Source organism: Tenuibacillus multivorans (genome assembly GCF_900103915.1).
Taxonomy (GTDB): Bacteria; Bacillota; Bacilli; order Bacillales; family Alkalibacillaceae; genus Tenuibacillus; species Tenuibacillus multivorans.
In genome coordinates this window covers 57,672-173,014 of sequence record NZ_FNIG01000001.1, presented here as the reverse complement: position 1 = coordinate 173,014, position 115,343 = coordinate 57,672, and the positions used below count along the sequence as shown (strand labels likewise).

The window sequence follows — 115,343 nt, the reverse complement described above, 5'->3', positions numbered from 1 at the left end:
CCGCCGCTTTTGACTAAATCTTTAGTCCGATCAGCAATTTTCATAACGCCTTCTTCATCAATGGTGACAATATCACCTGTGTAGAGCCAACCATCGCGGAAAGCCTCGGCACTTCGCTCATCGTTATAGTATTCTTCAGCAATCCAAGGCCCACGAACAAGTAATTCGCCCATGTCTTCACCATTCCATTCGACTTCACCATCATCGTTAACGACTTTTATTTCGAGACCTGGTACGACATAGCCTTGTTTGGCACGAATTTCTAGTTTCTCATCATATGGTAAGTCTTCCTGATGACTCTTAAGTCTTGATAACGTAACGAGCGGCGTCGTTTCAGTCATACCATAAGCATGGATAAATGGTATCTTGTGCTTCGTTTCAAAAGCTTGAATCATACCCTTCGGTGCTGCTGACCCACCACAAAGCACTGCGCGCAGGGAACTCATGTCATATTGTTCGGCATTGGCATCAAGTTCTTTTAATAAACCGAGCCAAATCGTTGGGACCCCTGCTGTAATCGTGACCTTTTCTTGTGTGATTAAATTAGCTAACAGCTCTGGTGTAAATGAAGGACCTGGGAGAACTTGTGTTGAGCCGTACCATGTGGCGGCAAATGGCATCCCCCAAGCATTGGCATGGAACATTGGAACAACTGGCATCGCCACGTCCGATTCGGATATTGCTGCGGAATCCGCTAGTCCTAAAGCCATACTATGCAGTGCAAGGCCACGATGCGAATAAACGACACCTTTAGGCAAACCCGTCGTAGCAGACGTATAACACATACCAGCTGGATCATGTTCATCGAGGTCATTTGGATATTCGTAGTTAGGATTGGCATCAGTTAATAATTCCTCGTAGGCGTAAAGTGGAGCTAATGTCGTATCAGGTAATTGTGGTTCATCTGATAAAATAATGTGGGCTTCAACAGTGGAGAGTTCATCTTTAATCGCTTCAAGAATGGGTAAAAACATTGGGTCAACTAATAACACTTTATCTTTGGCGTGATTAATAATATAGGCAATATGCTGGGGAGATAAGCGAATATTTATCGTATGCAACACCGCCCCCATACTCGGAATACCAAAGTAGGCTTCCAAATGACGATGGTCATTCCAGGCTAGTGTTGCTACTTTATCGCCTCGTCCTACTCCGAGTTTTTCAAGTGCGCTTGACAGCCGCCTTGTTCGTTTCCCAAGCTCCGAATAATTTAGCCGCGTAATTCCAGATGCGGTCCGTGAGACGATTTCCTTCTTAGGAAACAATTGTTCTGCTCGCTCAAGCATTTTGTTAATGAGTAAAGCACCTTCCATCATATAGACCCTCTCCTTTTATATCATTAAATTTTAAATAACACCATCTGTTCGAAGACGTTGAATCTCTTGAGGATCTTTGTTCAATAATTTAGATAAAACTTCATCCGTATGCTCAGAAAGCTTAGCTGTCGATATTACACCATCCTGAGCCGACTGATAATGTGTTTGAACAAACATATTATTTTTGATAAGATCGCGCTCTTTAACATAGGCACTCTTAACCGCTTCACCTATTTCAAGAACAGGGAATAAACAACAGTCATGCTCTTCACCAATTTCGGTCCATTCCGACTGTGGTTTTGTTAAAAATAATTGCTCGACTTCCTCGAATAGATTCTGGTCTGTTAAGTGATCTGGATATGATTCAAGCCAGTCAACTCGTCCTACTGCTTCACAAAAATTTTTCCAAAACTTATATTCTAATGCGCCTAAAGTCATGAAGCGCTCGTCCTTGGTCTTATAAATATGATAGTTGGCTGATGAACCATTTAGAACCGGAATACCTGAATTAATTTGAGCTAAGAGTGATAGCATCACATGATTTCCCATCATATTAAAGATCGCATCAGTCATTGCTAAATCGATATAAGTTCCATTTCCTGTTTTTTCTCGCTGAAATAGGGCTGCTGTAATTGCTTCGCTTGCTGCAATTCCTCCGATTAGATCCGCTAGTGTGTTCGTTGGATGTATAGGTCTTCCCGATACGTCTTTTAATTGACTTAACATGCCACTCATCGCGAGATAATTCGAGTCATGACTTCCTTGATCCCTATATGGACTGTTTTGGCCGAAACCCGTCAGTGATAAATAAACAATTTTCTCATTAACTGACTTGGCGTGGTCATACCCTAAGCCAAATTGATTCATCACGCCTGGCCTAAAGCTTTCGACCACGACATCAGCTTTTTTAATTAAGTCTAAAGCCAGGTTTTGTCCCTTTTCTTCTTTTAAATTAATGGCAACACTCTTTTTCCCACGATTATTGACCGCAAAAAGAGCTTCTTTTGCCATGCCTCTTGCCGGATCACCTTGAGGTGGTTCAACCTTGATCACTTCGGCACCCCAATCAACCAGACGTAATGTCGCAAATGGGCCAGGAAGATATTGTGAAAAGTCGATGACTCTTAAACCTTGTAGCATCTTTACAACCCCATATTCTTCGCAATAATATTTTTCATGATGTCATTCGTTCCCGCATAAATCGATGATACCGGAACATCGCGGTAACGCCTTGCGATCGGGTATTCCTCCATATAGCCATATCCACCATGTAATTGCATACAAGTTGTGGCTGTACGTCTTGCCATATCGGTTATCCACCACTTCGCCATCGAGACATCAGTGACAATTTCTTCACCGTTCATATGACGTTCTATCACATCGTCTAAATACGTGCGTCCGATTCGAATTTCTGTCGCCATTTCTGCTACTTTAAATTGGATGTTTTGAAACGTTGATATCGATTGCCCAAAAGCTTTTCGTTCCTTGACATAAGCCGTTGTCATCTCAAGCATTTCTTCAGCTGCCACTTGAGCGCTAATCGCAACGGTTAAGCGTTCCTGTTGAAGTTTTTCCATTAGATAATAAAAGCCTTTCCCTTCTTCACCGAGCAGGTTTTCAGCGGGGACTTTAACATCTTCAAAGAAAAGTTCCGCGGTATCCTGCGAATGAAGGCCAACTTTATCTAACTTACGGCCATGTGAAAAACCGGGCATATCTTTTTCAACGACAAATAAACTAATGCCTTTATGTTTAGCCTTTGGATCGGTTTTCGCGACGACTAAAATTAAATCAGCGTGAATACCGTTCGTAATAAAGGTTTTTTGACCATTTAAAACATAGTAATCTCCTTGTTTGATGGCTGTTGCTTTAATCCCCGCCAAGTCGGACCCGGCATCAGGCTCTGTCATCGCAATCGCTGTAATATTTTCACCCGTAACACACTTCGGCAGCCATCTTTCTTTTTGCTCATCCGTTCCATACGAATCAAAATATGGAACGACGATATCATTATGTAATCCAAGCCCGACTAAGCCAGTACCCACTCGTTCAATCTCTTCGTTAAAGACGACCGAATAAGCAAAATCGGCATTCAGGCCACCGTACTTTTCATCCACCCATGGACAGAGAAAACCGTTTTCACCCATATTTGTCCACAATTCACGCGGAATCAAACGTTCTTCTTCCCACTGGTCAAAGTATGGGATTACTTCTTTTTCTAAAAATTTGCGTAAGGAATCGCGATATAACTGGTGCTCTTCTTCTAAATATCTCGCTATCATGTATTTCTCCCCTCTATTATTTAAATTTTCTTAATATTAAGATATCACAGTCGCACGCAGGGGTAAATAGGGGAAGTTGTCGATTTATCTTAGTTGACATGATTATGGCAAAAAGGTATATTATAACTATTAAATACAAATAATAAAATTAAAAGAGATGGAATGCATGAACATTTCATCTCTCACAGCATCCGCCAACAAGGTATTGCTGATTAATTTATAGTTTGTTTTTCTTGAAACTACCCTGCTGGCCAGAGCAAGGTAGTTTCTTTATGTCCGTTTTAATCAAAATGAACGGAACAATAAGGATAGGGATTTCAAATACACTCAAAGAATGTAAAACCCACACAACTTTCATATCCATTTTTTCACCTCCTCTCTCGCCTCTGAAAGACGGGTAGAAGGCTACAGCTACTACCTTGCTAAACGGATAACTGCTTGCTCTTAATTGTATATAATTTTCCAATAAATGAAATAACTTTTAAATGGTGTGCCCTGTCATGTCAATGATGGGCATTTTTTAATAGGGTATATTTTACCTCGTTCAGTTAAAAATATTAAAGAAACCACAACAGAATAAAACAACATCATGGAGGTTTCGCATCGTGGATTTACAAGAACTCAAGCAAATCGTGGAATCACCATCTTTAATTCAGGTGAGATATCGCGGTTTTCCGGTATATGTTCAAGATATAGATGAAAACAGTGGTACAGCAACCGTCTTTCCTCTTGATAATATGGATCATGTCCAAGAAGTAGACCTTAGTGGATTATATGAGGATGACCCCATTCATTAGTTTGTAAAGTGGTTGGATTTTTCCCATCCGCTTCATGATAACTAAATGATTCTCTAAAGGAGGTCCCAGATGGAACGTTTACGTGCTGAAGAAATCGCAAGCTCACCAAAGCTTCACAATGTTCAATTTAACGGCAAACGGGTTTTTATTCAACATGTTGAGGACGATCATGATGTCGCTCGTGTCTATTACCTGGATGATCCAGCGAATGAATTTGATGTACAGTTATCCAACATTAGAGAAAAGCAGTAAAGTTAAAGGGAACTCGCAACTAACACCGAGTTCCCTTTAACTTACTCCTCATCCTTTTTAGATACGACGAACGTTAATGGGTTTTCTTTACCCGTCAAGAGTTTGTGAACATACGCAGAAGTAAGCTGATACTGATCATCAATTTTTTCTGCTAAATGATTACTTCTTTCATACAAAATAGAACGGAAATTCGTCATTTGACGGCCAATTTTTTCAATTAAAGCTTCTTGATTTTCGAGCTGAGCTACTATTTGTTTTTGTTGATGGTCATGACTCGTTATCTGCTCGGCAATTTTTTGTTGTACCTCTAACATGTCATGAAGTTGACCTGCCAGCTCTTCACTCGAATGATCTTGTTTTGTTAACTCCTTAATAATGGCTTGATTGGAGTCATGCAAACTTTTCAACTCATCCATTAACTCTGATTTCGCAAGCTCCTCTTGTTTCATCCAATCCTCCATTTCCATCTGTCTACGATCTGATTTAGACAAACGATTTAACACCTGTTGTTTAAACGAATCATGATGATCATGACGTTTTTCGTTCTCATCTAAAGTTCTTAAAATATCTTTTTGCGTATTATCATGACGTTCATATAAATGGTTCAACATATTGTAAGAGCGGGATAAGCGTCGATTGATACGTTTTTGCTGCTTCGCCCATTCTGAAAACCGATCGACGACAACTTGTTCCTGATTTGGCTCATTGATTGGCTGTTTGGATTGATATATGTTTGAATGTCCGTTTATAAATAATCCCAATCTACCACTTCCTTTGACTTCTGCTGTTATACCATATGCAAAGGCACAAAAAAAGAGTGCCTGTCTTAACGGCTTTCGTCTAACCGTTTCAACAGACACTCAAGATTTATGCGTTTACCTTTTTTCGTTTAGCCTTTTCAATTTGTTTACTTCTTAATTGTCCGCATGCCGCGTCAATGTCACTTCCTTGTTCCACACGCACCCCACAATTAATGCCGTTTTCTAATAAAGTCTCGTAGAACTTCAAAATGTTCTTTTTACGGCTCCTTTCATATGGGTGGTCCGCAACTGGATTATAAGGAATTAAATTCACATACGATAAATGACGCTTATCTTTTAATAAGTCGACTAACTGATTGGCCTCTTCAACATGGTCATTCACATCATCAAGTAAAATATACTCAAACGTAATCCGGCGATTGTTTTTTTCTAAATAATAATCAATCGCTGGCATCAGTTTCTCAAGCGGAAAGGCTTTATTAATTTTCATAATCTGTGTACGCAGATCATTATTCGGCGCATGTAGTGATAATGCTAAGTTCACTTGTAAATTTTCATCCGCAAATTGATAAATTTTATCGACTAAGCCACTTGTGGACACCGTAATGTGACGTGCACCGATGGATAACCCATTTTGGTCATTGACAATACGCAAAAAGTCTAACGTATTATTGTAATTATCAAACGGTTCACCAATTCCCATCACGACAATATGACTTACGCGTTCTTGGTCACCACGTTCATCTAAATGGTGTTGAACGTTCATGATTTGTTCGACGATTTCACCACTGGATAAATCACGATTTTTTCGTAAAATACCGCTCGCACAGAATGAACAACCTATGTTACAGCCTACCTGAGTCGTCACACAAACAGATAAACCATAATCAAAACGCATCAGCACCGTTTCAATATAGTTGCCATCCTCTAGCTCGAATAAAAATTTAATCGTACCGTCCTTCGACTCTTGCTTAATGGTTTCTTTTAACGTTTGAACGACGTAGTTATCTTCTAATAACTGAATCGTTTCCTTATTCACGTTTTTCATATCAGAAAAGGACTTAACACGCTTACGGTAAAGCCAATCCCACACTTGATCAGCACGGAACCGTTTTTGTCCGCTTTCCACGAGCCAGTCTTTTAATTGTTCATAGGTCAGTCCGTAGATTGACTCTTTTTGCATGGATAAAAACCCTCTCTATATAAAGAAAAATCGGCTTATCACCAAACGGCATAAGCCTTCATTTTCTCATAACTTTATTCCTTTCCTATACTACTGAATAATAGCTTTTATCGCAAGTTGTAAGGTCTTCCAGTGTGTAATGTTAGTCTTTTAGTCATGGCCTGTCTAACTTTTACATATAGATGTAGTAAAACTTTGTTTGTAGACAAGCAGACGTTATGAAAAAGGAGGGAAACATATGGTTAACATTTCAACGACAGCTCTCGTGCGATATTTAGTTGGTTTAGCTTTTATCGTATCAGCATCCATGAAGCTATTCGGGGGTGGATTAAGCGATTACTTTATTAGTCTTGGTTTACCTTATCCAATCACATTCATGTACGTTGTGGCAATTGCCGAAATAGTTTGTGGTTTATTTATTGTGTTAAATTATTACGTTCGCTACGCGACCATGCCACTTCTCATAATCATCATTGGCGCCATCGTCATTACCAAGCTACCGATGCTACACTCAGGTATCATCAACACGCTATTTCATTCACGTTTGGATTTAATCATGCTCGGACTTTTATTTTTGCTATTCCAACAATATGATGGACATATTTTTAGAAAATCATAATCACCAAATATCAAGGACATAGCCTTTAGACGTTTTTTGTCCGACCTTTTCCTCGGTTACCTGTTGGGTGCTTGAATCGTACCTATACTTCAACCACCCAACATACAATCCTTTTTTAGCCGCTTGCTGTTCTTCCCAAAGGTCGACACCACTGATCCACTCACCTGTTTTGTCTCCCGGGGGATTGCCTGGTTTTGGAAAACTTGAACCGTTTGCTGCATAGATGGTACTACCGGTAACGCGTGCCAAATACTGTGGAAATGGGCTTGATGCCACACGACAACCTGTCAGATACACCTCACCAGCAGAACAAAATTTAACCTTACCTGCCCGGATCAGTTGGATTAAATCGTTAAGGTATCTAGCATCATTATGGTCGTAAAGCCTTCTATCTAAATAAAAACCATTGATATCCGGACCACCAATTTTGACACCTCCACGGTTGCCATTTTCATCATACGGCCAAGCATGCGAAAAAATGTATAACTTATCTATACAATCTTGACCACCACTACTCGCTTGAACCAGATGTTCAAGTAAGTTTTTTCCTGAACTCCATTTCTTTGCATTTTCTTTCCCAACAGCACGAATCGCCCAAGATTCAAATGCTACTTCATCTTTTCCCGTAGCCGCTAACGCTAATTTTTTATTTGCCATTGAAACCACCTTTTATAAAAGTTTCTAATGGTTATATTTATGCGAAAGAATCAGGTTCAGTTAATGGCCTATTGATAATTAGTTTCGTGATCATTATAGATGCACGGCACTAATTGCTTACTATACCTGAAAACACAAAAGTGAGGCCTTAGCCAGAGGGGTTCCGTTACTTTGGAGAAATGTTAGAATCACAAGCAAATTCATAATGATTTTCACAATCAATTTTACACCTCTTTTGTAACTAAATGTTTATTTGAATCTGATTCGAAAATTAAATTTCTTATTAAACTACCCGTTTGTGAAAGAAGGCTAGGTTTAATTTATTGGTGTCAACGAATTAATTGTGACCTTTACTTGTTTATAGTCTGTTAAATCTCCTTTTCCAGCAGTTTCGAATTTACTTATACTCAAACCATTTTCGGGATTACTTCCATGTAAATCCGATACGAGTTCAGCAGTTCCAATTTCCATACCTATTTCATCAAGAAAAGTTAAAGTAATGTGCGTTTGATAATTACCATCAACCTGCAAACTAATATGGCCATTTATGACCGAAAAACCATTATCTTCACGAACTTCTATTCCCCCAACACCCACTTGACCAGTAGAATCATATGTTCCAATATCAGGTGGTGCAGGCAAAGCCCTTGGTTGAGGAAATTCTTTTGCAAGCATTACATATTCATAATTAGATAGATTATCATTTGATGTTACTTCAAAACCTCTAATTTGTTCTCCTTTAGCTATTACTTCTTTGCTAACTGGTACTTCCCCTAAATAATGGCCTTTCCCATCAAAAAATAGTAAATTACCACCTACATCTAATTTAATACCAGGGTCTATCATCGCATTGGGATTAGAAGGGCTACTTACAATGTTATCCCAAAAATCTTGCCCAACATAAAGCTTTCCTTTAACAGTTGAGCCATTTTCATTAGACTCTACATTTAGTTGCCCAACTCTAATTCCATTCTTATTAAGATCAAATTTGTTATCTATACTTATCCGTTTTGTGTTATCATCATACGTAACAAAAGAATCCAAGCTTTCAGCAACGAATCTGATTGGAACGTATGCATGACCATCAACATTCAGTGTTTGATATTCATTTGGTAGTTCAACTTGTTCACCGTTTATTTCATACTTTGCTGAAAACAACAATGCTTCAATGCTGTCACTTGCATAAACAACGGAACCACCAGCTATGATTACACCACTTACTAAACCTAAGATGAATTTTTTCAAGCTTTTCTTCCCCCTTGTATAAGATTAATTTATTGCATTCCCTATTATCCCTAAATATTACTGAGCGTTAGTTAAATGACTTATCATTTAACCTTACCACAACCTTCAGTATTTTTGTTGAATATATATGGAGATTTAGATGCAATGCCTCAGAAGATTTCAAACAAATAAACTGTATAAAGTTACTAGAATCACATGCACATCATAAATCACAAACTTCTGGAAACCAAATGTCCATTACTATAATTTTAGTAAATGGGAAATTCTCGTAAAATTACTATGCGAAAGTTGGTGTATATAAAAGACCCGAAAGGATTAAAAATCCCATCGGGTCAATTTTATTAATGCTAGTGTTTTTGTGTTAAATAATGTTGCGTTTATTTATGTGTAATTAGGTTTTTCCAAGAAAACGGAACCCCTTAGCCATACTCGCTCGCTTTTTTTTAGCTTAAAAATTCTCTAAGAACACACGAATGACATCAGCGCCTCCAATAAAGGTCCCTAGTGAGCTTCCGATATTGGCCATGACTACGATTAGTAGAATTCGTGTCACCTTGTTGTTCCAAAAGCCTTTGATAGTGTGAACATCCTCCGATAGTTTTTCAAAGTCAGACACGCTTGGCTTTCTCACAAAAGCTTGTACGAATCCGGCAAACCATCCTGCGGCTAATAATGGATTGAGCGAGCTGATTGGAGCAACTAGAAAAGCCGTTAATATAGCTAATGGATGCCCAAACGCTACAGCAGTGCCAATCGCCGATAGTGATCCGTTCCACAGAATCCAAGAAATCGCCTGATACATTCCAGCTGATGGATTATTGAAAAACGTATACACAATCACTGACAAAATCAGGAGTGGTATTGCCCAGGCAATTATTTTTGGCTTTTTGGATTTTGGTGGTACTTTGGACAGCTGTTTTAAATCGTGTTCACGATAAATTTCGTTTGTCACACCGGGGACGTGAGCCGCACCGAGAATCGCAACGACTTTATCACCTGGTGCTTCTTTAATTTTTTGTGCTAAATATTGATCACGTTCGTCAATTAATGGCTCTTTTAAGCGTGGGAAAGATTGACTGAACTCTTGTAAAACGGAGTCCAGCATATCCTGTGACTTCATTCGCTCGAGCTCTTCTTCAGAAATCTCCTCATTATTAAAAATACTGTAAACAATACTCATTAACAGCTTGAATTTGCCTGTAAAACCAAGGTTTCGCCAAATTCTTGAGAACGTCACTTGAATGTTACGATCGGCTAAAACTAAGTTCGCATCATTTTCTTCAGCCGATTCAATCCCTTGAAGCATTTCTTGTCCAGGATTAATGCCAAATTGTTTAGCCATGCGGTTTTGAAAAGACGAGATCATCATGTTCATGAGTAACATAGTCGCCTTCTTTTCTTTTATGACTTTAAATATATCTGTATTTTTCCATTTGTTATCATCTTTAATGGATTTGAAACGTTGTTGATCAAGTTCTACACAGACTGAATCAGGCTGTTCAGCTTCAATGACTTCCTTAACCTGTTCAGCACTTTGTTTCGAGACGTGTGCAGTTCCGATCAGAATAATTTCTTTTCCATCTAAATGAAATCGTGTAATATTTTCTTCTGACATAAACAAACCCTCTTGTTTAAAATTTACTACATAAAATAGTGTATCATTATTTTGGTGAAGCGAATAATTATTTTGTTAACTATATAAGAAATTATGATATAAAAAATGGTGTGTGTCTAGCACGGGTTTGAACGAGCCTATGATAACGGTCCACAATCATTTGATTTAAGTCTTTTAATTTTTCGGGAACGGGTGGGAGTTGATCGGCTTGACATTGCTTCGAAATAGATTGACCCGGTGCCACATACCGACCTTCAACAATTTTTACCTGGTTCGAGATGGTAGCTCCATGCATAATGACACAATGGTCACCAATGGTCGCTCCATATATCGAGACGCTTTCTCCAATAAAGGTGCTTCGACCAATGTAAAGTGGCCCATGTGGTTGTGTATGACTTAAAATGCTAACTTCATCACTAATATAAACCCCATACCGATTCCCGTTCACCTCAACATGTTCTCCTGGTTGGCAATAAAGTAAAACACAATCCTGTATATTCGTCTTTTTACCTATATAATAGCTTGATAATCTCTCAGCAATAATCAGATTCTCTTTTCCAATATAGGCTTGTTCATCAATTAACACGTCCCCAAAGACATATGAATTCGCTTGAATGAATGTAGATGCCTTTACTCGTGGTGATTTGTTTGTACGAGATTTAGGATCTAGGTAAAATGTTTGCTGACAAGGAAACATAAAGGCTTGTCCTTTATTCTCTAAATACCTGCTATTCCATTTTTCAGTACTTAAACCTCTATATCTGTTCAAGACACTCTCCCCCTTTAGTCTCATCACCTAATATTTATGAATCGTTGTTTGTGATTATGTTTTAAGACTGGCTGAATCTTCCATGACCGTATGGTAGAATAGGAGAAAAAAGGAGAGGGATTCGGTGTCTAACTGGTGGAAAACAGCAACCGTCTATCAAATATACCCAAGAAGCTTTATGGATTCCAATGGTGACGGAATTGGTGATCTTCAAGGTATTATTCAGAAGCTCGACTATTTAAAAAAGCTTGGCATCGATATCATTTGGTTAAGCCCCATCTATGATTCACCAAATGATGATAATGGTTATGATATACGAAATTACTATCAAATTATGCAAGAATTCGGAACAATGGAAGACTTTAACCAAATGCTAGATGAAATTCATCAGCGTGACATGAAGCTCATGATGGATATAGTTGTGAATCACACATCAGATGAACATGAGTGGTTTCAACGATATCATGACTTCTACTTTTGGCAGGACCAACCGAATAACTGGAATTCACTCTTTAGTGGCCCTGCCTGGGAGTATGATGCCTATCGTGGTCAATATTATTTACATATCTTTTCGAAAAAGCAACCCGATCTAAATTGGGAGAACCCAAAAGTCCGCGAAAAAGTTTATGACATGATGCGCTGGTGGCTCGATAAAGGGGTTGATGGCTTTAGAATGGATGTCATTAACTTTATTTCGAAGGACCCTGAGCTTCCTGATGGACCGAATGGCGATGGCAGCGCGTATTTTATGAACGGCCCACGCATCCATGAATATTTACGTGAAATGAATAAAGAGGTTTTATCCAAATATGACTGTGTATCAGTTGGTGAAATGCCTGGGACAACCCCAGAGGATGCCAAACGATATACCGATCCCAACAACCGTGAGTTGAATATGATTTTTACGTTTGAACATATGGATTTAGATGGTGGTCCGAATGGTAAATGGGATTTAAAACCGCTTGATCTTGTTGGTTTAAAGGAAAACTTAGAAAAATGGCAGCATGCTTTACATGATGTAGGCTGGAATAGTTTGTATTGGAATAACCATGATCAGCCCCGTATTGTTTCAAGATTCGGTGATGATGGACGTTATCGCGTTAAGTCATCGAAAATGCTTGCAACCTGTTTACATATGATGCAAGGTACACCTTACATCTATAAAGGCGAAGAGATTGGCATGAACAATTGCGCCCTTGACTCGATTGACGCTTACAGGGATATTGAAACATTGAATATGTATAAGGCAAAACATGATGCTGGCGTGGATCATGAAACGATTATGACGTCCATTTATGCTAAGGGGCGTGATAACGCGAGTACCCCTATGCAATGGTCTGACGCCTCTAATGGTGGATTTACAACTGGTGAGCCATGGTTACAAGTGAATCCGAATTATAAAGACATTCATGTAGAAGCTGCTTTACAGAATCAAAACTCGATTTTTTATCATTATCAACAGTTAATTCAGCTTAGAAAAACGATAGACGTCATGACGACTGGCAGTTTTCATTTACTTTATCGGGAACATCCAGACATTTTTGCTTATGAACGACAATCAAATGCTGAAAAACTCACGGTTTATTGTAATTTTAGCGTGCATGAGCATCAATTTGATTTACCGGACGGCGACGTATTAATTCATAACTATAAAGAGCTAGCCTCAACGGATAAGTTAATTCTACGTCCATGGGAAGCCGTTGTGTTTTATGTGAATGGAGGTCATCAATCATGAAAGTTCTTGGAATAGATATTGGCGGGACAAAAGTACGGATGGGTGTCGTCGATGAATCGATGAACATTTACTTGGATAAAAAAATCCCGACAACATTTCCGCTATACAACATGTTAGAAAAAGAAGTTATAAATATATTAGATGAACATCCAGACGTAGACGCGATTGGAATTGGGACGCACGGCTTTGTCGATTCGAAAAATGGCCGTGTCGTCTATGCCACTGACTTACTTCCTGGCTGGACAGGAACTGAAGTCAAAGCACAATTAGAGGAAGCCACTGGCCTGCGAGTTGAAGTCGACAATGATGCCAATTGCGCCGCCTTAGCTGAAGCTCGTATTGGCGCGGCTAAAGATTACAATCGTACGCTTTGTCTAACGCTCGGAACCGGTCTGGGCGGTGGTGCTATTATCGATGAAGTTTTATTATCAGGTGGCCCCCATGGTGGTGCGGCTGAGTTCGGACATATGATCCTTTATCCAAACGGTGTGACATGCACCTGTGGCCGTCGTGGCTGCTTTGAACAATATGTTTCCGGAACAGCCCTGAGGCGGCGCATTAAGGAAGCCAGTCTACCATATGAACCAGAGGAGTTATTTACAGTCGATGATCCAAAAGCTAAACAGCTAATCCGCGAATTCACTTACGATTTAGCCGTTATAATTAGTTCATTACAAGCAACCTTTGATATGGAAGTCGTCGTCTTAAGCGGTGGCGTCGCTGAAGCATCCGATTATTGGATGGACGACCTACTTGATCAATTAAAACCCATGCTTCTAAATGATATCGATGTTAAGATCGCTGAATTTAAAAACGACGCCGGCATGTTCGGTGCTGCACAGTTAGTATTATAGTGCTAAAAATTCCGCCGCGCGAGGCGGGATTTTTAATACCCAGGTTTTTTTAAAAGCCTAAAGATGGCCGTTTTATAATCTTCTACTCCCGGCTGATTAAACGGATTAATATCTAGCAAATACGCACTGTAAGCACAGGACAACATATAGAAATAAAGTAAGTAACCAAGATGATACTCATCAAGCTTTTTCATGTGAATACCGATTTGCGACACGCCACCTGATAAGTGCGCTTCAGATACGCCCTTATATGCGACTAAATTAAAGTCATGTAACGATGTACCCGCTAAATAGTTTAATTGATCGGCATCATTTTCCGCTTCAAATACGGTTAAATCTTCATCGACTTCATCTACAACTAAAAAGGATTCCAATAAGTTGCGTTTCCCGTCCTGTATGTATTGCCCTAATGAATGCAAATCGGTCGTATACACTACGGAGATTGGAAAAATGCCTTTATGATCTTTCCCTTCACTCTCCCCAAAGAGCTGCTTCCACCATTCTTGGACAAAACTTAACTTCGGCTCAAACGTGGCCAACACTTCATTTGTATAGCCTTTCTCATATAAATCGTGGCGTACCGCGGCATAGCGAATAGCAGGATTATCATGGACGTCAAATGCTTGGAGCTCTTTTTCCGCGGCATGGGCACCATTAACTAATTGTTCAGTATCAAAACCCGCAGCCGCAATCGGTAATAACCCAACGGAGGTAAATACCGAGTAGCGACCACCGATATCACTAGGGACAACAAATCGGTTGTAGCCTTTTTCCTTTGCTAAAGATAGCAATGCACCCTTTTCCGCGTCAGTCGTCACATAAATACGCGATGCCGCTTCATTACCGTACCGATCCTCCATATATTTTTGTAAGAAGCGAAAGGCTAAAGCTGGTTCCGTCGTTGTTCCCGATTTGGATATGACATTAAGCGCAACTTCTTTATCTTCAATATAATTCATTAATTGTTTTAAATACGAACCACTGACTTGATGGCCAGCAAAAAGCACTTCAAATTCAGGGTTCTTTTCAAAATGTGGCTGTAAGGCTTCAATAACAGCTTTAGCTCCTAAATATGAACCGCCAATTCCGATGACAATTAACACATCTGCTTGTTTTCGAATACGTTCAGCAGCTGTTTTCAATTGATTTAAAAAATCTTCACTCAGTCCAGAAGTCCAGTCCAACCAGCCTAAAAAGTCAGAACCTTGCCCTTTTTTAGCATATAAATTTTCATGTATATGCCGCAATTCAGCTTCCTTACCTTGAGTTATAATGTCTGCGTAATCGCCAGAATAGGTTACGTGTATCATTGATTAGCCCCTTCATTTTTTCGTTATTCTTTTCATTATAAGAAAAAATTGGTTAACCGCCAACCTTGTAAGACGATTAACCAATTTGATTAGTGAACGTGTTCAACTTCATAACCGTTTTCTTCTAAAATAGATCCAATGTGTGGTTCTAACGTTAAGTGAAGTGCACCAACAATCACAAAATATGTTTTCTCTTCTTCCTCTAGGAAAGTCATAATTTGATCAGCCATATTATAGTTACGCTCATCATTTAAAGCGGTTAAATACGCTTCTGCATCCTCATCGCCTTCTTCACTTTCGGTAACCATTGTACCTAGTAAACCTTCGACATCACCTTCCCGGTAGATATCCAACATTTCATCAAGATCGTCTTGATATGTTTCAGTACTGACGAGCATTTCTTCTAACATTTCAACCTGATACTCTTCTGTAGCAGCATTTGCTAAAACATCTAGTTGTTCTTCCATCGTCTCAAGGGCGACAATTTCTTTACCATCTAGACCAGCCTTGTTTAAAAAGTATTGATCAACACCATAGGTATAGCCTAATTCTTGAACCATTAACTGCTGGATGGTATTAGATAAATACCATGGCTTATAGGTTTTGACCATATTTGGGTCAATATTGTAATTAGATAAGGTAGCTTCTAACTCGCTGTATAATTCAGGTGAAATATGATCTTGAATCGTCGTACCATCCTGATATTCACCAAGTTCAGTGTAAAGCTCCATAGCTTTTCCCAAATCTATGTTATTCATATCTATTTCTGGTACTACAACATCTGCTTCTTCATAAGCCTGTTCGACCTTAGTATGTAACGGATATAAATCACGTGGTGCAACATGAATGGTTCCCTGTAAATATACTGTCGTGTCTTCGTCCTCTACCTTCCATAGAAAACCGCCGGGTCCATCCTCTCGTCCAACCGGTTCTTCTTCAGCCTCTTCTTCTGTTTCAGAGTTTTCTTCATCTACTGATTCCTCTTGTTCCACATCCTCTGGAACTGTTTCCTCAGGTGTTTCCTCTTCTGACGTACAAGCCATCAAGAACATTAATAAAAAAAAGATGGCCAAACTTTTTAACATGTTCTTTTTCAACATATTACTCTCTCCCATTCTCTTCTTGTTGATTTCCATTAACCTTATTCTTCCACGAAATTGGAAAAAAGTCTACAACTTGTAACCTAAAATTAATATTTTAACATAATGACACTGATGACAGTATTTCCAAAACGTTTTAAAAGGCCGATAAATCTTGAAATATCAGGCATTCTGTGGCAATATTTAAGAAAGAAAAACTCTTCGATTAGAAAGCCTTTTAAGTGAAACTTGCTTAAATCATAAACAAGCTTTCTCAACAAATTAAAGGAGCTCTCACATGAATCATAAAGCCGTTATCTTAGGGAATAATTATTATATAGCTTTAAGTGTGATGCGAGGTTTAGGTGTCCACGGTATTCATACAGTCGCGATTGATTATTCTGATGATGATACATACGCTGCTAAATCCAAATACTGTAACGAGCAACTCATCGCACCTCATTATAAAGATGAACCAGAAGCATTTATTCAATTTTTAATAGATTATGCTAAAAAACAAGATAAAAAACCTGTTCTCATGCCTTGCCATGATTCTTATGTGGAGCTAATTGATCAATATTTAGATCAAATTAGGAAATATTATTTGATTCCACAGACTGAACAAGGTCTATATACAAAAACATTGGACAAGGAAAAACTTCATGAGCTTGCAACAGAACATGGTGTCCTTGTTCCGGAGACTGTTCATACAAACGAAGAAGATTTTTATGAAAAAATTGATCAAAAAATTAAATACCCTTGTATTGTTAAACCAACCGATTCACCAAGCTTTGTTTCAACGTTTAGACAGAAGAATTTTAAGGTATATAGTCGAGAGGAATTAGATGAAGCCCTACAAAAGGCGGAAGACGCTGACCTTGAAGTCATCGTACAACGGATTATTCCAGGGTTTGACGATCATATGCATACCTTTGATTGTTACTTAAATCAGGATGCTAAAGTGACCCATTGGACAACCGCTCAGAAGCTACGTCAATATCCAATCAATTTTGGAGCATCCGTTTATACACACCAGCTTCACTTCCCCGAGCTTTACGAGATTGGGAAGAAATTTTTAGAAGGGATTGGATTTAAAGGGTTTGTCGAAATTGAATTTAAAAAAGATGCTGATACGGGCGACTTTTATTTAATCGAATTAAATGTACGCTTTACGAACTTCGATGCCTTGCTAACAAAAGTTGGGCTTAACTTCCCTTACATTACATACTGTGAGTTGATTGGTGATCCATTACCACCAATGTCTATTAAAGAGGACACAGGAATCACCTTTTGGTATGCTTACGAGGATTTATTAGCCATTCGCGATTATTTAAAAACGAAACAGCTCACGTTATTGCAAATCATTCGTTCGTTTTTCAAGAAGAAAGCCTATGCGGTCTGGGATTGGAAAGATCCTAAGCCAGCTTTTTCATATGCAGGCATGATTGGGCGTAAGGTAATAAAAAGGGTAACAAACAGGTAGCAGAGAAGCTTCCTTAATGGAGATGATGAAAGATGTTATTATCTGAAATTATGAAAGGGTTACAATTTAACCTGAAAAATGGGGATTTAGACAAAGAAATTAAGTCTATAGCTTATGATTCTCGTGAAGTGACGCAAAATGGTGTTTTTGTAGCTATTCAAGGGTTTACCGTCGATGGGCATCACTTTATCGACAAAGCCGTTGAACTGGGAGCCTCTGCGGTTATCGTAGAGAAAGATGTTTCAATTGATGATTCCGTTACAGTTATCCAAGTGAACGATTCACGGAATGCTTTGGCCCACATTTCCGCTAACTATTATAACCATCCAACTGAGGACATGAACTTGATCGGTATTACAGGCACGAACGGAAAAACGTCAACGACTTATTTTATTAAGTCGATTTACGACCAAGCCCAAAAATCCATTGGCCTGATTGGAACAATTGGAACGGTTATGAACGGCCAAATCATACAAAATAAAAATACAACGCCAGAGTCACTCAACCTGCAACAAACGTTTGAGCGAATGGTGAAACATGACGTTCAAAATTGCATGATGGAAGTCTCTTCACATGCCTTGTGCCTAGATCGTGTGGCTTACAGTCGGTTCAATACAGCTGTATTTACCAACTTAACGCCCGATCATTTAGAGCTTCACAATTCGATGGAAGATTATTTTAATGCTAAGGCTAAGTTGTTTGAGATGGCTCAAGATTTTAACATTGTGAACGCTGACGATACATACGGGCAAAAACTGATCAAACGCGTTGAAAACCTTAATCCAACGCTGATTACCTATGGTATTGATGAAAAGGCCGATGTGTATGCGACAAATATTGAGTATTCATCAGAAGGTACTGAATACACGTTACATTTACCAAACGGCAAAATTAGAATACAAGTCAATGTCCCTGGTATTATTAATGTCTACAATAGCTTAGCAGCGGCAGCATGTGCCTATGTCAATGATTTCTCGTTAACTGACATCAAACGCGGGATCGAAGCCTTACAAAATATTAAAGGCCGCTTCGAAGTGATTTATAAGGATCGTGATAATAAGGTTGTCGTTGACTTTGCACATACTGAAGACGCTCTGAAAAAAGCCTTAACCACTTTACGTAATTTTACAAAAGGACGGATAATACTCGTATTTGGCGTCTATGCACCTCCCGGGGATGTCGGTCGTGAAAAACGCCACGCTATGGGGAAAGTAGCCGCCCAATACGCAGACTATGCTGTCGTGACATCTGATAACCCTAAAGACCAAGATCCTAACCTTATATTAGAAGAGATTGTTGAAGCCGTTGAAGAGGAAAACGGAACCTATAAAATGGTATTAGATCGTAAGCAGGCTATTGAATATGCCTTAAGCATTAGTGGAAAAGACGATGTTGTGCTTCTAGCTGGTAAAGGTCATGAAACATCACAGGTTATTGGAGATAAGGAGATTCCATTTAATGAAAAAGAGATTGTTAAAGAGATTTTAAAAGAGAAAGGTATTTTAATCTAGTCGACAATCAAGAATGACAACAAACTAACTGAAATTAGGTGTAATTATGCAACCCATAAGCTTAGGTGTTATTGGAGGTATGGGACCTAAAGCAACTTCTGTCTTTTATGACAAAGTTATCGATCAAACAGAAGCCCATAAGGATCAAGATCATATTAATATGGTAATCTTAAATCATGCCACCATGCCTGACCGTACTGAAGCGATTTTAACAAATCAAAGTGAACGATTCTTACAATCCATTGAACAGGATTTTAAACTATTAGAACATGCTGGTGTCGCTAATATTGCGATTCCTTGTAATACATCACATTTTTATTATAAACAATTACAAGCGATGACCAATATTCCGATTATTAATATGGTTGAAGAGACGATTCGCTATATACATGATCGTTGTGGAGCGCAAACGAGAGTTGGTATATTAGCCACCAACGGAACGATGAAAACCGGTATTTATAAAGCGGCTTGTGAAAAGTACCGAATTGAACTTTATGAACCACATGAAGCGTTACAGGATGAAGTGATGAAGTTGATTTATGAGGATGTTAAAAGTGAGCTCGCAACAGATCCTCGAAAGCTTGAGAACATGGTTCAACATCTTATAACACAAGAAAACTGTCAAAGCGTCATCCTTGCTTGTACCGAGCTTTCTTGTATTCCGATTCGCGGTGAATTTAAGAAGTACACGATTGATGCGATGAATGTCCTAGTTGAACAATCTATACTCCGTTCCGGAAAATCACTGAGATATCAAAGTGTGACCGAACAAATGGTTTCATCGAGTGGACAGGCTTAAGCTGGAATGTTGACAGTGACGAATACTTTTATTAAAAAGTCCTTTGAAGGCGATATTTTCAAACGCGAGCTCCGTCTTTCTGTAAATGAACTTGAAGAATTAAAGCAAATATACCCGAATGCTCGCTTCTGTAAAATGAGCGAATCGCATGAAGACAAATCGTGGTACAACATTCATATTAAACATGTATAGAGACAGGGTAATCCTGTCTTTTTTTATTTAAAATCTCGGCACTACAAACGATTGGGAGAATTTTGTGATAATATACTCATATAACAGATTAAAATGAAAGTGTGATTCAACACGATGAGTATTGAGAAAAAACCGAGTAAATGGATGCAACGCCTCTTATTAACACCAATCCGTACATACATTGAATCACGTTCTGACATAGTCATTGAACGTAACGATACGGAACATATGGAACCACCCTATATCATCTTAGCCAATCATGTGAATAATTGGGATCCCCTGTTCTTAAATTGTTATGTCAATGAACCGATATGTTACATAGCCGGGGAACCGTTATTCCGAAATCCGTTTCTTAAACAGATTTTAGAATATACAGGCGCAATCAGAAAAACAAAATTCACGAATGATACAAGCACGATTCGGAGTGTTATCAAGGCGAAAAAACATAATCGAGTCATCGGTATTTTCCCTGAAGGTAACCGTAACTGGGACGGTTATAACGAACCACTCATTTATTCAACCGCAAAATTAGTCAAACTATTAAATATACCAGTCGTCATTGCCAAAATCAAAGGTGGTCATATAAGTCACCCACGCTGGGGCGATGGCCACCGCAAGGGGAAAATTGCGATTTCATTCGAAAAACGTTGGGACTTTAATGCCTTCGAGCAGGATTCAATAAATATGATTCATGAAAAATTAACAGAAGCGCTGCATCACGATGAAATGGCTTGGCAAAAGGAAGAGAAAAATGAATATCAGGCGAAAAACCCAGCCCATTACTTAGAACGTCTACTTTTTACTTGTCCACACTGCCAAACACCTGGTCGTATGCATTCCAATGGTGATCGGTTTTACTGTTTAACCTGTGACTACCGTGTTCGATATACGCCTTACGGAACCTTTGAATCTATTAATCAACCAGTCTATTATTCAACACCGTATGATTGGAAAAACTGGCAGATACAATTTCTAAATGAATACTTTGGACAATCTGAGTGGGAAGAAACTTGGAAAAATTGTTTGCAAGATCCTGTTATGCTCTACGTCTCATATGACAAAAAGCCTTTTCAATTGCTTGGGAAGGGACGGCTAACATGGGAGGACGAGCAATTTATTTTTCAAGGTAAACAGGAAAGAAAGGTCTTCCCGATTAAGGAAACAGACGGAATGAACATTCAATTTCACCATAAATTAGATTTTTTATATCAAGATGCTTTTTATCGAATTGTCTTTTATGAACCGAGAAGCTCAGCTTATAAATGGTTACAAATCTCTAAACTAATCGATCAAAAACATAGGGCAGAAACAAGGGGAATGCACAATGGATAATACTTGGCTTTTAGTGATGGACTTCATATTTATCTCATTATTAATCGTTTTAGCAGCAGTTATTAAAGCTCGTGTTCCAGCCATTCGAAGGTTAATTATTCCAACTTCAATGATTGCTGGTTTTATCGGATTAGTTGTCGGACCTGAGCTATTAAACTGGATTCCATTTGACGCTGATATGTTAGGAGCGATTGTTTATCATTTAATGGCGATCGGGTTTATTGCATTATCCTTAAAGAATCGTGATGTTCATAGTAGCCCAGCCATTTTAAACTCTGGCATGCTTATCGTTTCTACCTATCTCGTGCAAGGAATTATTGGGTTTGGAATTTTACTATTCTTAGTTGAGTTCTTTTATCCAGACTTTTTCCCGGGTATCGGGTTACTCTTACCGCTTGGCTTTGGACAAGGTCCCGGACAAGCCTATTCAATTGGAACCCAATGGGAAGAGCTGGGTGTAACAGGCGGCGGCAACCTTGGACTAACGATCGCAGGTATTGGTTTTATTTGGGCTACGGTTATCGGCATTATTCTGATCAACATTCTTATAAAAAGTCAAAAGTTTAAGGCACCACACCTTGATCAAGTATCAACACATAAACCTGTTGTAGAGAAGTCAGCACCTGATGAAATTCCATTAAGTGATGCGATTGATAAATTAACTTACCAGATTGCCTTAATCGGGTTAATCTATCTCGTGACATATTTGACGATTGCCGGGTTAGAAGTTGTGCTAACACCTCTTGGAACATTCGGAGAAACATTGGCTCAACTAACTGTCGGCTTCCATTTCTTAATTGGTAGTTTGTATGCTATTTTGTTCCGAGTCATCTTAAATAAATTACAGAAAAAAGGGTTGAAGCTTGAGCATTCACCAAATAACTTTTTACTACAACGCATTGCTGGTTTCTCCTTTGATTACATGATCACAGCATCAATTGCCGCGATTTCTATTTATGCATTAAGGGAATACATTGTCCCTATCTTACTCATTACAACAATCGGCGGATTAGCGACCGTTTTATTCCTCGTTTGGATTACGCCACGCATTTTTCCTAAGGATGCTTTGGCAAATACACTTGGATTTTTTGGCATGCAGACCGGAACGATCTCAACGGGAATGGCACTCGTTAAGGCGGTTGATCCATACTTCCAATCGAATACGTCCGAAAACCTTGTGATGGGAAGTGGCACAGCGTTAATGTTTGGATTTCCGCTTTTGATTATTTTAAATGTCCCGGTTGTTGGTTATGTACAAGGTGATCCATGGATGTACGTTTACACGTTCTTTGGATTATTACTCTATTTTATAGCACTCCTTGGCACACTTTGGTATCGTACAAGAAAACCTGTATCATAGAGTAAAAGGAGTCGTTCTTTGTGTCACGTTCTAAAGGGAGATTACTAGGCTTTACCCTGGTTATGGGATTCATAATAACCGTCATTGTTTCCTATATTATGTTTCGTCAGAGCGCTGAGTGGGACATGATACAAATGGATCACGGTGAAAAATATCCATTGTTCTGGAGTCTTGAGGAACAGCATGCCTTAGATGATATTCGATTAATTGAGTTAGATGAACGTGGTTTTGAACGAATTGATGTTCGAATAACTGATTTCTATTATTTACCTAAAGTAAATCGTATTCATTTTGGGCTATGGTATGACGCGGAAAAATATGACCATGAGGATATACCACTAGGTGTATTTGAGCATGTTTTCATAGATGATCAGGGAAATCAATATGAAGACATGAGTTTCTCTATTGGTCCACACAGTTTTTATGGACAATTCCATAGACGGTCTACAAGTGGTATAAATATAGACGATATCCAGGAACTATATCTATATATATATCCAATCAAGAATGACCAAAGATTAGAACCTGCAAAGGCATTAATTTATTCTAAAGATGAGGCGTTAGAAAAAGTTTAATATAAATGATTCCTTAACCAATATTAGTTCTTTGTAAATCATTGACTCTAAAATTAATAAAGGTTATATTAAAGATAATTAAAGTTAACAATATGTCATGAATAAAATGAAGATAATGTATTATAATTAAAAAGAGACGGAATGCTGTAACATTCCGTCTCATAACAGCTCCGTTAAACAAGGAATGGGCTGTTACTCTCTGAGTTAGTTTTTGTTCTTACTACCTTGCTTTTGCCAGAAGCAAGGTAGTTTATTTTTGCCCATTACCGTTAGGATTAACGGAAGGACAAAAATCTGAGCATCTGATAAACATGATATTACAATAACGGGTAGTAATACCAGTATCATTTTACTGCCCATAAGCTCTCACCTCCTTCCTCGCCCCAGTTGGACGATGAAAAAGAGGTATAGCCCACTACCTTGCTTTGAACGGGAACTGCTTGTATTTTATTATACAATATTTTCCCATTTTATAATTTTTATCTAAGATTTAATTTTGTTTTGTTCAGCACTATTTTTGGTGCACATAGTCCACCTGAACCCAAGCATAAGTTAATTAAACCTCTTAACCAGATTTAGGTGTACACTTATAACGCTTTAACTAAACCACCATCAACCACTAACGATTGTCCTGTTACGTATGTGTTAGCGCCTGATGCTAGAAAAACTGCAACTCTAGCAAACTCTGCTGGATCACCGTAGCGTCCCATTGGAATATTGCTTTCGGATTTCTTTTTAACCTCTTCGGCTGAGACACCCATTTCATCTGCCTTCACTTGATCCAAATGTGCTACTCGATCTGTACCAATTCGCCCTGGTCCAAGAGTATTGATTAAAATATGATGTGGTGCTAGCTCTTGTGATAGACTTTTCGCCAATCCAACTATTCCTGCACGGAACGTATTAGATAATAGCAAGTTATCAAGTGTCTGTTTAATAGACGATGAAGCAAAATTAATAATACGTCCTGATTGCTGTTCTTTCATATATGGCAAGACTTCACGAATCGTGCGAATAAAACTTAAAAGATTGAGTTCAAATGCCTTTTGCCAGTCTTCATCTTCAAAGTTTTCAAAGGTCCCTGCCGGTGGTCCGCCGGCGTTATTCACTAATACATCAACCATACCATTCCAATTAACGGCTTCCTGAACTAATGCTTTAATTTGCTTAGGATTTGTAATGTCACATGTGACAAATTTGACTTGCTCATTTCCGCTTTCAGTTTTAATTTCGTCTACGGCTTTTTCAAGCTCAGATTCATTGCGACTTGAGATTAATACATGCGCCCCTTCTTTCGCAAACTCTAGTGCTGTTGCTTTACCCAAGCCTTTACTTGCCGCTGTAACGATAACTGATTTTCCTTGTAAATTAAAATCCATACCAACACCGCCTTTTTTCTTACTATTATATCAAAGAACAAAAGCGCAAGCGCCCGTTTAGCGACGTATGGACTGGACTGAGCCGCAGGAGATAAAGGAAACACGACGAGGTTATGAGTCGATGTTGACTTATCGTACGGAGGTGAGGGAAGTCTCACTAGTCGCTGGGCGCTGGAGTTAGACGTGGTTAGCGTGTTAGAATAGTTTTTCACATACCAGCAATTTATAATTTCTTAAACAACAAAAAAACTGCCGAAAGATCGACAGTTAATCATGAATTATTTTAATATTTCATACTTACCGATCAATGGTAATGGCTTCATCTCGCCTTTCGCAGCATTAATGATGCCAATTAACCATAAGATAAAAATGAATAAGTTACCCAATGGTAGAATGAGAATCCATCCGATAATAGGTATAATCGTCCCAACAACATTAATAATAACGGCTGTAATCAGTAACATTAGACCTTGATTAGCATGGTACATCGCAAACTTTGATTCCTTTGCGACCAGTAATGGTAAGAAAAAAATGATATAGGCAACAACACCTAACCCCTTATTTTCCTCTGCATCACTGGTTGCCTCTTCCTTATCTACCTGACTCCTCGCCTCTTTTTGACCTTTCTCCTGTTCATCACTCATAAACATCCACCTTCCCCCCACAATGGTCTTACTCCAAATTATGCTCGGAATAAATGTTTATGAGACTTTTTTCACAAAAAAACTGAGCCCTATAAAACAGAGCTCAGTTCCTTCTTATTATTCATCATCGACTGGATAAACACCGTTTTCATCATGAACTTCTTTACCTGATATTGGTGGGTTAAATACGCAAACGACTCTCATGTCTTCACTACCACCACGTAGTAAATGTTCATCATGCTCATCTAACGCATAAAGCGTACCTGGTGTAATTTTGTATACTTTACCATCTTTTAATGTTTCGACTTCTCCGTCTCCTTCAATGCAGTAAACCGCTTCTAAATGGTTTTGATACCAAATATGCGTTTCTGTACCGGCTTTAATGACAGTATCGTGAACGGAATAACCCATGTTATCTTTTTTTAAGATTAAACGACGGCTTACCCAGTTTCCATTTTCAGCATGCACATCGTGTTCTGTTCCTAAAATGTCTTCTAATTTTACGACTTTCATTAACAGTTCCCCCTTTTAGTTTGTTACTGGTTCTTTGACAACACTTTTTACACTTTCTTCAATAATATTTAATCCCGCTTTCAACGCCTCTTCATCGATGTTAATTGCTGGGAATAGCTTAAATACTTCATCATCCATGCCGGATGTTTCCATAATTAATCCGCGTTCGAATGCTTCAGAAATAACTTTAGACGCATACTCCGGTTCTTCACATGCGACTCCTACCATTAAGCCACGGCCACGAACGGTCCCTTTAAGTTCAGGGTATTTCTCCACTAAATTATTCAAGAATTCATGTGTTATTTCAGATTTATTCCGAACGTCTTTTTCTAATTGATCGTCCTTCCAGTAATCAAGCGCGGCTGAAGCTGTTACAAATGCATGGTTGTTACCGCGGAATGTCCCGTTGTGTTCACCTGGATTCCAAACGTCTAATTCTGGACGGAATAAGGCAATCGCAAACGGTAAACCATAGCCGCTTAAGGATTTGGATAGGCAGACGATGTCTGGTTTAATTCCCGCTTTTTCAAAACTAAAGAATGTGCCTGTACGTCCTACACCAGCTTGAATATCATCAACAATGAGTAATATATCATGGCGTTTACAGATGTCATCTAATTGTTTTAACCATTCGAAGCGAGCCACGTTTATACCGCCCTCACCTTGTACGGTTTCAACAATCATCGCTGCTGGAATATCAACACCAGATCCGCTATCCTCTAAGTATCTTTCTAAATAATCAAGCGTGTTTTGTTCATCATTCATAAAGTTATCGTAAGGCATTGTCACTGAATGACTTAGTGGAACACCTGCACCTTTACGCTTTGATGCATTCCCCGTAACAGATAAGGATCCAATTGTCATACCATGGAATCCTTTCGTAAAGCTAATGATGTCTGTACGACCTGTCACCTTACGTGCTAGTTTAAGTGCACTCTCGACCGCGTTTGTACCTGTAGGGCCAGGGAACATCATTTTATACTCTAGGTTACGAGGTTTTAAAATAACGTCGTTAAACTTTTTAATAAATTCACCTTTAGCTGAAGTTGCTTTATCTAATGAGTGCGTAATACCATCATCTTGTATATACTCAATCAATTTATCTTTCATTTTAGGATCATTGTGACCATAGTTTAAGGCACCAGCACCTGAAAAGAAGTCAATGTACTCCTTTCCGTTTTCATCCCATAGCTTATGACCTTTTGCTTTAGTGAACACAGTAGGGAAATTACGGCAATAGCTACGCACCTCAGATTCCAATGATTCAAAAATGTTCATATCTGTTTGACTCATATTTTATCCTCCTTAATTAAAACACACACTTACCTTTATTTCGTCATCCTTATTTATTTAAGAGGTCCAATTCTAAAACAACGCTCCTCCTCATGTTCATCCGAAGGGAATAAATCCTCTGAGAAGAAGTCATAAACCTGACAATCTGTATCATGATGACGCGCAAGCCCTTTGAATAATGATTGAGATGCTTTATTCGAAGGGGTTACGGTTGCTTCCAAGAAGCGAACATCCCGGCAAGCATCGCGGTTTATTAATTCATTAAGTATTTTAGATGCAATTCCTTTTCCACGTTGTGAGGAATCAACACCAATTTGCCAGACAAACACGACATCTTGTTTTTCAGGTGGGATAAAAGCCGTAACAAACCCAACGACCTTGTCACCCTCTTTGGCTACAACACATGTGTCCGCAAAAAATTCGCACATCAAGATGTATTTGTAAACTGAGTTTTGATCAAGTGTTGAATTGTTGACTAATTTCCACATTTCAGTACCGTCTTCAACTGTTGGTGTTTCAAAGGTTACAGTATCTAACGGTTTATTAAGCGTTGCAGTTCCGTTTTGTTTTTTAATAGATAAGATCTCCTTTCGATCCCATATTTTTTAAACTTACAATTAAATATATTAAGGGGAGGGGAAATTTTAATCAAACCAGTTTAAACACTATTAAATGGGATTAATCATCTTTAATTGTTATTTAAACAAGTTGTTATTAAATGAACTTAAGAATGCTAACATATTGTTTATCATTCTCTATAATATTTAAAATTTAAATTCACTTGGGTAATAATATATAATTTGGTAATAAAACACAAAAGAATAAAATAAAAAAATGTCTCCCGATAATTCGAGAGACATTATAGTTGATCCTATTATTGAGATTTTAGGCCTCGATTGCAACGAGCTGTTGCATCGTTCCTTCTTTTTCATATTGTGTGTGCCAAGATAACGCTTTTTCTAATACATGTGGAGTATGACCGCCTCTTGTTAATGCTTCCTGGAAGTATTCTCTTAACTGATCACGATACATTGGGTGAGCACAGTTATTAATAATGAGCTCAACACGCTGCCTTGGAGCTAAGCCACGCAAGTCAGCATAACCCTGTTCTGTCACTAAAACATCGACATCGTGTTCAGTATGATCCACATGAGATACCATTGGCACAATACTTGAAATTTTGCCGTCTTTAGCTATTGATTTTGTTACAAAAATGCCTAGACGTGCATTACGAGCAAAGTCACCTGACCCACCGATACCATTCATCATCTTCGTACCGCGAACGTGAGTCGAGTTAACATTACCGTAAATGTCCATTTCAAGTGCTGTATTAATCGAGATTAAGCCTAATCGACGAATCACTTCTGGATGATTTGAGATTTCTTGCGGCCTTAAGATTAACTGATCTTTATATTTATCAAAGTTTCCAAAGACCTCTTTCATTTTTTCATCTGATAACGTAATAGAACAACCTGATGCAAAGGTTACCTTTCCAGCATCTAATAAATCAAATACGGAATCCTGTAAAACCTCTGAATAAACCTTTAAATCCTCAAAGTCTGATTCTAACAAGCCGTGAAAAACGGCGTTTGCTACTGAGCCAATACCCGATTGTAATGGAGCTAGACTCTTCGTTAATCGACCCACTTCTACCTCTTGTTTTAAGAAATTAATTAAATGATCTGCTATCATGTTTGTTTCTTCATCTGGTGGCACAATGTTGGATGGGGAATCCGCTTGATTTGTAAAGACGATACCTTTCACTTTACTCATATCAACCGGAATCCCTTGTGTTCCAATGCGATCTTCAGGTTTTGTTAATGGAATTGGTTGACGTTCCCCTTGTTTACCTGGCGCATATAAATCATGAACTCCCTGAAGATCTTTGGTTTGTGCTAGATTAATTTCAATTATTATTTCATCTGCATTTTGGGCAAATGCTAGTGAATTACCAATGGATGTTGTCGGGATAATCTCCCCGTCTTCTGTCACTGCAATCGCTTCAATAATAGCTATATCAATTTGATCCAATGTATTCGCTCTCAACATTTCAGACGTATGCGAAAGGTGTTGATCCACAAAGTGGAACTCGCCTTCATTCATTTTACGTCGCATCGTTACATCTGCTTGAAATGGTAAGCGCTTTCTTAAAATACCTGCTTCAGCGAAAATTTTATCAACATCAGACCCTAAAGATGCGCCTGTAAAGACATCTACCTTAAAAGGTTCTGTTTTCGCACGTTCAACTAATGCGTGTGGAAGTGCTTTCACATCTCCGGCACGTGTGAAACCGCTTAATCCTAGCGTCATACCATCTTGTATCCAAGATGCAGCGACATCAGCAGATACAACAAGATCTTTTAAACCTTGATGCTGGATACGTGAATCATCGCGTTCCATTCTGCACCCCGCCTTTCTATTATTGGTTCCAATTTAATTTTATCGTATATTGGGCGGGGAAAATCGCTTTTTAGTCATACGCCTAAAAATTGACGCTAAGATAGAAAATAAACGTATGAAACAGAAGATTAAAACCCAAGGAGTTTTCTGAAATAGCTTGAATGAGTCTGGCTGACCGGAATAGACGTATCATCCGACATTTTTAATATAAATGTTGAGTGGGTATCTGGGTAAATTTGTTTAATATGATTAATGTTAATAATATAAGATCGATGGCAGCGTATAAATCGGTCTCTTGGTAGGAAGTAATCAAACTCATTTAATGTATTTTTGTGTGTTCCCGTTATATTTAAACTATTGATGAATGTTTTTCTATTTTTCGCTTCGATGTACAATATATCTGAAAAAGGCACCGGTACCCAGCTATCTTCTGAGTTAATGGTTACAACAGACATCGCATTTGTTAATGTTGGAAATATGGCTGTCACACATCCCGTGATTTCCCCATTTGTTTCGTATGGCACCGCCATCCCATAATAAGGCACTCCAAAAATATCACGATCAATGTACTCAGAAACCTTTTGCTTTGTTTTGAGCGCCTTATAAGCAATCGTTCCTTCCACGACAGGGTCTCCTGGTTTAATTTTTAAATTAACCCGTTTACTCGGTCGATAGTAAATATACTTTTCTGTATCAGACAGTGCCAAGGACGTCTCATCAGAAAACAGCTCACCTATGATATCCATTAATGTATCGGTATTTATATTTAAATCCACGATCAATCACCCTAGTGTCATTTTTCTTCTATCATAGGATACAACCCACGCCTAGTTTTAACAATTAATTTAAATCGGCTGCTTTATTAAATACAGTTAAGGGTTATCATCACAATTTAATTCCAATCTTTAAGTTGTACAAGCACTCCTTTATGAATAGGAATAAGTAAATAAATTTAGAGGAGTGTTAACGTTGGGTGTCTTTTTTAGTTATCTTCTTTTGGGAATTTCACTTGCAGCCCCAATCGGCCCAGTAAATGCGGCCCAATTAGACCGAGGAATTAAAGGCGGATTTTTTCCTGCTTGGTTTGTGGGGCTAGGGGCTATTACAGCTGATGTAATTTATATGTTAATGGTTTACTTGGGAGTTGTTCATGTCGTAGATACACCATTTGTTAAAACATTCTTATGGTTATTTGGAGGGTTTATTTTAATTTATACTGGAATTGAAAGTATGTTGAGTGCTAAAGAAATAAAAGTTATCCACGAACGAAATACAGAACCTCTACATAAATCATTCTTGACAGGATTCATCATGTCAATATCTAACCCATTAACCATCCTGTTTTGGTTGGGCATTTATGGTTCAGTCCTTGCACAAACTGCATCCAGTTATGGCTATCAATCCTTGATTTTATATAGCTGTGCTATTTTTATCGGTTTATTAACTTGGGATGTAAGTATGGCTGCCGTCTCAAGTAGTTTCCGTAAAATACTTAATGATCGTATACTTACTGGCATCGCAGTCATGTCTGGCTTAGCACTTATTGGGTTTGGGCTTTATTTTGGATGGCAAGGGATCTTATTATTAATCCAACATTAATAAGTTTCTTTTACCCACTTTTTGTTCATAAAAAATACAACAATCCCGATTAAACCGACAATTCCTAGACTAATGAAAAATCCAGGGCGGTTTGTTTGATCGAACAACGTGCCTGTAACACCAGCAAGTAACAATGCTATTCCAGCATAGTATTGAATGTGGTCTTTTAGGGAGGCTGTTTGTAACTTTCTAGCAGATAAGATAATAAATATCCAATTGTAAAGAAGCATTAAACCAGCACCAGTCGTAATATAAGTATAAATTTTCTCTGGAAGTACTAAAGCCATCACAATCGATCCAGCGATCCCAACAATAAGTAAACCTAGAGAAGGAACTGGTACAGCTAATTTACCTTTTTTTGCGAAGAAGGAAGGCGCATCTCCATCTTGAGCTAAGGATACTAGGATCGTCGTGACACCATAGAATGAGGCAACCATGGTGGAAAAACCTGCAACAATTAATGCTCCGTTAAAAATATGTGGGACAAACCCTAAATCAAAGTCCTTCAATGCAACAATGAATGGACTTTCTTCGGTATTAAATACATCCCAAGGCACTAAAACTAATGCTAAGATTAGGGAGATAGCGTAAATTATGACAAGGGTTAAAATCATCACTCTACCTGATTTGGGGGCTTCTTTTGGCTGTTTTAATTGAACAGCCATGAGCCCCATAACCTCAATGCCTCCGAATGCATAGAAGGCAAAAATTAGACTTGCCCAAAATCCCATTAATCCTGTTGGAAATATATCATCAATAGTGCGAGGAATATGTAATTGTTTTACGCCATCAAACAACCCCAAAACAAAAGCCCCAGCAATCACAACAAACATGATTATGGCAGCCAGCTTCATGACAGCAAATATATTTTCAATTCTACTTAATTTTTTTGCGCCCACTAATAAAACAACTAGTCCTAGTGATGCATACCCAAGTGCAAATAACCACAATGGGAAGTTCGGAAACCAAAATTGCGAAAAAATAGACAGTGCAGTAAGCTGACTTCCCATGATTAGTATTTCTGCAAACCAATACATCCATCCAACACTAAACCCAGCCCAGTGGCCATACGCTTGCTTAGCATAGGTACGGAATGCTCCCTTTTCAGGATGATTTGCCGTTAATTTTGCTAAAGCATTAAACACAATATATGTTGAGATTCCAGCCAATACAATCGCGATTACTATAGATGGTCCACCCTGTTGAATACCGATACTGGTGCCCAAAAAGAAACCTGTCCCAATCGTACAGCCAACCCCGAATAGAGATAGCTGCCACCATTTCATGTTGTTCTCGTTTTTTTCTGACTGCGACATATTGATCCTCCTTACACACTATAAATTCCCCATAAGATTAGAAATTAATTTTGCAATTTTTTCTAATCGCTATCGATTAATAAATGTGTAACAAGGATTCATCCACATGTTTGGTATTTTCCGAACGACTTATCTATCTTATTCATCTCCGTGCTCGTTCGATTAACTTTACAACCCTATAAAATAGTAAAAACCCTATAAACGTAATAATCAATACACCTGGAATGTAAAGATAATCAGACCAATTGTCTAAAAACGGGCGATATTTTAAATAAAAATAGTTCCCATCAATTAATGGATTAAGAAGGTAAACGAACATTAAATATACGACAAAGATGACATATGCCCTAATAAATGATTTAAATGTTGGCCGCCAACCAAAGGCTATATATGCAAAATACGGTAGTAAAATCGTGATCGCATGATTAATTAGAAAGGATAGACCCATGATATGTGTGATCTCATAGATTCTTTGCGGATATAAAAATGAACCGTAAGCAAATATACTAAAGAAGAATAGTACATCGAGAACTTTAAAGTTTTTGGTCATTATAAAGTAAATACCCAATAAAGAGCTAATCCTTGAAATATGTAATGGAAGTGATTCAGAGATGTTAAACCCGGTCTCAAAGATATACCATGAATAAAGCATGATTTGCTGTAGGATCGAAATCGTTAGGATAACGGCACCAATCCTATGGGCGTTAGATTTAATTTTCTCTTTATTGAATAATAATAATCCAAGCAGAGCCACCACAATGATAATATATACCAAATGATGGATATCAAAAGGAGCGATAAATGGCGCCTCTTCACTCCAAGACTGATTTATCATTAACATCCCCTCCCAATACCATTTTAAAGTATGTGTGAATAGAACCCAATTAATTTTTTGTAAAATTTAGGAGTAGGATTAGTCATTCCAACATAAACATTTACCAGGAATAAGTAAATCGATTCATATTCCATAATTCCCCGAATAGACTGTATGAGAAACTTTTATGGGGGGATTTTGATGAAAGTATTACGTTTGGGACATGCTATGTATGTTTTGACTAGTCGAGAGGGGAAAAACTATTTAATTGATCCGTTCTTTGATTTAAATCCTGGATTTCCAAAAAAGCTAGACAATAAGGAGTTTTTCAGCTCTATCGATTGTGTATTCTTAACACATGGCCATTTTGATCATACGAGTGGTCTATCGAAATTTATTGAGCACAACCCTGATGTCATGTTTGTCGCTCAATACGAATTAGCTTTAATTCTACTTCAGCAGGGCATGAAGAACGTCCTACCAATCAACTTTGGTGGTACCGTTTCCTTTGATGATGTGAGCGTCACCATGGTACAGGCATTACATACTTCTTCATATAAAGAAACTCAAGGGTCCCCCATCTACTCAGGTAAATCCGCAGGTTATGTGTTTGATTTTGTTGATGATCATACACTATACCATTCGGGCGACACAGCGTTAATTTCTGACATGAAGCTGATTCAAGATGTGTACAACCCTGATATTGCTATATTATCTTCATCAGGACATTTCACGATGGGGCCAAGGGAAGCATCATATGCGGTGAAACATTTATTAGACGTTCAATATGTTATTCCAAGTCATACATTCCCTACAAGACAAACAGCACCCTCTCCTGATTCATTAAATCAATTATTAAAAGAATTCCCAGTTGTTGAGAATATGATTGATAAGGATCAAGAATTAGAGGAATTTTTAAAAGACTATGAAGAAACAAAAGTCGTTATCATGGGTTATGGTGAAGAAAAAGAGTTTTAAATTTAAAACGAGTGAGTATCTCGTTAGGATACTCGCTTTTTCTGTCTCTTTCTACAAAACTAGTGTTCATTTATAACACCCTGTGACAAATTTCTATTTAGTTATACTCTATAATAATGAAAAATGTTCAAATAGGAGTCGAGTTTATGGAAACTACTGAAAAAATTTATCAAATCAGCCATGAGGTCTCTGAATTGGACAAGCCTGAAACAAAAGACATTTTATCGAACAATATTAGTTTCTATCGTTTTATTGGAGGTAATCCGAGTGAGACAGAGGATTTGACGAATCAACTTTATGCTTTAAAAGAGCAAAAAGACTTACTCATTGGGATATTTCGGTTTCCTTTCCGTTTTGAGGGGAAAAAGAGATTTCAAACCGCTACGACCCAATATTTTAGAATGAAAGAAATTTGTAATGCGGTGATTTATTTCCATAGTGATGAATTAATGAAACTAATCGATAATAGCACCACCATACGAGAGGCGAATCAAACGTTTAACTCAATCGAGGAACAGACCATTCAATCACTTAAGCAGATTATTGAAGAACCAGGAGACATGAATATCGATTTTCAAGACATTGAAACGTTTATTAATAAAGCTAAAGGTCCTCTATTTATTCACACTGTTGAAGGCGAATCCTTTGATATTCCATTAAAATATTTAATTTCTACACCTTATTTACCTGAGGATTTTACAGACGGAAAGCAGCTCATTATTAATATTGGTTATACAAGAGATGTGAATATGGAAACGTTTCGTCAAATTAACTTAAGGCTGCATGACTTGTTTTCAAAGGCTGATCTATTTAAGATTGGTTCGCATTTTATAGATGAACCAGGTGAACGATTTAAAATCACGTTAATCGTGAATGGCATTGAAGATCCGATTGAAGCGCCAGATGATTATAAAAAGTTATCTCGATACATGAATTTATTCAGGAAATGGCAAAGATTTGCTGAAAAAGGTAAAAGACGATTTCAGCATTTAAAAAATTAATAAAGTTACACAATTCGATTTTAATTCCTAGAAACAACTATGGGCCCTGATTCATATAATGCAATATATCTTTCTTATATATAGGAGATGATCGCATTATGGGAATTTCAACTAATACCCACTTTATTTATACCGTCCAACAGGGTGATACACTCTATAGTATTGCTAATCAGTTTTCCAGTACATCACAAGCTATTGCAGATGCTAATTACTTATATCCACCAGTAGCCAACCCGGGAATGATATTTCCAGGACAGATTCTAGTGATTCCATCCAGGGTCACAACTACTTATGCTTCTACTTTTTATCACGTCTCACCAGGTGATACACTTAATCAATTATCAACCAGATTTTCTGCGAATATTGAGTTAATTGCTGGAATTAATGAAATCAATAATCCAGACTCTATTAATATTGGTCAACAATTAGTTGTTCCAGCCAAAATTTACAATGTTGAACCAGGAGATAATCTTTACCAAATTGAACAACGTTTTGGCATTCACCGATCCAACATTATTCGAGCCAATTTAGGTCGTCCTGGATTCTCGCCTGAGACCATTTGGCCAGGTTTTTCTCTAATTATTCCATTACCAACGTCAGAAAATATCGCCGTCATTACTCCAGTGCCTGGTACAGTCTTAATGAATAACCAACAGATTGCTGGATGGGCAAGAGCTTTTGAAGGAAACGTTCTTCATCAAGTTCGTGATAGTAATGGTGTCGTTGTATCAAATGAACGTTCTGTTACAGCAAGCCTTGGAGCGCCAGCATACGGTTGGTTCCAAAGCTCTCTACCATTTGACCAACAGCCAACTTCAAATGTTGGAGAGATTTGGGTTTATACACGTAGTCCAAGAGATAATGAAATCCAAGATTTAGTAAGGCTTAGCGTTTACTTTGGTGCAAACCTCTAAACGATTCCGAGAGTCTGGGCAAAGCTTAGTAACATAAAAATTCGTGGGGCGACATCGTATTGATGAGTCCCGCGATTTTTTTGGTAGGTAAGAAAATAAAAATTTATCTTACCTGCATAAGTGCAACTACTTCTCTGACTTCGCCTAAAAGACTCGTCAATCGACAAGTTTTCTTTAGTAGATAATTTAATTTTAATAAACAAAAAGGATCTCCTTAAGAGAGAGTGGTAAAAGAATTAGGGTTTGTGTTCATGCGGTGAACTTAAGAAAGTACACCGCTATGAACAATCAACAAAGTCCAAATTATGATATAAATTTAATCAAAAGTGGCACCAATCATCAGATCAGATGGTTGGTGCCATTATTATATTCCTCATTTCTATAACTTACTATATCTATCTTTTCCACTACTGTGTTTAGTTGTCCACACATTTTAACCTTTCCCATTCCCCTTACCCAAGCATGTCCCCGTTCACCTACATAATGTAATTAACAAAAGGGGGTGAAAACATGATCGAAGTATTACTGTTTTCCCTATTCGCTGGACTTTTCATTTGTGGTGGAGTTGCAATAAGAGTACTAACTAAGCAAGAAACAACCAAAATGCTAAGTACTTTTATAGAAGATCGAGAGCCGGAACCAAAATCCATTACTGTTCGCCCAGTCCCAGAAAAAGTTCTTGCATTGCAGGATTCAACCGAACGCTTTAAGGATTAAAAATGATTCAACATCTCCCTTAATAGAGTAGGGAAATGACCAAGCTCCCTACTCTATTAAATTCAAATCGTGTATTAATCTTTAATATTTTTGGAAAGGGGGTGGCGCAATGATCCAATTAATATTATTTATCCTTACGTTAGGATTGTTCTTATTTGGAATGTTTCTTGTAAGAACAGGACTTTTTAACTTATCTGCTGATCGATTAAAAAATTGGCTGGCTGTATTAACCGATTCACCCTGGAAAGGGCTTTTATTAGGCATCGTGGTTACCGCCATACTACAAAGTAGCTCTGCCGTATCAATTATAGTAATTGGATTAGTTGCCGGACAAATGCTCACCTTCTCTCAAGCCATTGGGATTATTTTAGGTGCGAATATTGGGACAACGATCACAGCCGAAATCATTACGTTAGAAATTAATGCTTTGATTATTCCCATTGCCATCATCGGGGGAATCTTATTTCTAATTAATAGAAAAGCTATAAGAAATAGTGGTATGGCTTTACTAGGGTTATCTGCTGTATTTGGTGCTATGTGGGGATTTAAAACATTAGCAGCACCGCTTAGAGAAATGGAGAAGGTGCATGAATTGTTTTTAAGCTTAGACAGCAACCTTTTCCTAGCTGTTATATTTGGTGCTGTTATGACAGCTATTATTCAATCAAGTACAGCTACAACAGGTATTATGATGGGATTTATAGCAGCTGGATCCTTGCAATTAGATACAGCCGTAGCCGTTGTACTAGGGGCCAATATAGGTACCTGTGTTGATGCTTGGCTTGCTTCAATCGGTGGAGGTCGAGAAGCAAGACTCACGGCTTGGTCTCATTTTTGGCTTAATGTCTTAGGTGTAATCGTCTTTTTCCCACTCATTGGTGTACTATCCGAAATAGGTACTCATTTAGCAGATCGACCGGATATACAGCTTGCTCATATCAGTGTTATATTTAACGTTCTGAGCTCCTTAATTGCCCTACCTTTTGTCAATCAATTCTCGAAACTCATATTAAAAATTCATGATCGAAAGAATACGCAGACCTAGTCAACTTTTGCATAATTAAAACATCTCCTGAGTCCAGGAGATGTTTTTTTGAAATGACTTTAACTCTTGTTTATTCACTCTTAAACTCAATCATATCTATCTTTTGACAGTTAGCCACAAAAGTATTATTAGAACTATTAGTGAAGTATACTAAGCCAGTTAAAGGATCAAATTCCATCAATTCTTCTACCTTTGATACATCCTCTCCATTAACCATTATTTCTTCTATTTGTGTTCCAGGAGGAATATTTTCTAGTAATTCACAAATGGATTTTTGCAACTTAATAACCTCCTTTTTAACATATTTACTTTAATATATTTCATAGAAACTATTATGGTATGTGTGTATCTAATTATTTATATAAATTTCTGTTTCAATAGATTTTTTGTTTTACAGTATTTTTTCAATCTCTTCACATCGAATTCCGTTTAGCCTACTGGTTGCATATATTAATTAAAAACTGGAGGAATTTAAATGTATAGATATCCATTTAATGAACCTGTATATGTACCTATGTATGATTATTACAGTGTTCGTCAACCAAATGCTCAACAAGTCATGCAAATCTTGAGATCACAGCATAATAACTTATATACTCAACTGACCCGATCTGGCGTAAACAGACAATTTATTGATTATGTTTTCTTACTAGTTGTCAACTTCACCTTAAATCAAGCTAATACAAACCAATCCGCTAGCCAGATTTATGACCAATTTAGAAGACAAATCCCATGGGTCAACCTTTTCCTTAGACAATTTAATGTCCCTCAAAACCTAATTGATCGTATTTTAACCAATGTTATCCAAATTACTTTAAATCAACTTAACGGGAATGGGAATGGAGAACAGCCTACACCAGGTTGGTCAAGTTGGGAAAACTTAGGCGGTACATTAAGCTCAGCTCCTGGCGTTTCATCTTGGTCAGCTAATCGATTAGATGTCTTTGCAGGTGGTCCAAACCAAGAATTAATTCACAAGTGGTGGAATGGTAATCAATGGAGTGGCTGGGAAAGCCTTGGTGGTAATCTAACTTCACCACCTTCTGCTGTCTCTTGGGGACCTAACCGCATTGATGTGTTTGCGAGAGGAACAGACCAAAACCTTTACCATATTTGGTGGAACGGAAACCAGTGGAGTGGCTGGGAAAGCCTCGGTGGTACCCTAACTAGTGGTCCTGCCGCTTCTTCACAACGTTCCAATCAAATTGATGTCTTTGTCAGAGGTACGAACAACCGCCTTTATAAAAGAACTTGGAATGGCCAGCGCTGGGAAGATTGGCAAGACCTTGGTGGCAATTTAACCTCACACCCTGCCGCGGTGTCTTGGGGGCAAAACCGTATTGATGTTTTCGCTAGAGGGCAGAACCAAGACCTAATTCACAAGTGGTGGAACGGTAACCAGTGGAGTGACTGGGAAAGCCTTGGCGGTACCTTAATCGGAGCACCTACTGCTTCATCACGGGGCACCAATCAAATCGATGTCTTTGTTAGAGGCACAGACAATCAGCTTTATAAGCGTACTTGGAATGGCCAACAATGGGAGAATTGGCAAAGTCTTGGTGGTAATTTAACCTCACATCCCGCTTCTGTATCGTGGGGGCCTAACCGTATTGACGTATTTGCCCGAGGGCAAAATCAAAACCTATACCATATTTTCTACGGACAATAACGATTTAAAATAAGAGAGTATCTCTTCAAAGATGATACTCTCTTTTAAATTATGACTTATTAATCATCACTTCTATTTTTTATTCAAAATAAAGATAGCTCCACCATACCCTAATACACACCATATAAATAAATTAAAATAATTCCCCAGAGTTGCATCAAAGGTAGAAGCAGCCAATGATGCGCGCATCACTTCTGCCATTGAATAGATTGGTAGTATTTCATGAAGTGTCTGAAGCCATTCGGGTAGTCGATCCATCGGGAAATTTACTGGTGAAAACATAAGTGCTCCAAACACAACTACCTGAGAAATACTTAGAGATGCTGTTGGTGACAATAAATAGGAAAATCCATATCCGACACCAATCGATGTTAAGGCAATCAATAATAAAGCTGGTATTACCGTCCATGAAACGTCATAGCCAGGATTAAACATAAAATGTGCAACGACTGATGAGACGACAATTCCTGGAATAGAAATGATTAACCACATCGTTGTATCAGCCCCTAAAATCACAGACCGATTAACAGGCCAAGTCCTTATAAATTCCATATATCCATCCGCTTTAGCAGTACCAATTTGTTGAGGCAAAATAACTAATCCTACCATAATCAAAATAATTGTCGGTGCACCTGTTGCCAAAAAGAGGATCGAGTGTGTATCAGGATTTGGAATTAGGTAGGTAAAACCAATAACAATTCCGATTGAGATCAATATTTGAATCAATGCCATAAATACTAAAAAACCTGCGTTTCTTAAAAATTGCATTTGAAAGACGTACTTGTAATGACTTAATGTATTCATGACTATACCACCTCCTTTTTAGAAGTTAACGCAATAAAGGCATCTTCAATGGTCGTAGGTGACAAAGAGTAATCGATAACAAAGCCTTGATCCATTTGAGCTTTTGCCCACTCTATAGTTGATAGAACTGTTGCTGGATTGATTGAGAAAACTAATCGTGACCCATTCATATAAGTGGAAAGTGCCCAGCTTGGTATCTCCATATCTACTGACTCTTTTACCAGTAAGAGTTCAATACGCATCAAGTTGCTAACTGAACTTTTTACATCTGAAGGGGTCCCTTGGGCTAGGAATTTCCCTTGGTGCATGATGGCCACACGGTCAACTGCTTTCTCAGCTTCCATAACATTGTGGGTTACGAGGATAACGGACGTACCATCGTTTGTCAGATCACGTATCACCTGCCATAAATAACGTCTACGAACTGGATCCACATCATTTGTTGGTTCATCCAGGATGACTAATTGACCGGGAGCAATGACTGCCATACAAAAGTTTGTTAATCGTCGCACCCCACCCGAAAGCCTTTCACCCATGGTATTAGCCCACTCAACCATATCAAGCGCTTCAAATAATATATCCACCCGCTTCGGATCAAACTTATTTCCTGCACGCATTTTTCCCATAAGCGTAACAGCCTGTTTTGGAGTAAGATTGCCTAGTGGTACTTGAGATTGCGGTTGCACAGAACAAATGGACCTTGCCTTGGCTGGTGATTGAATGACAGATTCACCAAGCAAATTAATCTCTCCATTATCCGGAGTTAATAACCCTAAAATCTGATTGACCAAGGTTGTTTTTCCTGCACCGTTATGTCCTAAAAGTCCAAATATTTCACCTTCCTCTATGCTGAATGTAAGATCATCATTAACAACTGTCTTGGACTTTTTTTGACCAGGGAATACCTTCGTTACACCGTTTACATCAAGAATCATTTTACCTCCTCCTTTGCCATATATACACGTTCAATAAACTCAATCACATCTTTATCCATAGGGTAAAAAACAATGCCCTCTTTTAAATTTTGTAGTGCATCCCACATATCACCAAGTAATTCTTCATCATTTCCAAATATATTCTCTGCAAGATTCATCCAACGTTCAGCCAATTGTTGAGCCTTTTCTGATGCAGGGTCAATTTCAAGATTAGCCTTGATATCACTAATAATTTCCATCCATTCCCTCATATCTTCCTTACTCATTTGTGCGTTCATATCCATAATTTTTTCCATCTCGTCTTCACTCAAATAACTTTTATATTGCTGTAATACATCTTCAGGGTCTTGTTGAAACAGTTGGATGGTGCTAAATATAATAGACCAGTTGACTTCTCCTTCATACTCAATCGAACACGATATACCCAGAAGTGCTTGCTCCAACGTCTTTAAACGCTCTTGTTCACGCTTAACCATTTCCAATTGTTCTTGAATGGACTCCAGCCAAGTCGATGTTGAATCTTTTAATATGTTCTTGATTTGTTCCAGTTTAAAACCCATAAATTTTAAGGCTAAAACACGCTCTAACCTCATAACATCGTCCTCATTATATAAACGATGGCCGCCATCTGTTTTAGACGAAGGTTTAATCAAACCAATTTCATCATAATGATCCAATGTTCTTACAGTGACTCCCGTTTTCTTTGACAATTGTCCTATAGAATACATTCCTTCACCCCTTCAATCTATTTTCTACAGTATAAAACAACACGTAACGTGCGATTCAATAGAAAAATTCAAAATTTATAAAAATTCTTGAAATAAATAATAGCATAAAAAAAAAGCATAATGCCGTAGTGGCCAATTATGCTTCTTGTAACACACTGTTTTTTCCGTTTGAATGTGATTGCTTTGGAACCTTCAAGCCAAGCGCCTGTGCTGTTGAGTTATGAATTTCATGGATAAGATCAGGATTCTCCATTAGCGATAAACCATAAGAAGGAATCATTTCTTTAATCTTTGGTTCCCACTCTTCTAAACGTTGCGGGAAGCATTTTTCAATGATTTCAAGCATGATCGAAACGGCGGTAGAAGCACCTGGAGACGCACCCAGTAATGCAGCGATGGAGCCATCTTCAGCACTCACAACTTCCGTACCAAATTGAAGGGTTCCTTTGCCACCTTCTTCTGTATCTTTAATGACTTGTACACGTTGACCCGCTACCACTAAATCCCAATCCTCACTTTTGGCATTAGGAAGAAACTCGCGTAATTCTTCCATACGCTTTTCTTTCGATAACATCACTTGTTGGATCAAGTATTTAGTCAATTTCATTTCTTTTGCACCAGCCGATAACATCGTTAAGATATTATCTGGTTTTATTGAAGAGAATAGATCAAATGGTGAACCGGTTTTTAAAAACTTCGGTGAAAAACCGGCAAACGGTCCAAACAACAACGATTTTTTGTTATCAATAAATCTTGTATCTAGATGCGGAACAGACATTGGTGGAGCACCAACCGCAGCCTTTCCATATACTTTTGCTTGATGCTGCTCGACCACTTCTGGATTATTACATACCATAAATAAACCACTTACCGGGAATCCTCCAATATTTTTCCCCTCAGGAATACCGGTTTTTTGTAATAAATGTAAGCTACCGCCACCAGCACCGATAAAGACGAAATTTGCCGTATGCGTTTCAACCCTACCGCTTTGGACATGACGCACTTCCAACTCCCATGAGCCATCGCGGTTTTGGCTAATATCATCAACACTGTGCTTGTATTTAACCTCAACATGTTGCTCCTGTAAATGGTCGAATAATTTACGTGTTAATGCACCGAAGTTAACATCTGTTCCCGAGTCGATTTTAGTTGCCGCCACAGGCTCATTAGATGTTCGGTCCTGCATGATAAGCGGAATCCATTCCTTTAATTTTTCCGGATCATCGGAAAATTCCATTCCATCAAAAAGAGGATTATTCGACAATGCTTCAAATCGTTTTTTTAGATACTTAACATTGTCCTCCCCTCTCACTAAACTCATATGAGGAAGTGGCTTGATAAAGTCTTGTGGACGCTCTAGTAGTTGGCGATTTACAAGATAGGACCAAAATTGTTTAGAAACTTGAAACTGTTCATTTATTTTTATAGCTTTCTTAGTATTAATTGATCCATCTGATTCCTCTGGTGTATAGTTAAGCTCACACAGTGCAGAATGTCCTGTACCTGCATTATTCCATTCGTTAGAGCTTTCCTCGCCTGGTTCCTCAAGCTGTTCAAACACTTTGATTTCCCAATCAGGCGCTAATTCTTTTAATATGGTACCTAACGTCGCACTCATGACGCCAGCACCGATTAAAATCACGTCTGTTTTATTATGTTCGCTACTCATTTTATTTCATCATCCTTAAGATTTATAAATATACACGAATAATATTATATTAATCTACTCTATTATATAATAGATTGAAGCTGTTTAAAAGTCGCGACCATTGATGCGTCTTAAGTTGAACATGTTCTATATAATATATTTGAATAAAGGAAAACCTCAAGTTCAAGAATAATTGAACCCGAGGTCAAATCATTTAACCTTGAATATCCCTTTTATTATATCCAATAAAACCAACAACTGTTACAACAGCTGCGAAAACAATTAACAAGATAATCGACATCCATGTCATATCCTCAACTGGAATCTGTGGAATATGCCCGAATGAAGTCAGTTGGCCAATCCAATCTTCTAACTGGAATAATCCACCCATGTACAGAACGATGAAGGAATATAATACATATAGCTAAATTAAACTCGTCAACCTTGGTAGATATCCAATTAATAGAACGGCTACACTAATCATGACTAGTATGGCCGGATAATTAACTGCCAAACTTGTTAGGTTTGAATCTTCTCCTACATCCCCAGCATCTCTAATATCTCAAACCTTTTATACCCGTATTAACATTTAGACCTTCATCAATTAATCTCTTTACCATTTCAATTTCATTGTCGAGGGACGGGGTTCCTTGTACCTGTTAAAAAAATATCGTGATTAGGACGAGGACGAGGAACCTGTCCCCTATGTCCCGTTATAATCGCGTTTTGTCCAGTTTTATTTCGGTTGAATCTGCTTAAAATGTTGTTCCAATTTTTCAAGTGTCAGGACACCTTCTACAATTTCATCGATTTCCCCATCCGGACTGATAAAAAAGGTACTCGGTATAGGGCCAATTTTGTATAAATCCCTCACCTTGCTGTTTTTATCATGCGATGTGGGGAAAGTAAGGTCATGTTTATCAATAAAACGGTGTACAACTAGCTCACTTGCATCTAAATTTATACCAACAATTTCTATTCCCTTATCCTGATATTCCTCATATAATTTCTGCATATAAGACATTTCTGCTTCACAAGGTTTACAGAAGGATGTCCAAAAATTAAGAATAACCCCTTTGCCCTCTAGATCACTTAAACGAATAGTTTCAAGTTCATTATTTTTATTAATTTGCTTAAGCTGAAAATCAGGTGCTTTATCCCCAGCACTGCCTAAGTTAGTAGAATCAGTATGTTCCTTTTCTTTATCTTCTGCTACATTCGCACTAACCACCGAATCCGTATTTCCATCATCATCATCTGATTCACTGTTTTTTAGCGAATCACCTTTATTATCATCTTGTTTAACAGACTTGTCAGCCACCATCTCTAAACCACTATCATCGGGACTAATATATCCTTTCAATTCTTGTCGATGTGTTAAATACATTTCTAATGCATCCCTTAAAGCATATGCATCTTCACGTTGGTTCACTTCATAGGAGTCTTTAGCATCCAATATAATGTTTACCACAAGATCATATATATTTGTTTCTTTCGTAGTTTTTTCGTCACTTTTGTACTTTAATATATATTCTTCGAACGATTGCACATCTTTTTCATTAAGCTCGTAACCATGTTCAAAGTAATGATTTATTGTCCCAAATATCTTTTCTGAATCATCTTTGAACTGATCATCCAAGATACTTGTTGTATACGATGAATGACTGGTATTCGATAACAATACAGCTACGGACAATGTAGAGATGGCTATTACTATAAACAATATAAATCTAGTCATTATCCCCACTCCTGCTATCTAGTATTTTTATTTGAACAACACATCCACTAGCCATATCATGTAGTGCTTGTTTCTTCTCTGTTACCGCAACCATCAGATATCCGATCAACATTGTTAGATTAGATAATAGATGGAAAAAGTACCGGGCTGTGGCTCTTAGAAAAGAAATCCTGTCACCGTTTTTATCACATACAATAATATTCATAGCCTTTTTTCCTATTGTTCCTTGCCATGTAGAGCTATCAAGCAATCCATAATACATCCATGCCAAGAATAATCCAATTAAGCCATAAGCCCTTTCATCTATAGGTAAAAATAATACTATGGCAACAATGAATAGAATCCAAAGTGTGCAGTCTATTATAGTAGCTGACACTCGTTGCCAAAATCCTGCATACATAGTATCAGGTTGTTCATTTTGTTCTTGGGTTTCTCGTCTGTTTCTTTGATATGTAGGTGAATAATAATCCTCTTGTGTGGCAGAAATTTCATCTTGTATTTCAGACACCTGTGATCCACACTTAAAACAAAATTTTGCTTCTTTATTAAGTTTGTATCCACATTCTGAACAGTAAATGTCTCACTCCTCCTCTATTTCCAATTATTATTAATTTGGCTGCCTAATATGTAGTATCGGTTCGAAAGTGCTACTTTAATAGTACTCATAAACAAAAATTCACCACTGTTGTGTATCTGTTTGTAAAGAAACAATTATTTATAAAACCATGTTTGATCATTCTACTTGAAGTGACTAAAGTCAATCTGGATGCCGTTCCATAGCTTATTTTGCATGACATAGGATATTGATGTTTGGACTATTAAGTTCTACCTCTAATATTAGTAAATATAATGTATGGTAAGTATGAATGATATAGATTGAGGTGGAAATATGTATTTTTTTAAACCTATTTCCGATGAGGTTCGTTTATATCAAATCAGATTCAAAAAGAATAACAAAACGATGAGGCTCGTTTTAGTTTCTATTTTTGCCAGTATTGCTGCTATTCTCCAAGCTGCTGGTGGCTTTTTACCAGGTATAGGTTATCTTATAAGTCCGTTCGCCACAGCACCTATTCTGTTATGTTCCATGCTTTCCATTCCATTTGGCGTAATGTCCTATTTCCTAACAATTATGTTGTTATTTATCCTACAGCCAACTGAACTCATTATATTTCCTTTCACAACAGGATTGTTAGGGCTTGGCGTTGGGGCATCTTTTTACTATTTTAGAAAGCGATTAAGTATTATTATGACTGGTGCAATACTTTTAATGTTAGGAATTATGAGTTTACTATATATTTTTCAATTTCCGATTTTAGGTCCAGCCGTCTCTGATTCCTTTTCATTTCTTACAGCTGGAAGTATATTTTTATTTACTTTACTTTATAGCTGGTTCTGGGTTGAAATAGCTTTAATCATTTTTAAAAGATTAAAAATAATGATCCTTTAGTGATTCTACAAATTTTAATACCTATAAAAATAAACAACCAAGGGCCGCCATTGCACCCTTGGCTTTAACTTCTATTTATTTAAATCCATTCAAGAGATTTATAGAATGATTTATGGAACTATTTCAAAAACGGTGCCTTGGTTAAAATCAGTCACTTGCATAGAGTCATATACCGCTAAATATAATCTGGTTTGGTCTAGATTCGTTCCCAGACTAACAAAATAAGCTGATTGAGACCCAAAATTATAATCGATTTCAATAACACTAAAATCATTCAGTTTACAATCCGGTCTCATCCTAGTATAAGCTAAAACGCCTCTAGCATGAGTTTGTGTGTCTTCCTTCTGGGCAATATCGGTAAACACAACACTTCCCGTTAAAGCGGGGATGTCTTCCCCCATATATGATTGGACCCCTGTAAGTGCCGTTCCCGCAAACTTATCGGGCCTGGGATCTTGATGGTAATAACTAGTTAATGGCTGAATCCGCCTCACTGAAGTTTTAATCGCTTCATCGTAATAAGCAATCGTTTTCTCATCCAAATTCGGATTATTCGTACACTCCCTTATAAACGAAGTAGGCAAAGCACCTTCCCATCCCCGCCAGCCAAAGTTAATAAACCCTTCTTGGTCAGGTTCGGTGTTTCCTAAAGAAGCTTGAACAAGCTGAGTAACCGGTATTGGTTTATAAGGTACGAATGAAAAAATCGACTCTGTCAAATCCTGTCCGACATTCCCCACATATTTAATATAATGATTATAATACATTTGATATGAAATCCCTGGAATATTGCGAACACCTTTGGCAATTACCGTGAGTGTTTCCTGAATAGTAGTGGGCAGTTCATTAAAACGTGTGACAATCGGTGGATTATTGATGTATACATTCTTACCTACATCAATCTCAATTATTTTACCCGCGATTTCTAGATCATCCTGGCTTAAATTAAAAGGATCATAGCCCGATCCACCATCCCCGGTTGTTAAAACAAGCCTTCCCGTTTCAGGTGAAAAGTTTAAGCTATTAACACCATTATGATTAGAAAATGGTCTTCTTAAATTAAGTATTGTCCGCCGTTTTTGAGGCTGCCCATTCGATTGCAACATCCATTCCTCAACTGTATCAATATGATCATATTGCGTTTCTCTATTTATCCACGTTAGATTTAAGGTTTTGGGATCACACGGGTCAGGCTTAAAATTGTCATAACCGGCACCGGGACCCTGAGTTCCAGCTACTGAATAATGAAGATAAAACAGACCGTTATAAGAAAATTCAGGATGAAACGCTAGCCCTAGCAATCCACGCTCATCATATCCACCACCAGATACACCTAGCTTTATGATTCGCGGGCGAATATCTAAAAAAGTCCTTATTTCACCGTTTCCTACGTAAAAGATCTCTCCTACCTGGGTTACAATAAATAATCTTTCAATTGAGTCACCTGGAAGTATAGCTGTTTTCAAAACAGTAGGCAAATTTAGCCTATTTACAATGGGCCGTAATTTAACTTTAACCTTTTGCAACTAACTGACCCCTTTCTTATTGTTTTCTTTTATAAGACTATGATTAGAACTGTTCTATAAGTACTAAATCATGAACGGGGAATCTGGAAGAGTTAATGGCAACATAATTTAAGAATATAAGGGTCAGACTCCCAGTCAAATAACGCTTTAATGCAACGGGGGATTGACCCTTACTTTAAAATCCACATTAACCGGATCTATTTGTCAAATGGTTCACTTTAACACAAGAAAGGAGAATTAATAATTTTGTGTCAATAACTATTTAAGATTTTTGTACAAAATTAAATTTCAGGGGACCATTAAAAAACAATAAATAGAGAACAAATAAAGAATGATTAAAGAACAATTAAGGAATGATTAAAGCGTTTTAAGTCTCAATAAGGTATAATTTGTGTAGAAAACATTTTGTAAAGGATGGGATATCTATTGTATCACCCGTCGTTTTCCTATACTAATATGATGGTCAGAGACTTGATGTCAATTGAACACTCCCGTGCGATAGTTGACGTTATGCCTATTCCAGCCCATATTGAACGCAATTTAAAAGAACAAGCAAAGCTTAAAATGACTCATTATTCCACAAGGATTGAAGGAAACACTTTGGATTTCGAACAGGTATCACGTGTAGTCAAACAAAAACAAAACCAAGCTCGTATACCAGCTGAACAAGAAGTCCGTAACTACTGGGAAGCTCTTTCCTATCTATCTAGAGAAAAGCAAAAAGGAGTTCAAATCACAGAAACTTTTATAAAGAAGCTCCATTCTATTATTGTTCAGCAAGGAGCAGGAAGAAAGCCATTTAAGAGTGAATATAGAGGCCCCACACCACCTGGTGTTTTATTTGCAGTTTTTGATAATATTACTGGACAACCAGATTACATTCCTCCAGAATATTCGGATGTTCCATCACTTATGTCAGAATTTATAGAATGGATTAAAAATGAAAATGAACTCCCTGCACCAATTAAAGCTGCTATTGCAACCTATCAGTTTTTAACCATACATCCTTTTGAAGATGGAAATGGGAGAACAGCTCGAGCCCTTGCTTCGTACATTTTGTCTTTAGCCGATTATGATGTAAAAGGATTTCATTCTATGGAAGAATATTACGTTGATGATTTACAAGGATATTATCAAAATATACAGATGGGGTTACCCCCACTTTATTATAGTGGTAGAAATGAACCTAAAGATTTAGCCCCGTGGATTGAATACTTTGTTCGAATCATGGCCCTTGCATTTGAGAAAGTTGCAAACCTGTCAAAACGATATGCTAATAACGGTATAGATCCTAAAGTCAGGCGTCTTGAACCAAATGAAAAAATATTGTTACGTTATCTTCTAGAAAGAAATAGGCCAGTAAAACCAAAAGAATTAGCAGAATTATTTCAAGTCCATTCAAGGACAATCTCTAAATGGTCCAATCAATGGATTGAAAATGGAATCATTCAACCTGCAAGTGGTGACAAGCGAGTTACGTCATATAAACTAGGAGAGGACTTTCACGATTTAACATTAAATGATCTTGGCTATGCTGAGTAATAATTAATAACAACTAATAATTACTTCCCTAAAATATTCTTGGGTTAGGACCCCTCCCTAATTTTAGCAGTTAAACGATATCACTTGTCTTTTTATTTTACTTAAATAACCATCAATGGAATCAAAGCGGTAGCTCATAAGTTTCTTTAACAGCTTCGATGGGGGTTTCAGTTATCTTAGGTGAAAATTCAACTTAGCTGGCCATCCCTTGATTTAGCTTTAGTCTAGTTTAAACAGCTTTTTCCCTTTCATTTGCTCCTTGTTTCTCACTCTATAGTTAATAAGAAGGTTGATAAGTGTCTAACTTCATTTTGGGCGAACAAATGTCCTGAATGTAATTTTTTTGTTCACTTGTGGTACGGTTCACCCCGATTAATCTTAAACGCCCTATATATCTGCTCTAATAAAATCAATCGCATCAGCTGGTGTGGAAAAGTCATCTTACTAAAGGAAATCGCAAAATCACTTCGTTTCTTTACAGCCTTACTTAACCCTAATGATCCACCAATGACAAATGCGACCTTACTCCTTCCATACGTCGCAAGGTCGTCCAGTTTCCTTGCAAAATCCTCAGAGGTTAATGACTTCCCTTGAATCTCTAAACTCACCACATAAGTATCTGTGGATAATTTTGTGAGTATCTTTTCACCTTCTCGGTTTTTAACGTCTTCTTTTTCAGCATCGCTTAAATTTTCTGGTGCATGCTCATCGGGTACCTCTTCAATTTTCACTTTAGCGTACGCTTTTAAACGCTTTAAATACTCCTCAATCCCTTGTTTTAAGTATTTTTCTTTTAGTTTTCCAACTGAAATGATTTTAATGTCCATTAAACAGCCTCCTATAGATTTTCCGAACAATACGATAACGTATCTGAAATGATTTGCCTAGTTAAGCCAACCTTAGAAAAACCTTTAAATCAGGAGTTATCCCAATTAATCACATCTTATCCACAAAAACTGTGGATTTGTTGTTAATTTTCCTTAATAAGTGCCAAATTATCTACAAAAAAGGCACTTATCCACATATTTATCAACATATTAACATATGTTCGCCTCTTATTTAGTTATTTTTTGAGGATTAAGCACAATATATGCTTGATTAAATTTTATTTACCCACAATTTGTGTATAACATCGTTTTATTTGTGAATAAGTTATTTCCGAACATTGTGAGACTTGTTATAGAGAAAAACTTGATTTATAGCAAAATGGCGAAAGCCTGAGTGCGTTAAAAATCCCCGTTCAACTAAGTCGAACGGGGACTACCATAACCTTACGAACCTTGAGATACAAATTTAATGGTTGTTTCTTGTAACTCACCATCACGATAGTACTGGATCGTGGATTCTTCACCTGGACTTGTTTGGGTATACAAGTATTGTCTTAAATTCACAACGTTCGTGACTTCCGTATCATCGATTTGAACAATGACATCGTATCGTTCTAGTCCTGCTTGATCGGCTGGTGACATTCTTTCCACTTGATCAACAATAACACCGCCTTCGATATCTTGAGGAAGGTTTAATGTATTATACCAATGATATTGAGCAATAGACGTTAAGGATAATAATCCTACACCCATGTATGATCTTGTAATGGAACCATCTTGTTCTAAATCATCAATAATGGGTTTAGCGATATTAATTGGAATGGCAAAGCCTAAACCTTCTAATTGTGTTGATGCATATTTCATGGAATTGATTCCGATTAACTGACCATCCATATTGACGAGCGCACCGCCTGAGTTGCCAGGGTTAATCGCAGCATCAGTTTGAATGACTTCGGCTTGCCAGTCAACAACACCATTATTATCAAAGTCTTGTGGAATTAAACGGTCTTTCCCGCTAACAATACCTTGTGTCACGGAACCGGCAAATTGTAAGCCTAATGGATTACCTATTGCTAGAACGGGTTCTCCGACTTTTAAGTTATCTGAGTCTCCTAATTCTATGACTTGTTCAGCATGCTCGGCATCTACTCTTAAAACAGCTAAGTCTGTGTATAAGTCTCCACCTAATACTTCCGCTTCTACTTGTTTATCTTCCGAAAAGGCTATTTCTACATCATCAGCACCCTGAATCACATGGTAATTCGTTACGATATAAGCGTATTGATCATCTTTTTTATAAACGACCCCAGACCCTACTCCATTTTGTTGATTATTATTATTGTTTCCGAAAATGCTTTGTTGTTTGATGTTAACGACACCAACAACAGCGTCAGACACATTATTAACAATCTCAGTCATTTGTGAATTAATATTAACATTAACCGTTTGTGTTTCTTCGTCCCCTTGGCCTTGATTAAGCTTAACATTTTCATCTTCATTTTCTTCTACGGTTAAATCATATGGTAATAAGTTGGACTGAACTAACGCTGGTAAAGCTAATAATATTAATACGGCTCCTAATACCAACCCTACAATAGTAGGGAGTAACCAGCCACGTTCATTTTTCTTTTTATTAGTATTCACATGATCGTCGTAATAACCCAAATTTCGACACCTCGCCTTAACTTTAATGATGTTATAGATAACAAATTGGAGTGGGTTGATTTGGACTTGTATCCTCCAAGGTAAGCTCTTCACCTACTGCAATATCGTGTTTCTTTAGAATTTGTTCAACACTCATTCGTGCTAAATCAATCATATTATTATCTTGACTCAAATGGCCTAAGTAGATATGTTGGGTCTGTCGTCCAATGACATCCAACATAGCGACAGCAGCATCCTCATTTGAAACGTGTCCTTTATCACTTAATATTCTGCGCTTAACGTTCCAAGGATATCCGCCCATTTGTAACATACCCACATCATGGTTAGATTCAAACAAGATGGCGTCTGAATTATCAACTGTTTTTTTCATTCGTTCCGATACATAACCTGTATCTGTTAACATGGATACCTTTTTGCCTTCATAATGAAAGGAAAAAAACATGGGGTCTGCAGCATCGTGTGAGACGCCAAAACTTTCAATATCTAAATCCTCAAACGTCTTAACCGTTTCCATGTCAAAATGAAATTTTTGCTCTTGATCAATCTTTCCGATGTGTGGTTCCATCGCTTCCCATGTTTTAGGATTAGCGTAAATTGGTAAATTATAACGTCTAGCGGCAATTCCAACCCCTTTAATGTGGTCACTATGCTCATGCGTTACTAATATACCATCTAGTTCATGTGGATTTACATGAATCTCATTTAATAAGCCTTCTAGTTTTTTACCGCTAAGACCAGCATCAACTAATAGATTAACTTTATCAGTTCCAATATAAAACGCATTACCCGTACTCCCCGATGCTAAAACACTAAAACGTAACGTCATTCTGTTTCACTCCGATTTAGTTCTTCTATTTGTCTCTTTAAATGTTCTTTTATTTTTATTACAAACTCTGCTTCATCATTCGGTATATATTGTCCTTCCATTGCGTTCACGAAGTAAGTCTCTTCACCGTTAATGGTGATTTCCCATGTTGGTACAAAGACTTGTACACCTAAGACTTGTACACCATCTTCTAATGGGACTAGCGTATGATAGCCAATATTCATACTCGTCACTTCATCCTGTGAAACGAGATTACCATTTGAATATAAAACGTCTAACGCATTAATGGGTTCAATCACGGTCTGTTCTTCACTTTGCTTGACGACGTCTTCTAAAATCGTCTGGCGATACTGAATGGCATGTCCGTCCTCATCAAGAACCACAATCAATACACCTGATTCATTAAAATAGACCGTTCGATCATTTTGGTTCTGAAAAAATAATAACACATTTTCTTCCTCATAATAATCCCAAAATGTATAACGATCGCCATACATAATGTTTTCTTTTATGGTCGCAATCGCTTGCTCCATCTCATCATCAATGTCTACTTCTAAAGGCTCTATAAATTCTCCGACAATGACTTCATTAAAAACAGCAATATTCTGAGTGTCTAATTTTTCTTCTAATTGAGTCAAATCATCTTCTGTTAGTTGATAGCGTTCTGCCGATACATAGGTTTCCTTTTGTCCGCTTTCAGGTAGAGTATATTCGATACCTTCTGCTTCAAGCTGTTCTTCTAACGTTGTCGTGTCCAACGTTTCAAGATTAGTTTGGTCAATTTTATCCATTAACTGTTGAACTAAAAATAGATTAAGGATTAGAAAGCTAATGATAAAGATTGTTTTAATTTGGCCCCACTGCATGCTATTCAACCCCTTGGTTCATGAGCATATCAGTAAAGTAACTCAATGGTCGCCAAGAGTTTCGATATTTGATATGCCATTCAGGTTCTAAAATGAGAACATTGGATATATCACTACGAATTTCCAATTTATAACCTAATTGAACCTCTTCGATTAACTCTAAAGATATTCGTTCATTTAGACGTTGCAACGTTTCAAAAACCATCTCACCTGATGGTAATGTCTTATACTCTTCTTCACTTGAGAAATGGGTATTACTTGTTTTAAATAATGGTCTTTTTAATTGATATAAACCATTACTTCTCCAATGCTGCTCCATCTCCGTTAAACTCGGATCTATATTAGAATCAAAAATCGGATAACCATCATAATACATCCGATATTTAATCATACTCATCGTATCTCGAATGTCATCAATTTTATAGTCGTCTGTCCACCCCGTATGATCATTAGTAAATTGTATACTATTAGCGATAATATCTTCAGTGCTTGAATAACCATTTTCATTTGATAGAGGATTGACAAACTCAAGGTACTCATCATTTCTTAACACGGGTTCAGTACTGAGTGCGCGCGTTCCATCCGTGTAATAGGTGTTCTGGTCTAATAATGTCTGTTCAACTAATGATGGATTCTTAAACAATACATTTTTCATCGTTTCAATTGAAAGACTATCGGTTAACAACGCATGGTTGGGCATATTGATTTCTTTATTAGGTAAATAAATGGCATGTTGACCAAAGTTATAACGTTGCATATGAACCATGAGACGCTCACTGTTTAATAAGCCTGCAATTCGTTGATAGGTTTGTGAGGATTGAATTTTCCCCATTAAAACCTCTGAGTGCTGATCAGAAGAAAAGATTACCTCAACTTCTTGATCAGATTGGGATAAATGATAGAAAAGTTTATTAAACGTTTGATTCCCCCACGTCGTCCCTTCACTATCAATTGAAAACATTTGATGAATTAAATCAATCGGTATGTCTACAGGAAATTTAATTTCAACCGTTTGTGTTCGATTATCATGGACCCACCCCAAAGGTTCTTCCCAATTAATATAGCGATTAATCACATTTTCATTCGAAGTCAAATATGGATTAATAGTTGAAAAGTCCCATTCCAGCATTTCTTTATAAAAAGAAATTTCGTCTGACTTTTCGGTTAGTTGCTTATGTTCATTATAATTATGAAATATCACCTTTTCAGGATAGATGAGTTCCTTCAATGTTTTCTCCACGCCATTTAGCTTCGTTTGCTCTAAGTAATCTGGTGGCTCTAATTCTTCAAATTGGGGTTGATAAGTCCATAGAGCTAACGTTATGAGCAAACTAAAAGAGACGAGTAAGAAAAGGACTATCGATTTAATTTGTTCAAGTTTCATGATCGATGCCCCCGTTTCTCTTGCATTAACGGTAAACGGAACGTAATAGTTGTCCCTTTCGATTCTTCACTATCTGCCCAAACTTCACCATCATGGGCCTCGATTAATTCTTTGGCAATAGCTAGGCCTAATCCTGTTCCGCCTAACTGTCTGGACCGTGCTTTATCTACACGATAGAAACGATTAAATATTTTTTCTAGATTATCCTCTGGAATACCAACACCCTGGTCTGTAATTTTCGTTAATAATTGGTGTTTTCGTTTAACAACTTCTACTAAGATTTCCCCACCCTCAGGCGAGTATTTAATCGCATTTGAAATAATATTATCTAAAACTTGTATGACTTTATCTTTATCGATCCATACATAATAGTTCGAATCAGGTAAATTACGATGAATCGTAATTTCCTCTTTAAGGTTTAATTCAAATCGATCGACAACATGGTGGATAAAGTCAATATAGTTTACCTGTTCCTTAAAAAGCTGATAATCTTTATTATCCATTTTCGATAATTGTAACAAGTCGTTTACTAGACGTATCATGCGCTCTGTTTCATTTTGTGTTACCGACAAAAACTTAGGGGCAATCTGTTCATCTTTCCAAGTTGACCCATCTGTTAAAGCTTCTAAATAACTTCGCATCGTCGTTAACGGTGTTCGTAATTCATGCGATACGTTAGCAACAAACTCGCGGCGTTCACGCTCAATTTCTTCTTGTTCGGTTACATCACCAAGAACCGTAATAATACCGCTCATTTCCCCATGCTCATCTTCAACTTCGGAAAATCCTGCTCGTACTAGTAAATGATGATGGTCATCTGAAAAATCGAGAATGGTACTTCTCATATCTGTTAATTCACTGATGTCTGATATCTCATCGTCAAGACCTAAAACTTTAATTAACGGTTGCTGATTAACCTCTGAAAATGGTTGATTAATTAAGTCTTCTGCAGGTGGATTCGTTAAAATGATGTTCCCTTGACTGTTAGTGGCAATGACTCCGTCGGTCATATTAGTTAATACTAAGCTTAATTTCCTTCTTTCACTCTCTTTAGAGGCTTGAGCGGCTTGAATTTTATCATTCATCTCATTAAATGTTTCCGCTAATTGACCAATCTCATCTTCACCATAAACATTAACCTTTTGAGAAAAGTCACCCGCTCCCATAACTTTAGCTTGTTTTCGCATTTCAGTTATTGGCTTGGTGACCGTTCTAGCTACTAAAATCCCAAGTAAAGCCGATATGGTGATGGCTAGTACAGTCCCATTAGCAAATATTTGGTTAATATCATTCATTTGGCCATATACGCCTTCTAAAGATGCCTGAATATGCAGAGCTCCAACCACTTCACCAATATTTGCATGACTATATATAGGTGCAGATAATACCAACATACGTTGGCCATTTTCTGGATTATAGACGATATCCTCCGTCTGGTTACCTGAAAGGGCCCGTTGGATTCTTAGCTCGGTTGTACGTTTTCCAACGTTAATCTGATCAAACTCATTAGTCGTGCCAATAACACGACTATTATTATTGATAACTTGGATGGTGTTTATATCTTCAGAATCAAAATTATTAATAATCGATCCTACATCTGACCTTAAAGATACCGTCTCCTCAGTACGTTCCACAGAGAAAGCCTGCTCTAAGTTATAAGTCAAAAGCTCAACTCGATCATTAACAGATTCTATAAAGTTATCCCTTAGACTATTTTCTAATTGTTCTGCAAAATAAGCACCAATCACCTGTATGGCGATTAGTAAAAGCAGAATATAAATTAAAATCATTTTAAGTTGTATCGATTTAAAAAATCCCCAGACCCTATCCATTATATCTACTCCTATTTAGGGTTTCGCATGTAATAGCCTACTCCTCTTCTTGTCACAATCCAGTTCGGGTTACTTGGGTTTTCTTCAATTTTTTCGCGTAATCTTCTGATGGTTACGTCAACGGTACGAACATCGCCGTAATAATCATAACCCCAAACCGTTTCTAATAAGTGTTCTCTCGTCATAACTTGTTCAATGTGTTTAGCTAAATAAAGAAGTAATTCAAACTCACGATGCGTTAAATCAATCGGTTCTCCATGACGTGAAACTGAATAGTTTTCACGATTAATTTCTAAGGAACCAATTTTAATATTGGGAGTCATAGAGCCACTTGGGCTGGCTTCCTCGCTCTCAATTCTTCTTAAATTGGCTTTAACTCGTGCGACAACCTCTCGATTAGAAAATGGCTTGGTCACATAATCGTCAGCCCCTAATTCAAGACCTAATACCGTATCAATCTCAGAATCTTTAGCCGTTAACATAATGATTGGCATATAATAATCTTTACGAATTTCCCTACATACTTCCATGCCGTCCTTACCAGGGAGCATAATATCTAATAAAATTAAGTCTGGTTCTTCTTGTTTTGTCATTTCAACAGCCTCATGCCCATCATAAGCACAGACAACTTCATAGCCTTCATTTTGTAAATTATACTTCAATATATCTGCAATTGGTTCTTCATCATCTACAACTAAAATTTTATAGTTCATTGAGGTACACCACCTTGTTTTACTTAACAGTCTATTAGTTACTATTTTACATCAATTTTCAATAAAAATCCTTCATCTTTGTAGTTAGAGAAATCTTATAGCATTCAATCAGTGATATTTTTCATTACAATATGAATAAAACCTCTAGCTATCAAGCTAGAGGCTTATACATCCTTAGTAATAATTTAGCGGATTCACGTTACTTCCATTTTTAAATACTTCAAAGTGTAAATGTACGCCTGTTGATCGACCAGTAGATCCCATCACACCAATTTGATGTCCTTTTTTAACGGTTTGCCCAACTTCAACTTTAATACTTGATAGGTGTGCGTATAAAGTTTTATATCCATTATTATGGTCAATTTCTACCTTATAACCGTAAGTGCCATCCCATCCAGCTGACGTTACTACACCGTTATCAGCTGCTTTAATCGTACGGTTACTAGTACCTGCTATATCTATTCCTTTATGTGACCGTCCCCAACGTGGTCCCATGTAACTCGTAATTCGACCACCAGAAGCTGGCCACGAGAACTGTCCTGTTCCTCTAGAAGGAATAACCTTTGTTCCTTGGAGAACCACTTTTTGTTGAGGTTCTTCAATAACTTCTTCTTCTATTTTTTCCTTACTGACTTCTTCATTATTCTTAGTCGTGACACGATATTTTACAAGCTTTTTACCTTCTTTTCCTGGATCTTCCACTTCTGTTTGACCTTTATAAAGAGAATCTGTGCTTTTAGTTACAGTTTCAAAATCAATGGATTCTTCCTCTTCTTTAATGACTGTATAAGAAACGTCAATATACGGTTTTCGACCTTCTACGTAAACCTCTTGGCCGACTTGGACAATGGAATTCTTGCCTAAGTCAGGATTAAGATCAAGCAATTCATCCATTGATAGATCATAATCCATTGCGACTTGACCAAGTACTTCATTCTGTTGAATGGTATGTACTTTTTTACCTTTAGCGCCTCTTTCGAGTAGCTTTTGTAATTGTTCGGCTGTTAATAACTGATTTGGTTCAACCGTATCGTTCGTAAAATGAATATTTTCAGTTAAGCCAATATCAGTCACAATCGTTCCGTCATTTAGTTTAATTTGTTCTTTATTTTTTTCACTATCTTTAGCTATTGCTTTTACATCGGATGGTAAATGTGATAGTAATGATGACTTTTTAATTTGATTATCTTCTTTTTTTAGAAATTCAAAATCTTCGCTGATTCCTTCTGGTAAATACTGACTAACAACCTTATTTATAGCTTTATTAGCGGCATCTAAATCCTCGACATAACCAATTAATTTATCACCAATCTGTAATTTAACAGCAGATGCACTAAATGTAAGTGTATTTTCTAAGCTGTTTTTAACTTGATCAATTTCATCTTTTGGTGTAAAAACAATTTCTTTAACATAAGAAATATCTTGCTCAGGTAATAAATCAATATGATCGTATTCCTTTTCAGCTTGCGTTTCCTTTTTCTCTATATATTGCTCAAGTTCATTTTTACTTTCAATTGTCCCAACATGTTTTTCATCTACATAAACGTGATAAACATCTACAAAGCTATCATTGAGAGAATCAGCATAAACTGACCCTAATGCAACCCCCATACCTAAGGAGGTTACTAGAATCGTCTTTTTAAACAAAGAATTGTTTTTAATTTGACGAAAACCTTCTTTTACTCTCCCTACCCATGTACTCACAACTATATCCTCCAAAGAAATTATCCTTAAGATAATTTGGTATTTTAACAATTTTATATAACTACACTTATATAATCTATCATATAGTCTAATTTGAAATAAACCTATGTTTACATTTTGTAATGAACTTGTATAATAATTAGTAAAATTTTCTAGACAAGCAATGTAATATTATATTAAAAGTGTAATATGTTACTTTATATTGATGAATATTTTGAATTTTGTACAAATCGTAATAATTTTGTAATAGTCTTATAGACTTATGTCATATATAAAAATAAAACACAGAATCATGTCTGTGTTGTTCAAAAAATGGTGGCTTGGGACGGAATCGAACCGCCGACACACGGATTTTCAGTCCGTTGCTCTACCGACTGAGCTACCAAGCCATATTAAGTTCTTCTTCCTTTTGCGAAGCCTTAAGTATAACAAATTAATGGCGGTCCGGACGGGACTCGAACCCGCGACCTCCTGCGTGACAGGCAGGCATTCTAACCAACTGAACTACCGGACCAAATGAATCGAACAGCGTTAATATTACCACAATGTAAAAGTCGCTGACAAGCTTATTTCTGAAAAAATATGATTTTAAGTCGAATTTTGACGATATTAAAGCTCCTAACGCTAGGGTTAGGAGCTTTAATTTTAATAAATTTCTTTTTGTATAACGGTTTGGTCACGATCAGGGCCTACTGAAAATATAGAGATCTGGGTACCAATTAACTCTTCTAAACGTTTTACATAATTTTGCGCTTGTAAGGGTAATTGATCAAAACTTCTTACTTGTCTGATGTCATCTTTCCATCCTGGCATTTCTTCATAGATTGGCTTACAGTTTTCAAGCACCTTTAAATTTGCAGGATATGTTTCAATCTTTTCCCCTTTATAGTCATAGGCAATACAAATTTTTATCTGATCTAAACCGCTTAAAACGTCTAAGCAATTTAATGATAAATCAGTCATTCCACTAATTCGTTTAGCGTGACGAGCAACGACAATATCAAACCAACCGACCCGTCTAGCTCGTCCTGTTGTTGTTCCATATTCATGGCCAACTTTTCTAATTTGCTCGCCAATTTCATCATGTAATTCTGTTGGGAAAGGACCGTCTCCAACACGGGTTGTATAGGCTTTAGATACCCCAACTACTCTTTGTATTTGATTAGGACCAATACCGCTACCTGTTGCCACCCCTGCAGCTGAGGTATTTGATGATGTCACATATGGATAGGTTCCCTGGTCCACATCTAACATGACACCTTGAGCACCTTCAAATAGAATATTGTCTTGTTGATCAATGGTTTCTTCTAATAATAATGATGTATCTTCAATATATGGTTTTAGTTGTTTCCCGTACTGAATATATTCCTCATAAACTTCTTCAACCTTTATAGGCTCTTCTCCATATACTTTTTCTAACCATATATTCTTTTCTTCTGCCTGTTGTTGAATTTTATCCTTTAAAACATCTGGCTCTAATAAATCTGCCATCTGTATACCGATACGATTTATTTTATCTGAATAGGCTGGGCCAATGCCTTTTTTAGTCGTTCCAATTTGTTTGTTTTGTCCCTTAGATTCTTCTTGTAAGTAATCTAATTTAATATGGTAAGGCATAATGACATGAGACCGGTTACTGATCTTTAATTTGTCCAAAGTCATACCATGGCCTAGGACATATTCCATTTCTTCTAGGAGCTTTTTCGGATTAATGACCATTCCATTTCCTAAAACACAAACTTTATCTGAATTAAAGATCCCTGAAGGTATTAAATGTAATTTATACGTCTCTTGATTAAATTGAATCGTATGTCCTGCATTATCTCCACCTTGATATCTCGCAACAACTTTGGCATCTTGAGCAAGAAAATCGGTAATTTTACCTTTACCTTCATCGCCCCACTGTGTTCCTACAATTACGGCTGTTGTCATCTAAAGGCCTCCTAAATATTAAGAAATAACTTAAATCCATCGTTATTCTATCAGCAAATATATTATTTTTCAATATAAAACGAACATTTACAAATACTTTTAACTATTTGTACGTGTTTTATTCATTAAAGGAAAATCTTGGTTCAATGCCCAATCTTTAATGTCAATAAGGTTGACGATTTATTTATTTTTTTGTACATTAATTGTTGATTACATCGATTGGAGTGAAAACGCTTGGATTCGGATTTAGAACACTTGGATTTGGTTGACTTAATAAGTGAGCGTCATCTTTTGCTTCGTAGAATCACGGAGGAATTGTGGAATGATAGCAGCGATATTTATATTTCCAATTCTGAATGGTTTATTATGGCTAGAATATACAAAAAACAGCCAGCCATTTCGTATGTTTCAAAAAATGTAGATATCTCTCGGCAGGCAACACATAAATTTATAAAAAGGCTTGAATCACAAGGCCTAGTTGAGGTCATGAATGTAAAAAACAACAAAAAAGAAAAATGCATAAAATTAACTCCATTAGGAGAGGAATACTACGAAAAAAATGAGGCATTAAAAGCTTCACTGGAGAAAAAAATAGCCGATAAAATTGGGGAAAAGCAGGTGGCATTCTTAAAAGATCTATTAAAATCAGATTGGGGAGTGGAAGCTTAAAGTTCAATAAAATAAGAGTTGTTAATCATGCTTTGGTCTCAACTCTTGTACCTAGATGACTATTTTATCATGTTGTTTACCTGTTCATTTATTTCATCAACAGTTTTATCTAAAGAAATGGCTAATTCCTCAAATAATAAGTATTGAATCGAATCTAATATTTTGTGATCTTGATCATATAGCTTTTTATTGTTCAAACTCAGCTCCAGGTTTTTCTTCATTAATGTATTGGCTATTTTAGCAATTTCCTTTCTGTCTCCGGTCTTCACAATTTCCTGATATTTATTGAATCTTTGTCTTGGATTTTCTATCCAGCTAATACCCTGCTGATTAAATGATTGTAAAATTTCCTCAGATTCCTCTGTATCCAGCAACTTTTGCATAACGACTTTATCACTATCAACAGGTGCACTTATAGTTAAATTGTCCTGATCTAGAGGTCGTAATACATAATACGTTTTTGTCACACTAGAAAAAGTCTTTTCACATATATCTTCAACTTTACTTAATCCATGTACTGAATAAACAATTACATCTCCAACATTAAACATTTTAATAGCTCCTATCTGTGAATTGTAAAATCTACCTTACTATTTACTTTATGACAATCCTTAACAATTGTCAACTTTGTTGACGATTGTTAAGGGCTTTTTTGATGTGAAATATAGCCTATCAAATTACCAAATAGTTTAAAATTTACAGAACTTTAATATTATTGTCGCTATTATTCAATTATAATTTGTGTTGAAGGGTAACAAACATATATTTTTTGGGCGATTTGATTTGGCAACTCAAAACATATATTATCTATTTAAAACATTTCTGATGAAATTAAATTTAAGTGCGAGATTAATTATTACTTTTGTAGTACTGTTAATTCTATCGATTGTCATAGTTGATACGTTGAGTAACTTTTAGTGAATAAGCCATGGTTGCTATAAGATTTCAAGTAAAAACTTCTATTCAGATACGTATAAGAATAGAAGTTTTTTATATATGTAAACAAAAACTCCTCACACAATGTGAGGAGCTCTTTAAGCCGGCGGTATGTCCGCTTCGTTGTATCTACGGTCTAAATCTACGAACTTATTATATTCTTTAACAAAAGCTAATTCGACTGTCCCAATCGGACCATTACGTTGCTTAGCGATAATGATTTCGATAATGTTTTCTTTTTCAGTTTCATCATTATAATAATCATCACGATATAGGAAACCAATGATATCTGCATCCTGTTCAATGCTTCCTGATTCACGAATGTCAGACATAATCGGACGCTTGTCCTGTCTTTGTTCAACACCACGAGATAACTGAGATAAGGCAATGACAGGTACTTCTAATTCACGAGCTAGTGCTTTTAATTGACGTGAAATCTCTGAAACTTCCTGTTGACGGTTTTCCTTGCTAGAACCGCTACCTTGTATTAGCTGTAAATAATCGATTAGTACCATGCCAAGCCCATGTTCTTGTTTTAAACGGCGACATTTTGATCGGATTTCATTCACTTTAACACCTGGCGTATCGTCTATGAATATACCAGCATCTGATAGACTTCCCATCGCCATGGTCAGCTTACCCCAGTCTTCTTCTTCTAAGCTACCTGTTCTAAGTCGTTGGGCATCAATATTGCCTTCTGCACACAACATACGCATGACGAGCTGCTCAGCACCCATCTCTAAACTAAATATCGCACAGTTCTCCTGAGCTTGAATCGCGACGTTCTGTGCAATATTTAAAGCAAAGGCAGTTTTACCGACAGATGGACGTGCCGCAATAATAATCAAATCATTATCCTGAAAACCTGAAGTAATTTTATCTAAATCTTTAAAACCCGTTGGAACTCCGGTTACTTCCTCACTTTGATGATGAAGCTGTTCGATATTGTCATAGACATTAATTAAGACATCCTTAATATTTTTAAATCTACCAGAAGTCTTTTGCTGGGAAACATCTAAAATAGATTTTTCCGCATAATCAATAACATCCGTTATTTCATCATTTTCTTCAAATGATCTTGTTACAATACCTGTTGCCGCCTGGATCATTTGGCGTAAAACGGATTTTTCGTCTACAATTTTGGCGTAGTATTCAATATTAGCGGCCGTAGGAACAGATTCGGCAATATCTGTTAAGTATGATACGCCACCGATTTCTTCAAGTATCTCTAATGCTGAAAGTTCATTGGTGACCGTTACTAAGTCAATCGGTTCCCCTTTATCATTCAGTCGCATCATCACTTCGAATATTCGTTGATGACTGACGCGATAAAAGTCTTCAGGCATCAAAATTTCACTTGCTGTTACAATGACATCTGGTTGTAAAAAGATAGCACCTAAAACCGCTTGTTCAGCTTCTATGTTATGAGGTGGTCTACGATCTTGTATTACGGTATCTGACACGATAGTTCCTCCTTTAACGCGGAACAGTTACGCTTCCTTAACATGTACTCTTAAAGTGGCGGTTACCTCTGGATGTAACTTAACCGGTACATTAGTATAGCCTAATGATCTAATCGGATCATCTAATTCAATCTTACGTTTATCAATTTTAATGTTATGTTTCTTTTTTAACTCTTCAGCAATTTGTTTACTCGTTACGGAACCAAATAAACGCCCACTATCACCAGATTTAGCCGTTAATTCTACGGTAAGATCTTCTATTTGATCTTTTAAATGTTTAGCTTCGTTTAAAATCTCTTGTTCTTGTTCTTGTTGTTTTTTCTTCTGGCCTTCTAGCTGTTTCATATTGCCTTTTGTTGCTTCAACTGCTAGATTATTTTTTAATAAATAGTTTCGCGCATAACCTTCAGAGACGTCCTTCACTTCACCTTTTTTTCCTTTACCTTTAACATCTTTTGTAAAAATCACTTTCATTAGTCTTCGCCTCCTTCAAAGTACTCTTCTATAATATCTCGAAGTTGTTCTTCGACTTGTTCGAGTGTTGTATCATCCAATTGGGTTGCGGCATTTGTTAAGTGACCGCCGCCATTCATTTTTTCCATAATGACTTGAACGTTTATTTCACCAAGTGACCGTGCACTTACCCCTATTTTACCATCTTTGCGGTTGGCGATGACAAACGATGCTTTAACATTACTCATCGTTAATAATGTGTCGGCGGCTTGAGCTATAATAATGGTTCCGTATTCCCCATCATCTAACCCTTTTGCAATCGCAACACCTTCACGGTAGACTGTTGCATTTTTAACGAGTTCACTTCGTTTAATGTATAAATCAATATCTTCTTTTAATAAATTTTGCACTAGAACTGTATCCGCACCTTTTGAACGTAAATATGATGCTGCATCAAATGTTCGAGATCCTGTTCGCAATGTAAATGATTTCGTATCAACGGTGATTCCTGCTAATAAAGCTGTTGCTTCTAAAACGTCTAATTTTAATGGACCATCTTGATATTCCAGTAATTCGGTTACCAACTCTGCGGTTGACGAAGCATACGGTTCCATGTAAACCAACGTAGGTTCTTCGACGAATTCTTCACCGCGACGATGGTGGTCAATAACGACAATGTGCTCCGTTTTCGATAATAATCGCTCTTCCATAACCATCGATGGTTTATGTGTATCAACAACGACAATTAAAGTGTTTTTCGTCACAACATCCAATGAATCCTCTGGCGTAATAAACCATTCCGCTAAGTCATCATTTTCACCAATTCTATCCATTAGACGTTGTACCCCTGTATTAACCCCATCTGGATCAAATACAACGTATCCTTTTTTCCCATTTTGCTGCGCTAGTTTTAATATTCCGATTGATGATCCTATGGAATCCATATCTGGCGTCACATGCCCCATAATTAGGACCTTTTCACTTTCCATGACTAACTCACGTAAGGCGTGGGATATAACGCGAGCCCTGACCCGTGTGCGTTTTTCCATTGGGTTCGTTTTACCACCATAGAATTTAACACGGCCGGACTCATCTTTAATCGCAACCTGGTCACCACCTCGACCTAAGGCAAGGTCCAAGCTTGATTGAGCTAAATCACCAAGCTCAGGTAAATCAACAGAACCTCTTCCGATTCCGATACTTAAGGTAAGAGGCACATTTTGATCTGAAATTAACTCACGAACTTCATCTAATATTTCAAACTTTGTTTTCTCTAACTGTGTTAAAATCTCTTTATTCATAACAGCTATAAAACGCTCTTGTGATGTTCGTTTTAAATGGATACCATAATCATTTGACCAACTATTTAAAATCGATGTTACCTCAGAGTTAAGATGACTTTTAGACGTATCATCCATAGCCTGTGTTAGCTCTTCATAGTTATCTAAGAAAATAACACCTATGATTGTTCGTTCATTATCATATCGATTTTCTAGCTCAATATGGTCTGTTCGGTCAAATAAATAAATGAGGCGTTCCTCAGATTTTATAATGGCTTGAAACTGACGGTCATCTAACGTAATCCATTGTTCTTCATCTTCGTCCTTAACGGCTGCAGCTAAAGGATCAGATAAATCAGCCAATGTCTCACCAATTAATGACTGCTCTCCATCCATAAAGTGATTCATGTATGGGTTACACCATTCGATTTGGTAATCTTCACTAAAAAGAATGATTCCATAAGGCATTTCTAACAATGCCTCTTCCCCTACTTTTTTTACCCGATAGGACAAAGTTGAGATGTAATTTTCGGTTCTCTGTTTATTCTTTGTTTCATTACGGTAAGTCAAATAAATAAGGTAAGCTAAGACGACCGTTAGTACTGAACCAATTAACCATTCATAATAGATGACTATTATCGTTAAAAATCCTGCTAAGCCATATAATAGCCATATACTTTTATTTTCGGTTAATTCTTTAATATCGTTCATCAAACTTCATCTCCCAATGGATAGATCCGTTATCACTTTTTGGATAATCGATCACGCATTTGAAAACCTAAATCAATTATACCTAATATTCTCAAAGGATAAAGAACTAGTAAAGGCTGTAATACTAATAAAACAATAACAATTATTGGTACGAACCTAGTCCAGTTTTTATAATGCGTGAAGTAAAACACAAAGGATAACCCTTGAATAGCTAATAATAAACCTGCTAAGGAATATAGATTGTCAGCCACGAGGTACATCGTTTCACCTGGATTGGTGTAAATCAAGGATAGAATTAAACCAAGTAAATAGTACCAAATTAAAGAAACAGGTAATGTGAACTCTCTAAACGGTGGAAAAGACAACGATGTTTGTTCGAGACGATTAATCACTTTATAACTTAACCACTGCGAAATCCAAGCAAAAACCAAACCTGTCATGACAAACCAAGTTGGTATCTTATAGATCATTTGATTCATTTGTTCTTGCAGTAATTCAATCGTTTCATCATCAATTTGGGTTTGACCGATACTTTCAAACATTGAAACATACATGGAGATGCTTTCATCCATACTTTGACGAATCGTCTCAACCAAATTTACTTGAAATAGAAATTGCATGATCACATGAACTATGACTAGACCAACTGAATAACCGACTGTTCCCCAAGCTAATATTTCATAAGAACTTCGTTTACGATGCATGGCAAACCCAATTGTCATACCACCTAATCCCATTAGGATGGTGACTGGTAACGATATAACCGTCGCAAACAAAGAGCTAACGATTGCTGTTACAATAAACATCACAATGGAATATTTAAGACCATATCGGTACGTATATATAATAAAAGGTAAGGGTAAAGCGATTGTGATGATAATATTTAGAATCGGGATAAAAAAAGATAAGAGTAACAATACAATATATATGGCACTAAAAATGGCACCTTCAGTGATGGCTTTAGTCTGATTCATTTTATCGGTACACCTCTATATTTATTAGTCAATATGTCTTTTTTCTATTAGTACTATTTTACACCATTTTAGAATGATATCATATGTAAATGGTCGATTTTAAATGATTGCTTTAAGGGTTAACCTTCCAAGTTTATTTGCATTGTACCAAAAGGTCATATTTAATTAAGAATTTTTTTCGTAAAGTTTGTTATTAATCCGACCGCATGTCTAAATGTTAAAAACGGCTTACCTATCTATCAAGGTAAGCCGTTTTCGTATTATTATTCGCTGACATATGGTAATAAAGCCATTTGTCTTGCGCGTTTGATTGCTTTTGTTAATTTACGTTGATATTTTGCAGAAGTTCCAGTTACACGACGAGGTAAGATTTTACCACGTTCTGAAACGAAACGTTTTAAAAGATCAATATCTTTGTAATCAATGTGTGTAATGCCGTTCGATTTGAAGTAACACACTTTTCTACGTTTACGTCCACGACGTGCCATTGATAACCCTCCTTTGATTAGAATAATTGATTAAAATGGTAAATCGTCATCTGATAAGTCGACCGGTTCACCACTATCTTCAAAAGGATTCTGTTCATCCTGAGACTTTTTGAATCCACCTTGGTCTTGACTGTTTGATGTGTTTGGAGCAGCACTTCTTTGAGCACTTTGTCCACTTTGGGATGAACCTTTTGACTCAAGGAATTGTACGCTATCAGCGACAACCTCTGTCATAAATACGCGTCTTCCATCTTGCCCCTCAAAGTTACGAGTCTGAATACGACCATCAACACCGACCATGCTTCCTTTTTTCATATAATTTGCAAGGTTTTCAGCTGGACGTCTCCAAATAACACAGTTAATGAAATCAGCCTCACGTTCTCCTTGCTGATTAGAAAAAGGTCGGTTGACAGCAACAGTAAAGTTCGCAACAGCTACACCATTTGGCGTGTAGCGTAGATCAGGGTCTTTCGTTAATCTTCCAACTAATACGACACGATTTAACACATCAAACACTCCTTATTGATCGTCTTCGCGAATAGCCATATGACGAATCACATCGTCAGAGTATTTCGCTAGACGACTAAATTCATCTAACGCTTCACCGTCTGCAGTGAAATTAACAACAACATAGTATCCATCACGATAGTCGTTGATTTCATATGCTAGACGACGTTGTCCCATTTCATCAACATTCGTAATCTCCGCGCCATTATCCGTTAACACGTTATGGAGACGTTCGATCTCTTCTTTACGAGCATCTTCCTCCATGTCTGGGCGGATGATATACATGATTTCGTATTTATTCATCCGTCTTCACCTCCTCTTGGACTTTACGGCCCCACTTATTCAATGGAGCAAGGAGTAATCCTAATTACTCACATCAATGTATTATATCAAACAATTGGACATCTAACAATAAAAATTTGACCCTAAACATTAAAACGGAAATGAATGACATCGCCATCTTGGACAATATATTCTTTTCCTTCTAAACGAACTTTACCATTATCCCTTGCCTTTGCCATCGAACCAGCCTCAACGAGATCTTCATAAGATACCGTTTCAGCACGAATAAAACCACGTTCAAAGTCAGTGTGTATGATCCCAGCTGTTTGCGGGGCGGTCATTCCTTTTCGGAACGTCCAGGCTCTTACCTCCTGTTCACCAGCTGTAAAATAAGTTGCCAAACCAAGCATATTGTAAGAAGCCTTAATTAATTGGTCTAATCCTGATTCCTCAATGCCAAGCTCTTGTAAAAATTCTTCTTTCTCTTCCCCTTCTAATTCAGCAATTTCCGATTCAACTTTGGCACAAACAACAATCACTTCTGCCCCTTCATTTGCTGCATATTCTTTTACGCTTTGGACGTTTTCGTTACTTTCTATATCTAATAGTTCATCCTCACCAACGTTTGCCACATAAAGGATTGGTTTAATCGTTAATAAATGTAGCTGTTTAACGTATTTCTCTTGTTCCTTAGTAAATTCTATGGCGCGCGCTGGCTTTTCATTTTCAAATGCCTCTTTAAGTTTTTCCAATACTTCAAATTCGTAGACAGCATCCTTCACTTTTTGTTTGGCTAATTTCGCTACTTTATCATAACGTTTCATAATGGTCTCAAGGTCAGCCAAAATTAGTTCAAGATTAATGGTCTCAATATCTGAAATAGGATCCACTTTCCCAGATACGTGTGTAATGTTGTCATCAGAAAAGCAACGAACAACATGACAAATCGCATCTACCTGTCTAATATGGGATAGGAACTGGTTCCCTAACCCTTCACCTTTACTTGCACCTTCAACAATTCCTGCAATATCAGTAAATTCAAATGATGTAGGGATGGTTTTCTTCGGGTTCACCATCTCAGTCAGCGTTTGTAAACGATGATCTGGAACTTCTACAATTCCTACATTAGGGTCTATCGTCGCAAATGGGTAGTTTGCAGATAGTGCACCTGCTTGTGTAATCGCATTAAAAAGTGTAGATTTTCCCACGTTTGGTAAGCCGACGATTCCCGCAGTTAATGACATATATTCTGACACTCCTTCAATTCCGTACCCAACTCATTCAAGATTAGTCCATAACAATTATAGATATTAGCACAAAAAAACACAAGCTATAGAGAAAATTAAAAAACAAAGGCCATTCCACCTTTGTTTTTATCAAAAATAACGAGATAATTCATTTTTGTTTCACGTGAAACATTTTTTACTCTGCTTTTTTTATAATTTTTTTTAGTTTTTTATCAAATTTTTTTCTAGGAATCAAGACACTGTGGTTACATCCTTGACATTTTATTCTTATGTCCATTCCCATTCGAACAATCTTCCATTCATTTACTCCGCATGGGTGAGGTTTTTTCATTTCTACAACATCGTTTATATCATATTTTTTATCAGCCATCGTAACCAACCTTTCCTTATCCTAGTCGATGTCTATTTTATCAAATTTTTGAGCGATTAGCTCGTTTAATTATCGGAAATAATAAGATCATCGCTAAAACGTATAAATTGATTAAACCATATAAAGGATAAAGGTATCCTATTAAATTTGAAAACCCTACTAATGTAAATGGTATTGCTAATAGAATTAATCCTATGCCAATGGTTGATTTATTAACTTTAAAGAATTCTTTCACACGTGCGATCAATCCAAATAAGCTCGTAATCGCTGTTGTATAAATCGCAAACCATAACAAAACTGACATGATATAATACAGCTCATTTGGATACCCATTTAATATCGCAAACAAAGGAATTTCATAAAAAAATAACTGATCGGAAACATGTATCAAACTAATATTATAAAGATAAGAAATCAAACCTAATATAAGTCCACTTCCAATACAAGCAATATATATTTCAGTCTTACTTTTAACTTCCTGACCAATCGCACCGATAACCGCTATAAGTGGAACGACGTTTAACGATGTAAATGGTAAAGCAGACGCCCAATTCGACTGTTCTTTAAATTGATATACAAACGGGACTTCCTGCTGAATGATAAAAATGATTAACACGATAGCCAATCCAACGATTAATAATGGAAGCAAAAAACGGTTAATTGATAAAATTCCATTCATCCCATAAGGAATGACGACAATTAATAAAATAATAATGAGTAATGATCCAAAGAAATATGGCACATTGAGCGTTTCAAATGTAGCCCCACTACCTGAAATCATCACAAACAACATCGTAAAGAGGTATAAGAGAATACCCCAATCATAAATATTAGCAAACTTCTTCCCCATTATTTCTTGTAATACAGGTAAATAATGCTCTGATTTCATCTCATAGCTTATTCTTAAGACGACATAACAACTAATGATAAACATAATCGTAAATAATAAAATAGCTAGTCCACTTTCATGTCCAAAAAACTCCCAAATTTCCCTACCTGAAGCATAGCCTGCGCCAATCATTGTAGCTACAATTAGCCCAATCCAACGAAATCCATTGATCATCATTTCATCCCCTTATGTATATCTCATCAAGTTACGCCATATACTAGTAAAAATATGTACAAGGGGTAATGAGTATGACATCAATTAATTCGAAAAATACCTCTATGAACCTACATTCAAGTGACCGCCAATTCAGTCATCAACTCTATGAATTTATTTTTAATAACATATCAATTCACCAACCGATCATCATTCTTTGTATCGGTACCGATCGTTCTACCGGTGATAGCTTAGGTCCCTTAGTTGGTCACTTTTTAAATTACAAACCCATTCATCGCTTACATGTGTATGGTTGCATAGATGAACCCGTACATGCTAAAAACCTTAGCGACACCATTCAAAACATTCATGAAAAACATGTTAACCCATATATAATTGCGATTGATGCTGCCTTATCCTCACCGACAAAAATTAAAACAGTCGATGTTGAACTTGGCCCATTATCACCTGGAGCTGCCTTAAAAAAACAAGACTTGAACCCAATTGGTGATTTATCAATAAAGGGGTATGTCAATGTAAGTGGCTTTATGGAGTTTAGTATTTTGCAAAACACTAGGCTTTCAACTGTGATGAAAATGTCAAAACAGATAGCACAGGCCTTATATTATGTCGACATTAAATTAAAACAACACCACGAACAAACACAGGTTCTTAGGATATAAAAAGGAATTTGGTTTTTCTCCAAGTTCCTCTTTTTTACTAATACCTTTTCCTTTTTACCTTTATAATTAATAAAATCATAGTCAATGCAGATAATAAACACACATAGGTCGTAGGATATTTAAATGCAATTAAGAAAGCATCAAACACATAAATATCACTACAATAATCTACATCTTCAGGAGTAAATATAAACATTGCTCTGCAATCTGAAAGTGATAATAGTGCTATTTGGTTAACGAAGAAAATAGAGTAATAACCCGAGATTATATATATAATCAATAGCGGTATACCCAAACCAATGATTTTGAAGGTTGTTTGCTTTTACTCAAAGCACATCTCCCCTTTTAACCAATCCATGACTGTATCTGTAAATAAATATATAAAATAATACCAACAGTGAATAAGCTTGGAAGTAAGTTAGCTACTCTAATATTGGTGATTTTAAGAAGATTTAACCCAATAGCAAAAATTAATAATCCCCCTGTTGCAGTCATATCTTCAATAAATAAATCTAATAACCCCTGAGGCATCCAGTTGTTAATTTGTGTTGCAAAAAGTGCAATTCCTCCTTCATAAAGTACTACCGGAATGACGGAGAAAACAACTCCAAACCCTAAGGTCGTTGTTAGTACTAATGCCACGAATCCATCGATAAATGATTTGGTAAATAATACTCCATGGTCACCTCTTAAACCACTGTCCAATGCACCTACGACTGCCATGGCTCCTATCACAAAAATAAGTGAGGCGGTTACGAAGCCCTCAGCAACCCTTGAATTTTCACCGAACTTTTTAAACTTCACTTCAATATGTGAACCTATCCGGTTTAATTTTTCATCTAAATCGATGCCTTCGCCAATAATCGCTCCAGTTAGTAAACTGAGTAAAATAACAATAATTCTGTCAGATGCAAATCCCATTGATAATCCTATTAAGATGACCGTTAAACCAATGCCATGCATGATCGTTTCTTTAATTCTTTCAGGAATTTTCGTAAAAAATAATCCAAACATCGTACCTAATATAATACATATTCCATTAACAATAGTCCCTAATAGCGCCATATGATCACCCTAACTTCTATCAAATGTTTCACGTGAAACATTTATATGATTAATTGTAAAGAAAACTCGCCAAGTGGCGAGCTTTTATCAATTAAATTATTTTTCTGTTAGCATCTCAAGAATTCGATTAAAGTCATCTTGATTATAGTACTCAATTTCAATTTTACCTTTTCGTTTCCCTTGTTGAATATTAACACTTGTACCAAAGAAGTCTCTTAATTCTGCTTCTTTTGAGGAAATAAAGACATCTTTTTTAGTTGTCTTTTTCTTTTTTTTCTTTTTTTCATTAAGCTGAGTGATGAGTTTCTCTACCTGTCGTACATTCAAATGTTCTTTTCGTATTTTGTTCGCGACTAATACCATTTCATCTTCTTCTTTTAGAGCTAAAAGCGCTCGTCCATGTCCCATTGATAACTCCTTACTATTGATCATAGCACGTACTTTTTCTGGCAATGATAATAGACGAAGCATATTGGCGATATGTGGACGACTTTTTCCTAACCGTTTTGCTAAATCATCTTGTTTAATATTTAATTCATTGATTAGGCGTTCATAGGCTTCTGCTTCTTCCATTGGACTTAAATCTTCACGTTGTAAGTTTTCTAAAAGAGCTAGTTCCATCATTTGTTCGTCTGTTAACTCACGAACAACAGCTGGAATAGTGTTTAAACTAGCTTCTTTTGATGCCCTAAACCTTCTTTCACCGACAACGATTTCAAATCCCTTTATCGCTTTACGAACAATAATAGGTTGTAGAACACCATACTGGATAATCGAATCTTTCAATTCTTCAATTGCATCCGCCTCGAAGTTTTTTCTAGGTTGGTATGGATTGGGACGAATTTGATCGATTGGAAGTTCTTGAACGCTTTCTTCTTCAACACCAAATAATTCTTCTAGTCCTTTACCCAACCCTCTGGCCATTTGCCATCACTTCCTTCGCTAAATCGGTATAAACCTCTGCACCTTTAGATTTTGGATCATATGTAATTATAGGTTCCCCATGACTTGGTGCTTCTCCTAGACGAATATTTCTTGGGATAATGGAATGAAACACTTTATCTTGAAAATATTTCTTCACTTCTTCAATGACTTGAATACCTAGGTTTGTCCTCGCATCAAACATAGTTAGTAGGACACCTTCGATAGTTAGTTCTTGATTTAGACGTTTTTGAACAAGCCTAACGGTATTTAACAACTGACTTAAACCTTCTAAAGCGTAATATTCACATTGTACCGGAATAATAACGCTATCCGCTGCTGTTAAAGCATTTAATGTTAATAAACCTAAAGAAGGCGGACAATCAATAACAATGTAATCATATTGATCACGTACGTTTTCTAAAGCTTTTCTTAACCTTAATTCGCGTGATATTGTTGGTACGAGTTCAATTTCAGAACCTGCTAATTGAATCGTTGCCGGGATGGCTTCTAAATTCGGTATATTAGATGGAACACATACCTGACGTGCATCTTCTTCCTCTATTAATACATCATAAATACAAGAAGACATGTCCCCTTTATTAATACCAATACCACTTGTCGCATTCCCCTGAGGGTCTATATCAATTAAGAGCACTTTATTATTCTCACCTGCTAAGCATGCGCTCAAATTAACTGCGGTTGTGGTTTTGCCAACGCCACCTTTTTGATTTGCAATGGCAATGACTTTTCCCATAATGTCACCTGCCTAATCTAATAATATTTAATACTATTATTCTATCATGATAATCCTTTAAATGTTAGATGATAATAATAGAAAAAAAGACCCATCTTTTTTGAACAGATGGGAACAAAACGTAATCCTTGATTACTTTTTAGGTATTTTAATCGTTATTTGATAAAAATCATCTGAATCTTTTTCTTCCGACTCAACATCCATACCTGTATCTTGTACCATATTTAAAGATTGGCGAATCGTATTAAGTGCAATCCGCACATCTTTATTAACTCCTTTAACCTTTGGCTTTTTCTTTTTCTTCTGTTTAGGTTCAGGATTTAATAATTGTTCTATTTGTTCCTCTGTTTGTTTAACATTTAAATGATTTTCAATAATTAACGATAAGACCTGTTCTTGCTTATCTTCATCCTTCAATGAAATCAAAGCCCTTGCATGTCTTTCGGTAATTTGTTTATTTAAGATAGCTTGCTGAACAACACTTGGTAATTTTAACAAACGCATTTTATTTGCGATCGTCGATTGACTTTTTCCTAAGCGTTGAGCTAAAGCTTCCTGGGTTAAACCATGAATTTGTAATAATTGATCATAAGCAATAGCTTCTTCTATGACGGTTAATTCCTCGCGCTGTAAGTTTTCAATTAAAGCTACAGATGCGGTTTGTGTATCAGTCATATCTTTAACAATTCCCGGGATTGTTTCCCATTCTAATGACTGAACCGCACGCCACCTTCTTTCGCCGGCAATGAGTTCATACCCAGAATCTTCATCTAATTTACGCACAACAATTGGCTGAATAACGCCATGTGTATGAATGGTTTGTGCTAATTCATCGATTTTTGTATCGTCAAAGATTGTACGAGGCTGATATTGATTGGGTTGGATTTGATTTACTGGTAGTTGAACAACTTCATCTGAATAGTATTCTTCTTTTGATTCATTATTTTGCTCGTTTTTACCGAATAACTTACTTAACGAACTCATTAGGCACCCACCTTTATTATTCAATGAATCTATTAACGTTTTATATCCTTTAAAAAATGAAATGTTTCACGTGAAACATTTCATTTATAGAGAGATTGTCCTATTTATGTATTGATTCACTATTTCTATTTTATCACAAAGTCATGATTGGTAGAAGAAAAAAATAAAGAAATAGTAGATTAAAAAGAATCTTTAATCTACTATTCCAGTGGTGTTTTGTTAGGTGTACCTGGTTTGCGCGGATATTTTTTAGGTGTTTTTCTATTCTTATTAACAACTGCAATATGACGTTCACTTCCCTCGTGTGGTAAATAAAATTGATAAACCTCATACCATTCACCGCCAAGTGTTTTAATAGCCATATCACCTTGTTCTTTTTCATTAGAAAAGTTGGCGCCCTTCATCATGATCAACTGCCCTCCGGATCTTACTAACGGTAAGCAGAGTTCACTTAAAACTGACGTTCTCGCAACAGCTCGCGCCATGACAACATCATATTTTTCTCGATGTTGTTGGTTTCTTCCGAAGGTTTCTGCCCGGTCATGATAAAAGGCAACACCATCAAGATTTAATTGATCCGCCAGATGATTTAAAAACGTTATTCTCTTTTTAAGTGAATCAACAATAGTCACTTTTAGATGCGGATAAATAATTTTTAATGGAATTGACGGAAAACCAGCTCCGGCTCCTACATCACAGATAGATTGAACCATTGAAAAATCAACATAAAAAGCAGCCGAAATGGAATCGAAAAAATGTTTTAAATAAACCTCTTTTTGGTCTGTTATAGCTGTTAAGTTCATTTTTTCATTCCATTCCACTAATACTTCATAGTATCGATTGAACTGTTGTCGTTGTTCTTCCGTTAAGTCAATTCCATGTTTTTTTAATTGATCAATGAACACTTTTTCATTCATAAACGTTCCTCTATTCATTCGATGCTTTTGATCTTACGCCTTGTTCAATATAAACAAGTAAGATGGAAATATCAGATGGGTTAACACCTGAAATACGAGAAGCTTGCCCTACAGATAATGGACGTACTCTCTTTAGTTTTTCCTTAGCCTCTGTTGCAATACCTTGAACATCATCATAATCAATTCTTTCTGGAATACGTTTGTTTTCCATTTTACGCATTTTTTCTACTTGTTGCATTGACTTTTCAATATAGCCTTCATATTTCACAATAATTTCAACTTGTTCCTCAACATCGTTTGGTAATGTTGCTTCAGCCGGTATAAGTTGTTTAATGTGATCATATTTTACTTCAGGTCGACGCAGTAAATCAGAAGCTCGAACACCATCTTTTAGTGGTGATCCTCCAAGATCTTGAATAAGTTGTTGAACGTCTTCAGATGGTTTAATAATATTCGATTTTAGTCGTTTAACTTCTTCTTCAATTAATTGTTTTTTCGTCGTAAAACGCTCGTATCGCTCCTCTGGAATTAAGCCCATTTGATAACCAAGATCAGTTAAACGTAAGTCAGCATTGTCATGACGAAGAAGCAAACGGTATTCGGCGCGTGAAGTTAACAAGCGATAGGGTTCATTGGTTCCTTTTGTGACAAGGTCATCAATTAGAACACCAATATATGCTTGGGAACGATCAAGAATCAATGTTTCTTTATCTAACACCTTAGCAGCTGCGTTAATACCTGCCATAATACCTTGGGCACCTGCTTCTTCATAGCCAGATGTTCCGTTAATTTGGCCAGCTGTGAATAAACCTTCAATTTTCTTCGTCTCTAAAGTTGGCCATAACTGAGTTGGAACAATGGCATCATATTCAATCGCATAGCCCGCACGCATCATTTCTGCTTTTTCTAGACCTGGGACTGTTTCTAAAAGTCTTTTTTGAATATCCTCTGGTAATGATGTTGAAAGACCTTGAACATATACTTCATCTGTATTACGTCCTTCTGGTTCTAAGAAAATTTGGTGACGTGGTTTGTCATTGAAACGAACAATTTTATCCTCAATGGAAGGACAATATCTTGGTCCTGTTCCACGTTCTGCACCTGAATACATCGCTGAGCGAGTTAGATTTTCATTAATAATTTGGTGTGTGAATTCACCTGTATACGTTAACCAGCATGGAATTTGATCGGTAATGAATTCCGTTGTTTCATATGAGAATGCGCGTGGCTCCTCATCCCCTGGTTGTATTTCCGTTTTAGAATAATCGATGGTATGACTATTAACACGTGGTGGTGTACCCGTTTTAAAACGAACGATATCAAATCCTAGTTGCTCTAACTGTTCAGAAAGCTTTACGGTCGCACGTTGGTTATTTGGTCCACTTTCATATTCGATATCACCGATTAATACTTTTCCTCGCATAAACGTACCGGTTGTAACAATAACTGTAGGTGCGTAGTAAGCTGCTTTTGTTTCAGTTAGAACACCTTTTACTTTTCCGTCTTCAACGATTACCTCATCAACCATTCCTTGACGTAGTGTTAAGTTTTCTTGATTTTCTAATACGCGTTTCATTTCTTGTTGATAAAGAACTTTATCCGCTTGAGCACGTAATGCACGTACAGCAGGTCCTTTACTTGTATTTAATAGACGCATTTGAATGTGCGTTTTATCAATTACTTTACCCATTTGTCCACCTAGCGCGTCAATTTCTCGAACGACAACACCTTTAGCAGGACCACCGATAGATGGATTACATGGCATAAATGCAATTAAATCCAAATTCAAGGTCAGCATCAGTGTTTTAGCACCGCGTTTGGCAGCTGCTAGTCCTGCTTCAACACCAGCATGACCTGCTCCGACAACAATAACATCATATTGTCCTGCATTGTACATTCTTTAAACCTCCTTAATATTATATACATCTATAACTACATACTTTTATTTTCCTAAACAGAATTGAGAGAAAAGCTGATCAATGAGTGATTCATGAACATTGTCCCCAATAATCTCACCTAAAAGCTCCCACGTACGCGTAATATCAATCTGAACTAAGTCTAGCGGCATATCCATTTCAATTCCATTTAGAGCATCATCTAGCGCAGACTCCGCTTGCTCTAACAATTGAATATGTCGAACATTTGATACATAGGTTAAGTCACCTGATTCAAGTTCACCTTCAAAGAACGTATTAGCAATGGCTTCCTCGAGTTCGTCGATTCCGCGTTCTTCTAATAATGATGTCGTAATAATCGGCGCATCATTTGCCGCTTTTTTAACCTTATCCATATCAATGTTTAATTCTAAGTCTGTTTTATTAACTAGCACAATGACATCCATACCTTGAGCTGCCTCAAATAATGCCGCATCTTCTTTTGTGAATGCTTCATTACCATTTAGTACAAGTAAAATTAAGTCCGCTTCTTTTAAGGCTTGCCTTGAGCGATCGACACCGATTTTTTCAACGATGTCCTCTGTTTCCCTAATTCCTGCTGTATCGATTAAACGTAGTGGAACTCCTCTAACATTGACATACTCCTCAATGACATCGCGAGTCGTCCCTGGGATTTCCGTTACAATTGCTTTATTTTCATGTGCTAATTTATTTAATAGAGAAGATTTTCCGACGTTCGGTCGACCAATAATCGCGGTTGCGATCCCTTCTCTTAATATTTTCCCTTGTTTAGCCGTTTGTAAAATCTTATGAATTTCTTTTTTGACATGATTGGCTTTATCAATAAGCATGTCATGTGTCATTTCTTCTACATCGTCATACTCTGGGTAATCGATATTCACTTCAACATGTGCAACTGTTTCAATAAGCTCTTGACGAAGCTTACGAATTAAATCAGATAAGCGACCGTCCATTTGCTTCAATGCCACGTTCATGGCACGATCTGTTTTGGCACGTATGAGATCCATCACCGCTTCAGCTTGTGATAAGTCAATGCGTCCATTTAAAAATGCCCGTTTAGTGAATTCACCTGGTTCAGCTAAACGAGCCCCCTCACGTAATAATAGCTGTAATACGCGATTAACGGAAACCATTCCACCGTGACAGTTTATTTCTATAATATCCTCACGGGTGAAGGTTTTTGGACCTTTCATCACTGTAACCATCACTTCTTCCACTAATTCATCTGTCTTTGGGTCAACAATATTTCCATAGTGAATGGTATGACTATCGACCTCAGTTAACTCTTTAGTTTTAAAGACACGGTTAGCAATCTTAAATGCCTCATCACCACTTAAGCGAACAATAGCAATAGCACCTTCACCAATCGGTGTTGAAATCGCGGCAATTGTATCTTGTTCCATAACCTTCACCCCTTTCTATCAGTTAATTTCCTAACTAAAAACAATAACATAATATAATACAAAAGAAAAGAATAATCAATACGTAAAATTTTCCTTAAAAGATTAAAAAATCGACCGCCTCAAATAGACGATCGATGATTCATTATTCTTCTTTTGGTTTTATAACAACATAACGATTTGGGTCTTTACCTTCCGAATGTGTTGAAACATCGCTGTGGTCATGAAGTGCTGTATGAATAATTTTTCGCTCAAATGAAGGCATTGGTTCTATTTTGACAGCTTCACGATTACGCATTACTTTATATGCCAACTTATTAGCAAGCTGACTTAACGTTTCTTCTCTTCTATAACGATAGTTCTCAGCATCGACAACTACTGTAACATATTGATCTTGATCAATTTTATTAACCGCTAAATGCGTTAAATATTGTAAAGCATTTAATGTCTGGCCACGCTTACCAATGAGTAAGCCAATTTTTTCTCCAACTAATTCATAGACGATTTCATTTTCACCTTCAGTTGTTTGAACCTCAACATTCACGCCCATTTCATTAGTTACATTGACCAAAAATTGCTCACCTACTTTTACTAAGTCCACCTTTTCTTGAACCTTTACGTAAGCACGCTTTGAGCCAAATACTCCTAATATTCCTTTTTTACCTTCATCAATCACTTCCACGTTGACTTGATCTTCCATAAGCCCTAATTGACGAAGCGCATTTTCCTTTGCTTCTTCAACTGTTTGACCACTAGCCGTTATTTCTCTCACTTTTTCGCTCCCCCATTATTATTTTCAAATTCTTTCATCATTGGACGACGAATAAAGATTGTTTGAGCAATCATGAATAAGTTACCTACTACCCAATATAGTGCTAATGCTGATGGGAAGAATAAGGCAAACCCACCAATCATAATTGGTAATAAGTATAACATAATTTGCATCTGTGGATTAGCACCAGCAGTCGTTCCTGCCATCATAATTTTTTGTTGGATATACGTTGTAGCCATTGTAATTAAAGCTAAAATAATACTTGGATCTCCTAATTGAAACCATAAAAAGCCATATTCTTTAATCTCAGGAGTTCGCATAATCGCGTGATAAAACGCGATTAAAATTGGCATTTGTACTAATATAGGTAAACAACCTGCTAATGGGTTTACCCCATGCTTTTGGAATAATGCCATCGTTTCTTGTTGTAGTTTTTGTTGTGTCTGCTGGTCTTTAGATGAATATTTTTCTCTAAGCTTTTGAATTTCTGGTTGAAGCAATTGCATCGCTTGAGATGATTTTAATTGCTTTATATTTAATGGAAGTATTATTGTACGTAGTAATAACGTTACAATAATAATCGCTAAACCGTAACCGTGATTAAATATAGTTTCAGCTATATATGTGATTAATAAAGATAATGGCCATACAAAATAGCTGTTCCAAATCCCCTCACTATCAGGGCTAATCGGTTCATTTATTTGCGTACATCCTGATAAGAAAAAGGCTACGCCGACTAAGGCGAGTATGATTAATAGTCTTTTTCGCACTTTTTATTTCCTCCTAACGAAATCAAAACGATACCTACATATCCTATTCTATTCTACTAATACTCTATTTAGTATTTTAGCACTTAAACTATGTTGATTACCACAACAAATTCAATCATTTAATGACGAAACATGCTTGTACGTTTAAGAACATGCGCTAAGCTATTCTTTAGTTCATTAAATCCCATATTATTTGTTGGTTTTCTAGCGATGACAATTAAATCAACATTCGGTCGTATGTGATCCTCTAACTCAATAAAAGCATGTCTTAAATAACGTTTAATTTCATTCCGTTTAACTGCATTACCTATCTTCTTTCCAACAGATAAACCAACTCGAAAATGGGTTTGATTCTCTTTTTCCATATAATATAAAACTAATTGACGATTTGCAAAGGACTCTCCATTTTTTAAAATCATTTGGAACTCTTCATTTTTTTTGATTCGAAATTTTTTCTTCAATAGAATCATCCAATCTCTAACTCTATAGACTAAACCATAATTAAGTAACCTACCTCTCAGCTGGCAAGTTTTTATCAGAATTAATGTATCTATTCCTTATTCTATACAATTTGAAATAATCTCATAAGAGAAAAAAGACCACTGATTTTGATTCAGTGGTCTACGCAGAAAGTACTTTTCTTCCTTTTTTACGACGGCGAGCTAGAACTTTACGTCCGTTTTTAGTTTTCATTCTAGCACGAAAGCCGTGTACTTTATTTCTTTTACGTTTATTTGGTTGATATGTGCGTTTCATGAATTACACCTCCTGAAGAATCATCATACACGTTGGATCGTTATTCAAAAAACAGTCCAAATTAGTATATAAATTTTAATACTTAATGTCAATATCAAAACGCATTATACATTTTAAAGCATCTACCAAGATAACACAAGTCTTAATTTATCCACAGACCCTATGTATATGTTTAATCTTTTGTTTTTTTATCCACACATCCATTCGACAACTTAACCACAAATTCAACATATGTGGACAAAAAAACACCACATACATGTTTTTGATGTGGATAAGTCGCGAAACCCATTGATTCAAAAGTCATATTTTGATATGATATTAGTGTTTTATTAGTGGATAAGTTCATTTTACATATTAGTTTTTCCACAACTTGTGAATAGTTTGTGGATATTTAATAACAGGTTGTTTAATCTGTTATACACATTGTTGTGGAATTTGTCGATAAATGTACATATCTATTGTCATGATTAGACAAAGTTATCCACATCATAGTTTTTCACTGTATTTGAATGAACAAGGGAGTGAACTAGTTGGATAACATTGCGGAAATATGGACGAAGGCTTTAGCAGAGATTGAGAAAAAAGTGAGTAAACCAAGCTTTGATACGTGGCTAAAATCGACGGAAGCCAAGTTTATAGAGAATGATCAAATTGTCATTGCAGCACCTAATGAATTCGCGAGAGATTGGTTAGAAAATAGCTATTCTAAGCTTATATCTTCTACTATTTATGATGTAACAGGAGCTCAATTAGAACCTAAATTTGTTATTCCTGAAACAGAAAGTATTGATGAGCCTATGAGCAAGCCCGTTAAAAAGACGAACGATTTAAAAGCGGATCACCATTCATCTAAGACGATGCTTAATTCTAAATATACGTTTGAAACATTTGTTATTGGATCTGGTAACCGTTTTGCTCATGCTGCGTCATTAGCCGTTGCTGAAGCACCAGCAAAAGCTTACAACCCATTATTTATTTATGGTGGTGTAGGTCTAGGTAAAACACACTTAATGCACGCCATTGGACATTATGTTTTAGAGCATAATCCTTCAGCTAGCGTCGTCTATACGACGTCTGAAAAGTTTACTAACGAATTTATTAACTCCATTCGTGATAACAAAGCAATTGATTTTCGAAATAAATATCGAAATGTGGACGTGCTCCTGATAGATGATATTCAATTTTTAGCTGGAAAAGAACAAACTCAAGAAGAATTTTTCCACACGTTTAATACATTACATGAAGAAAATAAACAAATCGTCATTTCGAGTGATCGACCACCGAAAGAGATCCCTACTTTAGAAGATCGTTTACGTTCTCGATTTGAATGGGGATTAATTACAGACATTACACCTCCTGATTTAGAAACGAGAATCGCGATATTACGTAAAAAGGCAAAAGCGGATGGATTAGATATCCCGAATGAAGTTATGCTCTATATTGCCAATCAAATCGATACAAATATCCGTGAGCTTGAAGGTGCTTTAATCCGTGTGGTTGCCTACTCTTCTCTAGTTAACGAAGATATTGATGCGGCTTTAGCAGCTAATGCACTTAAGGACATTATTCCAAGCAATAAACCAAAAGAAATTACCATCAAAGGAATTCAAGAAATAGTTGGAGAAAAATATCATGTTAGATTAGAAGATTTTGGAGCTAAAAAACGAACAAAATCAGTCGCATTCCCAAGGCAAATAGCCATGTACTTAGCTCGAGAACTTACTGATTTTTCTTTACCTAAAATAGGCGAGGAATTTGGCGGACGAGATCATACAACGGTCATTCACGCACATGAAAAAATATCAAAAATGATGGCTGATGATCTAAATCTACAACGGGAAATTGATGAATTAATTGAAACGATTAAGTCTAATTAATTGTTAACATGTGAATAACTGATGCACATATATGAACAACTTATCCACATGTGAATAAAACACTATTTCAAGACTTATTTAGAGTTATTCACAAATTAACAAGCCCTATTACTATTATGACTATATTTAAAAATAATAAATAAATATAAATTTATGTTCACAGGAGGCCATTATGAAAATATTAATTGAACGTGAGCCATTAATGGCAAGTATTCAAAATGTCATGAAGGCAATCTCATCGAAAACAACAATACCTATATTATCGGGTATTAAATTTGAGGCTAATGAACAAGAGGTAAAACTAACAGGTAGTAATTCAGATATTACTATCGAATCTGTAATCTCAAGAGAAGAAGATGGTATTGTTAACATTCATGAAATCATTCCTGGTCAAATTGTTGTTCAAGCCAAATTTTTACCGGAGATTATTCGTAAATTACCAGATAATCAAATTGAGATCCAAGTTGATGATGATATGAACATAAACATACGATCTGGTCATGCTGAATTTAAATTGAATGGTCAAGACCCAGAAGAATATCCACAATTACCAGTTTTACAAACAGAAAATAGTTTCGATATTCAAATCGACTTATTAAAAATGTTAATTCGTCAAACCAATTTTGCAGTTTCGACATCCGAAACAAGACCAATTTTAACTGGCGTACACATCAAACTAGATAACAATGAATTGGGATTAGTCGCAACAGATAGTCATCGATTAGCATCAAGAAAAATTACAATAGATCAAGTTGAAAACCTATCTTTTAACAATGTTGTTATTCCTGGAAAAAGTTTGAGTGAGTTAAATAAAATTTTAGAAGATACCCAAGATACGTTACAGATTAGTGTTACAGACAATCAGATTTTATTCCGTACAAAGCATTTATACTTTTTATCTCGTTTATTAGATGGCAATTATCCAGAAACGTCTCGCTTAATACCGGATCAAAGTAAAACTGTTATGAAGGTTAATTCAAAGGATCTAATTCAATCTATTGATCGTGCAAGTTTATTAGCAAAAGATAATCGAAATAATATCGTTAAATTAGTCACCCAAGGACAACAAAATATACAAATTACGAGTCACTCTCCTGAAATTGGACAAGTTGAAGAACTGTTACAAACTATTTCCATTGAAGGCGAGGAGATTAAAATTTCCTTCAACGCTAAATACATGATTGATGCTTTAAGAGCGATTGATTCAGAACAAGTTTTGATTAATTTCACAGGTGCGATGCGACCGTTTGTCATTCGCCCAGAAGAAGAAAGTGAACAAATTTTACAATTAGTCACCCCTGTTCGAACATATTAAAAAATATGATGATTAAATTAGAAACTGAACGACAACCACAAATCGTTCAGTTTCTTTTCTTATTGGTAAATGTTTAGTAAAATAGATATTAAAGTGAATTAAAATAAAGAAGGTGAAATCATGCCTGAGAAAATTGATATAGATACTGAAGAAATAACACTTGGTCAATTTTTAAAACTAGCCAACATCATTGATTCTGGTGGTATGGCTAAAGTGTTTTTAAAGGAGTTTGACGTCTATGTGAATGGTGAAAAAGACGATCGTCGTGGTCGCAAACTCAATATTCACGATGTCATTGAAATAGAAGAAGTTGGTTCGTTTCAGGTCGAGCGAGCAGACGAATAAATAGTACGTGAACATACTTGAGGTTTTTAGCACTCAAAGAGTGTTTCAAGTCATTAAAGGAGTCACTTCATGTATATTGAAGAATTAACACTAACGAATTATCGCAATTACAACAAATTAACTGTATCATTTGATCAAAAAATCAATGTGATTATTGGAGAAAATGCTCAAGGGAAAACCAATTTGATGGAGTCTGTATATGTTTTAGCCTTTACCAAATCCCATCGGACACCTCGAGATAAAGAATTAATCAAATGGGACGCAGAATATGGTAAAATAGAAGGTAGAGTATTTAAACGAAATCAATCAATTCCATTAGAAGTAGTCCTTTCAAACAAAGGTAAAAAAGTAAAATTTAACCACATTGAACAAAAACGTTTAAGTGAATATGTTGGTTCAATGAATATCGTCATGTTTGCACCTGAAGATTTAAACCTAGTAAAAGGTAGTCCACAAGAACGACGGAAATTTATTGATATGGAAATAGGACAAACACAACCCGTCTATATCCATCATCTAACCCAATATCAAAGAATTTTAAAAGAGCGAAATGCTCTACTGAAAGATTTGCAGCGCCAATTTATTACCGATTCAACCATGCTGCATGTCTATACAGAACAGTTAATAGAGCATGCGAGTATTATTCTAGAAAGACGCTTTCTATTCTTAAATAAATTAAGAAAATGGGCGAACCCGATTCATGAGGGTATTAGTCAAGGAAAAGAACTATTAAATATTGATTATAATGCTAGTGTAAATGTATCAGAAGCTATGAATTCGGAAAAAATAAGAATGGTATACGAACAACATTTTAAGAATATTGAAAATAAAGAAATAGATCGAGGCACAACTTTAATTGGGCCACATCGTGATGACTTAGTTTTTACAGTTAATGATAAAAATGTTCAAACCTATGGATCACAAGGTCAACAGCGGACAACAGCCTTGTCATTAAAATTAGCTGAAATAGAATTAATTTATGAAGAAGTTGGCGAATACCCGATATTACTTTTGGATGATGTCCTAAGTGAATTAGATGACCATAGACAATCTCATTTATTAAACACCATTCAAGGTAAAGTTCAAACTTTTGTAACGACAACCAGTATTGATGGTATTGCCCATGATACGATTAGTCAGGCTGAAATATTCACCATCCATGATGGTCAATTAGTTGAAGAAAGGTGAGGATGATAGTGTTTATTCATATTGGTGATGAAAACGTTATTCGATCAAGAGATGTCGTTTCTATAATTGATTATAATTTATTTAACTCCTCATCGATTATCGAAGAGATGATTTTTAAACAACGTGAAAGTGGGAATGTATCCGATTCTTCTTATGAAGAAGCGAAATCAATTGTGATAACAGTCAATCATATCTATTTTAGTTCCCTATCAGTTTCTACTTTAAACCGACGAGCACAATTATCTTATAAGCTAGATAAGGTAGATGACATAACGGATACTTATGATATTGAAGAATAAAGATATGAAGCTATTAATTCAATAGAAAATGAAGGTGAGATCATGGCAATGGAAGATAACGTGAATGAACAACTGGATTATGGTGCGAGTCAGATTCAAGTTTTAGAAGGGCTTGAAGCGGTTCGTAAACGTCCAGGTATGTACATTGGTTCGACGAGTGCAAGAGGGTTACATCATCTCGTATGGGAAATTGTTGATAATAGTATTGATGAGGCTTTAGCAGGCTATTGCGACCATATCCAAATCATCATAGAAAAAGATAATAGGCTAACGGTTATCGATGATGGGCGCGGTATTCCGGTTGATATGCATAAAAAGGCAGGAAGACCAGCTTTAGAAGTCATCATGACAGTTCTTCATGCGGGTGGTAAATTCGATAGTGGAACTTATAAAGTCTCAGGTGGTTTACACGGTGTAGGTGCATCTGTCGTGAATGCTTTATCTGAATGGTGTGAAGTTTACGTCCATCGTGATGGCAATCTTTATTATCAAAGCTATAAACGTGGTGTACCTGAAGATGATGTCAAAATCATTGGAGAAACGGATATAACAGGTACCAAAACAACGTTCAAACCAGACCCTGAAATCTTTTCAGAAACGCAAGAGTTTGATTATGATCAGCTTTTAGAACGTACAAGAGAATTAGCCTATTTAAATAAACAGCTTCGAATCTCGATTGAAGATCAACGTAAAGATCAAGAACCAGAACACTTTTATTATGAGGGCGGTATTGCAGAGTATGTTGAGCACCTAAACCGCAAACGCGAAGCATTACATGACCCTATTTATGCCGAAAGTGAACTTGATGATATCACAGTGGAGTTCGCGATACAGTATAATGATGGCTTTGCCAGTGATATTCATTCATTTACGAACAATATTAACACGATAGAAGGCGGTACACATGAATCAGGCTTTAAAACGGCCTTAACTCGTGTGATTAATGATTACGCAAGAAAAAATAATTTATATAAAGAAAATGATCCAAATTTAATTGGTGATGATGTCCGTGAAGGTTTAACGGCCATCATTTCAGTTAAACACCCTGACCCACAGTTTGAAGGACAAACAAAAACAAAGCTTGGTAACAGTGAAGTTCGTACCATCACAGATCAAATTTTCTCAGAAAAGTTTTCAAAATTTTTATTTGAAAACCCTAAAACAGCGAAACGAATCGTTGAAAAAGGTTTAATGGCTTCACGTGCCCGTATTGCGGCGAAAAAGGCCCGTGAAGTAACAAGACGAAAAAATGCTCTGGAGGTTTCAAGCTTACCAGGTAAATTAGCTGATTGCTCCTCAAAGGATGCTTCGATTACGGAAATGTATATTGTTGAGGGTGACTCAGCAGGTGGTTCAGCTAAACAAGGACGCGATCGCCATTTTCAGGCTATTTTACCTTTAAGAGGTAAAATCCTTAACGTAGAAAAGGCTCGATTAGATAAAATTTTATCTAATAATGAAATTCGTGCCATGATTACCGCTTTGGGTACGGGTATTGGTGAAGAATTTAATATCGAGCAGGCACGCTATCATAAAATTGTCATTATGACAGATGCCGATGTTGATGGCGCCCATATTCGAACGTTATTATTAACGTTTTTCTACCGTTATATGCGTCCATTAATTGAACATGGTTATGTCTATATTGCTCAACCACCTTTATACCAAATTAAACAAAATAAAAATGTATCTTATGTTTATAACGATAAAGAATTGGATCAATTATTGTCTGAATTACCAGCTTCGCCAAAGCCAAACATACAGCGTTATAAAGGTTTAGGTGAAATGAATCCGGAACAGCTTTGGGAGACAACGATGAACCCTGAGGCGAGGACTTTACTTCAAGTTAATTTGGAAGATGCGAAAGATGCGGATGAAATATTCGAAGTACTCATGGGAGATCAAGTTGAACCAAGACGTGATTTTATCGAAAAAAATGCACAATACGTTCAGAATTTAGATATTTAGTGATGGTAAGAGCGCAAGTTCCCTATTTTTAGGTGTTCTTTTGTGCTCGTTTTACCATATAGGGAGGTAATGACGGTTGGAACAACGACCAAGTGTAGAAGAAATAAATATTAGTAATGAAATGAGAACTTCATTTTTAGATTATGCCATGAGTGTTATTGTATCGAGAGCCTTACCAGATGTTCGTGATGGTTTAAAGCCTGTTCATAGACGTATCTTATATGCGATGCATGATTTGGGCATGCATGCTGATAAAGCTTATAAAAAATCAGCTCGTATTGTGGGTGAAGTGATTGGTAAATACCACCCTCACGGTGATTCAGCAGTATATGACGCTATGGTTCGAATGGCACAAGATTTTAACTTCCGTAATATGCTTGTAGATGGACATGGTAACTTCGGTTCTGTGGATGGTGACTCAGCTGCAGCGATGCGTTATACCGAAGCGAGAATGTCTAAGATTTCAATGGAATTATTACGTGATATCAATAAAAATACGATTGATTATCTTGATAATTATGATGGAACAGAAAGGGAACCTGCCGTTCTACCAGCTAAGTTTCCAAACCTGTTAGTGAATGGGGCTTCAGGTATTGCCGTTGGAATGGCTACAAATATACCACCCCATCAATTGGGTGAAGTTATTGATGCGGTTTTAACCATAAGTGAAAACCCTGATATCACCATAGAAGAATTGATGGAAAACCATTTACATGGACCAGATTTCCCGACTGGCGGTATCATTTTAGGACGTAGTGGAATTCGAAACGCCTATGAAACTGGAAAAGGATCGCTGACGATTCGTTCTAAGGCGGATATTGTTGAAGAATCAAATGGTAAGACATCGATCATTGTGACAGAAATTCCTTTTCAAGTGAACAAAGCCAGACTTATAGAAAAAATTGCTGAACTAGCTCGAGATAAAAAGATTGAGGGTATTACCGATTTACGAGATGAATCGGATCGTGAAGGAATGCGTATCGTCATTGAATTAAGACGTGATGCTAACGCTAATGTTGTTTTAAATAATTTATACAAACAAACAGCCTTACAAACATCGTTTGGTATTAATATGTTGGCACTCGTAGATGGACAACCCAAAGTGTTAAATATCAAACAGACGCTAAGCCATTATTTAGAGCACCAAAAAGAAGTCATCATTCGTCGGACGAAATATGATTTAGAAAAGGCTGAGGCCAGAGCTCATATATTAGAAGGTTTACGAATTGCCTTAGATCATCTCGATGACGTAATTGAATTGATTCGTCAATCACAGACAACGGATGAGGCTCGAGATGGCTTAATGAATCGCTTTGGGCTTTCGGAAAAACAAGCACAAGCTATTCTAGATATGCGTTTACAACGTCTAACTGGATTAGAGCGTGAAAAAATTGAAAATGAATTCAAAGAGGTAAAAGAGCTCATTGCAGAATTAAAAGCTATTTTAGCAGATGATGAAAAAGTATTAGAAATCATTAGAGAAGAGCTTTTAGAGATTAAAGAAAAATATAATGATACACGTCGAACTGAAATTACAGTTGGTGGTGCAGACTTTATTGAAGACGAGGACTTGATTCCAGAAGAAACGGTTATCATTAGTTTGACACATCGAGGTTATATCAAACGTCTTCCAGCTACTACGTACCGAGCACAACGCCGCGGTGGTCGTGGGATTCAAGGTATGGGGACGAATGATGAGGATTTCGTCGAACATTTATTATCCACATCCACTCACGATACGATTTTATTCTTTACGAATAAGGGTAAAGTTTATCGTGCAAAAGGCTATGAAATACCCGAATTCGGACGGACTGCCAAAGGGATCCCGCTTGTTAACGTTTTACAAATTGAAAAAGGTGAATGGGTCAATGCTGTCATTACTGTAAAAGAATACGTAGATGATTGGTATTTATTCTTTACAACAAGAAAAGGGATTTCTAAACGTACAACCTTAGACAATTTCGCTAATATTCGCCGTGGAGGCTTACGTGCAATTAATCTAAGGGAAGACGATGAGTTAATTTCTGTTCGTTTAACAGATGGTCAAAAGGATATTATGATTGGGACACAAAATGGCTTACTCATCCGTTTCCATGAAGAAGATGTAAGATCCATGGGTAGAACAGCTGCTGGGGTAAAAGGGATTACTCTGCGCGAGGGTGACGAAGTTGTCTCGATGGAAATTTTAAATTCAGATGTCAATGTATTAACTGTTACATCTAAGGGATATGGTAAACGGACACCAGAGGAAGAATATCGTCTCCAAAACCGTGGGGGTAAAGGTATTCTAACGTGTAGGTTAAATGAGAAAAACGGTCATGTCGTCGCTGTTAAACCAGTTACCGGTGAAGAAGATTTAATGCTGATGACAGCAAGTGGGGTCTTAATTCGTATGCCTTCTGAGTCGATATCACAGACAGGACGTAATACTCAAGGTGTTAAATTAATTCGCTTAGCAGATGATGAAGAGGTTGCGACAGTTGCAAGAGTTGAAAAAGAAGAGGAAGAAGATATAGAAGAAGAAAACGAAGCGGAAAACAATTCATCAGAAAAAGAACAAACAGATACAAATAAAGAATAAAGGTCTAACTTGGGATAGAGAGGGGTTATCATATGAAGGTTCATCCAAAAGATTTAGTACCTGGTTGTTTATTAATTAAAGATGTATCAGGTCGGACTGTGTTTCCTATTGTACCGAAGAATACGGTAATTGAACCTATTCATATTAAAATCCTTAATGATTTCCAAGTCCCATATGTTGAAGTCGCTTCAAAATTAGTGAATGGTCAATTATTTAAAACGACAGAAGTTGATCCTTCAAACACAGAGCAAGAACATCAAAAAGAAGAAAAAGAAAACAAAGATGCTAAACCTGGTTGGTCCTTTTATGATTATTATGTTTATACGGTTAAAGAAACGAAGGAACTTTTTAATCAATGGGAGCAACAAAATCAATTGGATTTAGTTAAGATTCGAAATATTATTCAACCACTCGTTCAAATTGGTGAAAACTTTGCTGATTTATTGATGGAGGTACACCATTATACGGATAAACAGGACTACTTCTATCACCATATCGTTGCAGTACCTGTTATTGCTGCATTTTTAGCTAAAAAGCTGAAGTATAACAAAAATGAACGCTTACAAATTGCATTGGCTGCTTATTTAAGTGATTTAGGTATGCTAAAAGAAGACTGGCACTTATATAAGAAAGACGGTGTGTTAACAGATAAGGAATTTGAAAGGGTTAAAAAACATCCAGTTTTATCTTATCGGTTAATAGAGCAAGAAACCTATCTTAGTAAGGATGTTAAAATTGCTGTTCTTCAGCATCATGAACGTTTAGATGGTTCAGGTTACCCTTTAGGTATTCAGCATGAAAAACTGCACCCATTTGCTAGGATTATAGCCGTTAGTGATATGTTTCATGCCATGACGTCAGAGCGTGTTTATCGTAAAAAACAATCACCATTTAAAGCTATTGAAGAAATGCTAAACCGTCAGTTCGGTAAATTAGATATGAAGATTGTGAGAGTGTTAGTTAATAGTATTGTCTTTTTCTCTAACGGGACTAAGGTTCGATTAACGAATAGTGAGATTGGAGAAATTGTTTTTATTGACCAAAAACATCCAACTCGACCGATGATTAAAATGGACAAAGACCATGAGATTATCCATTTATTAGAGCATAAGGATTTATATATTGAAGAAGTATTAATGAACTGAATGAAGGCCATTAGTGAGGTTATGACTTTACTAATGGCTTTTTTAAATCGTATAAACACGTTTTGGATTAGATTGTGGATATTTTTTAAATATGTCTAAATTACCAATGAGATTGCACTAAAAATCATGTATAATTAAAACGTAAACAAGCTACATAGATGGGGGAATACAAAAATGAAGAAGAAGCTACATGTGTTACGTTTGATTATATTAATCGTAATGTTTACGTTTAGTTCGTTTATTATAAATCCACAATTAGCGAATGCAAGTTCACTAGATATTCAAGCTGAATCTGCTATTCTAGTTGATGCGGATACAGGAGAAATTTTATTTGAAAAAGAGGCGGATATTGCGTTGCCTCCAGCAAGCATGACGAAAATGATGACGGAATATCTCGTTCTTGAAGCGATCAATAATGGTTCAATAGATTGGGAGACAACGACACAGATCACTGAATATGCGTATGAGGTTTCATCTAATCCATTATTCTCAGGAATTGGTTTGCGCCTCGACCATCCTTATACAGTAAAAGAATTATACGATGCCATGGTCATTTATTCAGATAACGCGACGACCATAGCATTAGCTGAATTAATTGCTGGTAGTGAAGCTGAGTTTGTAAATATGATGAATGAAAAAGCTGAAGAAATGGGATTAACAGATTATAAATTTGTTAATTCAACAGGATTACCTAATTCAACCTTAGGTGATAATTATCCTGAAGGAACAGACCCTGAAGGTGAAAACTTAATGTCAGCTAGTGATACAGCAAAATTAGCTTATCATCTATTGAAGGATTATCCAGAAGTATTAGATGTATCTAGTGTGCCAACAAAGGAATTTGAAGGTCATGAAATGATTAATTACAACTGGATGTTACCTAACATGCCAGGACATCTTGCACAATTTTCATATGATGGATTAGATGGCTTAAAAACGGGCCATACGGATTTAGCTGGTTATACGTTTACCGGTACAGCAGAGCGTAACGGAAAACGAATGATTTCCGTTGTCATGCGAACGGAAAGTAAACAAGAACGTTTCAATGAAACACGTAAATTATTAGATTATGGTTTTAACAACTTCGAAACGGTCACCTTATATGATCAAGGTCACCAAATTGAGGATAAATCTGTCATCGAGGTAGAAAAAGGTCAAGAAGACCAAGTTGAAATCGAAGCAAATCAAGCCATTGAAACAACGGTCAAAAATGGTGAACAGGAAAATTACTCGGTGACATATGAATTTCATGAAGATGTGTTAACAGAAGATGGCACATTGGTGGCACCAGTTGAAGAAGGCTTAGAAGTTGGCCAAATGGTATTAACTTACAATGGTGAAAATGAGTACGGTAATATCGTGAATGACGAACAAATATCGGTACCTCTAGTGACGACTGAAGGTGTTGAAAAATCCAACTGGTTTGTATTATTGTTACAAGGGATAGGTGACTTCTTTGTAAACTTATTTGCAAGTATTAAAGGATTATTCACATAATAAAACCAGGAGGTAATAAGATGGGAAACGTAGGAACAAATCGTGTTAAAAGAGGTATGGCTGAAATGCAAAAAGGTGGCGTCATCATGGACGTTGTCAATGCAGAACAAGCCAAAATAGCTGAAGAAGCAGGAGCCGTCGCTGTGATGGCTTTAGAGCGTGTACCAGCTGATATTCGTGCAGCTGGAGGGGTTGCTCGTATGGCTGACCCAACGATTGTTGAAGAAGTTATGAATGCTGTTTCAATTCCAGTGATGGCAAAAGCAAGAATTGGCCACATTGTTGAAGCTAGAGTGTTAGAAGCAATGGGTGTTGACTATATTGATGAGAGCGAAGTGTTAACACCGGCTGATGATTTATACCATATTAATAAAAATGATTATACGGTTCCATTTGTCTGTGGTTGCCGTAACTTAGGCGAATCGGTTAGACGTATCGGTGAAGGTGCTTCGATGTTACGTACAAAAGGTGAACCTGGTACTGGAAATATTGTTGAAGCCGTTCGTCATATGCGTGAGGTTCAAAAACAGCTTAATGAAGTTATTAATATGGCTGAAGATGAATTAATGGTATTTGCTAAAGAAAATGGTGCTTCATATGAAATCTTAAAAGAAATTCGAGAGAACGGTCGTTTACCTGTTGTGAACTTTGCAGCTGGCGGTATTGCAACACCAGCTGATGCAGCTTTAATGATGCAGCTAGGTGCTGATGGTGTATTTGTAGGATCTGGAATTTTCAAATCTGATCAACCTGAAAAATTTGCACGTGCGATTGTGGAAGCAACCACTCACTATGAAGACTATGAATTAATTGGACGACTTTCAAAAGGCCTTGGTACAGCTATGCCTGGTATTGAAATGACAACATTAGACCAGGCAGATCGTATGCAGGACCGTAGTGAGTAAAGGAGACTTTATATGGCAATTATAGGAATATTAGGACTACAAGGTGCTTTTAGAGAACATCAGCAATCCATTGAAGCTTGTGGCCATGAAGCTCAGATTATTAAACGAAAAGAACAATTAGAGGATATAGATGGTTTAATTCTACCAGGCGGCGAAAGTACAACGATGAGGCGTTTAATTGATCGTTATGATTTTACAGAGGCCCTGCGTCAATTCGGACAATCAGGTAAACCTATCTTTGGTACTTGTGCAGGACTTATTTTATTAGCTACAGATATAGTTGGACAAGATAGTGGTCATCTAAGATTAATGGATATGGTCGTTGAACGAAATGCCTTTGGTAGACAACGAGAAAGCTTTGAAGCACCACTTGAAATTACGGGCGTTGCAAAGGATTTTGAAGCTGTTTTTATTCGTGCGCCATATATTGTTGAGGCTAAAGAAGACACTGAAGTGTTATCGACTTATAAAGGTAAAATTGTAGCCGCTCAACAAGGTCAGTTTTTAGCGGCTGCTTTCCATCCTGAGCTAACAGATGACTATCGTTTAGTCCAGCATTTTATCGACATGGTCGAAAAAAGTAAGTTAAAACTTGCGACAAATTAAAAAAACCGTTATATTATGAATAACTATAAAGAAATGCAACGATAGGAAATAGTATTAGATGCGTTTTTTTCAGAGAGCTGGTGGTTGCTGTGAACCAGTAGAAACGGTCTGTGAATCCATCCTTGAGCAGATTAGCTGAAATGAAAGTAGGCTTATCCGGCTAAGCACCGTTAAAGCTTCCGAGTTGGAGGAGATAGATCTCTTCAACAAGGGTGGTAACGCGGGTAAAGTCAACTCGTCCCTTTATATAAAAGGGGCGAGTTTTTTTAATGGTTGTTTTCTCCAAGTTGTTGCTATAACCATCACAGTTGAAATACACTTCGCTTTCCGCGGGCAACGCTTCAGCCTCCTCGTGAGCTAACGCTCACTGAGGGGTCTTCAGCTGTTGCTTTTCCCGCAGGAGTCTCCGTGTATTTCAACTGCTTGTAGAGATTTATTCCATACAATTTTATCTATTAAAAACATCAAACTTTTGAAAACAGCCATTGTATAATAAAAAATTGAAAAAGGAGAATGAAGATGCTTGATTTAAAGTATTTACGTCAAAATTATCAAGAAGTTAAGGAGAAGCTTCAGCATCGTGGTGAGGATTTAACTGATTTAGACCATTTTGAAGAATGGGATCAAAAAAGACGCCAGTATATTCAAGAGTCTGAGGAATTAAAGGCCCGACGTAATGAAGTTTCCAAAGAGATTTCTGTACTGAAGAAAGAAAAAAAAGATGCGGATCACTTAATAAAAGAAATGCGTGAAGTTGGTGATCGCATTAAAGAAATTGATGAACAACTAAAATCCGTTGAAGAAAAATTAAATGAACTATTACTATCTATTCCAAATATCCCGCATGAATCAACACCTATTGGTGAATCTGAGGATGATAACATTGAGGTTCGCAAATGGGGAGATGTTCGTCAATTCAATTTTGAGGAAAAACCTCATTGGGATGTAGCGACCGATCTTGGTATATTAGACTTTGAACGAGCTTCTAAAGTTACAGGTAGTCGTTTTGTTTTTTACAAAGGAATAGGTGCACGATTAGAACGTGCTTTAATTAATTTTATGATGGACTATCAAGTGGATGAGCATGGTTATGAAGAGATGATGCCACCACAAATCGTTAACCGAGACAGCTTAACCGGAACAGGTCAGCTACCGAAATTTGCAGAAGATGTGTTTAAATTAGAGGATTGGGATTATTTCTTAATTCCAACAGCCGAAGTTCCTGTTACGAACTATCATCGCGATGAAATCCTAACAGCTGATGATATGCCGAAAAAATTTGCCGCATATAGTGCTAATTTCCGCTCTGAAGCGGGTTCAGCCGGCCGTGATACGAGAGGGTTAATTCGTCAACACCAATTCAACAAAATCGAATTAGTCCATTTAGCTATACCGGAAGAATCTTATGACACTTTAGAAGAGCTAACAGGTCATGCTGAGAAGATCTTGCAGCTATTAAAGCTTCCATATCGAGTTATGAGTATGTGTACAGGTGATTTAGGATTTACCGCTGCTAAAAAATATGACATTGAAGTATGGATTCCAAGCAACAATACGTATCGCGAAATTTCATCTTGTTCTAACTTTGAGGATTTCCAAGCTAGACGAGCAGGTCTCAGATTCCGTCGTGATCCAAATTCTAAACCAGAATTTGTTCACACGTTGAACGGTTCAGGATTGGCAGTTGGCCGAACAGTAGCAGCTATTTTAGAAAACTATCAAGAAGCGGACGGCTCTCTGACAATTCCAGAAGTCTTACGTCCGTATATGGGAAATAGAGAACGAATTGAACCAAAATAAATGATTAAAACGGGGCTGGGACAAAACTTTATTAAAAACATAACATCTGAACTAGATTCAATTATTCATGAATTAGTTCAGATGTTATTCACTACGTCAAAATGCTTCGCTTGCCGCGGGCACGGCTCGAGCCTCGTCGGCAGAAAAGCGCTGCCTGCGGGGTCTCGAGACTCGTGCTGTCCCCGCGAAGAACTGGATGTTCAAGTGTCGGCGTTGGCCACAAATGCTACTTGCGTTACATCCTTGCGTAAGTTTGCGCCGAGTAACCGCAGGCGCAGGACGTGGCCGTTTTTAGTCGACGAGGCGTCTACGCATTTTGACTCCGTTCATTTTTAATGATATTAGATGATATTGTTCGCCTTTCATCACCCTCTAGATATTTTTGTCCCAGCCTCGTTTTAAAATTATTAATTGTTAAAGACAGAATATAAAAAAATCTCTTTTATATATTGCAGTGTGTCGAATCATGTGATATATTAATTTTTGTCAGCCTAAACGGAGGAGTACCCAAGTCCGGCTGAAGGGAGCGGTCTTGAAAACCGCCAGGGGCTTCACGGCCCGCGGGGGTTCGAATCCCTCCTCCTCCGCCATTATTATAATGAGGAAATTCATGGTTACAGTCGTAACCATTTTTTTTATACTTTTTTCGACTATTGATTGATCCTAACAATTGTCCTATTTTCAAATTATTTTAAAGATTAATTAGAAAATTAGATAAAAATGTCTTACAATGGATAAGAGTAGAGGAAAAAAAGTGCATTTAAGGGAGCACGAGAAAATGAATTTGTTTAAAAGATGGCGTATAGTTGTTATGTCTGATGCTAAAGAGGGAATCAGACAGTTTTCGCTACCTAAAATCATATTTTTCGGCTTTATGGCAATCTTTTTGACGGCTTTGCTTAGTGTCTGGCTTACTATACATATAATTGAATCTTTATCAGTAGAAAACGAAGAGTTAACCGCTTCATTAGGTGAGGTTAACACACAGTTAACGGAACAGGATGAACAGCTACAGCAATATGAAAAAGATCGAGTGGCGATTCAAAATCGTTTGGACGAGCTTCATCTTTTGGAAGAACAGTTAAAGGATATGATCTCTTCTTTAAATCCAGATCGTTTAGCCGCTTTTGAAGACGGACCTAAAGGTGGAGAAGATTTCATTCAAAGAGATGATGTTGTCATTGAACAAGCCTCATTAACTAAAGACTTTTCAGGTGATTACAATATGATCCGAGAAGAAGTCCCAACCCTAGTTGAAGAATATGAAGTCGCTATTGAAGAGTTAAGCCAGGTCAAAGAGCAATTAAAGCAGGTGCCCATTTATTGGCCAGCTGATACGGAAAGAATAACATCTGAATTTGGTAATCGTGTTGACCCGTTTCGCCAGGTTGAAGCTTTCCATAGTGGATTAGACTTAGCTGGACCATGGGGAACAGAGATATATGCGACTGGTGATGGAGTTATAGAGTTTTCCGATAGAGATGATTCCTATGGATTATCAATTATCATCAATCATGAAAATACATATAAAACTCGATATGGCCATATGGCTCGTTTAAACGTTGAAGAGGGTGAACGAGTTAAGCAAGGTGATTTAATTGGGCTAATGGGTTCAACTGGAAGAAGTACTGGTGTTCATTTACATTATGAGATTATGCATCGCGGAGAAGTCATTGATCCCTACCCATATATGACGTTTATACAACGCGTATTAAATGAATAAAGGTGGTTAAATGTTATGTTATCGAAACAGGAAAAACAGTTAAATCAAGTTGATACTATCGTAGGTTCTGGTACGACATTAAACGGTGATGTAGAATCTGAAGCGAGTATACGAATTGATGGTACGGTGACTGGATCTGTAATTTGCAGTGGTGATGTTGTCATTGGTTCTGAAGGAAAAGTTGAAGCTGAGGTTAAAGGACGAAATGTTACAGTAGCCGGAATGGTGAAAGGAAACATTACGAGTAAGCATACCTTAAAAATTGAAGCAACAGGAAAATTAATGGGTGATGCGAAGATGGCTGTTTTCGTCATTGATGAAGGCGGTAAGTTTGACGGGAAAAGTCAAATGGAATCTACATCAGAATCCGGATCTAATCATGATAAAAACAATAAAAATGATAAAAACGAACATAATCAAGAACAACAATCTAAAAAACAAAAGAATAAGAAAAAGAATAAAGCATCATAAAATCAAAAAGCCGGTACAACAAATTAACAGTGTACCGGCTTAATTTTATGCTTTGATATAATTTCTAGAAGCTTGTACGAATTTACCAACCCGTTCTAAAATGGGTTCTATGGAGTCTCCATTCTCAAATAAATCATAATCATTAATATTAATGCGCATAACTGGACAAGTATTAAAATTATTAATCCATTCCTCGTACCGATTGTACATCTCTCTCCAATATTCAATCGGTGTATCCTGTTCCATCTTCCTTCCCCGACTACGAAGACGTTCTAAAACATCGTCAAATGAACCTTCTAGATAGATGAGTAAGTCCGGATGAGGAAAATAAGGGGTCATGACCATGGCATCAAACAGATTCTTATATGTTTGATAATCGATTTCTGACATCGTGCCTTTTTCTTGGTGCATTTTAGCAAAAATCCCTGTGTCTTCATAAATGGAACGATCCTGTACAAATCCCCCACCGTATTCGAAGATTCGTTTCTGCTCTTTGAATCGTTCAGCTAAAAAATAAACTTGTAAATGGAAGCTCCATCGTTCAAAGTCTTTATAAAAATTATCTAGATAAGGATTCCCATCAACCTTTTCAAATGATGTGCGGAAACCAAGGGCATCAGCTAAGGCATTCGTCATGGTTGATTTTCCAACGCCAACGGTTCCAGCAATGGTGATCACTGTATCGTTTGGAATACCGTATTGGTTATTGATTTTCATGTTACAACTTCCCCTTTTTGAATGTGCTTTTCAATAATCGTTAAAATGTAGTCCAGGTCCTGTTGCTGTTTAACAAAGTCTAGCTGATCACCATCTAATCGGATAACCGGTATATCAGGATTATTCTTTTCAAATTCATCCATGAATTGATCATAATCATCTGATAACTGTTGTAAGTATTCATGTTGAATATTTTTTTCAATTTCACGTCCTCGCATTCGGATCCGTTCAAGCAAAGTATCAAGACTTGCATGTAAATAAATCATAACATTTGGTTTTGGCATATCGTTTGTTAAAATATGAAAGATTTGCTCGTACTTATTAAATTGCTTTTGATTTAATGTTCGCTTTGCAAAAATCATATTTTTAAAAATATGATAATCAGAAACAACAGGTTTGTATTGTTCTAAGTAATGCTTTTCAATATCTTCAAGCTGCTTATATCGATTGCACAGGAAGAACATTTCTGTCTGAAAACTCCACTCTTCTATATTGTCGTAGAACTTTCCTAAAAAAGGATTTTCTTCAACAATTTCTTTAAGTAAATGAAAGTAAAAATGCTGAGCAATTTTATTAGAAAGAGAGGTTTTTCCAACACCAATCGGCCCCTCTACAGCAATAAAAGGTACATGATTTTCCCCCATCTCCAATACCTCCAATGACAATATCAGTTCTATTATTCCATGATAACAAATTTCGACACTTAATGGAGTAAAAATAACGAATTATTTCATTTAGACCTAGGTGAAGTTGGAGAGCACTTTTGCACTTAGACTTTTATCTTTAATATTAATTAAATTTGCTTAAAAGTGTTAAAAATCTACACTTACCTATACACAAAATGAACAATATCATATTTTATATTAACTACGAAAAGAGAGGTGAAAAAATAGTGTTTGATGAGAATTGCAAAGATGACTTAGAATGTAAAGATAACACATGTGTATGTAGAATGGTAAGAAAAATTGCCAGAGCACAAGCTGAAGCTGCAAGTGAAGGAAGTGATTGTGAAGTAGGTTGTAAACAATCTGTCGATGATCTTTTATCACCAGCTACTCCTACTACTGACAACGATACAGTCCCATTTGTTTTATACTGTAAAGGTGACTGCGTTCCATTTATCGGTAGTGGAGTGGTTCAGGCTATGGCAGGGGCAAACACAGTCTTTAGATGTTTTGAATCTCCAATCTTCCGTGTTAGCCGCGTGAAGAAAGATTGCTGTGCTGAACTTGAGCTACTTCTACCAGTAACTGCAGGCGGATCAACTCCTGGACCTGGTGGTGCTTCCGTTTGTGATTACTTCCCAGGTAGCTCTATTCGCAACTTACAGCGTACTGGAATCTGTATTACAGTAGATTTATGTGACTTCGTGGGTATTACATGCTTAGAACCAGTAAGAGCATTACCTGTATCTGAATTTAATCCGAGCAATACTGTAGCTGGGTCATCTAAAAATTACGATTAATTTAAAAAAAGTCGGTACCTTTAATAAAGGTATCGACTTTTTTATTGCAATATGTCATGGACTCAAGGTAGTCACATCATTTGCATCCATTTCATAAATATCTGGATCGTATAAATGGCAAGCTACATGTCTTCCTTCTTCAACTTCTACCAATTTAGGTTTTTGATGAGCGCAAATGTCCTGTGCTAATGGGCATCTCGTTCTAAAAACACAGCCTGATGGAGGATCCAGTGGGCTTGGTAAGTCGCCTTCTAATAAAACTCTAGTTCGTGTTTTCTCTATTTTAGGATCCGGAATAGGAACTGCTGATAATAAAGCATTTGTATATGGATGTAACGGTTCATCGTATAAAGTTTTACTATTAGTTAATTCCACAATATGACCGAGATACATAACGGCAATACGGTCCGATATATGTCTAACCATGGATAAATCGTGGGCAATGAACAAATAGGTTAAATCTTTCTCTTTTTGTAGTTTTGAGAGTAAGTTAATGATTTGGGCTTGGACTGATACATCTAGGGCTGAAATCGGCTCATCACAGATGATAAATTCAGGTTCTAAGGCTAAAGCTCTTGCAATTCCAATACGTTGTCGTTGCCCTCCGCTAAATTCATGCGGGTAGCGGGTGGCATGCTCTTTATTTAATCCGACTTCCTCAAGAAGTTGGTACACCCTATGAAGTCGTTCCTTTTCACCTTTATAGAGCCCATGAATTTCCATAGGTTCGGATATAATTTCTTTAACAGTCGAACGTGGATTCAATGAAGCATATGGGTCTTGGAAAATCATTTGCATGTTTCTAAATAGCTTAAACCGCTCTTGTTCAGGAATGCTATGAACATCGATATCATCATATAGAACTTGTCCATCTGTTTTATCGTAAAGTGTTAATATCGTTCTTCCAGCCGTCGATTTTCCACAACCTGACTCACCAACGACTCCAAACGTTTCCCCTTTTCGAATATTAAAGCTAATATCATCTACAGCTTTTAACGTTTGTTTCTTACTTATTTTAAAATATTTTTTTAGGTTTTTGACTTTTAGTAATTCGTTTCCCATACGGATTCCCCCATTACGTATGATATCGTCTAGCCACGCACAGTTCCTTCTCATACTTTGTTCCTGGTACATGGATCATTTCGATTCCTTTCCCCGTACTTGGTGAATGAATCATATACTCATTTCCAGCATATAGTCCAACGTGATGAATGTGTCCATTTTCAAAAGCAAAGAATAAAAGATCTCCAATTTCGAGGTGATTAAGTGGTACGTGTTCACCAGCTTTTGCTTGATCTGAGGCATCTCTTGGTATTTGGTATCCGTTAGCTTTATGCATGTTATAAGTAAATCCTGAACAATCATACCCAAAGGCGCTCATACCACCCCAAAAGTAAGGTAATTCTAAAAACTCGTGTCCTGATTCAACGATGGCTTGACCTGTTTGTTTAGGAATATCGTCATAAGATGGAAAAATAGCAACATCGTGACGGTTAAGCCACGCCTCACCTTCAGGTGTTAGAGCTTTAACCATTTGTTCATGTTGGTCAACAACAGGTAGGTAGGTTAGAAAACTAAGATCTAATATCGTTTCGTTATGATGATCCATTAATGCTGCGGTTTTCGATGTGATCAACGCAATCGGAAAATAGGACCAAGCCTCCCGTTCAACTTGTTTAAGTTGTTTTAAAGGGACCCAGCCAGGGTAACCCCTCGCATCTTTTTTTGAGGGTTGGTTTATAGCAATTATTTTTGCCCAATCCCCTTCTATTTCGTCAACAATCACTTCTTCACCATATAATAGCTGTGATTGAACTAAATTCAAATCACATAAATCTCGTCTTTTATCAGTTGTTAGGGCGTTATACCACTGATGAATGTTAGCGGGTTCGTGTAGTCCTGGCTCATCTATTTCTCTTGGAGAATTTGGTTCTGTCCATATAGTAGAAACAGCCACGTTACAAATCCACATATGATTAGACTCATTCATTTTTAACAAACTCCTCATGGATTATAAAATCTTCTTTGGCTTCGTAAATCCCCAGGCCCGGTTCATCAGAAAACGTCATGATAGGACCTTCATACTGAATTCCGCCTAATAACGGATCATCGGCTAACATTAATGGAGCATCAAAATCATACCTTGTAATATTTTTTTGACTAGCAGCGAAATGTGCTGCTGCTGTGATTCCGAGCTTTGTTTCAATCATACTGCCAACCATGCATTCAATACCGAAAGCATCAGCCATTTGACTAATCTTTAAGGCATTATAAATCCCACCTGTTTTCATAAGCTTAATATTGATTAGATCAGCACTACCAGTTTCAAGTACTTTTCTTGCATCATCTGGCGAAAAAACACTTTCATCAGCCATAATGGGGATGTTAGTTCGATCGGTTACCTGTTTTAATCCTTTGATATCATTTGCTTTAACGGGTTGCTCAACGAGTTCAATATTAAGGTCTAATGCCTCCATTTGATTAATGGCATATATAGCTTCCTTAACAGACCAGCCTTGATTGGCATCCAAACGAATGATTGGTTTTGGTCCAATCATTTCACGGATAGCTTGAATTCGTTTAAGGTCTTGGTGGATGTCATCCTTTCCAACCTTAACCTTTAACATTTGAAAGCCATCATTGATATAGGTTTGAGCATCTAAGGCCATTTCATCTGGATCGTTCACGCTAACCGTATAATCAGTATCGATGGAATCCCGGTATCCACCAAGCAGTTGATAAAGTGGTAGTCGTGCAGTTCGGGATAGACAATCATATAAAGCCATATCAACGGCTGCTTTTGCACTTGTATTTCTCACAATGGATTGATTAATTATTTCTAAAATGTTATTAATATGTTGAATCGATTGTCCTAATAATATAGGTTTAAAAATATGTTCAATACAGGTTTGAATACTATTTAACGTATCCCCTGTCACAACAAGGTTTGGTGGTGCTTCACCAAATCCTATCGTTCCATCTTCTAAGGTAATGGTGACATATATCGATTCAGCCTCTGTCACCGTTCGTAAAGCTGTTTTAAACGGCTTCTTTAAAGGAATTTTAACGCGAAAGGTTTCAACAGACCTAATCTTCATGGTTCCGTCCTCCTGTCATCACACCTGGTTGGATAATTAATGACTTCGTCTCACTTGATAATGTCGCATGAACGCCTAGTGGTATCGAAAAGTGAGGCTGACAATGACCGATGTTAAAGCCTTTAATAATTGGTTTAGATTGATGGATAAAATAATGGTCTAAGACTTCACCTAAAGTAAATGACGGACGGTCATTGGTCGGTTCAGCATGCTTAAAATCACCTATGACGATGCCGGCAGCTTCATCTAGTTTTCCAGCATTTTTAAGCTGGCTTAAAAATGAATCAATGCGATACGGTGGTTCATCGATATCCTCGATGAACAATAGTTTATCTTTTGTTTCTATTTCAAATGGCCCACCTAGCGTGTTTACTACGAGTGATAAATTGCCGCCGACGATTTTCCCTTCCGCTTTTCCATTACTTAAAACAGTAAGGGGCGAAATGTCTTCGTTATAGATTAATAGTTTAGGTTGAAAAAGCTGATTAAATGATTGTTTTGAGATGTCATGAAAATCGTCCTTTCCGATATCGGATGCTAACATCGGCCCATGAAACGTAACTAAATCTGTCTGTTGTCTAATGGCTGTATGTAAATATGTAATATCACTATATCCCCAAAAGATTTTGGGATTATGTTCAATTAAATCGTAATCGATATTTAAGGCGATTCGACTCGTCCCATAGCCTCCACCAGCACAAATAATTCCATTAACTTCTGGATCTAAAAACATGTCGTGTAAGTCCTCTAGTCGTTCTTCATCTGTGCCTGCTAAGTATCCATTTACGTTTTTAACATGTTTACCTAATTTAATGTTAAGCTGTAGCTTTTCAAAAAAAGGAAGCGCATTTTCTAATTGTTCTAGATTTGGTGGACTTGCTGGTGCAATGACACCAATTGTATCACCTGGTTTTAGTGGTTGCGGTTGAATCATTTTATGAACTCCTTTTTTATGTATTAGAGGGCATATGGGAATATATATGCCCTCTTTGACATAAGGTTGCTTAGTTTTTATCTGCCCATTTTAATTCGAGATAACCGACTGGGTGACGAACAACACCTGTTACATCAGGGTTTTGTAACACAATTTGGTTGTAGAAATGAATTGGGAATAGTGGCATTTCATCAAATAAAATTTTCTCAGCCTCATATAGATATTCAAAACGTTGTTCAGGGTCTGTTTCATTTTTAGCATTCGCTATTAACTGATCATATTCCTCGTTAGACCAGCCTGTACGGTTCATTGAAGAGTCTGTGATAAAGCTTTCTAAGAAGTTAACAGGGTCTGCGTAGTCAGCCAAGAAAGAACTACGTGAGAATTGATGGTTTAAATCCTTTTGGTCTTGTAAGAAGACGTTCCATTCCGTATTTTCTAAGGTAACCTCTATTCCTAACACATCAATATACTGTTGTTGCATATATTCTGCAATTGACTTATGTGCATCACTTGTATTATAGGAAAGCGTAATTTCTGGCAGTTCATCATAACCTTCTTCTGCCATACCTTCTTCTAATAACTGCTTAGCCTGTTCAGGATCAAAGGTTAGAAAATCACCATTTTGCTCGCGGAAGTCTTGACCATTCGCGTCTTGGAAGCCATATGAAACAAAACCATAAGCAGGCTTCTCAAGGTTTTTCGTAATATAATTTACGATTTCCTCTTGATTAATAGCCATGGCGAAAGCTTTACGTATTTTTTCGTTTTGGAATGGTTCTTCTGTCACATTAAAACGATAAAAATAAGTTCCCGCTTGATCCTCATAAACGACGTCATCGCCCTCTAACAATTGTTCAGCCAAATCTGATGGAATACCTGAAGAATCAAGATCACCGCTCTCATACATTTGGTATTCCGTATTCGTATCATTGACCATCGCCCAATGAACTTCATCTAACTTGACGGTGTCAGCATCCCAATATTCAGGGTTTTTCTCAAACACCATGTTGTTATCATGATTCCATTCTTTTAATTGAAACGGGCCGTTAGCTACAAAGGAATCCGCTTCTGAATGCCATTCAGGATTTTCCTGTGCAACTTGATGGTTAATTGGGAAAAAGGCTGGATTGGTGATAAGGTTTAGGAAAAAACCTGTTGGTGCTTCTAGCGTTACCTTAAAGGTCTTATCATCAACGGCTTCGACCATCACATCATCTGCTGAACCTTCTCCAGTATTATAGGCCTCTCCTCCTTTAATAAAATAACCTAAAAATGCTGCCGATGAAGCGGTTTCAGGATTTAGTAAACGTTTCCAAGCGAAGACAAAATCTTGCGCTGTAACAGGATCACCATTAGACCAGTTTGCGTCTTCTCTAATGTAGAAGGTATAAACGGTTCCATCATCAGATATTTCCCAATCCTCTGCGATGGCAGGTTGAGGCGTATGTGATGAATCTAGACGTGTTAATCCTTCTAATAGATTGTTAAGAGCGTTCCATGAGACCGAATCAAAACCAATAGGTGGGTCGAACGATGTAGGTTCCTCCCCATTGTTTAAGTAAAGCACTTTTTTCCCATCGTCTTGACTATCACTTTCTTCTTCCTCACTCTCGTTTCCTTCATTTTCAGATGTTTGTTCGTCATCTGTGGTCGTATTTTCATCGTCATCAGAACTCGTCGTTGTACATGCTACTAAAAACAAGGCCAGGGTGATGGTTAATAGACATAATAACCATTTTTTTTTCATTCATTTTTCCTCCCTTAATGATTTAATTAGTTTGTTTCATATTTTTGACTCTCTCGTCATAAAGCCAGCAGTCGACATAATGGGAAAGACTAGATTCATGACGAAGAGGGTACATCTTCTCACAAGCCACAATGGCATGGGGACATCTGGCAGTAAATGGGCAGCCAACAGGTGGTGAGAATAAATCAGGTGGTGTCCCATCAATCGGAATTAACTCATCATCCTTTTGATCTAAACGCGGAATAGAGTGTAGCAATCCTAGCGTATAAGGATGTTTTGGATGATAAAAAATTTCTTCTTTCATACCTGACTCAATAATTTTACCGGCATACATGACAGCAATTCGATCTGCAATATTGGCCACAACGCCAAAGTCATGCGTAATGAGAATAATCGCAACGTTCGTTTCCTTTTGAATTTTTCCAAATAACTCTAGTATTTGTGCTTGAATTGTGACATCTAAAGCTGTCGTCGGCTCGTCTGCAATTAATAGATCAGGCTCACAAATAAGCGCAATCGCAATAACAATTCGCTGTCGCATTCCCCCACTCAGCTGGTGTGGATATTGTTCAAGCCGCTCCTCTGGATTTGGAATACCAACAAGATTTAGCATTTCGATCGCTTTTTCTTTAGCCTTTTTATTCGAAATGTTTTGATGTTGCTTTAAGCCCTCCATTAATTGATGACCAATGGAAAGGGTTGGGTTAAGTGCAGTCATTGGATCTTGGAATATCATTGAGATATCAACACCACGAATGTTTCTCATCTGTTTTTCGTTTGCATTTGTAATGTCTATATCTTTAAAAATAATGTTTCCTTCAGAGATTTTCCCTGCTGGCTTTGGGATTAATTGCATAATGCTATTCGCCGTGACGCTTTTACCACAGCCTGATTCACCGACGATGGCTAATGTTTCACCTTCAAATAAATCGAATGTAACCCCTCTTACGGCCTTAACCTCGCCGCCATAAGTCGAGAAAGATACATGAAGGTTTTGAACTTCTAGAATTTTTTTCAATCTGTCACCTCCTAAGCTTTGGATCAAGAGCATCCTGTAGTCCGTCTCCTAACACGTTAAAGGCGAACATGGTAGCTGAGATGAAAAACGCAGGGAAAAATAAACGCCACCAATGTCCAGAAAGTATAGCTGTTAAAGCATCATTAGCCATTACACCCCAGCTAGCATAAGGGGATGAAACACCTAAGCCTAGAAAGCTTAGAAAGGCTTCTGCGAAAATGGCTGAAGGTACCGTTAATGTCATCTGTACAATAATGGGCCCCATCGTGTTAGGTAACAGATTTCGTTTAATAATACGACTCGTTTTGGCCCCAAAGGATTGTGATGCATGAACAAATTCATAGTTTTTAAGCTGTAAAACTTGCCCACGCACGATCCTGGCCATACCAACCCAGCCTGTTACCGTTAATGCTAGAATTATAGTAAGTAAGCTTGGTCCTAATACAACTAAAAGTAGAATGACGACTAATAAGTAAGGTAATCCGTACAGGATCTCTATAATACGCATCAAGATATTGTCTGTTCTTCCCCCTTTATAGCCTGAAATCCCCCCATAAATCACGCCAACAAAAAAATCGATTAACGCCGCCATGAGTCCAACAAATAGGGAGATTCTAGCTCCATACCAGGTGCGTGTGAAGACATCTCGTCCTAATCCATCGGTTCCAAACCAATGCGACCAAGATGGAGCTTGGTTTTGGTTTGGTAGATTTTGCTCCCCTACCGTGTAAGGTGACATATAAGGACCAAAAATTGCCATAATCGCTAGTATAATTAAAAAGATGAGTCCACTCATGGCCAATTTGTTTTTCTTCAATCTTTGCCAAGCATCCTGCCAATAAGATAGAGATGGTCTGACGACGTCCTCTTGTTTCAATTGGTCACGATTAATTGGTTTAAGCCAATCTGAAGGGATTTCAGCACTAGTTGGATCTTGTGCCATTTTTTTCGTCTGTTGATCCATGTTAATCCCCCTTCTCTTTGTGAAGTTTGATTCTCGGGTCTAAAACACCGTAAGCAATATCGACTAAAAATAACATGATAATTAAGAAGGCACTATAAAAGACCGTCGTTCCCATGATGACAGGATAATCACGCTGACTAATACTCTCTACAAAGTATTGACCCATACCCGGGATCGCGAATATTTTTTCAATGACAAAGGTCCCTGTTAAGATGCCTGCTAATAAGGTCCCTAATATAGTCACAACTGGCATTAAAGCGTTTTTAAGTGCATGTTTAATAATGATTTTGTAAGGGGCAAGTCCTTTCGCGCGTGCCATTTTTATATAATCCTGGGTTAAAACTTCTAGCATACTTGACCGGGTTAATCGGGCGATAATCGCCATAGGTCCGGTTGCTAACGCAATGGTAGGTAAGATCATGTGGGAAGGCGATTTCCAAGTTGCGACTGGAAGTAGTTCAAGGTTGACGGCCAACTGCTGTATCAAAAATGTTGCAAGTACGAAGTTAGGAATGGAAATCCCTAATACAGCTATTGACATAGCCAAGTAATCGATTATGCCATTATGTTTTAAGGCTGCAAATACGCCTAATATAATACCGGAAATAATCGCAACGATAATCGAGATGATTCCTAGTTCAAATGAAATGGGAAACCCTCTACCGAGCAAATCATTGACGGTGTCATTCGGTTTCTTAATCGAGGGGCCAAAATCTAATGTCACAATGGATTCTAAATAATAGTAATATTGGACAATCATCGGTTTATCCAAATTAAAATGACTTTCTAAATTAGCTTGAACGGCTTCGTTTGATGTTTTATCCGAAACATCGTTAAACGGAGAGCCTGGAATTGACATCATTAAGATAAAGGTCAGGGTCGTAATAATCCATAAGGTCAAAAGCATCATCAAAAAACGTTTTATGATGTATTTAATCATGTTTGACCCTCCTATTAGCAAAATTTCGTTTGCATTGCTAGTTCAGTCATTACAATCATCGCTCGATAGGCTTCTAATATATCCTCAGCTTCAAACTTGACGATACAGGAATGAGGTTCAATTTCAGTTTTGGGCATTAAATGAGCCCATTCAGCTTGTCCATAATTCGTAAACTCAATCCGTAATGTAGGTTTTTCTGGAGGGATGAGTGGTTCAATTTGCGTGATCTGTTCCATAGCCTGAATCGTTTTTTCTCTTAATAATTTGCTGGATTTCTTAGGTGTTAGCGTTTTCACAGCTGAGCGTGTAATTGTTTGTTTGACAGGTGCGGTGATAATATTAGGGATGATTTCCTTAGCTTCCTCTGTTGCTTGATCATCACCGCCAACTAAAATAACGGGAACACCGTAATAGCCAGCTACATAGGCATTGAACCCGAGTTCACCGACAGCCACATCATTTATAAAAAAGTTACGGACGCCAAATGTCATTGAGTGCGACATAACCCCAGGATGTCCAGCCCGGGCATGATAGCCTAAGAACACGACGCCATCAAAGGAATCATCTAACCCTTCTACCATGGAATAAGGCTTCACACCCCCGCTAATTAAGTCAGCATCAGGATACAATTCATCGACTAAAATATTGTTCATTTTTGAATGGCTATCGTTAACTAAGACATAATCACAGCCGTTTTGATAGGCTGATTCAATCACATCATTAGCTTCGTTTGTCATAATTCTTCTTGCTCGTTCATAATTATGTAATTGAGAATCGACAAACGTATGATCAGGTAATCCAGTTATACCTTCCATATCAACAGACATATATAACTTCATAAGATTAGGACCTCCTAATAAAATAAATACCAATAATTAGTTATGTTTAATGGTTAGGAAGGTATAAATTAATCAACCTACCTACTATAATAAGCTCAATAGATTTTGTTCTTCGCTAATTATTAGGCGATATGCTAAGTTAATTTTTAAAATATCAAATATTTTGAATAAAATCAATTTTCAATCTATTAAATGAAACAATGGTCCTATAAAAACAAGCCACTTTTAAAAAAGCGCTTTCTCATATACAATGATAGTACAGAATTTTTAAATATTTATTTATATTTTATAATTTTGAGGTGATAAAATGGATGAAGAAAAAGTGTTAAAAGCAACAAGTGGTAATCATAATTTGGACAACTATGAACAGACTTATGAGAATTTCAACTGGGATGAAGTTAACAAAGCTTTTTCTTGGAATGAGACGGGAAAAGTCAATATCGCCTATGAAGCAATTGATCGACATGCAGAAAATCCGAAGAAAAAAGGTCAAGTTGCCTTGCATTATGCATCACCTGACCGTGAAGAAAAATTAACGTTTGAAGATTTAAGTAAACGAAGTAATCAATTTGCTAATGTTCTAAAGAAAAAAGGTATTAAAAAAGGTGATCGAGTCTTTTTATTCATGCCAAGATCACCTGAGTTTTATGCGAGTTTCCTAGGGATTCTTAAATTAGGTGCGATTGCTGGGCCATTATTTGAAGCCTTTATGGAGCAAGCCGTACATGATCGTTTAGAAGATAGTGAAGCTACGATGTTAATTACAACTCCGGATTTATTAAATCGAGTACCAGTAGATCAGTTACCTGATTTAAAACAAATCGTGTTAGTGGGTGACTCGAGCGACATTAAAGATGGTTACATTGACTATCATCAAGAGATGGAGTCAGCCAGTGATGACTTTGACATTGAATGGGTCGATCTTGAAGATGGTATGTTGATTCACTATACATCAGGTTCAACGGGTAAGCCTAAAGGGGTTTATCACGTCCATAATGCCATGATTCAGCATTATCAAACAGGTCAATGGGTATTAGATTTAAAAGAAGGAGATGTGTATTGGTGTACAGCTGACCCAGGCTGGGTAACTGGAACGAGCTATGGTATTTTTGCACCATGGTTAAACGGCGTAACGAACGTCGTAGTTGGTGGACGTTTCACCCCAGAAGCTTGGTATGGCGCTTTAGATAAGTACAATGTAACAGTTTGGTATTCAGCACCAACAGCATTCCGTAAATTAATGAGTGCTGGAAAAGATGCGGTACAAAAGCATGACCTATCTTCCGTACGCCACATCTTAAGTGTTGGTGAACCATTAAATCCTGAAGTTATTCATTGGGGAATGAAAGCCTTTAACCTTCGCATTCATGATACTTGGTGGATGACAGAAACAGGTGCTCAGCTTATCTGTAATTATCCATCAATGGATATTCGCCCTGGTTCCATGGGTAAACCAATCCCAGGTGTTGAGGCATCCATTGTCGATGATGAAGGAAATGAGCTGCCGCCAAACCGCATGGGTAACCTAGCAATTAAAGAAGGCTGGCCAGCTATGATGCGTGCGATTTGGAAGCGTCCAGAAAAATATGAAAGCTATTTCTTAAATGGCTGGTATGTTTCTGGTGACAGTGCTTATCGTGATGAAGATGGTTACTTCTGGTTCCAAGGACGTTTAGATGACGTTATTAATACATCAGGTGAACGTGTCGGACCATTTGAAGTTGAAAGTAAGTTAATAGAGCATGAAGCGGTATCAGAAGCGGGTGTTATTGGTAAACCAGATCCTGAACGTGGTGAGATTATCAAAGCGTTCATTTCCTTGAATGAAGGCTATGAAGAATCTGATGAATTGTTAGAAGACATTCGACAGTTTGTTAAAACAGGATTAGCGGGTCATGCAGCACCTCGTGAAATGGAAGTCACAAATGCTATTCCAAAAACACGTAGTGGTAAGATCATGCGTCGTCTATTAAAAGCTCGAGAGCTTGGTCTTCCTGAAGGTGACACATCAACATTAGAAGAATAAATGAATGGGGATCCCTCGGAGGTTGATTAAGCTTCCTGAGGGATTTTTCTTTATGAAGAAATTTTCAGTTGTAGAATACACTTCGGTCCTCAATTGGTTCCCTTCAATCTACAAAAAAGGTCATCGTGTTTAATTTTTGTTATGATAATGGCATTAGACATCATCATAGGAGGGTACGAATTGTTCTCAGTTATTCAATGGTTTATATTTCTACTCGCGAATGCAGTTGCGATCCCGATCGTTATCGGTTCGATATTTCATATGGACGCCATGTCAATCATGCTTCTCATGCAACGGACTTTTTTCATTATAGGGATTGCTTGTTTCCTACAAGGCTGGCTTGGTCATAAGTTGCCAATCGTTGATGGTCCAGCTGGATTA

At 37.0% G+C, this 115,343-nt stretch carries 110 protein-coding genes, 3 tRNA genes, 1 pseudogene and 1 other annotated feature (2 of these 115 cut by a window edge); of the genes and pseudogenes, 40 read left to right on the top strand and 74 right to left on the bottom strand.

The genetic code is table 11. The annotated features are described in order from the left end of the window. The 3 genes in view from BLP77_RS00870 to BLP77_RS00860 are tightly spaced (at most 30 nt apart) and all read right to left on the bottom strand, a layout consistent with a single transcriptional unit that may run on beyond the window. On the bottom strand, nucleotides 1-1,316 hold the 5' portion of the coding sequence (locus BLP77_RS00870) for a long-chain fatty acid--CoA ligase (RefSeq protein WP_093855211.1). It extends 298 nt beyond the left edge of the window; the window shows 1,316 of its 1,614 coding nt (coding positions 1-1,316); the start codon lies at nucleotides 1,314-1,316; the stop codon falls past the left edge of the window. A gap of 30 nt (nucleotides 1,317-1,346) precedes the next feature. Beyond that, entirely contained in the window at nucleotides 1,347-2,456 is a 1,110-nt protein-coding gene (locus BLP77_RS00865; RefSeq protein ID WP_093855210.1) for a CaiB/BaiF CoA transferase family protein, read from the bottom strand. A 2-nt stretch (nucleotides 2,457-2,458) separates the two neighbouring features. Further along, nucleotides 2,459-3,598, bottom strand: coding sequence for an acyl-CoA dehydrogenase family protein (locus BLP77_RS00860; RefSeq protein ID WP_093855209.1), 1,140 nt, complete (start codon nucleotides 3,596-3,598; stop codon nucleotides 2,459-2,461). A gap of 605 nt (nucleotides 3,599-4,203) precedes the next feature. Here BLP77_RS00860 and BLP77_RS00855 point away from each other — a divergent pair. Both BLP77_RS00855 and BLP77_RS00850 read left to right on the top strand, forming a co-directional pair. Continuing rightward, nucleotides 4,204-4,395: an H-type small acid-soluble spore protein gene (locus BLP77_RS00855; protein ID WP_093855208.1), complete on the top strand. Its 192-nt coding sequence runs from the start codon at nucleotides 4,204-4,206 to the stop codon at nucleotides 4,393-4,395. Nucleotides 4,396-4,464: 69 nt separating this feature from the next. After that, nucleotides 4,465-4,647, top strand: a complete 183-nt coding sequence (locus tag BLP77_RS00850) for an H-type small acid-soluble spore protein (protein WP_093855207.1) — start codon at nucleotides 4,465-4,467, stop codon at nucleotides 4,645-4,647. Between the two features lie 41 nt (nucleotides 4,648-4,688). Here BLP77_RS00850 and BLP77_RS00845 read toward each other — a convergent pair whose 3' ends face one another. Both BLP77_RS00845 and rlmN read right to left on the bottom strand, forming a co-directional pair. Continuing rightward, a complete protein-coding gene (locus BLP77_RS00845) occupies nucleotides 4,689-5,408 on the bottom strand; it encodes a hypothetical protein (RefSeq protein WP_093855206.1) in 720 nt (239 codons plus the stop codon). Between the two features lie 106 nt (nucleotides 5,409-5,514). Next, complete coding sequence (gene rlmN / locus BLP77_RS00840) at nucleotides 5,515-6,591, bottom strand: dual-specificity RNA methyltransferase RlmN (RefSeq protein ID WP_093855205.1); 1,077 nt, start codon at nucleotides 6,589-6,591, stop codon at nucleotides 5,515-5,517. Between the two features lie 238 nt (nucleotides 6,592-6,829). On the opposite strand from rlmN, the gene BLP77_RS00835 reads away from it, so the two are divergent. Further along, complete coding sequence (locus BLP77_RS00835; protein WP_093855204.1) at nucleotides 6,830-7,210, top strand: DoxX family protein; 381 nt, start codon at nucleotides 6,830-6,832, stop codon at nucleotides 7,208-7,210. On the opposite strand, the gene BLP77_RS00830 is transcribed toward BLP77_RS00835, so the two are convergent. The 4 genes from BLP77_RS00830 to BLP77_RS00815 all read right to left on the bottom strand — a co-directional run bounded on the left by BLP77_RS00830 (nucleotide 7,211) and on the right by BLP77_RS00815 (nucleotide 11,496). After that, nucleotides 7,211-7,867 carry a hypothetical protein gene (locus tag BLP77_RS00830; RefSeq protein WP_093855203.1) on the bottom strand — a complete coding sequence of 219 codons (657 nt, stop codon included), beginning with the start codon at nucleotides 7,865-7,867 and terminating at the stop codon, nucleotides 7,211-7,213. Between the two features lie 315 nt (nucleotides 7,868-8,182). Then, a complete protein-coding gene (locus BLP77_RS00825) occupies nucleotides 8,183-9,112 on the bottom strand; it encodes a stalk domain-containing protein (RefSeq protein ID WP_093855202.1) in 930 nt (309 codons plus the stop codon). A gap of 448 nt (nucleotides 9,113-9,560) precedes the next feature. Beyond that, nucleotides 9,561-10,727 (bottom strand): TraB/GumN family protein, encoded by a 1,167-nt coding sequence (locus BLP77_RS00820; RefSeq protein ID WP_093855201.1) that lies wholly within the window; start codon nucleotides 10,725-10,727, stop codon nucleotides 9,561-9,563. 91 nt (nucleotides 10,728-10,818) lie between these two features. Beyond that, entirely contained in the window at nucleotides 10,819-11,496 is a 678-nt protein-coding gene (locus BLP77_RS00815) for an LbetaH domain-containing protein (RefSeq protein ID WP_176752910.1), read from the bottom strand. Between the two features lie 124 nt (nucleotides 11,497-11,620). Between BLP77_RS00815 and BLP77_RS00810 the strand changes: the two genes are divergently transcribed. Together BLP77_RS00810 and BLP77_RS00805 are read left to right on the top strand one after the other, a co-directional pair. Then, on the top strand, nucleotides 11,621-13,231 hold the full coding sequence (locus BLP77_RS00810) for a glycoside hydrolase family 13 protein (protein WP_093855199.1): 1,611 nt from the start codon (nucleotides 11,621-11,623) through the stop codon (nucleotides 13,229-13,231). Next, nucleotides 13,228-14,085, top strand: coding sequence for an ROK family protein (locus tag BLP77_RS00805; protein WP_176752909.1), 858 nt, complete (start codon nucleotides 13,228-13,230; stop codon nucleotides 14,083-14,085). Before BLP77_RS00810 ends, BLP77_RS00805 begins: the two co-directional genes overlap by 4 nt. A 32-nt stretch (nucleotides 14,086-14,117) precedes the next feature. On the opposite strand, the gene BLP77_RS00800 is transcribed toward BLP77_RS00805, so the two are convergent. Both BLP77_RS00800 and BLP77_RS00795 read right to left on the bottom strand, forming a co-directional pair. Continuing rightward, on the bottom strand, nucleotides 14,118-15,395 hold the full coding sequence (locus BLP77_RS00800) for a glucose-6-phosphate isomerase (RefSeq protein WP_093855198.1): 1,278 nt from the start codon (nucleotides 15,393-15,395) through the stop codon (nucleotides 14,118-14,120). 89 nt (nucleotides 15,396-15,484) lie between these two features. Continuing rightward, on the bottom strand, nucleotides 15,485-16,495 hold the full coding sequence (locus BLP77_RS00795) for a TraB/GumN family protein (RefSeq protein WP_143001379.1): 1,011 nt from the start codon (nucleotides 16,493-16,495) through the stop codon (nucleotides 15,485-15,487). A gap of 277 nt (nucleotides 16,496-16,772) precedes the next feature. On the opposite strand from BLP77_RS00795, the gene BLP77_RS00790 reads away from it, so the two are divergent. From BLP77_RS00790 to BLP77_RS00765, 6 genes are all read left to right on the top strand, one after another. Continuing rightward, nucleotides 16,773-17,957, top strand: coding sequence for a carboxylate--amine ligase (locus tag BLP77_RS00790; protein ID WP_093855196.1), 1,185 nt, complete (start codon nucleotides 16,773-16,775; stop codon nucleotides 17,955-17,957). A 32-nt stretch (nucleotides 17,958-17,989) separates the two neighbouring features. Continuing rightward, on the top strand, nucleotides 17,990-19,468 hold the full coding sequence (locus BLP77_RS00785; protein ID WP_093855195.1) for a UDP-N-acetylmuramoyl-L-alanyl-D-glutamate--2,6-diaminopimelate ligase: 1,479 nt from the start codon (nucleotides 17,990-17,992) through the stop codon (nucleotides 19,466-19,468). 46 nt (nucleotides 19,469-19,514) lie between these two features. Continuing rightward, nucleotides 19,515-20,267: a cysteate racemase gene (gene cuyB, locus BLP77_RS00780; RefSeq protein WP_093855194.1), complete on the top strand. Its 753-nt coding sequence runs from the start codon at nucleotides 19,515-19,517 to the stop codon at nucleotides 20,265-20,267. A 306-nt stretch (nucleotides 20,268-20,573) separates the two neighbouring features. Next, entirely contained in the window at nucleotides 20,574-21,791 is a 1,218-nt protein-coding gene (locus tag BLP77_RS00775) for a lysophospholipid acyltransferase family protein (protein ID WP_093855193.1), read from the top strand. Beyond that, on the top strand, nucleotides 21,784-23,151 hold the full coding sequence (locus BLP77_RS00770) for a sodium/glutamate symporter family protein (RefSeq protein WP_093855192.1): 1,368 nt from the start codon (nucleotides 21,784-21,786) through the stop codon (nucleotides 23,149-23,151). Before BLP77_RS00775 ends, BLP77_RS00770 begins: the two co-directional genes overlap by 8 nt. Nucleotides 23,152-23,171: 20 nt before the next feature. Further along, nucleotides 23,172-23,726, top strand: a complete 555-nt coding sequence (locus tag BLP77_RS00765; protein WP_093855191.1) for a hypothetical protein — start codon at nucleotides 23,172-23,174, stop codon at nucleotides 23,724-23,726. Nucleotides 23,727-24,313: 587 nt separating this feature from the next. Here the strand turns inward: BLP77_RS00765 and BLP77_RS00760 are convergent. From BLP77_RS00760 to BLP77_RS00730, 7 genes are all read right to left on the bottom strand, one after another. Next, on the bottom strand, nucleotides 24,314-25,105 hold the full coding sequence (locus BLP77_RS00760; protein ID WP_093855190.1) for an SDR family oxidoreductase: 792 nt from the start codon (nucleotides 25,103-25,105) through the stop codon (nucleotides 24,314-24,316). A 278-nt stretch (nucleotides 25,106-25,383) separates the two neighbouring features. Beyond that, nucleotides 25,384-25,749, bottom strand: a complete 366-nt coding sequence (locus tag BLP77_RS00755) for a DUF4870 domain-containing protein (RefSeq protein ID WP_093855550.1) — start codon at nucleotides 25,747-25,749, stop codon at nucleotides 25,384-25,386. Between the two features lie 117 nt (nucleotides 25,750-25,866). Beyond that, nucleotides 25,867-26,262 carry an ectoine synthase gene (locus tag BLP77_RS00750; protein ID WP_093855189.1) on the bottom strand — a complete coding sequence of 132 codons (396 nt, stop codon included), beginning with the start codon at nucleotides 26,260-26,262 and terminating at the stop codon, nucleotides 25,867-25,869. Nucleotides 26,263-26,277: 15 nt separating this feature from the next. Continuing rightward, on the bottom strand, nucleotides 26,278-27,555 hold the full coding sequence (gene ectB, locus BLP77_RS00745) for a diaminobutyrate--2-oxoglutarate transaminase (RefSeq protein WP_093855188.1): 1,278 nt from the start codon (nucleotides 27,553-27,555) through the stop codon (nucleotides 26,278-26,280). 53 nt (nucleotides 27,556-27,608) lie between these two features. After that, nucleotides 27,609-28,130 carry a diaminobutyrate acetyltransferase gene (gene ectA, locus BLP77_RS00740; RefSeq protein WP_261753337.1) on the bottom strand — a complete coding sequence of 174 codons (522 nt, stop codon included), beginning with the start codon at nucleotides 28,128-28,130 and terminating at the stop codon, nucleotides 27,609-27,611. Between the two features lie 310 nt (nucleotides 28,131-28,440). Continuing rightward, nucleotides 28,441-29,955, bottom strand: coding sequence for a succinyl-CoA:acetate CoA-transferase ScpC (gene scpC, locus BLP77_RS00735; RefSeq protein WP_093855186.1), 1,515 nt, complete (start codon nucleotides 29,953-29,955; stop codon nucleotides 28,441-28,443). Between the two features lie 128 nt (nucleotides 29,956-30,083). Further along, nucleotides 30,084-30,701, bottom strand: coding sequence for a LytTR family DNA-binding domain-containing protein (locus BLP77_RS00730; protein WP_093855549.1), 618 nt, complete (start codon nucleotides 30,699-30,701; stop codon nucleotides 30,084-30,086). 223 nt (nucleotides 30,702-30,924) lie between these two features. Between BLP77_RS00730 and BLP77_RS00725 the strand changes: the two genes are divergently transcribed. Next, nucleotides 30,925-31,554 carry a LysE family transporter gene (locus BLP77_RS00725; protein WP_093855185.1) on the top strand — a complete coding sequence of 210 codons (630 nt, stop codon included), beginning with the start codon at nucleotides 30,925-30,927 and terminating at the stop codon, nucleotides 31,552-31,554. Here BLP77_RS00725 and BLP77_RS00720 read toward each other — a convergent pair. Next, nucleotides 31,551-32,870, bottom strand: coding sequence for an amino acid permease (locus BLP77_RS00720; protein WP_093855184.1), 1,320 nt, complete (start codon nucleotides 32,868-32,870; stop codon nucleotides 31,551-31,553). The two genes, BLP77_RS00725 and BLP77_RS00720, sit on opposite strands and share 4 nt — an antisense overlap. 142 nt (nucleotides 32,871-33,012) lie before the next feature. Beyond that, nucleotides 33,013-33,705: a YwaF family protein gene (locus BLP77_RS00715; protein WP_176752908.1), complete on the bottom strand. Its 693-nt coding sequence runs from the start codon at nucleotides 33,703-33,705 to the stop codon at nucleotides 33,013-33,015. A gap of 180 nt (nucleotides 33,706-33,885) precedes the next feature. Between BLP77_RS00715 and BLP77_RS00710 the strand changes: the two genes are divergently transcribed. The 5 genes from BLP77_RS00710 to BLP77_RS00685 all read left to right on the top strand — a co-directional run bounded on the left by BLP77_RS00710 (nucleotide 33,886) and on the right by BLP77_RS00685 (nucleotide 38,339). Then, complete coding sequence (locus BLP77_RS00710; protein WP_176752907.1) at nucleotides 33,886-34,662, top strand: metal-dependent hydrolase; 777 nt, start codon at nucleotides 33,886-33,888, stop codon at nucleotides 34,660-34,662. Nucleotides 34,663-34,808: 146 nt separating this feature from the next. Beyond that, nucleotides 34,809-35,663: an FtsZ/tubulin family protein gene (locus BLP77_RS00705; RefSeq protein WP_093855181.1), complete on the top strand. Its 855-nt coding sequence runs from the start codon at nucleotides 34,809-34,811 to the stop codon at nucleotides 35,661-35,663. A 98-nt stretch (nucleotides 35,664-35,761) separates the two neighbouring features. Beyond that, nucleotides 35,762-36,577, top strand: a complete 816-nt coding sequence (locus BLP77_RS00700) for a LysM peptidoglycan-binding domain-containing protein (RefSeq protein ID WP_093855180.1) — start codon at nucleotides 35,762-35,764, stop codon at nucleotides 36,575-36,577. Nucleotides 36,578-37,087: 510 nt separating this feature from the next. After that, complete coding sequence (locus BLP77_RS00690; RefSeq protein WP_093855178.1) at nucleotides 37,088-37,294, top strand: hypothetical protein; 207 nt, start codon at nucleotides 37,088-37,090, stop codon at nucleotides 37,292-37,294. A gap of 109 nt (nucleotides 37,295-37,403) precedes the next feature. Next, nucleotides 37,404-38,339 (top strand): Na/Pi symporter, encoded by a 936-nt coding sequence (locus BLP77_RS00685; protein WP_093855177.1) that lies wholly within the window; start codon nucleotides 37,404-37,406, stop codon nucleotides 38,337-38,339. A gap of 70 nt (nucleotides 38,340-38,409) precedes the next feature. Here BLP77_RS00685 and BLP77_RS00680 read toward each other — a convergent pair whose 3' ends face one another. Next, a complete protein-coding gene (locus BLP77_RS00680) occupies nucleotides 38,410-38,619 on the bottom strand; it encodes a hypothetical protein (protein ID WP_093855176.1) in 210 nt (69 codons plus the stop codon). A gap of 195 nt (nucleotides 38,620-38,814) precedes the next feature. Here BLP77_RS00680 and BLP77_RS00675 point away from each other — a divergent pair, with 195 nt between their 5' ends. Then, nucleotides 38,815-40,008 carry a PLL family lectin gene (locus BLP77_RS00675; protein WP_093855175.1) on the top strand — a complete coding sequence of 398 codons (1,194 nt, stop codon included), beginning with the start codon at nucleotides 38,815-38,817 and terminating at the stop codon, nucleotides 40,006-40,008. Between the two features lie 72 nt (nucleotides 40,009-40,080). On the opposite strand, the gene BLP77_RS00670 is transcribed toward BLP77_RS00675, so the two are convergent. The 8 genes and pseudogenes from BLP77_RS00670 to BLP77_RS16205 form a co-directional block, all read right to left on the bottom strand. Continuing rightward, on the bottom strand, nucleotides 40,081-40,812 hold the full coding sequence (locus BLP77_RS00670) for an ABC transporter permease (RefSeq protein ID WP_093855174.1): 732 nt from the start codon (nucleotides 40,810-40,812) through the stop codon (nucleotides 40,081-40,083). Between the two features lie 2 nt (nucleotides 40,813-40,814). After that, the gene (locus tag BLP77_RS00665) at nucleotides 40,815-41,747 is read right to left on the bottom strand and encodes an ABC transporter ATP-binding protein (RefSeq protein ID WP_093855173.1); all 933 of its coding nucleotides are present in this window, start codon (nucleotides 41,745-41,747) and stop codon (nucleotides 40,815-40,817) included. Further along, nucleotides 41,744-42,475 (bottom strand): MerR family transcriptional regulator, encoded by a 732-nt coding sequence (locus BLP77_RS00660; RefSeq protein WP_093855172.1) that lies wholly within the window; start codon nucleotides 42,473-42,475, stop codon nucleotides 41,744-41,746. The genes BLP77_RS00665 and BLP77_RS00660 overlap by 4 nt, the downstream gene beginning before the upstream one ends. A gap of 136 nt (nucleotides 42,476-42,611) precedes the next feature. Further along, nucleotides 42,612-44,144: a malate:quinone oxidoreductase gene (locus BLP77_RS00655; protein ID WP_093855171.1), complete on the bottom strand. Its 1,533-nt coding sequence runs from the start codon at nucleotides 44,142-44,144 to the stop codon at nucleotides 42,612-42,614. Between the two features lie 193 nt (nucleotides 44,145-44,337). Further along, the gene (locus BLP77_RS15720; protein ID WP_176752906.1) at nucleotides 44,338-44,514 is read right to left on the bottom strand and encodes a hypothetical protein; all 177 of its coding nucleotides are present in this window, start codon (nucleotides 44,512-44,514) and stop codon (nucleotides 44,338-44,340) included. 345 nt (nucleotides 44,515-44,859) lie between these two features. Beyond that, nucleotides 44,860-45,861, bottom strand: coding sequence for a thiol-disulfide oxidoreductase ResA (gene resA / locus BLP77_RS16180; RefSeq protein ID WP_307723625.1), 1,002 nt, complete (start codon nucleotides 45,859-45,861; stop codon nucleotides 44,860-44,862). Further along, on the bottom strand, nucleotides 45,854-46,369 hold the full coding sequence (locus tag BLP77_RS00645) for an RDD family protein (protein WP_218118841.1): 516 nt from the start codon (nucleotides 46,367-46,369) through the stop codon (nucleotides 45,854-45,856). Before BLP77_RS00645 ends, resA begins: the two co-directional genes overlap by 8 nt. 6 nt (nucleotides 46,370-46,375) lie before the next feature. Then, a pseudogene (locus BLP77_RS16205) lies at nucleotides 46,376-46,438 on the bottom strand (zinc-ribbon domain-containing protein); the annotation flags it as partial. A gap of 312 nt (nucleotides 46,439-46,750) precedes the next feature. Here BLP77_RS16205 and BLP77_RS00635 point away from each other — a divergent pair. Continuing rightward, nucleotides 46,751-47,311 (top strand): YybS family protein, encoded by a 561-nt coding sequence (locus BLP77_RS00635; protein ID WP_093855170.1) that lies wholly within the window; start codon nucleotides 46,751-46,753, stop codon nucleotides 47,309-47,311. A gap of 110 nt (nucleotides 47,312-47,421) precedes the next feature. Here BLP77_RS00635 and BLP77_RS00630 read toward each other — a convergent pair whose 3' ends face one another. Then, the gene (locus BLP77_RS00630; RefSeq protein WP_093855169.1) at nucleotides 47,422-48,837 is read right to left on the bottom strand and encodes a PQQ-dependent sugar dehydrogenase; all 1,416 of its coding nucleotides are present in this window, start codon (nucleotides 48,835-48,837) and stop codon (nucleotides 47,422-47,424) included. Between the two features lie 426 nt (nucleotides 48,838-49,263). Here BLP77_RS00630 and BLP77_RS00625 point away from each other — a divergent pair, with 426 nt between their 5' ends. Then, nucleotides 49,264-50,379: a Fic family protein gene (locus tag BLP77_RS00625; RefSeq protein WP_218118840.1), complete on the top strand. Its 1,116-nt coding sequence runs from the start codon at nucleotides 49,264-49,266 to the stop codon at nucleotides 50,377-50,379. A 347-nt stretch (nucleotides 50,380-50,726) separates the two neighbouring features. On the opposite strand, the gene rlmH is transcribed toward BLP77_RS00625, so the two are convergent. The 11 genes from rlmH to BLP77_RS00570 all read right to left on the bottom strand — a co-directional run bounded on the left by rlmH (nucleotide 50,727) and on the right by BLP77_RS00570 (nucleotide 62,128). Beyond that, nucleotides 50,727-51,206 carry a 23S rRNA (pseudouridine(1915)-N(3))-methyltransferase RlmH gene (rlmH, locus tag BLP77_RS00620; RefSeq protein WP_093855167.1) on the bottom strand — a complete coding sequence of 160 codons (480 nt, stop codon included), beginning with the start codon at nucleotides 51,204-51,206 and terminating at the stop codon, nucleotides 50,727-50,729. Between the two features lie 444 nt (nucleotides 51,207-51,650). Next, nucleotides 51,651-52,871, bottom strand: a complete 1,221-nt coding sequence (locus BLP77_RS00615; protein WP_093855166.1) for a S1C family serine protease — start codon at nucleotides 52,869-52,871, stop codon at nucleotides 51,651-51,653. Nucleotides 52,872-52,902: 31 nt separating this feature from the next. Then, a complete protein-coding gene (locus BLP77_RS00610) occupies nucleotides 52,903-53,697 on the bottom strand; it encodes an MBL fold metallo-hydrolase (protein ID WP_093855165.1) in 795 nt (264 codons plus the stop codon). Then, nucleotides 53,694-54,563 (bottom strand): two-component system regulatory protein YycI, encoded by an 870-nt coding sequence (locus BLP77_RS00605; protein WP_093855164.1) that lies wholly within the window; start codon nucleotides 54,561-54,563, stop codon nucleotides 53,694-53,696. The genes BLP77_RS00610 and BLP77_RS00605 overlap by 4 nt, the downstream gene beginning before the upstream one ends. A gap of 1 nt (nucleotide 54,564) precedes the next feature. Then, nucleotides 54,565-55,947 carry a YycH family regulatory protein gene (locus tag BLP77_RS00600; protein WP_093855163.1) on the bottom strand — a complete coding sequence of 461 codons (1,383 nt, stop codon included), beginning with the start codon at nucleotides 55,945-55,947 and terminating at the stop codon, nucleotides 54,565-54,567. Beyond that, the gene (walK, locus tag BLP77_RS00595) at nucleotides 55,944-57,779 is read right to left on the bottom strand and encodes a cell wall metabolism sensor histidine kinase WalK (RefSeq protein WP_093855162.1); all 1,836 of its coding nucleotides are present in this window, start codon (nucleotides 57,777-57,779) and stop codon (nucleotides 55,944-55,946) included. Before walK ends, BLP77_RS00600 begins: the two co-directional genes overlap by 4 nt. 11 nt (nucleotides 57,780-57,790) lie before the next feature. After that, nucleotides 57,791-58,492 (bottom strand): response regulator YycF, encoded by a 702-nt coding sequence (gene yycF, locus BLP77_RS00590; RefSeq protein ID WP_093855161.1) that lies wholly within the window; start codon nucleotides 58,490-58,492, stop codon nucleotides 57,791-57,793. A 174-nt stretch (nucleotides 58,493-58,666) separates the two neighbouring features. Next, on the bottom strand, nucleotides 58,667-60,196 hold the full coding sequence (locus tag BLP77_RS00585) for a M23 family metallopeptidase (RefSeq protein ID WP_093855160.1): 1,530 nt from the start codon (nucleotides 60,194-60,196) through the stop codon (nucleotides 58,667-58,669). Between the two features lie 313 nt (nucleotides 60,197-60,509). After that, nucleotides 60,510-60,585: transfer RNA gene (locus BLP77_RS00580), tRNA-Phe, on the bottom strand. 48 nt (nucleotides 60,586-60,633) lie between these two features. Next, nucleotides 60,634-60,710 (bottom strand) — tRNA-Asp (locus tag BLP77_RS00575). 131 nt (nucleotides 60,711-60,841) lie between these two features. Further along, complete coding sequence (locus BLP77_RS00570) at nucleotides 60,842-62,128, bottom strand: adenylosuccinate synthase (RefSeq protein WP_093855159.1); 1,287 nt, start codon at nucleotides 62,126-62,128, stop codon at nucleotides 60,842-60,844. Between the two features lie 234 nt (nucleotides 62,129-62,362). Between BLP77_RS00570 and BLP77_RS00565 the strand changes: the two genes are divergently transcribed. Next, nucleotides 62,363-62,797, top strand: a complete 435-nt coding sequence (locus BLP77_RS00565) for a MarR family winged helix-turn-helix transcriptional regulator (RefSeq protein ID WP_093855158.1) — start codon at nucleotides 62,363-62,365, stop codon at nucleotides 62,795-62,797. Nucleotides 62,798-62,856: 59 nt separating this feature from the next. Here the strand turns inward: BLP77_RS00565 and BLP77_RS00560 are convergent, their stop codons facing one another. The 11 genes from BLP77_RS00560 to BLP77_RS00510 all read right to left on the bottom strand — a co-directional run bounded on the left by BLP77_RS00560 (nucleotide 62,857) and on the right by BLP77_RS00510 (nucleotide 72,571). Continuing rightward, on the bottom strand, nucleotides 62,857-63,348 hold the full coding sequence (locus tag BLP77_RS00560; RefSeq protein ID WP_093855157.1) for a CarD family transcriptional regulator: 492 nt from the start codon (nucleotides 63,346-63,348) through the stop codon (nucleotides 62,857-62,859). A gap of 483 nt (nucleotides 63,349-63,831) precedes the next feature. After that, nucleotides 63,832-65,196 carry a replicative DNA helicase gene (gene dnaB / locus BLP77_RS00555; RefSeq protein WP_093855156.1) on the bottom strand — a complete coding sequence of 455 codons (1,365 nt, stop codon included), beginning with the start codon at nucleotides 65,194-65,196 and terminating at the stop codon, nucleotides 63,832-63,834. Between the two features lie 27 nt (nucleotides 65,197-65,223). Then, nucleotides 65,224-65,670 (bottom strand): 50S ribosomal protein L9, encoded by a 447-nt coding sequence (gene rplI, locus BLP77_RS00550; protein ID WP_093855155.1) that lies wholly within the window; start codon nucleotides 65,668-65,670, stop codon nucleotides 65,224-65,226. After that, the gene (locus BLP77_RS00545; RefSeq protein ID WP_093855154.1) at nucleotides 65,670-67,640 is read right to left on the bottom strand and encodes a DHH family phosphoesterase; all 1,971 of its coding nucleotides are present in this window, start codon (nucleotides 67,638-67,640) and stop codon (nucleotides 65,670-65,672) included. The genes rplI and BLP77_RS00545 overlap by 1 nt, the downstream gene beginning before the upstream one ends. A gap of 32 nt (nucleotides 67,641-67,672) precedes the next feature. Continuing rightward, complete coding sequence (locus BLP77_RS00540) at nucleotides 67,673-68,614, bottom strand: YybS family protein (protein WP_093855153.1); 942 nt, start codon at nucleotides 68,612-68,614, stop codon at nucleotides 67,673-67,675. Nucleotides 68,615-68,877: 263 nt separating this feature from the next. Next, a complete protein-coding gene (gene rpsR, locus BLP77_RS00535; RefSeq protein WP_093855152.1) occupies nucleotides 68,878-69,102 on the bottom strand; it encodes a 30S ribosomal protein S18 in 225 nt (74 codons plus the stop codon). 30 nt (nucleotides 69,103-69,132) lie between these two features. Further along, the gene (gene ssb, locus BLP77_RS00530) at nucleotides 69,133-69,609 is read right to left on the bottom strand and encodes a single-stranded DNA-binding protein (protein WP_093855151.1); all 477 of its coding nucleotides are present in this window, start codon (nucleotides 69,607-69,609) and stop codon (nucleotides 69,133-69,135) included. A gap of 12 nt (nucleotides 69,610-69,621) precedes the next feature. Beyond that, on the bottom strand, nucleotides 69,622-69,912 hold the full coding sequence (rpsF, locus tag BLP77_RS00525; protein ID WP_093855150.1) for a 30S ribosomal protein S6: 291 nt from the start codon (nucleotides 69,910-69,912) through the stop codon (nucleotides 69,622-69,624). Between the two features lie 122 nt (nucleotides 69,913-70,034). After that, nucleotides 70,035-71,135 carry a redox-regulated ATPase YchF gene (gene ychF / locus BLP77_RS00520; protein WP_093855149.1) on the bottom strand — a complete coding sequence of 367 codons (1,101 nt, stop codon included), beginning with the start codon at nucleotides 71,133-71,135 and terminating at the stop codon, nucleotides 70,035-70,037. Between the two features lie 178 nt (nucleotides 71,136-71,313). Beyond that, a complete protein-coding gene (locus BLP77_RS00515) occupies nucleotides 71,314-71,508 on the bottom strand; it encodes a DUF951 domain-containing protein (protein ID WP_093855148.1) in 195 nt (64 codons plus the stop codon). A gap of 40 nt (nucleotides 71,509-71,548) precedes the next feature. Next, nucleotides 71,549-72,571 (bottom strand): YkvI family membrane protein, encoded by a 1,023-nt coding sequence (locus BLP77_RS00510; RefSeq protein ID WP_093855147.1) that lies wholly within the window; start codon nucleotides 72,569-72,571, stop codon nucleotides 71,549-71,551. Between the two features lie 74 nt (nucleotides 72,572-72,645). Between BLP77_RS00510 and yyaC the strand changes: the two genes are divergently transcribed. Further along, nucleotides 72,646-73,233, top strand: coding sequence for a spore protease YyaC (gene yyaC / locus BLP77_RS00505; RefSeq protein ID WP_093855146.1), 588 nt, complete (start codon nucleotides 72,646-72,648; stop codon nucleotides 73,231-73,233). A gap of 345 nt (nucleotides 73,234-73,578) precedes the next feature. On the opposite strand, the gene BLP77_RS00500 is transcribed toward yyaC, so the two are convergent. The 11 genes from BLP77_RS00500 to rpmH form a co-directional block, all read right to left on the bottom strand. Next, entirely contained in the window at nucleotides 73,579-74,298 is a 720-nt protein-coding gene (locus tag BLP77_RS00500) for a DUF554 domain-containing protein (RefSeq protein ID WP_093855145.1), read from the bottom strand. 96 nt (nucleotides 74,299-74,394) lie between these two features. Next, nucleotides 74,395-75,222 carry a ParB/RepB/Spo0J family partition protein gene (locus BLP77_RS00495; RefSeq protein ID WP_093855144.1) on the bottom strand — a complete coding sequence of 276 codons (828 nt, stop codon included), beginning with the start codon at nucleotides 75,220-75,222 and terminating at the stop codon, nucleotides 74,395-74,397. Beyond that, nucleotides 75,203-75,976, bottom strand: coding sequence for a ParA family protein (locus BLP77_RS00490; protein ID WP_093855143.1), 774 nt, complete (start codon nucleotides 75,974-75,976; stop codon nucleotides 75,203-75,205). The genes BLP77_RS00495 and BLP77_RS00490 overlap by 20 nt, the downstream gene beginning before the upstream one ends. 132 nt (nucleotides 75,977-76,108) lie before the next feature. Then, the gene (noc, locus tag BLP77_RS00485; RefSeq protein WP_093855142.1) at nucleotides 76,109-76,960 is read right to left on the bottom strand and encodes a nucleoid occlusion protein; all 852 of its coding nucleotides are present in this window, start codon (nucleotides 76,958-76,960) and stop codon (nucleotides 76,109-76,111) included. Nucleotides 76,961-77,160: 200 nt separating this feature from the next. Next, nucleotides 77,161-77,877 carry a 16S rRNA (guanine(527)-N(7))-methyltransferase RsmG gene (gene rsmG, locus BLP77_RS00480; RefSeq protein WP_093855141.1) on the bottom strand — a complete coding sequence of 239 codons (717 nt, stop codon included), beginning with the start codon at nucleotides 77,875-77,877 and terminating at the stop codon, nucleotides 77,161-77,163. 10 nt (nucleotides 77,878-77,887) lie between these two features. Then, on the bottom strand, nucleotides 77,888-79,774 hold the full coding sequence (gene mnmG / locus BLP77_RS00475; RefSeq protein ID WP_093855140.1) for a tRNA uridine-5-carboxymethylaminomethyl(34) synthesis enzyme MnmG: 1,887 nt from the start codon (nucleotides 79,772-79,774) through the stop codon (nucleotides 77,888-77,890). 45 nt (nucleotides 79,775-79,819) lie between these two features. Continuing rightward, on the bottom strand, nucleotides 79,820-81,196 hold the full coding sequence (gene mnmE / locus BLP77_RS00470) for a tRNA uridine-5-carboxymethylaminomethyl(34) synthesis GTPase MnmE (protein ID WP_093855139.1): 1,377 nt from the start codon (nucleotides 81,194-81,196) through the stop codon (nucleotides 79,820-79,822). 142 nt (nucleotides 81,197-81,338) lie between these two features. Further along, the gene (gene jag, locus BLP77_RS00465; RefSeq protein WP_093855138.1) at nucleotides 81,339-81,965 is read right to left on the bottom strand and encodes an RNA-binding cell elongation regulator Jag/EloR; all 627 of its coding nucleotides are present in this window, start codon (nucleotides 81,963-81,965) and stop codon (nucleotides 81,339-81,341) included. Then, nucleotides 81,962-82,735, bottom strand: coding sequence for a YidC family membrane integrase SpoIIIJ (gene spoIIIJ, locus BLP77_RS00460; protein ID WP_093855137.1), 774 nt, complete (start codon nucleotides 82,733-82,735; stop codon nucleotides 81,962-81,964). The genes jag and spoIIIJ overlap by 4 nt, the downstream gene beginning before the upstream one ends. Before the next feature lie 119 nt (nucleotides 82,736-82,854). After that, nucleotides 82,855-83,196, bottom strand: a complete 342-nt coding sequence (gene rnpA / locus BLP77_RS00455; protein ID WP_093855136.1) for a ribonuclease P protein component — start codon at nucleotides 83,194-83,196, stop codon at nucleotides 82,855-82,857. 160 nt (nucleotides 83,197-83,356) lie between these two features. Then, nucleotides 83,357-83,491 carry a 50S ribosomal protein L34 gene (gene rpmH, locus BLP77_RS00450; protein ID WP_093855135.1) on the bottom strand — a complete coding sequence of 45 codons (135 nt, stop codon included), beginning with the start codon at nucleotides 83,489-83,491 and terminating at the stop codon, nucleotides 83,357-83,359. A 530-nt stretch (nucleotides 83,492-84,021) separates the two neighbouring features. On the opposite strand from rpmH, the gene dnaA reads away from it, so the two are divergent. The 15 genes from dnaA (at nucleotide 84,022) to BLP77_RS00375 (ending at nucleotide 101,211) form a co-directional block, all read left to right on the top strand. Next, nucleotides 84,022-85,368, top strand: coding sequence for a chromosomal replication initiator protein DnaA (dnaA, locus tag BLP77_RS00445; RefSeq protein WP_093855134.1), 1,347 nt, complete (start codon nucleotides 84,022-84,024; stop codon nucleotides 85,366-85,368). A gap of 172 nt (nucleotides 85,369-85,540) precedes the next feature. Then, nucleotides 85,541-86,683, top strand: a complete 1,143-nt coding sequence (gene dnaN / locus BLP77_RS00440) for a DNA polymerase III subunit beta (RefSeq protein ID WP_093855133.1) — start codon at nucleotides 85,541-85,543, stop codon at nucleotides 86,681-86,683. Nucleotides 86,684-86,803: 120 nt separating this feature from the next. After that, nucleotides 86,804-87,028: a S4 domain-containing protein YaaA gene (yaaA, locus tag BLP77_RS00435; RefSeq protein WP_093855132.1), complete on the top strand. Its 225-nt coding sequence runs from the start codon at nucleotides 86,804-86,806 to the stop codon at nucleotides 87,026-87,028. Between the two features lie 69 nt (nucleotides 87,029-87,097). Beyond that, nucleotides 87,098-88,216, top strand: coding sequence for a DNA replication/repair protein RecF (gene recF / locus BLP77_RS00430; protein ID WP_093855131.1), 1,119 nt, complete (start codon nucleotides 87,098-87,100; stop codon nucleotides 88,214-88,216). A gap of 8 nt (nucleotides 88,217-88,224) precedes the next feature. Continuing rightward, nucleotides 88,225-88,515 (top strand): extracellular matrix regulator RemB, encoded by a 291-nt coding sequence (remB, locus tag BLP77_RS00425; RefSeq protein WP_093855130.1) that lies wholly within the window; start codon nucleotides 88,225-88,227, stop codon nucleotides 88,513-88,515. A 42-nt stretch (nucleotides 88,516-88,557) separates the two neighbouring features. Beyond that, entirely contained in the window at nucleotides 88,558-90,483 is a 1,926-nt protein-coding gene (gene gyrB, locus BLP77_RS00420; protein WP_093855129.1) for a DNA topoisomerase (ATP-hydrolyzing) subunit B, read from the top strand. A gap of 76 nt (nucleotides 90,484-90,559) precedes the next feature. Then, nucleotides 90,560-93,064, top strand: a complete 2,505-nt coding sequence (gyrA, locus tag BLP77_RS00415; RefSeq protein WP_261753311.1) for a DNA gyrase subunit A — start codon at nucleotides 90,560-90,562, stop codon at nucleotides 93,062-93,064. A gap of 32 nt (nucleotides 93,065-93,096) precedes the next feature. Further along, nucleotides 93,097-94,209 (top strand): HD-GYP domain-containing protein, encoded by a 1,113-nt coding sequence (locus BLP77_RS00410; RefSeq protein WP_093855128.1) that lies wholly within the window; start codon nucleotides 93,097-93,099, stop codon nucleotides 94,207-94,209. 174 nt (nucleotides 94,210-94,383) lie between these two features. Further along, nucleotides 94,384-95,706 (top strand): D-alanyl-D-alanine carboxypeptidase family protein, encoded by a 1,323-nt coding sequence (locus BLP77_RS00405; RefSeq protein ID WP_093855127.1) that lies wholly within the window; start codon nucleotides 94,384-94,386, stop codon nucleotides 95,704-95,706. Between the two features lie 20 nt (nucleotides 95,707-95,726). Next, nucleotides 95,727-96,611 carry a pyridoxal 5'-phosphate synthase lyase subunit PdxS gene (gene pdxS, locus BLP77_RS00400; RefSeq protein WP_093855126.1) on the top strand — a complete coding sequence of 295 codons (885 nt, stop codon included), beginning with the start codon at nucleotides 95,727-95,729 and terminating at the stop codon, nucleotides 96,609-96,611. A 12-nt stretch (nucleotides 96,612-96,623) separates the two neighbouring features. After that, nucleotides 96,624-97,217 carry a pyridoxal 5'-phosphate synthase glutaminase subunit PdxT gene (gene pdxT, locus BLP77_RS00395; protein WP_093855125.1) on the top strand — a complete coding sequence of 198 codons (594 nt, stop codon included), beginning with the start codon at nucleotides 96,624-96,626 and terminating at the stop codon, nucleotides 97,215-97,217. Between the two features lie 29 nt (nucleotides 97,218-97,246). Continuing rightward, nucleotides 97,247-97,463 (top strand) — a binding site (T-box leader). 273 nt (nucleotides 97,464-97,736) lie between these two features. Continuing rightward, nucleotides 97,737-99,017: a serine--tRNA ligase gene (gene serS / locus BLP77_RS00390; protein WP_093855124.1), complete on the top strand. Its 1,281-nt coding sequence runs from the start codon at nucleotides 97,737-97,739 to the stop codon at nucleotides 99,015-99,017. A 497-nt stretch (nucleotides 99,018-99,514) separates the two neighbouring features. Continuing rightward, nucleotides 99,515-99,607, top strand: a tRNA-Ser gene (locus tag BLP77_RS00385). Nucleotides 99,608-99,795: 188 nt separating this feature from the next. Next, nucleotides 99,796-100,740 (top strand): M23 family metallopeptidase, encoded by a 945-nt coding sequence (locus BLP77_RS00380; protein WP_176752904.1) that lies wholly within the window; start codon nucleotides 99,796-99,798, stop codon nucleotides 100,738-100,740. 15 nt (nucleotides 100,741-100,755) lie between these two features. Then, on the top strand, nucleotides 100,756-101,211 hold the full coding sequence (locus BLP77_RS00375; RefSeq protein ID WP_093855122.1) for a bactofilin family protein: 456 nt from the start codon (nucleotides 100,756-100,758) through the stop codon (nucleotides 101,209-101,211). 45 nt (nucleotides 101,212-101,256) lie between these two features. Here the strand turns inward: BLP77_RS00375 and BLP77_RS00370 are convergent, their stop codons facing one another. Both BLP77_RS00370 and BLP77_RS00365 read right to left on the bottom strand, forming a co-directional pair. Next, complete coding sequence (locus BLP77_RS00370) at nucleotides 101,257-101,928, bottom strand: deoxynucleoside kinase (protein ID WP_093855121.1); 672 nt, start codon at nucleotides 101,926-101,928, stop codon at nucleotides 101,257-101,259. Beyond that, complete coding sequence (locus tag BLP77_RS00365) at nucleotides 101,925-102,572, bottom strand: deoxynucleoside kinase (RefSeq protein WP_093855120.1); 648 nt, start codon at nucleotides 102,570-102,572, stop codon at nucleotides 101,925-101,927. Before BLP77_RS00365 ends, BLP77_RS00370 begins: the two co-directional genes overlap by 4 nt. Nucleotides 102,573-102,769: 197 nt before the next feature. Between BLP77_RS00365 and BLP77_RS00360 the strand changes: the two genes are divergently transcribed. Continuing rightward, complete coding sequence (locus BLP77_RS00360) at nucleotides 102,770-103,393, top strand: CotY/CotZ family spore coat protein (RefSeq protein WP_093855119.1); 624 nt, start codon at nucleotides 102,770-102,772, stop codon at nucleotides 103,391-103,393. A gap of 54 nt (nucleotides 103,394-103,447) precedes the next feature. On the opposite strand, the gene BLP77_RS00355 is transcribed toward BLP77_RS00360, so the two are convergent. The 9 genes from BLP77_RS00355 to BLP77_RS00315 form a co-directional block, all read right to left on the bottom strand. After that, nucleotides 103,448-104,455 (bottom strand): ABC transporter ATP-binding protein, encoded by a 1,008-nt coding sequence (locus tag BLP77_RS00355; RefSeq protein ID WP_093855118.1) that lies wholly within the window; start codon nucleotides 104,453-104,455, stop codon nucleotides 103,448-103,450. 13 nt (nucleotides 104,456-104,468) lie between these two features. After that, nucleotides 104,469-105,383 (bottom strand): C40 family peptidase, encoded by a 915-nt coding sequence (locus tag BLP77_RS00350; protein ID WP_093855117.1) that lies wholly within the window; start codon nucleotides 105,381-105,383, stop codon nucleotides 104,469-104,471. Beyond that, nucleotides 105,376-106,491, bottom strand: a complete 1,116-nt coding sequence (locus tag BLP77_RS00345) for a mandelate racemase/muconate lactonizing enzyme family protein (RefSeq protein WP_093855116.1) — start codon at nucleotides 106,489-106,491, stop codon at nucleotides 105,376-105,378. The genes BLP77_RS00350 and BLP77_RS00345 overlap by 8 nt, the downstream gene beginning before the upstream one ends. Beyond that, nucleotides 106,481-107,425: a S66 peptidase family protein gene (locus tag BLP77_RS00340; protein WP_093855115.1), complete on the bottom strand. Its 945-nt coding sequence runs from the start codon at nucleotides 107,423-107,425 to the stop codon at nucleotides 106,481-106,483. Before BLP77_RS00340 ends, BLP77_RS00345 begins: the two co-directional genes overlap by 11 nt. Before the next feature lie 70 nt (nucleotides 107,426-107,495). Beyond that, the gene (locus tag BLP77_RS00335; protein WP_093855114.1) at nucleotides 107,496-109,175 is read right to left on the bottom strand and encodes a peptide ABC transporter substrate-binding protein; all 1,680 of its coding nucleotides are present in this window, start codon (nucleotides 109,173-109,175) and stop codon (nucleotides 107,496-107,498) included. A 22-nt stretch (nucleotides 109,176-109,197) separates the two neighbouring features. Next, a complete protein-coding gene (locus BLP77_RS00330; protein ID WP_093855113.1) occupies nucleotides 109,198-110,193 on the bottom strand; it encodes an ABC transporter ATP-binding protein in 996 nt (331 codons plus the stop codon). Between the two features lie 4 nt (nucleotides 110,194-110,197). After that, nucleotides 110,198-111,157, bottom strand: a complete 960-nt coding sequence (locus BLP77_RS00325; RefSeq protein WP_176752902.1) for an ABC transporter permease — start codon at nucleotides 111,155-111,157, stop codon at nucleotides 110,198-110,200. A gap of 1 nt (nucleotide 111,158) precedes the next feature. Then, on the bottom strand, nucleotides 111,159-112,097 hold the full coding sequence (locus BLP77_RS00320) for an ABC transporter permease (RefSeq protein ID WP_093855112.1): 939 nt from the start codon (nucleotides 112,095-112,097) through the stop codon (nucleotides 111,159-111,161). A gap of 14 nt (nucleotides 112,098-112,111) precedes the next feature. After that, on the bottom strand, nucleotides 112,112-112,936 hold the full coding sequence (locus BLP77_RS00315) for a M55 family metallopeptidase (RefSeq protein WP_093855111.1): 825 nt from the start codon (nucleotides 112,934-112,936) through the stop codon (nucleotides 112,112-112,114). A gap of 307 nt (nucleotides 112,937-113,243) precedes the next feature. Between BLP77_RS00315 and acsA the strand changes: the two genes are divergently transcribed. Continuing rightward, on the top strand, nucleotides 113,244-114,962 hold the full coding sequence (acsA, locus tag BLP77_RS00310; protein ID WP_093855110.1) for an acetate--CoA ligase: 1,719 nt from the start codon (nucleotides 113,244-113,246) through the stop codon (nucleotides 114,960-114,962). Nucleotides 114,963-115,142: 180 nt separating this feature from the next. Then, nucleotides 115,143-115,343, top strand: the start of a protein-coding gene (locus BLP77_RS00305) for a purine/pyrimidine permease (protein ID WP_245686767.1). The gene runs 1,077 nt beyond the window's last position; only the first 201 of its 1,278 coding nucleotides appear in the window; it begins with the start codon at nucleotides 115,143-115,145; its stop codon lies off the right edge, out of view.

Bases quoted from the DNA above. Each gene is read 5' to 3' on its own strand.
- BLP77_RS00700 (WP_093855180.1), top strand. From the start codon at position 35,762: ATGGGAATTTCAACTAATACCCACTTTATTTATACCGTCCAACAGGGT.
- mnmE (WP_093855139.1), bottom strand. From the start codon at position 81,196: ATGGAACAAGATACAATTGCCGCGATTTCAACACCGATTGGTGAAGGT.
- pdxT (WP_093855125.1), top strand. From the start codon at position 96,624: ATGGCAATTATAGGAATATTAGGACTACAAGGTGCTTTTAGAGAACAT.
- BLP77_RS00340 (WP_093855115.1), bottom strand. From the start codon at position 107,425: ATGATTCAACCGCAACCACTAAAACCAGGTGATACAATTGGTGTCATT.
- BLP77_RS00605 (WP_093855164.1), bottom strand. From the start codon at position 54,563: ATGCAGTGGGGCCAAATTAAAACAATCTTTATCATTAGCTTTCTAATC.
- BLP77_RS00785 (WP_093855195.1), top strand. From the start codon at position 17,990: ATGTTATTATCTGAAATTATGAAAGGGTTACAATTTAACCTGAAAAAT.
- cuyB (WP_093855194.1), top strand. From the start codon at position 19,515: ATGCAACCCATAAGCTTAGGTGTTATTGGAGGTATGGGACCTAAAGCA.
- noc (WP_093855142.1), bottom strand. From the start codon at position 76,960: ATGAGTTCGTTAAGTAAGTTATTCGGTAAAAACGAGCAAAATAATGAA.
- rpsR (WP_093855152.1), bottom strand. From the start codon at position 69,102: ATGGCACGTCGTGGACGTAAACGTAGAAAAGTGTGTTACTTCAAATCG.
- acsA (WP_093855110.1), top strand. From the start codon at position 113,244: ATGGATGAAGAAAAAGTGTTAAAAGCAACAAGTGGTAATCATAATTTG.
- BLP77_RS00320 (WP_093855112.1), bottom strand. From the start codon at position 112,097: ATGATTAAATACATCATAAAACGTTTTTTGATGATGCTTTTGACCTTA.
- BLP77_RS00705 (WP_093855181.1), top strand. From the start codon at position 34,809: ATGGAAACTACTGAAAAAATTTATCAAATCAGCCATGAGGTCTCTGAA.
- BLP77_RS00830 (WP_093855203.1), bottom strand. From the start codon at position 7,867: ATGGCAAATAAAAAATTAGCGTTAGCGGCTACGGGAAAAGATGAAGTA.
- BLP77_RS00355 (WP_093855118.1), bottom strand. From the start codon at position 104,455: ATGGGAAACGAATTACTAAAAGTCAAAAACCTAAAAAAATATTTTAAA.
- BLP77_RS00325 (WP_176752902.1), bottom strand. From the start codon at position 111,157: ATGGATCAACAGACGAAAAAAATGGCACAAGATCCAACTAGTGCTGAA.
- yyaC (WP_093855146.1), top strand. From the start codon at position 72,646: ATGACATCAATTAATTCGAAAAATACCTCTATGAACCTACATTCAAGT.
- rpsF (WP_093855150.1), bottom strand. From the start codon at position 69,912: ATGAATAAATACGAAATCATGTATATCATCCGCCCAGACATGGAGGAA.
- BLP77_RS00360 (WP_093855119.1), top strand. From the start codon at position 102,770: ATGAACAATATCATATTTTATATTAACTACGAAAAGAGAGGTGAAAAA.
- BLP77_RS00690 (WP_093855178.1), top strand. From the start codon at position 37,088: ATGATCGAAGTATTACTGTTTTCCCTATTCGCTGGACTTTTCATTTGT.
- BLP77_RS00790 (WP_093855196.1), top strand. From the start codon at position 16,773: ATGAATCATAAAGCCGTTATCTTAGGGAATAATTATTATATAGCTTTA.
- BLP77_RS00375 (WP_093855122.1), top strand. From the start codon at position 100,756: ATGTTATCGAAACAGGAAAAACAGTTAAATCAAGTTGATACTATCGTA.
- BLP77_RS00720 (WP_093855184.1), bottom strand. From the start codon at position 32,870: ATGTCGCAGTCAGAAAAAAACGAGAACAACATGAAATGGTGGCAGCTA.
- BLP77_RS00710 (WP_176752907.1), top strand. From the start codon at position 33,886: ATGAAAGTATTACGTTTGGGACATGCTATGTATGTTTTGACTAGTCGA.
- rplI (WP_093855155.1), bottom strand. From the start codon at position 65,670: ATGAAAGTGATTTTTACAAAAGATGTTAAAGGTAAAGGAAAAAAAGGT.
- rpmH (WP_093855135.1), bottom strand. From the start codon at position 83,491: ATGAAACGCACATATCAACCAAATAAACGTAAAAGAAATAAAGTACAC.
- mnmG (WP_093855140.1), bottom strand. From the start codon at position 79,774: ATGTACAATGCAGGACAATATGATGTTATTGTTGTCGGAGCAGGTCAT.
- BLP77_RS00365 (WP_093855120.1), bottom strand. From the start codon at position 102,572: ATGGGGGAAAATCATGTACCTTTTATTGCTGTAGAGGGGCCGATTGGT.
- BLP77_RS00515 (WP_093855148.1), bottom strand. From the start codon at position 71,508: ATGGCTGATAAAAAATATGATATAAACGATGTTGTAGAAATGAAAAAA.
- BLP77_RS00370 (WP_093855121.1), bottom strand. From the start codon at position 101,928: ATGAAAATCAATAACCAATACGGTATTCCAAACGATACAGTGATCACC.
- BLP77_RS00405 (WP_093855127.1), top strand. From the start codon at position 94,384: ATGAAGAAGAAGCTACATGTGTTACGTTTGATTATATTAATCGTAATG.
- BLP77_RS00660 (WP_093855172.1), bottom strand. From the start codon at position 42,475: ATGTATTCTATAGGACAATTGTCAAAGAAAACGGGAGTCACTGTAAGA.
- BLP77_RS00715 (WP_176752908.1), bottom strand. From the start codon at position 33,705: ATGATAAATCAGTCTTGGAGTGAAGAGGCGCCATTTATCGCTCCTTTT.
- recF (WP_093855131.1), top strand. From the start codon at position 87,098: ATGTATATTGAAGAATTAACACTAACGAATTATCGCAATTACAACAAA.
- BLP77_RS00860 (WP_093855209.1), bottom strand. From the start codon at position 3,598: ATGATAGCGAGATATTTAGAAGAAGAGCACCAGTTATATCGCGATTCC.
- BLP77_RS00490 (WP_093855143.1), bottom strand. From the start codon at position 75,976: ATGGGAAAAGTCATTGCCATTGCAAATCAAAAAGGTGGCGTTGGCAAA.
- pdxS (WP_093855126.1), top strand. From the start codon at position 95,727: ATGGGAAACGTAGGAACAAATCGTGTTAAAAGAGGTATGGCTGAAATG.
- BLP77_RS00410 (WP_093855128.1), top strand. From the start codon at position 93,097: ATGAAGGTTCATCCAAAAGATTTAGTACCTGGTTGTTTATTAATTAAA.
- BLP77_RS00315 (WP_093855111.1), bottom strand. From the start codon at position 112,936: ATGAAGTTATATATGTCTGTTGATATGGAAGGTATAACTGGATTACCT.
- BLP77_RS00685 (WP_093855177.1), top strand. From the start codon at position 37,404: ATGATCCAATTAATATTATTTATCCTTACGTTAGGATTGTTCTTATTT.
- BLP77_RS00500 (WP_093855145.1), bottom strand. From the start codon at position 74,298: ATGGCGCTATTAGGGACTATTGTTAATGGAATATGTATTATATTAGGT.
- BLP77_RS00865 (WP_093855210.1), bottom strand. From the start codon at position 2,456: ATGCTACAAGGTTTAAGAGTCATCGACTTTTCACAATATCTTCCTGGC.
- walK (WP_093855162.1), bottom strand. From the start codon at position 57,779: ATGGATAGGGTCTGGGGATTTTTTAAATCGATACAACTTAAAATGATT.
- yycF (WP_093855161.1), bottom strand. From the start codon at position 58,492: ATGAACTATAAAATTTTAGTTGTAGATGATGAAGAACCAATTGCAGAT.
- BLP77_RS00850 (WP_093855207.1), top strand. From the start codon at position 4,465: ATGGAACGTTTACGTGCTGAAGAAATCGCAAGCTCACCAAAGCTTCAC.
- ychF (WP_093855149.1), bottom strand. From the start codon at position 71,135: ATGTCATTAACTGCGGGAATCGTCGGCTTACCAAACGTGGGAAAATCT.
- BLP77_RS00545 (WP_093855154.1), bottom strand. From the start codon at position 67,640: ATGAACGATATTAAAGAATTAACCGAAAATAAAAGTATATGGCTATTA.
- BLP77_RS00760 (WP_093855190.1), bottom strand. From the start codon at position 25,105: ATGGATTTTAATTTACAAGGAAAATCAGTTATCGTTACAGCGGCAAGT.
- serS (WP_093855124.1), top strand. From the start codon at position 97,737: ATGCTTGATTTAAAGTATTTACGTCAAAATTATCAAGAAGTTAAGGAG.
- BLP77_RS00755 (WP_093855550.1), bottom strand. From the start codon at position 25,749: ATGAGTGATGAACAGGAGAAAGGTCAAAAAGAGGCGAGGAGTCAGGTA.
- dnaN (WP_093855133.1), top strand. From the start codon at position 85,541: ATGAAAATATTAATTGAACGTGAGCCATTAATGGCAAGTATTCAAAAT.
- BLP77_RS00750 (WP_093855189.1), bottom strand. From the start codon at position 26,262: ATGAAAGTCGTAAAATTAGAAGACATTTTAGGAACAGAACACGATGTG.
- BLP77_RS00540 (WP_093855153.1), bottom strand. From the start codon at position 68,614: ATGAATCAGACTAAAGCCATCACTGAAGGTGCCATTTTTAGTGCCATA.
- BLP77_RS00655 (WP_093855171.1), bottom strand. From the start codon at position 44,144: ATGAGTAGCGAACATAATAAAACAGACGTGATTTTAATCGGTGCTGGC.
- BLP77_RS00345 (WP_093855116.1), bottom strand. From the start codon at position 106,491: ATGAAGATTAGGTCTGTTGAAACCTTTCGCGTTAAAATTCCTTTAAAG.
- BLP77_RS00835 (WP_093855204.1), top strand. From the start codon at position 6,830: ATGGTTAACATTTCAACGACAGCTCTCGTGCGATATTTAGTTGGTTTA.
- rsmG (WP_093855141.1), bottom strand. From the start codon at position 77,877: ATGAATGAAAAAGTGTTCATTGATCAATTAAAAAAACATGGAATTGAC.
- BLP77_RS00600 (WP_093855163.1), bottom strand. From the start codon at position 55,947: ATGAAACTTGAACAAATTAAATCGATAGTCCTTTTCTTACTCGTCTCT.
- BLP77_RS00800 (WP_093855198.1), bottom strand. From the start codon at position 15,395: ATGATACACGTAACCTATTCTGGCGATTACGCAGACATTATAACTCAA.
- BLP77_RS00560 (WP_093855157.1), bottom strand. From the start codon at position 63,348: ATGTTTAATGTTGGAGATGTAATTGTTTATTCAGTACATGGATTAAGT.
- BLP77_RS00570 (WP_093855159.1), bottom strand. From the start codon at position 62,128: ATGACAACAGCCGTAATTGTAGGAACACAGTGGGGCGATGAAGGTAAA.
- gyrB (WP_093855129.1), top strand. From the start codon at position 88,558: ATGGCAATGGAAGATAACGTGAATGAACAACTGGATTATGGTGCGAGT.
- rlmN (WP_093855205.1), bottom strand. From the start codon at position 6,591: ATGCAAAAAGAGTCAATCTACGGACTGACCTATGAACAATTAAAAGAC.
- BLP77_RS00730 (WP_093855549.1), bottom strand. From the start codon at position 30,701: ATGGATATCATAGGTGAGCTGTTTTCTGATGAGACGTCCTTGGCACTG.
- BLP77_RS00675 (WP_093855175.1), top strand. From the start codon at position 38,815: ATGTATAGATATCCATTTAATGAACCTGTATATGTACCTATGTATGAT.
- yaaA (WP_093855132.1), top strand. From the start codon at position 86,804: ATGCCTGAGAAAATTGATATAGATACTGAAGAAATAACACTTGGTCAA.
- BLP77_RS00770 (WP_093855192.1), top strand. From the start codon at position 21,784: ATGGATAATACTTGGCTTTTAGTGATGGACTTCATATTTATCTCATTA.
- scpC (WP_093855186.1), bottom strand. From the start codon at position 29,955: ATGGAACGCGATGATTCACGTATCCAGCATCAAGGTTTAAAAGATCTT.
- ectB (WP_093855188.1), bottom strand. From the start codon at position 27,555: ATGAGTCAAACAGATATGAACATTTTTGAATCATTGGAATCTGAGGTG.
- BLP77_RS00665 (WP_093855173.1), bottom strand. From the start codon at position 41,747: ATGATTCTTGATGTAAACGGTGTAACGAAGGTATTCCCTGGTCAAAAA.
- BLP77_RS00805 (WP_176752909.1), top strand. From the start codon at position 13,228: ATGAAAGTTCTTGGAATAGATATTGGCGGGACAAAAGTACGGATGGGT.
- BLP77_RS00350 (WP_093855117.1), bottom strand. From the start codon at position 105,383: ATGAATGAGTCTAATCATATGTGGATTTGTAACGTGGCTGTTTCTACT.
- rlmH (WP_093855167.1), bottom strand. From the start codon at position 51,206: ATGGACATTAAAATCATTTCAGTTGGAAAACTAAAAGAAAAATACTTA.
- BLP77_RS00495 (WP_093855144.1), bottom strand. From the start codon at position 75,222: ATGGCCAGAGGGTTGGGTAAAGGACTAGAAGAATTATTTGGTGTTGAA.
- resA (WP_307723625.1), bottom strand. From the start codon at position 45,861: ATGACTAGATTTATATTGTTTATAGTAATAGCCATCTCTACATTGTCC.
- BLP77_RS00820 (WP_093855201.1), bottom strand. From the start codon at position 10,727: ATGTCAGAAGAAAATATTACACGATTTCATTTAGATGGAAAAGAAATT.
- BLP77_RS00335 (WP_093855114.1), bottom strand. From the start codon at position 109,175: ATGAAAAAAAAATGGTTATTATGTCTATTAACCATCACCCTGGCCTTG.
- BLP77_RS00795 (WP_143001379.1), bottom strand. From the start codon at position 16,495: ATGTTGAAAAAGAACATGTTAAAAAGTTTGGCCATCTTTTTTTTATTA.
- BLP77_RS00610 (WP_093855165.1), bottom strand. From the start codon at position 53,697: ATGACGTTACGTTTTAGTGTTTTAGCATCGGGGAGTACGGGTAATGCG.
- BLP77_RS00380 (WP_176752904.1), top strand. From the start codon at position 99,796: ATGAATTTGTTTAAAAGATGGCGTATAGTTGTTATGTCTGATGCTAAA.
- BLP77_RS15720 (WP_176752906.1), bottom strand. From the start codon at position 44,514: ATGGGTGGATTATTCCAGTTAGAAGATTGGATTGGCCAACTGACTTCA.
- BLP77_RS00775 (WP_093855193.1), top strand. From the start codon at position 20,574: ATGAGTATTGAGAAAAAACCGAGTAAATGGATGCAACGCCTCTTATTA.
- BLP77_RS00635 (WP_093855170.1), top strand. From the start codon at position 46,751: ATGTATTTTTTTAAACCTATTTCCGATGAGGTTCGTTTATATCAAATC.
- BLP77_RS00670 (WP_093855174.1), bottom strand. From the start codon at position 40,812: ATGAATACATTAAGTCATTACAAGTACGTCTTTCAAATGCAATTTTTA.
- BLP77_RS00510 (WP_093855147.1), bottom strand. From the start codon at position 72,571: ATGATCAATGGATTTCGTTGGATTGGGCTAATTGTAGCTACAATGATT.